The following is a 114,325-nucleotide window of genomic DNA, read 5'->3' as shown; positions in this document are numbered from 1 at the left end:
GAACAAAACTGACGGTATCGATGCCGATCAGGCCGTTGCGGACTTCTGGTCTTTAGGCCTGGGTGAAATCTACCCCATTGCGGCATCGCACGGTCGCGGCGTGACCAGCCTGCTGGAAACCGTTCTGCTGCCATGGGTTGATGAAGTTAACCCGCCGGAAGAGGTGGACGAAGACGCTGAATACTGGGCACAGTTTGAAGAGGGCGTTGAGGGCGAAGAAGAGCCTGAAGACGACTTCAATCCGCAGGATCTGCCAATCAAGCTGGCTATCGTGGGGCGTCCAAACGTAGGTAAGTCTACACTTACTAACCGTATTCTGGGTGAAGAGCGCGTGGTCGTTTACGACATGCCTGGGACCACGCGCGACAGCATCTACATCCCGATGCAGCGGGATGAACGTGAGTATGTCCTCATCGACACCGCCGGGGTACGTAAGCGCGGGAAAATCACCGATGTGGTGGAAAAATTCTCCGTTATCAAAACCCTGCAGGCGATTGAAGATGCCAACGTCGTTATGCTGGTCATTGATGCGCGTGAAGGAATCTCCGATCAGGATCTCTCTCTGCTCGGCTTTATCCTCAATAGTGGGCGCTCACTGGTTATCGTGGTCAACAAATGGGATGGCCTGAGCAATGAAGTGCGCGAGCAGGTGAAAGAGACCCTCGACTTCCGTCTGGGCTTTATCGACTTTGCGCGCGTGCACTTTATTTCTGCCCTGCACGGCAGCGGCGTAGGTAACCTGTTCGAATCCGTGCGTGAAGCCTATGACAGCTCCACCCGCCGTCAGAGCACCGCCATGCTGACCCGCATCATGAATATGGCTGCGGAAGACCATCAGCCGCCGCTGGTACGCGGTCGCCGCGTGAAGCTGAAATATGCTCACGCCGGGGGGTATAACCCGCCAATCGTGGTGATCCACGGCAACCAGGTGAAAGACCTGCCGGATTCCTACAAGCGCTATCTGATGAACTACTTCCGTAAATCGCTGGACGTGATGGGCACGCCTATCCGCATCCAGTTCAAGGAAGGGGAAAACCCGTTCGCTAACAAGCGCAACACCCTGACGCCGAACCAGATGCGTAAGCGTAAGCGCTTGATTAAGCACATTAAGAAAAGCAAATAAGCTTTGCTGAACTCACAAAAGCCCGCGCCTGTCGCGGGCTTTGTTTTGCCCAATCATACCGCCGGTTTTCTCTGTGTGAAGTCAATCACTATTCACTCCCAACCATCTTTAAATCTAGAAAAGTAGACAATCGTCGAATTTTCGTCTTAAAGTCCCGGGCCCGGTACTAGACAAAACTAGCATCTGGTTATCAAATGGTTAACTAACTTTTCGCCGCATGTAAAAAATCGGTCAGATACGTAACTGGCCGGCGTACTTGCTGGTGTTTACAAGCACGACACATACCTTTCGGGAGAATTATGCAATCCTCTGTTAATCAAAAAGAGAGCCGAACGTTCTTCGGCCATCCGTATCCGCTCGGTTCACTGTTTTTCACCGAGATGTGGGAGCGTTTCTCGTTTTACGGCATTCGTCCGTTACTGATCCTGTTTATGGCCGCCACCGTCTATGACGGCGGGATGGGCCTGGCCCGTGAAAACGCCTCGGCGATTGTCGGTATCTTTGCCGGGACCATGTACCTGGCCGCGCTGCCGGGGGGCTGGCTGGCGGATAACTGGCTTGGGCAGCAGAGAGCCGTCTGGTACGGTTCAATTCTGATTGCGCTCGGCCACCTGTCGATTGCGCTGTCGGCCATCATGGGTGACAACCTGTTCTTTATCGGCCTGATGTTCATCGTGCTCGGCTCTGGCCTGTTCAAGACCTGTATCTCGGTCATGGTGGGGACTCTGTATAAAAAAGGCGATGCGCGTCGTGACGGCGGTTTCTCGCTGTTCTATATGGGCATCAACATGGGCTCGTTCATTGCCCCGCTGATTTCCGGCTGGCTGATTAAAACCCACGGCTGGCACTGGGGCTTTGGTATTGGCGGCATCGGGATGCTGGTGGCGCTGATTATCTTCCGCGTGTTTGCGGTTCCGGCGATGAAACGCTACGACAGCGAAGTCGGTCTGGATTCCACCTGGAACAGTCCGGTAGTGAAGCGTAATGGCGTGGGCATCTGGCTGCTGGTGCTGGCGGCAGGGGTGGCAACGCTCGTGACGCTGATTGCGCAGGGCGTGATTGTGATTAACCCGGTCGCGGTAGCCAGTGTGCTGGTCTACGTGATTGCGGCGTCTGTTGCCCTCTACTTTATTTATCTGTTTGTTTTTGCTGGCCTGAACCGTAAAGAACGTGCCAGACTGCTGGTGTGCTTTATTCTGCTGGTCTCCGCGGCGTTCTTCTGGTCTGCGTTTGAGCAGAAGCCAACCTCGTTCAACCTGTTTGCCAACGACTACACTAACCGCATGATCGGTGATTTTGAAATCCCGGCGGTTTGGTTCCAGTCGATTAACGCGCTGTTCATCATCCTGCTGGCCCCGGTGTTCAGCTGGGCATGGCCGAAGCTCGCGACGAAGAACATCCGCCCAAGCAGTATCACCAAATTCGTGATCGGTATCCTGTGTGCGGCAGCGGGCTTTGGCCTGATGATGCTGGCGGCACAGAATGTACTGAGCAACAGTGGGGCGGGGGTGTCGCCGTTCTGGCTGGTGGGCAGTATCCTGATGCTGACGCTGGGTGAACTGTGCCTGAGCCCGATCGGTCTGGCGACCATGACCCTGCTGGCGCCGGAAAGAATGCGCGGCCAGATGATGGGTCTGTGGTTCTGCGCCAGTGCCTTGGGTAACCTGGCGGCGGGCCTGATCGGCGGCCACGTGAAGGCCGACCAGCTGGACATGCTGCCGGATCTCTTCGCCCGCTGCTCCATCGCGCTGTTGATTTGTGCCGCGGTGCTGATCGTCCTCATTGTTCCGGTGCGTCGTATGCTGGAAAATGCGCAAACGAAACCGGCAGCTAGCGCCTCATAAACCTCAGTGTGCCGGGGCTGGCGTTACGCCCCGGCACGTTATTCCCTGAGGTGAAAATATGCAGTTAGGATTTGTTGGTCTTGGTGCGGTAGTGGAGACAGCGTATCTGCCCGCATTGCGTAACCTGTATGGCCGCCCGGTTCGTTGTTTCGGGTTTGATGTTCTCCCGGCAAAGCACCCTGAAGGCGTGATGCGCTGCGCCTCGCTTGCGGAACTGCTTGCCACCCCGCTTGATACCCTGTTTATCACTACCGCATCGCTGCACCATCTTGAGGTGCTTGAGCAGGCAATCGCCTCACCGATCTCCCGGATTGTGATAGAAAAACCGATTGTCGCCACGCTTCCCCAAATAGATAAGCTTAATGCGCTGCTGGCCACGCCCGGTGCGGCATCCCGCGTGCTGGCGCTCGACCACTGGATGGCGCGCATCGAAACGGCGAAGCGCGCGCTGGTCGATCATTTTTCTGACGTCGTCAGAATTGAAGGCTTTTTGCAGGAGCCAAGCGGGTATAACGCTGTCGGCGAACCCATCGCGCTTAATTTCTCCACCGGTGAACCGGATACCAGAACGCTTCGTCACCCTGATGGCGTGATTCTGGATATCGGTACGCATGTGCTGGCTATGCTGCGTGAAACGATGTGCTTTCTGGGGGGCGATGAGGAGATGACGCTACAGGTCGTTGCCGCTAAAGACCGTCTGGGCCGCGCTATTGCAAAAGGAGACCTGACCACGGCGGAAGGTGAGGCGCATCTTCAGGGAAGCATCAGCGGCGTACCGGTGGACATCTGGCTTAACAAATACGCAGGACCTGCGGGCGGGCAAAAAGGCTTGCGTCTGCATTTGCGTGACGGGTGCACCATCAGTCACGACCGGCGCGGCGCGGAAGATGTGCTGGAGGTCATTGAGGGGGATGATATCCAGCGCTGGTCTCTCCCCGGCACAATCTACGAGCACTGTCTTGCGGGACATATTCTTGGCGATAAAAGTCTGTTTGAGCGGGATCCGCGGGAGGTGAGCCGTACCACGCGCCGTCGGATCGAGGAAGTTGCGCTGCTGCTGACCTTGCAGCAACAGTTGCGTGGTCCGCACTGAACGCAACGTGGTAAAATTACCCCAGACCTGAATGCTTTGAAGGAGTCACCATGACGATTACCTGCCCGGATTGCCAGGCAACGCTGGAGCCCCAGAATGGGGTGGCGCACTGCGAGAACTGTAACAAAGACATTGCGCTTGAAGCCCGTTGCCCGGAGTGCCATCAGCCGCTCCAGGTTTTAAAAGCCTGTGGCGCGGTGGATTATTTCTGCCAGAACGGCCACGGCTTAATCTCTAAAAAGCGCGTGGAGTTTGTTCCGGCAGAACGTTAATCACACACGCAGCCTTCGCCTTTCTGCCACAGTTCGACCAGCGACTCGGGCGCTTCCTGCTCGGGCACCAGCACGATGATATCGGCATAATGTGCCTGATTCTGCCCGGTCCAGATAATCTGGATGCGGAAATAGCGCTGGTCACCGCTGCCGGGTGACGTGGCTTGCCCGGGCGGCTGGCCGCGTGGAAACGCCTGCTCAAGGATGCTCACCAGGCGCTGGCGCTGGGCTTCATTGAGCGAGGACAGCGCGATGGTGCGCTGACCGCTCAGCTTAGGAATAAAAGCGACGCCGCCTTCCCGGGCCAGCTCAACTACGGCGTCATCCGTCAGTTCCGGAACCTGCATTTACAGCACTCCCACCTGTTCCCAGGCTTGTTTTATGGCCGCTCCGACGTCGCTACCGGAGCGCTTCTCTCCGTGCGCGATCGTCAGTTTTGCGAAGGCCTCAAAATCTGCATCCTGCGCCAGATTGCGATCGCAAACTGTGTCGTACCAGGCATAACCCGCTTTTTCCCATGCGTGACCGCCGATCGCCGTCGCGGCCAGATAAAACGCCCGGTTGGGGATGCCGGAGTTCAGATGCACGCCGCCGTTATCCTCGCGCGTTTTAATGAAATCTTTCATGTGCGCGGGCTGCGGATCTTTGCCGAGCAGCGGGTCATCGTAGGCGGTGCCGGGTTCAGACATCGAGCGCAGACCTTTGCCGTTAATTCCTGCGGCCAGCAGCCCTTCACCAATCAGCCAGTCTGCTTTATCGGCGGTTTGCTTCAGATGATACTGTTTCACCAGCGAGCCAAACACGTCAGAGAGAGACTCGTTTAGCGCGCCCGACTGTTCAAAATAGATCAGTCCGGCCTCGGTCTCGGTCACGCCGTGGCTCAGCTCGTGCGCCACCACGTCAATGGCAATCGTGAAGCGATTAAATATTTCCCCGTCGCCGTCGCCAAATACCATCTGCTGACCATTCCAGAAGGCGTTCTGATATTCCCGGCCGTAGTGAACGGTCCCGGTCAAAATAAGCCCTTTATTATCGAGTGAATCGCGCTGATATTGTTTCCAGAAGAAATCATGGGTAATCCCTAAATACGCGTAGGCTTCATCGACTGCGACATCGCCATTCGACGGCTGACCCTCATAACGCACCTGGGTACCCGGCAGTTCCTGGGTTTGCTTCGCATCGTAAATATCGCGCTCCAGCTGACCGGCTTTATTCACGTGCGGGGCGGCGGGCTTGCCCGGCATATGGGCCATTAACGTCTGTACGTGGGTTAAGGTCTGACGGGCGCAGCGCTGCTGCGGCTCGGAGCCCGTTTCGATAATACGACGCAGAATATAAGGGGGAATAACGCTATAAAGATGGGGCATGCAGCTCTCCTTATTAAAAAAGGGAATAGCTGCAGTATAGTAAGTAACCGGCGAAGAATTATCCGGTTTTGCGCTGACGCGTCTTTTTCACCGGTTTAATTGATTTCACTTCGCTTTCTACCCAGCCGTCAGACAGGCGGGTGGTCAGCACATCCCCGGCTTTGACCTGTTTGGTTTGTTTCAGCACTTTCCCGTCCGTCGCGGTGGTGACGCTATAGCCGCGCGCCAGCGTGGAGAGGGGGCTGACCGCTTCAAGATGGGTCACCGCATTGCCAAAACGTTCGCGGGTGGTACTCAGCCGGGCGCGGAGAGTCTCCGCCAGACGAAACTCCAGCTGCTGAATCCGCGTTTGCGCGCGGTAAATTTTCGGCTGCGGATTTTGCTGGTTAAGGCGCTGCGTCACGCGCTGCTGGCGCGAAACCGTGCGTTTCAGCTGAGTATCCAGCGCGACATTCATGCGCTGGCGCAGACGATCCAGCACCGTCTGCTGACGCGCCAGGCGCAGCTGCGGGTGCTGCTGCTGCAGACGATGATGAAGCTGGGTAAAGCGACGGGTACGGTTGGCGAGGAAGTAGTCCATCGCCATTTCAAGGCGCTGCTGGCCGTTCTGGATCTGACGCAGCAGCTCCAGCTGGTTACGACTCACCACTTCTGCCGCCGCGGAAGGCGTAGGCGCACGTAAATCCGCGACAAAATCGGCTATCGTCACGTCCGTTTCATGCCCGACGGCACTCACGACCGGGATAAGGCTGGCAAAGATTGCCCGCGCCACGCGCTCGTCGTTAAAGCTCCACAGGTCTTCCAGCGAGCCGCCTCCGCGACCGACGATGAGCACGTCACACTCCTGGCGCGCATTCGCCAGCGCAATGGCGCGCACAATCTGGCCCGGCGCATCGTCGCCCTGCACGGCGGTCGGGTAGATGATGACGGGCAGGGAAGGGTCGCGACGCTTGAGGACGTGCAAAATGTCATGCAGTGCCGCACCGGTTTTTGAGGTGATAACCCCAACGCAGTGGGCAGGAGAGGGCAGCGGTTTTTTAAGCTGCTGGTCGAAAAGCCCCTCGGCAGAAAGCGTTGCTTTTAACTGCTCATACTTCTGCTGCAACAGCCCTTCGCCCGCAGGCTGCATGCTCTCGACGATAATTTGATAATCACCGCGCGGTTCATACAGGGTAATATTGGCGCGAACCAGAACTTGCTGGCCGTGCTGCGGACGAAACGTCACGCGGCGGTTGCTGTTGCGGAACATCGCGCAGCGCACCTGGGCGGTGTCGTCTTTTAAGGTAAAGTACCAGTGGCCGGAAGAGGGCTGCGTGAAGTTAGAGATCTCACCGCTGATCCAGACCTGCCCCATTTCCTGCTCAAGCAGCAAACGCACCGTCTGATTCAGGCGGCTGACGGTATAAATTGAGGGGGATTGAGAGGATAACATGTGAGCGGGATCAAATTCTAAATCAGCAAGTTATTCAGTCGATAGTAACCTGCTGAGAGGCAATCGCAAGCATTTTTTTTAAAAAAGTGTAGATGCAATCGGTTACGCTCTGTATAATGCCACGGCAATATTTAACCACCCAGGTCAGAGATATTGCCCATGCTACGTATCGCTAAAGAAGCACTGACGTTTGACGACGTCCTCCTCGTTCCCGCTCATTCCACCGTTCTGCCGAATACTGCCGACCTCAGCACGCAGTTGACGAAAACCATTCGTCTGAACATTCCTATGCTCTCCGCGGCAATGGACACCGTGACTGAAGCGCGCCTGGCTATCGCCCTGGCACAGGAAGGCGGCATTGGCTTTATCCATAAAAACATGTCTATCGAGCGTCAGGCGGAAGAAGTTCGCCGCGTGAAGAAACATGAATCCGGCATTGTGTCTGACCCTCAGACCGTTCTGCCAACCACCACCCTGCACGAAGTGAAAGCCCTGACCGAACGTAACGGCTTCGCCGGTTACCCGGTTGTGACCGAAGATAACGAGCTGGTTGGCATCATCACCGGCCGTGACGTGCGCTTCGTGACTGACCTGAACCAGCCTGTCAGCGTCTACATGACGCCAAAAGAGCGTCTGGTGACCGTTCGCGAAGGTGAAACCCGCGACGTAGTGCTGGCGAAAATGCACGAAAAACGCGTTGAGAAAGCGCTGGTTGTGGATGCGAATTTCCATCTGCGCGGCATGATCACCGTGAAAGATTTCCAGAAAGCAGAACGTAAACCTAACGCCTGTAAAGACGAGCATGGCCGTCTGCGCGTCGGTGCAGCGGTGGGTGCCGGTGCCGGTAACGAAGAGCGTGTTGATGCGCTGGTGGCTGCGGGCGTTGACGTCCTGCTGATCGACTCCTCTCACGGCCACTCCGAAGGCGTTCTGCAGCGTATCCGTGACACCCGTGCTAAATACCCGGACCTGCAGATCATCGGCGGCAACGTGGCAACAGGCGCAGGCGCTCGTGCGCTGGCTGATGCCGGCTGCAGCGCGGTGAAAGTAGGTATCGGTCCAGGCTCTATCTGTACTACCCGTATCGTCACCGGCGTGGGCGTTCCGCAGATCACCGCGGTGTCTGACGCGGTTGAAGCGCTGGAAGGCACCGGTATTCCGGTTATCGCTGACGGCGGTATCCGCTTCTCTGGCGACATCGCGAAAGCCATCGCCGCGGGCGCTGCTGCCGTGATGGTGGGCTCCATGCTGGCCGGTACCGAAGAATCCCCGGGTGAAATCGAACTCTACCAGGGCCGTTCTTACAAATCCTATCGTGGGATGGGCTCCCTGGGCGCGATGTCCAAAGGTTCCTCTGACCGTTACTTCCAGACCGATAACGCCGCTGACAAACTGGTGCCGGAAGGTATCGAAGGCCGCGTTGCTTATAAAGGCCGTCTGAAAGAGATCATTCACCAGCAGATGGGCGGCCTGCGCTCCTGTATGGGTCTGACCGGCTGTGGTACCATTGACCTGCTGCGTACCAAAGCGGAATTCGTACGCATCAGCGGTGCGGGTATCCAGGAGAGCCACGTTCACGACGTGACGATCACCAAAGAGTCCCCGAACTATCGTCTGGGCTCCTGATTTTTCTTCGCCCGACCTCGTGTCGGGCGATTTATTTAATCTGTTTCACTTGCCTCGGAATTAGCGTCAATGACGGAAAACATTCATAAACATCGCATCCTCATCCTCGATTTTGGTTCTCAGTACACTCAGCTGGTGGCGCGTCGCGTACGTGAACTGGGCGTTTACTGCGAACTGTGGGCGTGGGATGTCACGGAAGCACAGATTCGCGAATTCAATCCAAGCGGCATCATCCTTTCCGGCGGCCCGGAAAGCACCACCGAAGAGAACAGCCCGCGCGCGCCGCAGTACGTGTTCGAAGCAGGCGTGCCGGTATTCGGCGTCTGCTACGGTATGCAGACCATGGCCATGCAGCTGGGCGGCCACGTAGAAGGCTCTAACGAGCGTGAGTTCGGCTATGCACAGGTTGAAGTCGTCACCGACAGCGCACTGGTGCGTGGTATCGAAGACTCCCTGACCGCTGACGGCAAACCGCTGCTGGACGTGTGGATGAGCCACGGCGACAAGGTCACCGCTATCCCGTCTGACTTCGTGACCGTTGCCAGCACCGAAAGCTGCCCATTCGCGATCATGGCGAACGAAGAAAAGCGCTTCTACGGCGTGCAGTTCCACCCGGAAGTGACCCACACCCGTCAGGGTATGCGCATGCTGGAGCGCTTCGTGCGCGACATCTGCCAGTGTGAAGCGCTGTGGACCCCGGCAAAAATCATCGACGACGCCGTGGAGCGTATCCGCCAGCAGGTTGGTGATGACAAAGTGATCCTCGGCCTCTCCGGCGGCGTCGACTCCTCCGTGACCGCGATGCTGCTGCACCGTGCCATCGGCAAAAACCTGACCTGCGTCTTCGTGGACAACGGTCTGCTGCGTCTGAACGAAGCCCAGCAGGTGATGGACATGTTCGGTGACCACTTCGGTCTGAACATCGTTCATGTGGAAGGCGAGCAGCGCTTCCTGGACGCGCTGAAAGGCGAGAACGATCCGGAAGCCAAGCGTAAAATCATCGGCCGCGTATTCGTGGAAGTGTTCGACGAAGAAGCGCTGAAGCTGGAAGACGTTAAATGGCTGGCACAGGGCACTATCTATCCTGACGTGATTGAATCAGCAGCTTCAGCAACCGGTAAAGCACACGTCATCAAATCTCACCACAACGTGGGCGGCCTGCCGAAAGAGATGAAGATGGGTCTGGTTGAACCGCTGCGCGAGCTGTTCAAAGATGAAGTACGCAAGATCGGTCTGGAACTGGGTCTGCCGTACGACATGCTCTACCGTCATCCGTTCCCGGGCCCGGGTCTCGGGGTGCGCGTACTGGGTGAAGTGAAGAAAGAGTACTGCGACCTGCTGCGTCGCGCAGACGCGATCTTCATCGAAGAGCTGCACAAAGCTGACCTTTACAACAAGGTAAGCCAGGCGTTCACCGTGTTCCTGCCGGTTCGCTCTGTCGGCGTGATGGGCGATGGCCGTAAGTACGACTGGGTTGTTTCCCTGCGTGCGGTAGAAACCATCGACTTCATGACCGCGCACTGGGCGCACCTGCCGTATGACTTCTTAGGCCGCGTGTCTAACCGCATCATCAACGAAGTGAACGGTATTTCCCGCGTGGTGTATGACATCAGCGGTAAGCCACCGGCTACGATTGAGTGGGAATGATTTCGCGCTGAATTAACACCAAAACCCTCTGCCTGCGCAGGGGGTTTTTTATTGCCTCACTTCCCTTCACCCAACCGATACGCCAGCGCCACCACCAGTGACTGCACCAGGCACAGCGTCGCCGACTGGGACCGAAACGCGTCCACCTGCGCCTCTTTCACCACAAAGCAGAGATCGCTGAACGTCGCCAGGGGGCTTATCTGGCTGTCCGTAATCACAATCTGCCGCGCGCCGACGCTGGCGGCGGTTTCGCTGACCATCACCGTCTCTTCCGCGTACGGCGAGAAGCTGATCGACACTACGATGTCGCGCGCCTTAATGCGGCTGATCTGCTCGCGCAGCATGCCACCCATACCGTCGAGCAGAATAGGGCGACACTCCAGGTGGCTCAGGGCATAGGTGAGGTAGGCCGCGACGCTAAAGGAGCGGCGCAGACCGGCGATGTAGATGGTGTCGGCGTCGGCCAGCAGCTGTACTGCGCGCTCCAGCATTTCCGGTTCGGCGCGGGCGGCCAGCTGCTGCAGCGCCTGGGCGTTTGAACGGGCGAACTCCTGCAGGATATCGAGCGGGGTTTCGGGCACGGCCTCGCTCTCCATTTCGCGGAACAGCCGGGCACGGTCGCTGTAGCTGGCGGTTTCCTCCACCAGGTTCATGCGAAACAGCTGTTTCATTTCGTTGAAGCCGGTGAAGTCAAAGGCGTTGGCGAAGCGGATCAGCGTCGAGGGCGGCACGTCGGCGCGCTCGGCAATCACGGCAACCGTATCAAAGGCCACGCTGTTCGTATTATCCAGCACATAGCGGGAGACCTGCTGCAGCCTCTTGCTCAGGCTATCGTAGCGATCGCGGATTTGCTGCTGCAGTTCGTTCAGGCTGGTTGCTGTCGTCATGTTATCCCCCAAATACAGTCCTGTGATTCTAAACGCAAAACCGCGTCTTTTAAATGTCGGCCATCCATCTGGCAGCAAAAATGAAACAGAAGCTTCAGTCATTCCCACGCCCGAAATGCCTTAATAGCGCACGCTGCGTCAGTATTGTTGGCTGTTAACATAAAAATCCATCCTTGATCACAATAATCATCATTTATTTTATTTCAACTTAAAATGGAATATTTGTTTCATATATAGTGTTCGGTACACAGTGTTCAGGTAACAGTCACGTATCAACAGCGAGAGGTTAAGGATGGAGACGGTAGCGAATTTTATTCACGGCGAATGTGTCACCGGTTCAGGCCAGCGCGTTCAGGCGATCTTCAACCCGGCCACCGGCAAGCAAATCCGCCAGGTGGTGATGAGTACGGCACAGGAAACGGAGCAGGCAATTGCCGCCGCGCAGCAGGCGTTTCCTGCGTGGGCGCGTCATGCCCCGCTTAAGCGCGCACGCGTGATGTTCCGCTTCAAGGCGCTGCTGGAAGAGAACATGGATCGCCTGGCCCGTCTCATCAGCGAAGAGCACGGCAAGGTCTTCTCCGACGCGGTGGGCGAACTCACCCGTGGTCTGGAAGTGGTGGAATTTGCCTGCGGTATCCCGCATCTGCAAAAAGGTGAGCACTCAGCCAACGTCGGCACCGGCGTTGACAGCCACTCGCTGATGCAGCCGCTCGGGGTCTGTGTTGGGATCACGCCGTTTAACTTCCCGGCGATGGTGCCGATGTGGATGTTCCCGATTGCGCTGGCGACCGGAAACACCTTCGTGCTGAAACCGTCAGAAAAAGATCCCTCCCTGGCGCTCGCGCTGGCGCAGCTGCTGAAAGAGGCTGGCCTGCCGGACGGCGTGTTCAACGTGGTGCAGGGTGACAAAGAGTCCGTTGACGTGCTCCTGACCGACCCGCGCGTGCAGGCGGTGAGCTTTGTCGGCTCGACGCCGATTGCCGAATACATTTACCAGACCGCGTCCGCCCACGGAAAGCGCTGTCAGGCACTGGGTGGCGCGAAAAACCACTGTATTCTCATGCCGGATGCCGACATGGAAATGGCCGCCAACGCCATTATGGGCGCAGGCTTCGGTGCGGCGGGGGAGCGTTGCATGGCGCTCTCGGTGGTGCTGGCGGTGGGGGATAAAACCGCCGATGACCTCTGCGCCCGGCTGGAAAAACAGATTGCCACCCTGCGCGTCGGGCCGGGTCTGGACCAGACGCAGGAAAACGAAATGGGGCCGCTCATCTCCTCGGCGCACCGCAGCAAGGTGCTGGGCTATATCGACAGCGGGGAAGCGCAGGGCGCGACACTTCGCGTGGACGGTCGCAGCTTCAGCGTGCAGGGGCACGAGCAGGGCTATTTCGTCGGGCCGACGCTGTTTGATAACGTCACCCCGGAGATGACCATCTATAAAGAAGAGATTTTCGGCCCGGTGCTTTCTGTGGTGCGCGTAGCAGATTACGCCAGCGCGGTGGACCTGATTAACCGCCATGAATATGGTAATGGTTCGGCAATCTTCACCCGTGACGGCGGCTGCGCGCGTCGCTTCTGCGAAGAGGTGCAGGCGGGCATGGTCGGGGTCAATGTGCCGATCCCGGTGCCGATGGCATTCCACAGTTTCGGTGGCTGGAAGCGCTCTATCTTTGGTGCGCTCAACGTCCACGGCAACGACGGCGTGCGTTTCTACACCCGAATGAAAACCATCACCGCACGCTGGCCGGAAATGCAGCAGGAGACAGGCGCTGCGTTCTCCATGCCAACGCTGGGCTGACAGGAGGCGTTATGCAAACCGAACGTATGACTATGGCCCAGGCGCTGGTCCGATTCCTTAATCAACAATACGTCAGCGTGGATGGCGACGAAATGCCCTTCGTGGAGGGCGTGGCGACTATTTTCGGGCACGGTAACGTGCTCGGCATCGGCCAGGCGCTGGAACAAGATCCGGGCCATTTGCAGGTGATGCAGGGCTGCAACGAGCAGGGCATTGCCCATATGGCGACGGGATTCGCCAAACAGCACCGCCGTCAGCGCATTTTCGCCGTCACCTCCTCCGTCGGGCCGGGCGCCGCCAATATGGTGACCGCGGCGGCAACCGCTACGGCGAACCGCATTCCGCTGCTATTGCTGCCGGGCGATATCTACGCCAGCCGCCAGCCGGACCCGGTGCTGCAACAGATCGAGCAGTATCACGATCTCAGCATCAGCACCAACGACTGCTTCCGTCCTGTCTCCCGCTACTGGGACCGTATCAACCGTCCCGAGCAGCTGATGAGCGCCATGCTAAGCGCGATGCGAACGCTTACTGACCCCGCCAATACCGGGGCGGTGACCCTCTGCCTGCCGCAGGACGTGCAGGGGGAAGCCTGGGATTATCCCCTGAGCTTCTTCGCGCGCCGCGTGCACCACATCGAACGTCGTCCGCCTGACCCGCAGCGTCTGGTGCAGGCGCGGGCGCTGATCGCCCGCAAGCGTCGTCCGCTGGTGGTGTGCGGCGGCGGCGTGCGCTATTCCGGCGCGCATGAGGCGTTTCGCGAATTTGTCGAGACGCTGCATCTGCCGTTTGCCGAAACCCAGGCCGGGAAGGGGGCGCTGGTAAGTGACCACCCACTTAACCTGGGTGGCGTTGGGGTGACGGGGGGACTGGCAGCCAACCAGCTCGCGCCCCAGGCGGATTTAGTGATTGGCATCGGCACGCGTCTTACTGACTTTACCACCGGCTCCAAGGCGCTCTTTTCCCATCCGGACGTCGAATTCCTGCTGCTGAACGTGGCGGAGTTTGACGCCCTGAAGCTGGACGCCACCGCACTGATCGCCGATGCTCAAACCGGGCTTCAGGCCTTAACCCACGCGCTCAGGGATTATCGCAGCAGCTGGGGAGACGCGATCGCCCAGGCGAAATCCGCGTGGCGCGACGAGTGCCGTCGCCTGTGGGATCGCCAGTGGCATCCTGCTGATGCGCCCGAAGTGGCGGGGCACCTGGATATCCAACTGGTGGAATATGGCGAAACGCTCAACACCCGCCTGACCCAGACGCGGGTGCTGGGGCTGATCAACCAGCATATTGAAGATAGCGCCATCGTGGTGGGGGCGGCCGGATCGCTGCCGGGCGATTTACAGCGGCTCTGGCAGGTGAAAACGCCGGACAGCTATCACCTGGAATACGGATACTCCTGCATGGGCTACGAGATTGCGGCGGCCATCGGTGCGAAGCTCGCCAGACCCGACCAGCCGGTGTACGCCATGGTGGGGGATGGCTCGTACATGATGCTGCACTCCGAGCTGCAAACCGCGGTGCAGGAGGGGATTAAGGTCACCGTTCTGCTGTTTGATAACGCCAGCTTTGGCTGCATTAACAACCTCCAGATGGGGCACGGCATGGGGAGCTTTGGTACCGAAAACCGCCATCGCAACCCGGAAACCGGACGGCTGGACGGGCCGCTGGTGAAGGTCGATTTTGCCCAAAACGCGGAAAGTTACGGCTGCCGCGCGTGGCGGGTGAACGATGAGCAAAGCCTGCTGGCGGCGCTGGAGGCGTCACGCGCGCATCCGGGCCCTACGCTGCTGGACATCAAGGTGCTCCCGAAGACCATGACCCATGACTACGCCTCGTGGTGGCGAACCGGCGACGCGCAGGTGGCGGCGTCTTCTGCCGTGCGTGAAGCCGCTCTGCAAACGCAGGCGCAGGTGAAAAAAGCCCGCCAGTATTAAGTTTTCCCGCCGTAACGAAATTTTCATTTCATTTTTTTGTTTCCCCTCACCCTAACCCTCTCCCTCAGGGAGAGGGGACGAATCGGTGCGGTTTTTACTCCCTCTCCTTGAGGGAGAGGGCTGGGGTGAGGGGGAAATGGCTGTTCTCCTATGTTGTGAGATTGATAACAAAATTTATCTCATTCATCTCAAAAGTGTTAACCCGCACTCAAAAACATAATTTTCACTATTTATAAAAATGAAATAAATGTTTTATTTATAGGGTCGTTAGTTCACAGCATTCACCAACACCGGGAGCCGTTATGTTTAACATTGCTTTACTGGGCGCTGGCCGAATTGGCCAGGTACATGCAGCTAACATCGCCAGCCACGGCGCGACCACGCTCTGGTCCGTGGTTGACCCGAATCAGGAATTTGCCACCCGTCTCGCCACGCAGTATCAGGCCCGTCAGCAGAGCCTGGATGAAGCGATGACCGACCCTAACGTTCACGCCGTGCTGATTGCCTCCGCCACCGATACTCACGCGGACCTGATTGAAATGGCCGCCCGCCACGGCAAGGCTATCTTCTGCGAAAAGCCGGTCCACCTCGACCTTGCCCGCGTGCGCGACTGCCTGAAAGTGGTCAAAGAGTACGATGTGCCGCTGTTTATCGGCTTTAACCGCCGCTTTGACCCACAGTTCCGCCGGGTGAAAACCGACGCCCAGGCCGGGCGCATCGGCAAGCCGGAATCGCTGCTGATTATCTCCCGCGATCCGTCTCCGCCGCCTGCAGAGTACGTGCGCGTCTCTGGCGGCATGTTCCGCGATATGACCATTCACGACTTTGATATGGCGCGCTTCATCATGGGCGAAGAGCCGGTGTCGGTCTATGCCCAGGGCAGTAACCTGGTCGATCCGGCGATTGGCGAGGCGGGGGATATCGACACCGCATTTATCGTTCTGAAATATGCCTCCGGCGCGATGGCGACCATCGTCAACAGCCGCCGCTCATCTTACGGATACGACCAGCGCCTGGAGCTGCACGGCTCCGAAGGGCTGCTGTGCGCGGGCAATATTCTGGAAAACCAGGTGCAGCACTACGGCAAACAGGGCTGCACCAGCGCGCTGCCGGAACACTTCTTCCTGCAGCGCTACAAATCCGCTTACGCTGCGGAATGGGAACACTTTGTTGCGGTCCTGCGCGGCGAAGCGGTGCCTGACTGCAGCGGTGATGATGGTGAACGTGCGCTGTACCTCGCGGATAAAGCGCTGGAGTCGCTGCGTAGCCAGCGCGAGATCGTCCTCTAAACACAACCACCCTACACAGAGAGACATAATAATGAAAAAACTGATCGTAGCCGCCCTCATCGCCATGACGTCCGGGGCTGCCCTCGCCGAAAACGAGCAAATTGTTTTCAGTACGCCAAACCTGGCCATGCCGTTTGAAGTACACATGCAGCGCACGGCGGTGAAAGCCGCAAAAGAGATGGGCGTGAAGCTTCAGGTGCTGGACGGGCAGGGCAGTTCACCGAAACAGGTGGCTGACCTGGAAAATGCCATCACCCGTGGGGCGCAGGGCTTTATCGTCTCCCCGAATGACGTAAACGCCGTCTCCAGCGCGGTAGATGAAATTCAGGATGCGAAGCTGCCGGTGGTGACCCTTGACCGCTCCGTCGACAGCCAGAAAAAAGTGCCGCACTTCGGGGCTAACAACTACAAAGGCGGCCAGGCGATTGGCGACTTCGTGAAAACCAAATTCCCCGACGGGGCGGAGATTATTCTGCTGACCGGTCAGCCGGGCTCCTCCTCCAATATTGAACGCACCAAAGGGATCCGCGACAGCCTGAAGGCGGGTGGGGATAAGTACAAGATCGTCGCCGATCAGACCGGAAACTGGATGCGTTCGGAAGGGATGCGCATCGTGGAAAGCGTTCTGCCTTCTCTGCCGAAACGCCCGCAGGTGATCCTCTCCGCTAACGACGATATGGCGCTGGGCGCGATTGAAGCGCTGCAGAGCCAGGGCGTGAAGCCGGGCGAAATTCTGGTCACTGGTTTTGATGCGGTACCGGAAGCGCTGGCCCGCGTGCGCGACGGCTGGCTGGCGGTAACGGCGGATCAGCGTCCGGGCTTTGCGGTGCAGACGGCGATGAGCCAGCTGGTGGCCAACGTGCGCGAGAAGAAAGCCATCACCGGGGCCGACTACCCGCCGACGCTGATCACCAAAGAGAATCTGCAGCAGGCTGAACGTATCGGTGAGGCCGGTAACTGACGTATCCGCAGCCGCCGCGCGAGCGGCGGCGCACTCTAAAGGAGGAGCAGACCGATGTCGCAACCCTTACTGAAAGTGACCGACCTGGCCAAAAGTTTTTCCGGCGTCTGGGCGCTGAGCAGCGCTCAGCTGACCGTCGGCGCGGGGGAGATCCATGCCCTGCTGGGGGAAAACGGAGCGGGAAAATCCACGCTGCTGAAGGCGCTCGCGGGCGCGCAGCCGCAAACCCGGGGGGATATCTGGTTTAACGGCGAAATGCTGCCGGTGGATGATTCCCCCGTTGAGCGGCAAAACAAGGGCATTATCACCATCTATCAGGAATTTAACCTGCTGCCCAATATGACCGTCGCGGAAAACATGTTTCTCGGGCGCGAACCGCGCAAACGTAACCTGATCGTCGACGAAAAAGCGGTTAACCAGGAGGCGCAGGTCATTCTCGATTACCTGCAGCTGAACGTTGCGCCAACCACGCCGGTGGCCCGCCTGAGCGTCGCCCAGCAGCAGATGGTGGAGATTGCCCGGGCGCTGACCCTCAACGCCAGGCTGATTATCATGGATGAACCTTCTGCCGCGCTGAGCGACAGCGAGGTGGAAAGCCTGCACCGCGTGGTACGTGAGCTGAAAAACCGCGGGGTGAGCATTATTTACGTTACCCACCGTCTGCATGAAGTTTTCCAGCTCTGCGACCGCTTCACCGTTTTCCAGGACGGCCGTTTCACCGGTACCGGTGCGGTGGTGGAAACCAACGTTGAGCAGCTGATCCGCCTGATGGTCGGGCGCGACGTGGCCTTTAATCGTCGTCCGGCCAGCGAAACGCATCATGAAGATAAACCCGTCCGCCTGGCGGTGAAGGGGCTGAGCCGCGAGAAGCCGCCGCTCGATCCCCACGGCATTGCCCTGCACGACATCAGCTTCCACGTCCACGCCGGGGAAGTGTTAGGGATTGCTGGCCTGGTGGGCGCGGGGCGTACCGAAGTGGCGCGCTGTCTGTTCGGCGCAGATGCCTTTACCTCCGGCAGCTTTGAGCTGGACGGCGTGCCGTACCAGCCGCGCGACCCGCTCTACGCCCTCGATCAGGGCGTGGCGCTGGTACCGGAAGACCGTAAAAAAGAGGGGGCGGTGCTGGGGCTGTCGATTCGCGACAACCTGTCGCTCTCCTGCCTCTCCTCGCTGCTGCAGTGGCGCTGGTTCGTGAATACCCGCAAAGAGGACGATCTGATTGAGTCCTACCGCCAGGCGCTGCAGATCAAAATGGTCAACAGCGCGCAGGAGGTGCGCAAGCTCTCCGGCGGTAACCAGCAAAAGGTGATCCTCGCGCGCTGCATGGCGCTCAATCCTCGCGTGCTGATTGTCGATGAGCCGACGCGCGGTATCGACGTGGGCACCAAATCGGAAGTGCACCAGGTGCTGTTTGAGATGGCGAAAAAGGGCGTGGCGGTGATCGTGATCTCCTCCGATCTGCCTGAAGTGATGGCGGTATCTGACCGGATCATCACCCTCAGTGAAGGGCGGGTGACCGGCGAGATCCACGGTGACGACGCTAACGAAGAACGGCTGATGACGATGATGGCCATCAACCACAACGCCCTGAACGCGGCATAACGGAGTTTCTCATGACGCAGATGATTTCTAAAACGCAGGCCCCGGTCAAACGCGCCGGACGTATCGATCCCATCGCCTTCTTCGAGCGATTCGGGGTGCTGATTTTCATGATCCTGCTGCTGATCTTCTTCCAGTCGCAGAACAGCAACTTTTTCTCTGAACGCAATATTTTCAACATATTAACCGAAGTCTCCATCTACGGGATCATGGCCGTGGGGATGACTTTCGTCATCCTGACCGCCGGGATCGACCTCTCCGTCGGCTCCATTCTGGCGGTGTGCGCCATGACTGCGGCGTACGTGATCAAGGGCGACAACTTCACCACCGTCGACCCGAACGCCTGGGGAGGCATGAGCTGGCTGATTGGGCTGGGGATTTGTCTGGCGATGGGCACGGCAATTGGCTTCCTGCATGGTCTGGGCGTCACGCGCCTGCGCCTGCCGCCGTTTATAGTCACCCTCGGCGGGATGACCATCTGGCGTGGCCTGACGCTGGTGATTAACGACGGCGCGCCGATTGCCGGTTTCGACCCGGGTTACCGCTGGTGGGGGCGCGGGGAGTTGCTCGGCATCTCCATTCCTATCTGGATATTCGCCCTCGTCGCCTTGGGGGGGTATCTGGCGCTGCATAAAACCCGCTGGGGCCGTTTCGTCTACGCCATTGGCGGAAACCCGGAGGCGGCACGCCTGGCGGGGGTGAACGTCAAGCGCGTGCTGGTCAGCGTCTACGTGCTGATTGGCTGTCTGGCGGGGCTGGCGGGCTTCATTCTGAGCGCGCGTCTGGGAAGCGCCGAGGCGGTAGCCGGGATCTCCTTTGAGCTGCGCGTCATCGCCTCGGTGGTGATCGGCGGTACCTCGCTGATGGGCGGTTACGGGCGTATTGGCGGCACCATTATCGGCTCCATCATCATGGGCATTCTGATTAACGGCCTGGTGCTGATGAACGTCTCAGCCTACTACCAGCAAATTATCACCGGATTAATTATCGTTCTGGCGGTGGCGTTTGACACCTACGCCAAGAGCCGTCGCGGCGCACTGTGAGGATCATGATGAAAGAGGTTCGTATTGGATTGATTGGCACCGGGTATATCGGCAAGGCGCACGCCATCGCCTATGCCCAGGCCCCGACGGTGTTCAACCTGCGCGGCAGGCTGGTGCGCGAGATGGTGGCGGAAGTTACGCCGGAACTGGCGGCAGCGCGGGCGCAGGCGTTTGGCTTCAACCGCTCCACCGGGGACTGGCGGGCGCTGGTGGCCGACCCGGCCATTGACGTGGTGGATATTTGCTCTCCCAACCATCTGCATAAAGAGATGGCGCTGGAGGCGATCCGTCACGGCAAACACGTCTACTCCGAAAAGCCGCTGGCGCTCAACGCCCATGACGCGCGTGAAATGGTCGACGCCGCAAAGCGGGCAGGGGTGAAAACGCTGGTGGGGTTCAACTACATGAAAAACCCGACCGCGCAGCTGGCGAAGGAGATTATCGCGCGCGGTGAGATTGGCGAGGTGATCCACTTCTACGGCACTCACAACGAAGATTATATGGCCGACCCGCTCTCGCCCATTCACTGGCACTGCTTCAAAGAGACCGCAGGCCTGGGGGCGCTGGGTGACCTCGCGGCGCATATCGTCAATATGGCCCAGTACCTGGTGGGAGATATCGAGCAGGTCTGCGGCGACCTGAAGATCGTGGTCCCGGCACGTCCGGCGAAGGCGGGTTCGGCAGAGATGATTGCCGTCGAAAACGAGGATCAGGCCCACGCGATGGTGCGTTTTGCGGGCGGGGCGCAGGGCGTCATTGAAACCTCCCGCGTCGCCTGCGGCCGCAAGATGGGGCTGTCGTATGTCATCACCGGGACGAAAGGTGCCATCAGTTTCACTCAGGAGCGCATGGCCGAGCTGAAGCTCTATCTACATGACGACCCGGTGAACCGTCAGGGGTTCCGCACGCTGCTCGTCGGCCCGGCTCACCCGGACTACGGTGCGTTCTGCATGGGGGCAGGCCATGGGATTGGCTTTAACGATCAAAAAACGGTGGAGGTGCGTGACCTGGTGGACGGGATTGCCGCCGACGCGCCGATGTGGCCGGACTTCGAAGAGGGCTGGAAGGTGTCTCGCGTGCTGGACGCGATAGCACTCTCACACCTGGAAGGCCGCTGGCTGAACGTGAACGACATTGTCTGAAGAGGGTTCAACGTGGAAAAGCAGTTTGATGTGATATGCATGGGCCGCGTGGCGGTAGACCTCTACAGTCAGCAAATTGGCGCCCGTCTGGAAGATGTGTCGAGCTTCGCCAAATATCTTGGCGGGTCGTCCGGCAACGTGGCGTACGGCACCGCGCGACAGGGGTTACGCTCGTCGATGCTGGCGCGCGTCGGCGATGAACATATGGGCCGCTTCCTGCGGGAAGAGTTAAACCAGGTGGGCTGCGATACCAGCCATCTGATTACCGACAAAGAACGCCTCACGGCGCTGGTGCTGCTCGGCATTAAAGACCGGGACACTTTTCCTCTGATTTTTTATCGCGATAACTGCGCGGATATGGCGATTACCGCCAGCGATGTGGACGAAAGTTACATTGCCTCCGCACGGTGTCTTGCCATCACCGGGACTCACCTTTCTCATCCCCAGACCCGCGAGGCGGTGCTGACGGCGCTGGGCTATGCCCGCCGCCACGGCGTGCGCACGGTGCTGGATATCGACTACCGTCCGGTGCTGTGGGGGCTGACCTCCTTAGGCGACGGGGAAACGCGCTTTATCGCCGCCGATAAGGTCACCCGCGAGCTGCAGGAGGTGCTGCACCTCTTCGACGTGATTGTCGGCACCGAGGAGGAGTTCCACATTGCGGGCGGCAGCACCGATACCTTGCAGGCGCTGGCGCAGGTGCGTGGCGTGAGTCAGGCTACGCTGGTCTGCAAACGCGGCGCGCTGGGCTGTTCGGTCTATACCGATGCCATTCCGCCTCGTCTGGACGACGGCCTGACGGTGACCGGCGTGCGCGTCGAGGTGCTGAATGTCCTCGGCGCAGGGGACGCGTTTATGTCCGGCCTGCTGCGCGGTTACCTGAACGACGAAGGCTGGGAGCAGGCGTGCCGCTATGCCAATGCCTGCGGTGCGCTGGTGGTCTCCCGCCACGGCTGCGCTCCGGCGATGCCGAGCAAAACAGAGCTGGATGATTATCTTTCTCGCGCCGCACGTGTTCCGCGCCCGGATCTTGACCCGCGTCTTAACCATCTCCACCGGGTGACGACCCGCCGTCGCGAATGGCCGGAGCTGTGCGTGATGGCTTTCGACCATCGCAGCCAGCTGGAAGAGATGGCGCTGCAGTGCGGTGCGTCGATCGGGCGCATTCCGGCACTGAAGCAGCTGATCCTCCAGGCCAGCCGCGAGGCGGCAAACCGCGCCGGGCTGGAGGGTAAAGCCGGTCTGCTGTGCGACGGCACCTTTGGTCAGGATGCGCTAAACGCCATCACCGGGGAAGGGTGGTGGATTGGTCGTCCCATCGAGCTGCCGGGCTCCCGGCCGCTGGAGATGGAGCACGGTAACATCGGCACCCAGCTCATCAGCTGGCCGCAGGAGCACGTGGTGAAATGTCTGGTCTTTTTCCATCCGGAAGATGCCCACGGCCTGCGCCTTGAGCAGGAGCAGAAAATCGCCGAGGTGTACCACGCCTGCTGCCAGTCCGGGCATGAACTGCTGCTGGAGGTGATATTGCCCGCCAGCATGCCGCGCAGCGACGCGCTCTACCTGCGCGCCATCTCCCGTTTCTACAACCTGGGGATTTACCCTGACTGGTGGAAACTGCCGCCGCTCTCAGCCAGCGGCTGGACGGCACTGAACGAGATTATCGAACGTCGGGACCCGCACTGCCGCGGGGTGGTGATCCTCGGTCTGGATGCCCCGGCAGAGCAGCTGCGTGCCGACTTCAAAGCCGCCGCAGGGCAGACGCTGGTTAAAGGCTTCGCCGTGGGGCGCACGCTGTTTGGCGACGCCTCCCGCGCGTGGCTGAAACACGATATTGACGATGCGCAGCTGGTGGCGCGCATCCGGGACAACTACCTGCAGCTTATCGCCTGGTGGCGCGAGCGCGGACACGCATAATGGAGACGACAATGAGTGTACAACTGGGCATTAACCCGCTGACGTGGACGAACGACGATCTGCCTTCCCTCGGCGCGGAGACGTCGCTGGAGACCTGCCTGAGCGAAGGCAAAGAGGCCGGTTTTGCCGGTTTCGAACTGGGCAATAAATTCCCGCGCGAGGCGCGCCTGCTCGGCCCGATTTTACAGCGCCACGACCTGCAGCTGGTCTCCGGCTGGTACTCTGGCCGCCTGCTGGAGCGCAGCGTGGAGGAGGAGATCGCCGCCGTGCAGCCCCACCTGACGCTGTTGCGCGAGCTGGGGGCGAAGGTGCTGGTCTTTGCGGAAGTGAGCGGCTGTATTCACGGCGAGCAGCAGACCCCGGTGCATCTGCGCCCGCGCTTCCCGCAGGAACGCTGGAAGGAGTACGGGGAGAAGCTCAGCGAATTTGCCCGCTATACGCAGCAGCAGGGGGTGCAGATTGCCTACCATCACCATATGGGCACGGTGATTGAGTCCGCCGACGACGTGGACAACCTGATGACCCACACCGGTGAGGAAGTGGGGTTACTGCTGGATACCGGCCATCTGACCTTTGCCGGAGCCGACCCGCTGGCGGTGGCGCAGCGCTGGGCGTCGCGCATCAACCACGTTCACTGCAAAGACGTGCGTGCCGACGTGCTGGCGGACGTTAAAAACCGCAAAACCAGCTTCCTCGATGCGGTGCTAAGCGGCGTATTTACCGTACCGGGTGACGGATGCGTCGATTACCCGCCGATCATGCGGCTGCTGAAAGCGCAGGATTATCACGGCTGGCTGGTGGTCGAGGCGGAGCAGGATCCGGCGATTGCCCATCCGCTGACCTATGCCCGTCTGGGGTATAACAACCTGAGCCGCCTGGCGCACGACGCCGGGCTTATCTGAGGAGGTGACATGTCACGTCTGTTATCACGCTGGCAACAGCCGAATGCTGAGGGGCGCACCCAGTCCGTTACGCCGGAAAGTGCGGGATGGGGATATGTCGGTTTTGAGGCATATGAATTGCAGGAGGGGCAGGTGCTGACGCTGCCCGCCATCAACGAAGAGCGCTGCCTGGTGCTGGTCGCCGGACGCGCCTCCATCAGCACGCCCTCCGCGCAGTTTAACGATATTGGCGAGCGGATGAGCCCGTTTGAGCGCATTAAGCCGTGGGCGGTGTACGTCACCCCGCAGGAGACGGTGCAGGTGACGGCGCTGACGACGCTGGAGCTGGCCGTCTGCGCTGCGCCGGGCAAAGGCACATACCCGACGCGGCTGATTGCGCCGCAGGACATCGACGGCGAGGCGCGCGGCAAGGGGCACAACCAGCGCTATGTGCATAACATTCTGCCGGAAGGTAAATCTGCCGACAGCCTGCTGGTAGTGGAGGTCTGGACCAACGAAGGGTGTACCAGTTCCTACCCGAGCCACAAGCACGACACGGATAATCCGCCGCAGGAAACCTATCTGGAGGAGACCTACTACCATCGCCTCAACCCGGAGCAGGGGTTCTGCATGCAGCGCGTCTACACCGACGACAGAACGCTGGACGAGTGCATGGCGGTCTACGACCGTGATGTGGTCATGGTGCCGAAGGGATATCACCCGGTGGCGACGATGGCCGGGTACGACAGCTATTACCTCAACGTGATGGCCGGCCCGGTACGCAAATGGATGTTTACCTGGGAAGAAGACCACGCGTGGATTAATCAGGATTATCCCGCTACAGGCAAGCACTGAAGCGGATTTTTTGCCGGGTGGAGCTGCGCTTACCCGGCCTGTGAAACGCTTACCTTGCTTCTAACGCCTGCTCAATCGTTCGGGCGATGGCCTCTGGCTGGCTCACCATCGACACGTGACTCGCCGCGACCCCGGTGGTTTTCGCGTGGATCGTCTTCGCCATCGCGCGCTCAAGCGCGGGGTTAATCATCCGGTCATTCTCACTCACCACATACCAGCTCGGTTTATCGTGCCACGCGGCGTGAGTGACCTTTTCGCCAAATGCATCGGCTTTAATTGGCCCCTGCGTGGCGGCGATGGTCAGTTGTTCAGCCGGTTTCACATCCGGTGCGAAATCCTTCCTGACGGCTTCGGTCGGCAGGTATAAGTCGCCGTCAGCCGTTTTAGCGATGCCTGCACTTCCGGGCGGGGCCGGGAAGGTATTCGCCAGCTCTGCCGTCGACTGGCCGGAATCCGGCGCGAACGCCGCCACGTAAACCAGCGATTTAACCCGTGCATCGTTGCCCGCTTCGCTAATCACGGTGCCACCCCAGGAGTGACCGACCAGCACGACGTCCCCCTTAGCACGGGCGATGGCGCGCTGGGTGGCCGCAACGTCATCTTTTAGCGACGTAAGCGGGAGCTGAACGGCGATGACCTCGGTATGGTGTTTTTGCAGCCGGGTAATCACCTTATTCCAGCTGCTGCCGTCGGCAAACGCGCCATGTACCAGCACGACGCTGGTTTTATTCTCTGCAAAAGCGCTGGCCGAAAGCGCCAGCAGGCCTGCTGTCAGTACAGACAGTGCTTTCATCTTCAGACTCCTTAAAAATGGTGGATCGCCGCGTGGGGCGGCACGGTGAATTCGATGGTTTTGTGATCGAGGGGCTTATGCGTCGGATCGGCCAGAATAATCGTCACCTTGTGCTTACCGGCGGGCAGACCCACCAGAATCACCGGCTCTCCGCTGGCGTCAGCCCAGTGCCACGGCGCGTCATCTACCACGACGTGGATGTGGCCGATGCGAGGTGTGACTTTCAGCGCGTCGGGCCCAAATACAGGTTCAATGCGCAGGTTTTCGGCCCGGTACTGAATAAACACCGCGCCTTTGCTCAGCGGCCCGGCAAGCGGTGGATCGACTATCAGCTTTGCGGGCGGCTGCGGCTGTACCAACGGCGCAACGGCGGCTGGGCCATTAACATCGGCGGCGCTGAGGTTGCTCAGGGGCGCGGCGCAGACGGAAGACGTCAGAGCGAGTAAAGGAAGTAACAGATGCTGGCGAATCATTTCGGTATCTCCTCGTGGGTTTATGTCACGAGAGACAGCAGACCATTTTTATGTATCGCGTCTGTTTGCTTAAGTGGGATTTTTGTATCGATGCGTAAGCCTGGTGGGGGAGATACGGTGAGATACATTTCGTCTGAGCATGACGAGACGTTTGCTGGCATGGTGCCTTCAGGCGCATCCATCCGATGCGGATACTTCCCGGAGAAAACATCATGAAGAGTGAAAAAGTTGCATTGATTTTCGGCGGCGCACGCGGAATTGGCGCGGCTATAGCGACGCGGCTGGCGAAGGAAGGCTATCGCGTTGCCGTGACATGGGTATCACGCCCGGACCGGGCTAATGCTCTCGTCTCATCCATTACTGATGCGGGCGGGGTGGCGCTGGCGATTAACGCTGATAGCGCTGACGCAACGGCGATTCAGGCCGCGGTCGATGCCACGATTAACCATTACGGCAGGCTGGATGTTGCCGTAGTGAACGCAGGCGTACTGCGGCTGGGCATGCTTGAGGATTATCAACTGGACGATCTGGACGCCACCCTGTCGGTGAACGTGCGCGGCGTTTTCCTCTCTGTCCAGGCGGCAGCTAAGCGAATGAGGGAAGGGGGGAGGATAATCACCATTGGCAGCAATACCGCTGTGCGAACCGGGCATGCGGGAAGTAGCGTTTATGCGATGAGCAAAGCTGCGGTGGCAGCCATGGTGCAAAACCTGGCGCTGGATCTGGCTCCGAAGCGGATCACAATCAACAATATCCAGCCCGGTCCCATCGCCACGGATATGACGGCCGGAATGGAAGAGCAGATCACTGCACATATCCCTTTGAAACGCATTGGGCAGCCTGAGGAGATCGCATCGCTTGCCGCATGGCTTTCGGGAGAAGAGTCTGGGTATATGACCGGAGCGAGCCTGACCATTGACGGTGGATTCGTGCTTTAACAGCTAAGGGCAGGGAAGCCCGATGTTGTGACTAGCGCTCGGGGGCGTCGACCACCAGACCCGTTTGCTGCGACTGGATCTTGTCCTGATGGTGATACCAGGCGCCAATGGAAGAGTAAACGAAGCGGCCAAAGAAAAACAGAAAGCTGATGAGCAGTATGATGCGGGTCATTCGGGTGTTAAAACGGTGTCGTTTGCGCATACGCGTGGCCTGACTCACTCTCTTTTTCCTGGGCATGCCCTTTTGGGCGATGGGGATATTAAGGCACAGCGGAAAGACAGGGTCAATTCCGCAATGTGTAAATAACCGTCAGTGTTTACATTAATTATTGTTATTGAAATTGATTGTTGCATTTACCATATTGATAATATGAGGAAAATTATTTCAAAAAAAACGCATGTAAGGCTTATTTGCATAAAATAGTTTGATTTAAGTCAACGGATTCCCGGCTCTGGTATTTAAAATCCCTCCTCCACACTGTTCGCCCTGCACATCACCGGGGCGGCGTCAGGTCAGGTTGGATGCCTGTCTTTATTTTCCCTCTGGAGTAAAAGGGGTTTAACCGGGCATCTATGAACATTTTCGCTTTTCTTAAAAACAATAAAAACCGCTGGTGGGCATTGCCGCTTATTTTGCCGGTGGGGTTACTGCCCGTGCTGAGCGTGGCGAATACGTTCACGCAGCTGGGCGACGGCATTGCGGCGCTCTATTATTTACCGCTCTCTTTTTTGCTTTCGCTGATGATGTTTTTTGGTCTGGAAGCTCTGCCCGGTATTGTACTGGCGCTGTTTATTCGCTATTACCCGTCGGTCGGGCTGTTCGAAACCGTCGCCGGTGTGTTCCATTTTATCGTCCCGTTAGTGCTCAGCTGGGGCGGCTATCGGGTTTTTGCGCCCAGACGAAATATGACGGCCTATGGCGACGTGCGGCTGATGGCGCAGCGTATGTTCTGGCAGGCCTTCTGCCCTGCGACGCTGTTTCTGGTGCTGTTCCAGTTTGCGGTGTATCTCGGCATATATGAGAGTCGTCAGAGCCTGGCGGGGCTGAACCCTTTTAATATTCGCACGCTGATCAACTATCAGGCCCTGCTGGTCAGCGGGCTGACGGGCGTGCCGCTATGTTATCTGCTGATCCGCCTGATTCGTCATCCGCGTTATCTCAACAGTCTCATCTCGCAGATCCGTAGCCAGATAGACGCAAAAGTGACGCCCGCTGAGTTTCTGATTTGGGCTGTTGCGCTCGGCGGGCTGATTTCGCTGCTGCTGCTCCCGATGAATGAAAACAGTTCCATTTTCACCACCAACTATACCCTGTCGTTGCTGATGCCGGTGATGCTCTGGGGGGCGATGCGCTTTGGCTATAAGCTGATTTCGCTTATCTGGACGCCGATACTGCTGGTGTCTATCCACTATTTTTACCGCTATATCCCAATCAACCAGGGATACGACATTCAGCTGGCGATCACCTCTTCCAGTTACCTGGTCTTTTCGTTCGTGGTGATTTACATGTCGATGCTGGCGACCCGGCAGCGCGCGGTGAACAAGCGTGCCCGCAGGCTGGCGTTACTCGACCCGGTTATGCATATGCCTAACCTGCGGGCGCTGTCGCGCGATCTGGCGAAAAACCCGTGGTCGGCGCTCTGTTTAGTGCGTATTCCTGAGCTGGAGATTCTGGGGCGTAACTATGGCGTGTTGCTGCGCATTCAGTACAAACAGCGGCTGGCGCAATGGATTAATGCCAGGCTCCAGTCCAACGAAAAGGTTTATCACCTCACGGGCTGTGACCTGGCGATTCGCCTTAACGCGGAATCGCACCAGCAGCGGATTGAAACTCTGGACGAGCATATCAAACAGTTCCGCTTTATCTGGGATGGCATACCGTTGCAGCCGCAGGTGGGCGTGAGCTACTGCTATGTACGTTCGCCCGTCAACCACCTCTATCTGGTGCTGGGCGAGCTGGGGGTAGTGGCTGACCTGTCGCTCTCCTCTAACCACCCGGAAAACCTTCAGCAACGTGGTGCCGTCCACCTGCAGCGTAGCCTGAAGGATAAAGTCGCGGTGATGAGTCGCCTGCAGCGTGCGCTGGATAACAACGAATTCACGCTGCTGGTTCAGCCCGTGCGCGGCCTGCGGGGGGACAGCTATCACGAAGTGCTGCTGCGCATGACCGATGCAAACGGGCTGTTAATCTCGCCTGAACAATTCCTGCCCGTTGCCCAGGAGTTTGGACTCTCTTCGCGGGTGGATTTGTGGGTACTGGACCACACGCTGCGCTTCCTTGCAGCGCACCGCGAGAAACTGCCCGGCCAGCGCTTTGCCATTAATCTGGCCCCTTCAACGGTGTGTCGGGTGCAGTTCCCGCTCGAGGTGAGTCGTCTGCTGACCCACTATGCCATCGAGCCGTGGCAGCTGATCTTTGAAGTGACGGAGTGCAGCACCTTCTGCAACGCGGAACAGGCGCTACACATCCTCAGGCAGTTGCAGAAAATGGGGGTACGCATTGCGATTGATGATTTCGGTACCGGTTATGCGAGCTATGCGCGGCTGAAAAGCGTGGATGCCGACATTCTCAAGATTGACGGCAGCTTCATCCGTAATATCGTCAACAACAGTCTGGACTATCAGATTGTGGCGTCTATCTGCCATCTGGCACGCATGAAGAAGATGCTGGTGGTGGCGGAGTATGTCGAGACCGAAGAGATACGTAGCGCGGTTCACGCGCTAGGCATCGATTATGTGCAGGGTTATCTGATTGGCAAGCCGGTTGCGCTTGAGTCACTGGCGGAAACTGAGGCGTCCACCGCGGACGCCTGAGTCATCATGCGGCGACGTCGGCGCTCTCTTCCTTGATTTTGAGCATCCAGCCGGTGACCGCTTCCCAGTACTGCTGCTCTTTTTCCAGATCCAGCAGGACCAGCGCGTTCTGGCTGAACCAGTCGTGCGGGAAGCTCAGCGTCCAGTGGTGATCGTCGGTTGTCAGCTTCAGCGTCGGCGGCGTCGTGGTGGCCTGACGCTGGTTATTGAGCAGCACGCCCAGACGCAGCAGCTGGATGAGCGGCAGGAACTGCTTCTTCTTGAACAGCGTGAAGCGCGGCAGATCGTCGAGCTTGATGGCCTTGCGGTGATAACGCACCAGCGTCGCCATCATGGTTTGCTGCTCCTGGTTAAAGCCAGGCAGATCGCTGTTTTGCAGAATATAGGCCGAATGGCGGTGCATTCCGCTGTGATTAATGTTCAGCCCCACCTCGTGCAGCATCGCGGCCCATTTCAGCAGGGCGGCAAGCTGCGGGTGCGCGAGCTTAGGATTCTGTTCTTCCCACTGTTCGTACATCTGGACCGTTGTTTCCAGCACGCGCTTCGCCTGCTCGCGGTCGATGTTGTACTGGTTGGCCAGGCTTTGCGCGGTGCGGCTGCGAATGTCCTGATGGCGGAAGCGGCCTTCCATCTCATACAGCACGCCTTCACGCAGCGCACCGTCGGAGAGACGCAGCTCCTTAATGGCAAGCGCATCAAACACGCCGCAGAGGATAGCCAGACCCGGTACAAATACCGCCTTACGTTCGTCAGAAAGACCCGGCAGGCTTAGGGCGTCAAAACTTTTATGCTTCAGCACTTCTTCGGTCAGCAGGGTCAGGCGTTCAGGCGTGATAAACCCGTCTTTTTCACCCATTGCCAGCAGGACTTCATGCGCCGCCTTGATGGTACCCGACGCGCCCAACGCCACGTTCCAGCCCTGAATACGGTACTGCCAGGCCAGATTTTCCAGCTTCTGGACCGCGGCCATACGCGCCCGCTGGAAGTTTTCACGGGTGATGGCGCCGCCCGGGAAATACATCTGCGCGAAGCTGACGCAGCCCATACGGCGGCTTTCCACCAGACGCGGCTCAAAGTCTTCGCCGATCACCAGTTCCGTAGAACCCCCGCCAATGTCGATAACCAGCTTGCGCCCTTTTTCCGGCTGGGTGTGCTCAACACCCATGAAAATCAGACGCGCTTCCTCGTTACCGGAGATGATCTCAATCGGGTAGGGGATCACTTTTTCGGCTCGCTTGAGGAACTCCGGGGCGTTCAGCGCCTGGCGCAGCGTGTGGGTCCCCACAATGCAAACGCTGGAAGGCGAGAAGCCCTGCAGGCGCTCAGCAAACAGGGACAGGCAGTTTAAGCCGCGCTCCATCGCCTCTTCGCTCAGCATGCTGCGTTCATCAAGACCATCCGCCAGGTGTACGCGCTGCTTCAGACGACCGATGATCTGCAGCGCGCCATCCACCTCACGGGCGATGACCATGTGGAAACTGTTAGAGCCAAGATCGACCGCGGCGAATTCCTGCGGGCGTGGGGTCTTATCATTTATCGGCATAGGTTAATCGGGTTGCTCGAGTGATTTGATATAGTCGTAAATCGCCAGTTGCGACCGCACTTTGCGACGATTGCCGCGCGGTACATAGCGGTTACTGAGTTCTTTGTCGATATAGCGCGCTTTCACCGTATCGCTGAACAGGATCTCGATAATGTCGAGGATACGCTGTTTCAGGCGCGGATCCAGCAGCGGGGTCGCGACTTCAATTCGATAGTCAATATTGCGCGTCATCCAGTCTGCCGAAGAGAGATAGACCTGTTTATCACCCGCATTATCGAAAATATAGACCCGATCGTGTTCCAGGTAGCGATCAACAATGCTGATAACGCGAATATTGTCGCTGATGCCTTCCAGTTCCGGGATCAGCGAGCACATGCCGCGGATGAGCAGGTTAACCGGCACGCCGGAACTGGACGCCGCATACAGACGGTCCACCAGACCTTTATCGACCAGGTTGTTAAGCTTCAGCGTGATGCCAGATGACAAACCTTTCTGGGCATTGGCGATCTCTTTATCGATCATATCGTACAGCAGGCGGCGCGAGTTCTGCGGCGAGACCAGCAGATAGTCAAAGCTCACCGGGCGGTACGGGTTCTCAATAAAGTTAAATACACGGCGCACTTCGTTAGTGATGCGGGCATCGGCGGTGAGCAGCGAGTAGTCAGTGTAAATCCGCGCCGTTTTCTCGTTGAAGTTCCCGGTTCCGATGTGGGCATAACGCACCACGTCTTCGCCCTCTTTACGGGAGATCAGGAACAGCTTGGCGTGAATTTTCAGCCCAGGCGCGGAGAAGATGACGTGCACACCCGCTTCCGTCAGACGGCGCGCCCAGTGAATGTTGGCTTCTTCATCGAAACGTGCCTGCAGCTCTACTACCACGGTCACTTTTTTGCCGTTGTGCGCCGCATGGATCATCGCGTCGATGATGCGGGAATCTTTTGCCACGCGGTAGATGTTGATTTTGATCGCCAGCACGCTCGGGTCGAAAGAGGCCTGACGCAGCAGTTCAAGCACGTGTTCAAACGTGTGGTACGGATAGTAGAGCAGGACGTCACGTTCGCGAATGGCGTCAAACCCGTTGCGGAATTTATCAAACCAGAGATGGCGCAGGCGCGGCAGCGGCTTGTTCACCAGGTTGGCTTTGCCAACGTTCGGGAAGCCAATAAAGTCTTTAAAGTTGTGGTAACGGCCACCGGGTACGATGGAGTCATAGCGCGAAATGGTCAGTTTCTCGCGCAGCATCTCCACCATGGCGTCCGGCATATCGCGCTGGTAAACAAAGCGGACCGGCTCGGCCGTCAGGCGCTGTTTCAGGCTGGAGGACATCAGCTCCATCAGGCTGGCTTCCATCTCGTGGACCAGGTCGTATTCGGCGTCACGGGTCATCTTCATCGAGTAGGCGTTTAGCGCATCGTAGTCGAAGAAGCCTTTGAAGATGTCGTCCAGACAGTAACGCAGGATGTTATCCAGCAGGATCATCGGCTTGCGTCTGCGCGGGGTTTCCGGCGGCAGGTTCACAAAGCGCGGCACCTTGTCGGACGGGATCTCCAGCAGCGCGTAGCTGATGGACTCACCGCGAATAATTTCCACGGCCAGATAGGTGTAGTCATCCTTCAGGAACTGCACCAGGTCGGTTTCGCGGTTAATCAGAATCGGGGTAATGTGCTGGCGGAGATAATGTTTGAAGTAGTGGCGCAGCCAGTTTTGTTGGTTAACGGAAAGCTGACGTTCGTTAATCAGGAAGATTTGATTGCGCGCCATCTCCAGCAGCAGTTCGTTATACAGGCCGTCAAACTCCTGATCGGCTTTCAACACGCGGGACTGGATTTTACCCAGCAGATGACGCGAGTGAGAATTTAAGCCCTGTTCTTCGCTGATGATGATCCGTCTTTTCAGCTCGGCAAAGCGAACCTTGTAGAACTCATCCAGGTTGTTGGAATAAATGCCCAAAAAACGCATGCGTTCGATCAGCGGGTTACTTTTGTCGGCCGCTTCCTGGAGTACACGTTCGTTAAATGCTAACCAGCTTAGCTCTTTCTCGATATATAACTTTTCCTGACCCATTACAGCTCACACTCCAGTTCAATCACAGGACGTGGTAAATCCGTCTCGTCCTTATTATGGCGAGCATTTCCACGATATGTCCAACAGTGCCAGAAAAGTATGACAGTTATTTTTTTTGTTGGGGATTTTAGAGAGTTGGGGGAGGCAATATCGGGTAATGCAATAAGTCGGGTAAGCGTAGCGCCACCCGACATAACAAACTACTCTTCGGCCGCATAACCCTGAGGTGGAAGCTTAACGCCGTCCAGCCAGGCTGCACCGTCGCGCATTTCAAGACGCCCGTCAACAAACCAGCTGACCACCAGCGGGTAGATGGCGTGTTCCTGGGTTTGCACGCGCTCGGTCACGTCGTCTTCGTTGTCGCCATCAAAGACCGGGACTTTCGCCTGCAGGATCACCGGGCCACCGTCCAGTTCGTCGGTGACGAAATGCACAGAGGTACCGTGCTCCTCATCGCCATTTTCCAGCACCTGACGGTGTGTGTGCAGGCCGGGATATTTTGGCAGCAGGGAAGGGTGGATATTCAGCAGTCGCCCGGCGAAGTGTTCGACAAACGCCGGGCTCAGAATACGCATATAGCCCGCCAGTACGACCACGTCCGGTGCATAGGCATCAATCTCTTGAACCAGTTCGCGGTCGAAGGCTTCACGCCCGGCGAACTGGCTGGCTTCCAGCGCGTGCGCGGGAATGCTCTCTTGCCGCGCGCGCTCAAGGCCGAACGCGTCGGCCTTGTTGCTGAATACTGCCCGAATGGTGCCGTTAATTTTCTTCTGTTTACAGGCGTCTATGATGGCCTGCAAATTACTTCCGTTGCCGGAAATGAGCACCACGATGTTTTTCATTCAATGACCACACGCTCTTCGGAATCGGAGGCTTTAATCGTACCGATTTTCCACGCGTTTTCACCTTTCTCGGTCAACAGCTTAACCGCTTTATCGGCTTCGCTTGCTGGGAGGGCGATAACCATGCCCACGCCGCAGTTAAAGGTGCGGTACATTTCGTGAGAACTCACGTTGCCTGCGGTCTGCAGCCAGTTAAAGACTGCCGGCCACTGCCATGAGGATTCGTCGATCACCGCCTGGGTGTTATCCGGCAGGACGCGCGGAATGTTTTCCCAGAAGCCGCCGCCGGTCAGGTGAGCAATGGCGTGAACGTCAACGTTCTCGATAAGCTCCAGTACGTTTTTCACGTAGATGCGGGTCGGGGCCAGCAGATGGTCAGCCAGCGGTTTACCTTCAAGCTCAGTGGTTTGTGGGTCGCAACCGCTGACTTCGAGAATTTTGCGCACCAGAGAGTAGCCGTTGGAGTGTGGGCCGCTGGAAGCCAGCGCAATCAGCACATCACCATCAGCCACTTTGCTGCCGTCGATAATTTCTGATTTTTCTACTACACCGACGCAGAAGCCTGCGACGTCATAATCTTCGCCGTGATACATGCCAGGCATTTCCGCGGTTTCACCGCCCACCAGCGCGCAGCCGGACTGCAGACAGCCTTCGGCGATACCGTTAATGACGCTGGCTGCGGTATCCACATCCAGTTTGCCGGTCGCGTAGTAATCGAGGAAGAACAGAGGTTCTGCACCCTGAACCACCAGGTCATTCACGCACATCGCAACCAGATCGATACCGATCGTGTCGTGACGTTTTAAATCCATCGCCAGGCGCAGTTTGGTGCCTACGCCATCAGTTCCCGAGACCAGAACAGGTTCACGATATTTTTGCGGCAGCGCGCACAGTGCGCCGAATCCACCCAGACCACCCATCACTTCCGGGCGGCGGGTTTTTTTCACCACACCTTTGATTCGGTCAACCAGCGCATTACCTGCGTCAATATCAACACCGGCATCTTTGTAGCTGAGAGAAGTTTTGTTGGTCACGGCTCAAGTCCCCACGCGATTGCATAGCTAGTAAGAAAAATCGGCGCAATTCTAACAGTCCAGGCAAACGTTTGCGAGCCTATTCTCGGTGGAGGGATCTTTTTTTCTCTCTGGCCATTGCGGGGCAACAAACTTGACTCTGTTCACGAAAATGAAACCGGTTTCGGTGATCTGCTTGCAACGGATAACCCCTTTGCACATCATCGAACTGAAACCGGTTTCTGTAATTGTTTTTGCAGAAAATAACGCAGAATGAGGGAAAGCGAATGTCAGGATTTAAAGCAGATTTTCTGTGGGGTGGTGCCGTTGCGGCGCATCAGCTGGAAGGCGGCTGGAAAGAGGGCGGCAAGGGCGTAAGCGTTGCCGACGTCATGACGGCGGGTGCGCATGGCGTACCGCGTGAAATCACCAACGGCGTGCTGGAAGGGAAGAATTACCCTAACCATGAAGCCATTGATTTCTACCATCGTTATAAAGAAGACATCAGACTCTTTGCCGAGATGGGGTTCAAATGTTTCCGTACCTCCATTGCCTGGACGCGTATCTTCCCGAAAGGCGACGAGCGGGAGCCTAATGAGGCTGGCCTGAAATTCTATGACGATCTGTTCGACGAATGCCTGAAGTACGGCATCGAACCGGTTATTACGCTTTCTCACTTCGAGATGCCTTTCCACCTGGTGACGGAATACGGCGGCTGGCGCAACCGTAAGCTGATCGACTTTTTCGTTCGTTTTGCAAAAGTGGTCTTCCAGCGCTATCAGCATAAAGTGAAATACTGGATGACCTTCAATGAGATCAACAACCAGGCTAACTTCCACGAAGATTTTGCGCCGTTCACCAACTCCGGGTTGAAGTATGCGCCGGGTGAAGACCGTGAGCCGGTCATGTTCCAGGCCGCGCACTACGAGCTGGTGGCCAGCGCCCTGGCGGTGAAGGCGGGACGCGAAATTAATCCGTCGCTGCAGATCGGCTGCATGATTGCTATGTGTCCTATCTATCCGCTGACCTGCGCGCCGGACGATATGATGATGGCGATGAATGCGATGCACCGTCGCTACTGGTTTACCGACGTGCACGTCCGCGGTAAGTACCCGCAACATCTGCTCAACTACTTTGAACGTCGCGGGTTCGCGCTGGATATTACCGATGAGGATAAAGCAGCGCTGCGCCAGGGGTGCGTTGATTATATCGGCTTCAGCTATTACATGTCCTTTGCCACCAAGGCGACGGCGGACAACCCGCAGCTTGATTACGACGAGAGCAAGAGCCTGGTCTCTAACCCGTATGTGCAGAAATCCGACTGGGGCTGGCAGATTGACCCGGTTGGGCTGCGCTACTCCCTGAACTGGTTCTGGGATCACTACCAGTTGCCGCTGTTCATTGTTGAAAACGGCTTTGGCGCGATTGACGTGCAGGAGAGTGACGGCACGGTAAACGATCGGTACCGCATTGATTACCTTTCTGCGCACATCCGCGAGATGAAAAAAGCGGTGGTGGAAGATGGTGTAGACCTGATGGGCTACACCCCGTGGGGCTGTATCGACCTTGTGTCTGCCGGCACCGGTGAAATGAAAAAACGCTACGGCTTTATCTTTGTCGATAAAGACAATGAAGGGAACGGCACGCTGAACCGCAGCAAGAAAAAGTCCTTCGACTGGTATAAGCAGGTGATTGCGAGCAACGGCGAGCAGCTATAATTGCCCGGTGGCGCTGCGCTTACCGGGCCTAAGGGACGTGTAGGCCAGGTAAGCGTTAGCGCCACCCGGCAGAACCCCGCACCCAAGCCGGAGCCCAGCCTCCGGCTTTTTTGTCTTTGATTGACATATGTCAAGCAAGATGGGTATGGCGCAATCCGAAAAAAGCGGTATAATCCCGCGATTTTTTTGCGGATGCCACCTCAGAGGAGAAAGAGAATGAAGATTGTGGAAGTGAAACACCCACTCGTTAAACACAAGTTGGGCCTGATGCGTGAGCATGACATCAGCACGAAGCGTTTTCGCGAACTGGCTTCTGAAGTGGGCAGCCTGCTGACCTACGAAGCAACCTCTGATCTGGAAACGGAAAAAGTCACCATCGAAGGCTGGAACGGCCCGGTGCAGGTTGAGCAGATCAAAGGGAAGAAAATTACCGTCGTGCCTATCCTGCGTGCCGGTCTGGGCATGATGGAAGGCGTGCTGGAGCACGTACCCAGCGCGCGCATCAGCGTGGTCGGTATCTACCGTAATGAAGAGACGCTGGAGCCGGTTCCTTACTTCCAGAAGCTGGTGTCCAACATCGACGAACGTATGGCGCTGGTGGTTGACCCTATGCTGGCGACCGGCGGTTCAATGATCGCCACCATTGACCTGCTGAAAAAAGCGGGCTGCAGCAGCATTAAGGTGCTGGTACTCGTTGCGGCACCGGAAGGGATCGCGGCGCTGGAAAAAGCGCACCCGGACGTTGAGCTGTACACCGCCTCTATCGACCAGGGTCTTAACGAGCACGGATACATCATCCCGGGGCTCGGCGATGCCGGCGATAAGATCTTTGGTACGAAATAATCGAATAACGATAAAAAAGCCGACTTTGATAGTCGGCTTTTTTTTGAATAAAACACCAACAACAAAACTCAGAGGAAAACACTATGACGCGCCGTGCTATCGGGGTGAGTGAAAGACCGCCGCTTTTACAGACTATCCCGCTTAGTTTGCAGCACCTGTTCGCCATGTTTGGCGCAACCGTGCTGGTGCCAATCCTGTTTCACATTAACCCGGCTACCGTGCTGCTGTTCAACGGCATCGGTACGCTGCTGTATCTCTTTATCTGTAAAGGCAAAATCCCGGCGTATCTCGGGTCGAGCTTCGCCTTTATCTCTCCGGTGCTATTGCTGCTGCCGCTGGGTTATGAAGTGGCGCTGGGCGGCTTTATCATGTGTGGCGTACTGTTCTGCCTGGTCTCCTTCATTGTGAAGAAAGCCGGAACCGGCTGGCTGGACGTGATGTTCCCCCCTGCGGCGATGGGCGCAATCGTTGCCGTCATCGGTCTCGAACTGGCGGGCGTGGCGGCGAATATGGCCGGTCTGCTGCCTGCGGACGGGCAATCGCCGGATTCTAAAACCATCATTATCTCGATGGTGACGCTGGGCGTGACGGTGTTTGGCTCCGTGCTGTTCCGCGGCTTTATGGCGATTATCCCGATCCTGATCGGCGTGCTGGCGGGCTATGCGCTCTCCTTCGTGATGGGCGTGGTGGATACCTCACCGATTGCCGAGGCGCACTGGTTCGCGCTGCCAACCTTCTACACCCCGCGCTTCGAGTGGTTTGCTATCTTCACCATTCTGCCCGCCGCACTGGTCGTGATTGCGGAGCACGTCGGCCACCTGGTGGTAACGGCGAACATCGTTAAGCGTGATTTAATCCGCGACCCGGGTCTGCACCGCTCCATGTTTGCGAACGGTTTCTCCACCATCATCTCCGGTTTCTTCGGATCCACGCCAAACACCACGTACGGTGAGAACATCGGCGTGATGGCAATCACCCGCGTCTACAGCACCTGGGTTATTGGCGGCGCGGCGATTATTGCCATTCTGCTCTCCTGCGTGGGTAAGCTGGCGGCAGCGATTCAGATCATCCCGGTGCCGGTCATGGGCGGCGTCTCGCTGCTGCTGTATGGGGTAATCGGTGCCTCCGGGATTCGCGTGCTGATTGAATCGAAAGTGGATTACAGCAAAGCGCAGAACCTGATCCTCACCTCGGTCATTCTGATTATCGGCGTGAGCGGTGCGAAGGTGCACATCGGTGCGGCCGAGCTGAAAGGCATGGCGCTGGCGACCATCGTCGGCGTGGGCCTGAGCCTGATTTTCAAGCTGATCTCGGTGATCCGCCCGGAAGAGGTGGTACTGGACGCTGACGAAAGCGAAAAAGCGCCACATTGATCCTTTAACCGGGTGGACGATCCGCCCGGTTCTCTCCTTGCTGGTTCCGTGTTAAACTCCGTTCCGATTTTACGTAAGATCTGGTTGAGGTACTTCTGAACGGACCGGCACAGCTCTCTCTGCCACTCTATCTCCCTGACGATGAAACTTTTGCGAGTTTCTGGCCGGGTGATAACCCCTCTTTACTGGCTGCACTGCAAAACGTGCTGCGCCAGGAGCACAGCGGATACATCTATATCTGGTCACGCGAAGGCGCGGGGCGCAGCCACCTGTTGCATGCCGCCTGCGCGGAGCTTTCGGCGCGCGGTGATGCGGTAGGCTATGTGCCGCTGGATAAACGTACCTGGTTCGTGCCTGACGTGCTGGAGGGAATGGAACATCTCTCCCTGGTCTGCATCGATAATATCGAATGCGTGGCGGGGGATGAGCCGTGGGAAATGGCGATCTTTAACCTCTATAACCGCATTCTGGAGTCGGGCAAAACCCGACTGCTGATCACCGGCGATCGTCCACCGCGCCAGCTCAATCTTGGGTTGCCGGATCTGGCGTCACGTCTGGACTGGGGGCAAATCTACAAGCTCCAGCCGCTGTCGGATGAAGATAAGCTTCAGGCATTACAGCTGCGCGCAAAGCAGCGTGGCTTTGAGCTGCCGGAAGACGTGGGCCGTTTCCTGCTCAAGCGCCTGGACAGGGAAATGCGCACCCTGTTCGATACGCTCGATCAGCTCGACCGCGCTTCCATTACCGCCCAGCGCAAGCTGACCATTCCGTTTGTGAAAGATATCCTTAAGCTTTGAGTGTTTTCGCCCGGTGGCGCTACGCTTACCGGGCCTACAGGTGCTCTTTGTAGTCCGGGTAAGGCGCAGCCGCCACCCGGCTAAAGATCCCCCATCAGGTGTTCAACCAGAAGCGGAATCGGCCGTCCTGATGCCACGCTCCGTCCACCTTCACGCCACAGCGCCGTGCCGCTGATATCCAGATGCGCCCACGGAATGGTTGGCGGGCAGAAGTGATGCAGCAACCACGCCGCCGAGGCGCTTATCGCCGCATTGTTGGTTGGCGTGTTGCACAGATCGGCGATGGCGCTGTCGGTCTGCTTTTTCAACCGCGCATCCAGCGGCAGGGACCACACTTCGTCGCCACTCTGTTTCCCTGCCTGCGTCAGCGCACTGCGCAGCGGTTCATCCTGCGTCATTAGCCCGCTTAGCTCATACCCCAGCGCCTTCACGACTGCACCGGTTAAGGTCGCCATATCAATAATATAGCGCGCCTGCGGATGCCGCTGGCTGGCCCAGGCGATGGCATCTGCCAGCACCAGTCGACCTTCAGCATCGGTATTGTTGATTTCAACCGTGGTGCCGTTGCAGGCTGTTGCCACCGTGCCGGGCTGCATGGCATTGGGGCCGATGGCATTTTCTGCCAGTGCCAGCACGCCCATTATGCGTACGGGTAATCCCAGCTCTGCCACGGTGAGCATCAGCCCCAGCACGTTAGCCGCCCCGCACATGTCATATTTCATGGTGTACATGCCCGCACCTTCTTTTAGCCACAGACCGCCGGTATCAAAGGTGATGCCTTTTCCCACATAGCAGCGCACCGGGCCGTCGTGAGTGCCATCATAATGCATCGCCAGCAGACGTGGCGGGCAGGTGGCTCCTTTGCCGACGGCGTGCAGTAGACCCAGGCCGTGCTCAACAATCTCTTTTTCGTTGAGCACTTCGCAGCGCAGGGCGGGGAAGAGGGCGCAGAGCTTTAGTGCCTCTTCTACCACAAACTGCGGCGTACACCGGTCAGAGGGGATATCCGCCAGACGTCGTGCCGCGACCATGCCGTGCGCGATAGCCTGCTGCTGGCGGAAAACACCCTCCAGCTTCGCCTGTTGTTCCGGCAGGCAGAGGGCGGTGATATGCGCAATACGGACGTCATCGTCGGTTTTCTTTAGCTGCAAATCGCTTAGCCGGTGCGCCTGATTAAAGAGAAAACGCAGCACTTGCGCCAGCACGACGTCGTCGATATTTGTCACATCCAGCATCACATCGGGACTCACGGGTGAGGCCAGCAGCGGGCGCAGCGCCGTGAGCAATCCTTCTGTCAGGCTATCGTGCCAGAGCGCATCCGGGAGCAGCGTGATCCGGGCAAAAGGGGCGCAGCCAAAGCGGGCGTCAGCGATGCCGCTGGACTCGCGCATTTCCGCGATAAGCGCATTTTGCGGCAAATGCGCACAGGCGGTGCGGGCGATGAAATGGCTTTGCGGCTTTGCGTCGGAAAGTGCGGTAATGAGTTGATATGTAATCATCATGACTCCTCAATCGGGGCGCGGATCCGCGTGGCATAGGCCTGCATCCATTCATCGTCTACCGCGTGATAATGCGTTTTTTCCCGCAGACGCTCTGTGCGATAAACGGTGAGAGGCTGTCGAGCCGTCGCCACCACAAACGAAAAGGTTTTGATATTCGTCGCGGCGCCGAACTCGCCCTTGTTATTCATGCACACCACGGAAAGATCGCCCGCGCGACCGAAGCGCGACATCAGCCTATCTTCCAGCTCGAACACCACTGAATCTGCGGCCTGCTGCGGCGACATACCTTGCGCCATCCGGCGAACGATTTCGTAGCTGGTGCAGCCTTTCATCAGATCTTCACCGACGCCCGTGGCGGTAGCGGCACCGGTTTCGCTGTCGCAGTAAAAGCCGGAGCCGATAATGGGGGAATCCCCAATGCGGCCGCGTTTTTTCATAAACAGGCCGCTGGTGGAGGTGGCGACGCTCATGGAACCCTGCTTATCAAGACCGATAATGCCGACGGTATCGTGTCCGTCGTACGGGCTTAAGCCTTTATCCAGCGTCTCGCGGCAGCGCTTGCGGTAGTGCTGCATGGCGCGCTCCGTGAGCATGGTTTTGTCGGCAAAGCCCTGGCTCAGTGCCCATTCACGTGCGCCCTGGCCGACCAGCAGGCTGTTGTAGCGCTGGCGGCTCAGCGCGTGCGCCACGCGCACCGGATTGGCGACATCCACCAGATTTCCTACGGCACCGAACGCCAGCGTGTCGCCGTCCATGTACGCCGCATCCAGCTCGACTTCGCCGTTTTCGGTAGGCAGCCCGCCATAGCCGACGGATTTATACAGCGGGAAGTCTTCCACGGCAGCGACGGCATCCACCACCGCTGCTGAGACCGGTTTTCCCGCCGCCAGGGCAGATGCAGATTCCGTTACGCCTTCAAGCGCCATTCGCCAGGTTGCGATAATTCCCCACATGCTTTACTCCTGTTTTGCAAGGGTGGTGTCAGTTTGCGTGACCGTGCTCAGCTCCGCAGCACGGTACTGTTTGTCCACGATACGCATGAAAGGCAGGTACAACATGGCGCCAATCAGCAGGTTGATAAGCTGCATCACGCTGCCGCTCAGGTGCCCGGTAACGATAAAACCGCTGATGACCGGTGGCAGCGTCCAGGGGATAAACACCCCGGTGGTGACGGCGACCGCGCCAATTTTCATCGCCGCATACTGCACGGTAACCAGCACCAGCGGCACCAGGTTGAACGGAATAAGCATGATCGGGTTCATGATCACCGGCAGGCCAAACAGGATCGGCTCGTTAATGTTAAACACCGACGCCCCCGCGCCGAGGCGCGCCACTTCGCGCATGTTTTTACTGCGGGCGAAAATCAGCATCGCAATCACCAGCGACAGCGTGGCGCCCGCCCCCCCCATCCAGATCATGTCAAAAAACTGTTCAGTAATAATGTGCGGCGGCGTCGTGCCCGCCTGAATGGCGGCGATGTTATCGGTCTGGTTTTCCATCCACAGCGGACGAATGATGCCGTTGATCATCGAGCCGGAGTTAATCCCCACTGACCACAGAATAGTGATGCTGAATACGGTCATCAGCGCGCCAAAGTAAGAGGTGCCGTAGTGGCGTACCGGCGTGGCGACCACCTCGTAAATGAACTGATGGATGGTGTTGTAGTGGGTATTTTCGAAGATGATGCGGATACCCAGCACCAGTATCATGACCAGCAGGGCCGGGATCAGCGCTGCGAAGGACTCCTGCACCGCAGGCGGCACGCCGTCCGGCATTTTAATGACCAGATTTTTGCGCTTCAGCCAGCAGAACAGTTCCGTCCACAGCAGCGAACCGATCATCGCCACAAACAGCCCCTTGCTGCCAATCCACTCTACCGGTATGACGGTAATGCCGCCGTTTTCCGCCACTTTGATAAACGGCGTCAGGATTAAAAATGCGACCAATGCCAGGATGCCGCAGGAGATACGGTCCTCGCCATAGTGTTCGGCCAGGCGGAAGGCGACCAGGAAGCTGATAAACAGCGACATGGTGGAGAAGACCGCATTGAACGGAATTTCGATAATCGCGCTCCAGCTCTCACCAAAGGCCTGAGACATAAACTGCTGATAGGTTTGATTCGGGAACGACGAGATGACGAGCAGAATGGAGCCGACGATGATAAATGGCATGAATGAAACGTAGGCACCACGAATGGCCCCGAGATGGCGCTGCTGGGCCGTTTTCGCCGCCAGCGGCATCAGTTTTGCTTCAAGAAATCCCAGAACATTGTTCATTGTGAACTCCGTACAAGATTGAGGGGTGTTGTTTATGTTATGTCTGTGGATTATCAGTGAAGCGCGGTGAGCGAAAGGTGAAATCGGTCACAAAGCAATCGCTTGTATAATATAAATCTCATAAGATTGGTTTCAGGAGGATTGGAATGGAAATCAAACTGCACGCCAATGCCACCACCACGCCGCGCATCCGCCGCTACCTTCAGCAGTCTGATAAAAGCGACAGGGAACTGGCCGTTGAGTTGGGGATCTCGGTCACCACCGTCAGGCGCTGGCGCAACCGCGATCGGGTTTCGGATAACCACACTACGCCAAAAGTGATACACAAAGCGCTGAGACAAGAGCAGGTTGCACTGGTTAATGCTCTGCGCGACATATCAGGTGCGCCATTAGATGAATTGCTGCAGATAGTTAACGACATCCTGGGCATCCCCGTCTCACGGGCAACGCTGAGTCGCTATCTCAAACCGGCACCCGCGAAACAAAAAGGGGTTTCGTTGCAGGGAAAAAAGGCGCTGAAAGCTGGCATCAGGCCGCATACGCTGCTGCTGTATCATCAGCCTTTGTCGCTGCATATGGATGATGGGGGGGAACAACACCTGCTCTGGGCGCGCGAACCGGTGAGCGGCTGGTGTTATGCCCGGCTCTATGCGGGTCTTTCACCGCAGTTGCTCACTACCTGGACGCGCGCGCTGCTGGAGGCCTGCCCCGCTGATATACAATCTGTTGAGACTTTCGGTTTTGAACCGACGCTGCCTGCACAAGACGTTGTTGTTAACGCTCATCCACACAAGCACAATGCGCTGCAGGTGGCGCTACCGCTCCGGGATATTATTCCGCGAGTGAATGATGAACCGGCTGGAGAGGTCGTTATCACGCTATGCGAGTTTTATAACCGGGGTAAAACGCAGAAAAAACTGGGAGAAAGTACGCCGCAGGCGTTTCTGGAAGCGCTGCGGCGTAAGGACTAGAGGATCTCGAGGACATCTTCCGGCGGACGGCCGATGCGTGCTTTACCGTTTGCCACCACAATCGGTCGCTCAATCAGCTTTGGATTGTCAACCATCGCCTGAATCAGCTGGTCTTCGCTGAGGTAAGTGTCGTCCAGATTCAGTGACTTATACAGATCCTCTTTCTGGCGCATCAGTTCGCGCGCGCTGCCCATTCCCAGCATGTGCAGCAGCTGACGAAGCGTCTGCGCGTCCGGCGGTGTGTCGAGATACAACACCACGTCAGGGTCGATACCGTTAGACTTCAGCAGGCTGAGCGTGTCGCGGCTCTTGGAGCAGCGAGGGTTATGATAAATTTTTACCGCGTCTGTCATGATTTCTCCTTGATTACATCTTCTCGTACGGCTTAAAGCGTTGTTGCAGACTACGCAGCTGGTCGATACGCGCGTCGTAGCGGGCCTGTTGCAGGCTGCCGAGTTTGACCTGCGAGCTGGCACTGCTCAACAAGGAAATCGCCTGATCGAGGCGACCCGCCAGTGCCAGGCCTTCAGCACGCGCGGCCAGCTCCTGATCGCGGTTACCCAATTGCCCCTGGGCCTGGGCGAGCAATTCCCAGCCGTTCTGGTCATCTTTATTGTTAAAGGTATAGCGGTTCAGGATGGTCACAGCCTCCGCTGGCTGACCGCCCTGTAGGTAAGCGTTAGCAAGGTTAAGCTGTAGCACCGGGTTGGTGCGTATGTCTTTCGCCCCTTTCAGGCGGTTAATCGCATCGGTGGTTTTCTTCTGCCCCAGATCGATATCCGTCGAGAGATCGAGATACCATGGGTTATTCGGATCTGCGGCCAGCAGGGGCTGCAGCGCTTTACGCGCGTCGTCGTATTTGCTGGCTTCCATCGCCTGTAATGCCTGGCCATACTGCGCGGCGTTTTTTTCACGCACGTTGCCTTTCGCAAGGGTGTCCAGCAGATCGCTGGTAAGCTGGTTACGCCCGGAGTTGTACATGCCGAGCGTTCGCACTTTCGCCATGTAGAAGTCCTGAGACGACTGCACGACGACCGGGCGCATCTGGTTGGCACGGTTACGTGCATCCGACAAACGGCTTTCCGGTAACGGGTGGGTGAGTAAAATTTCCGGGGGACGGGAAGAGTAACGTGCCTGATCGAGCAGTTTTTCCAGGAAGCTCGGCATGGCCTGCGGGTCAAAGCCCGAACGCTGTAAAACCTGAATGCCGATACGGTCCGCTTCCTGTTCGTTTTGCTGGGTGAAGCTGATCATCCCCTGACGCGTTCCGGCCAGCGTACCGGTCAGTGCCGCCATCCCCGCCTGTGGGCTGGCCATTGCGAGCAGAATAGAACCCAGCGCGCCCACCCAGGTGAGCGGGGCATTGCGCTTCTGGTCTTCCATTGCACGCGCCAGGTGGCGCTGGGTGACGTGTGAAATTTCGTGCGCCATCACCGAAGCCAGCTGGCTTTCGTTGTCAGAGTAGCGAAATAACGCCGAATGCAGCACCACGTTCCCGCCAAAGAAGGCGAAGGCGTTAATTTCGTCGTTATTGATTAAATAGAAATGGAAGGGCGTTTTGACCGAGTCGGCGTGCGCCACCAGACGCATCCCCAGCCCGTTAATATACTGTACCAGCAAAGGATCGTTAATCAGCGGGGCGCTGCCGCGCAGTTGGCGAACATAGTAATCGCCCATTTGCATCTCTTGCCCGATAGAGAGCGTGCTTCCTGCTGTGGTGCCCATGTCCGGCAATGAGTCGGACGAGTCAGCGAAAGCGGGCAACACCTGACCGACCGTCACTGCGGCAATCAGTGTTGCAACCAGTGTTTTTCTCAACTGCCTGAACATAACCACTGTCCTGTATGTTGGATGTGCTAATTTGACCGATGAACCGCCATATCGTTCATCTCTGCTGCCCTGCGAGTGTAGCTGTGTTACAGCATGAAGAAAATCCCATTCATCAGGCTTTTGCGGATTGTGACAGGGATACAAAAAGCGAAAGTCTTTTTTGTGACAGTTAGATACAATTCACCGTCTCACTCCCGCCATTCGATTCAGGGAAGGGTTGTATGCTCGAAATGTTAATGCAGTGGTACCGGCGTCGGTTCAGTGACCCGGAAGCCATTGCTTTGTTGGTTATTCTGGTTGCCGGATTCGGTATTCTGTTCTTCTTCAGCGGCCTTCTCGCGCCTCTGCTGGTGGCGATTGTGCTGGCGTATCTGCTGGAGTGGCCAACGGCGCGCCTGGAACATATCGGTTGTTCTCGTCGCTGGGCGGCGAGCATCGTCCTGGTGCTGTTTGTCGGCATTTTGCTGTTGATGGCCTTCGTGGTGATGCCCGTGGCCTGGCAGCAGGGGATCTATCTGATCCGCGATATGCCCGGCATGTTGAATAAGCTCTCTGATTTCGCCGCCACCCTGCCGCGCCGTTATCCCGCGTTGATGGACGCCGGTATCATCGACGCGATGGCGGAAAACATGCGTGCCCGCATCATGACGATGGGCGACTCGGTGGTGAAATATTCGCTGGCCTCACTGGTGGGGCTGCTCACTCTGGCCGTTTACCTCGTGCTCGTGCCGCTGATGGTTTTCTTCCTGGTCAAAGATAAAGACCAGATGCTTAACGCCGTGCGGCGTATTTTGCCGCGCAACCGCGGGCTGGCGGGGCAGGTCTGGGAAGAGATGAACCAGCAGATCACTAACTACATTCGCGGCAAGGTGCTGGAGATGATGGTGGTGGGGGTAGCAACCTGGATTGGTTTCGTGATCTTCGGCCTCAACTACTCGCTGCTGCTGGCCGTGCTGGTGGGATTCTCGGTCCTGATTCCGTACATCGGCGCGTTTGTGGTCACCATTCCGGTGGTGGGCGTCGCGCTGTTCCAGTTTGGTCTGGGGACGGAGTTCTGGAGCTGCTTCGCGGTGTACCTGATTATTCAGGGGCTGGACGGGAACCTGCTGGTACCGGTGCTGTTCTCCGAAGCGGTAAACCTGCATCCGCTGGTGATTATCTTATCCGTGGTGATTTTCGGCGGGCTGTGGGGGTTCTGGGGCGTGTTCTTTGCGATTCCGCTGGCCACGCTGATTAAAGCGGTGGTGCACGCATGGCCGGATGTACCGGCGGTGGAAGAGAAGTAGATTTTGTCGGGTGGCGGCTTCGCCTTACCCGACCTACACACGAAATGTAGGCCGGGTAAGCGCAGCGCCACCCGGCACAAAAGTATCAGGCGTTTGCTTTCAGCCAGTTCAACACCACGTCGTGGTGATTACTGGTTTTGAAGTCGTCAAACACATGTTCAACTTTACCGTCAGCGTCAATCAGGAAGCTGATGCGGTGAATGCCGTCATAGGTTTTCCCCATAAACGTTTTCTCACCCCAGACGCCAAACTGCTCGCAAACCTGGTGGTCTTCGTCGGAAAGGAGCGTAAAGTTCAGCAGCTCTTTTTCCGCAAATCGTGACAGCTTTTCTGGTTTATCGGTGCTGATACCCAGCACTTCCACACCGACTTTTTTCAAGTCGTCCATGTTATCGCGTAAGCCGCAGGCCTGTACGGTGCAGCCGGGGGTCATGGCTTTCGGGTAGAAATAGACCAGAACACGCTGTCCCTGGAAGTCGGTCAAATTTACTTGCTCACCGTCTTGATCCGGTAAGCTAAATTTCGGTGCGATGTCACCGGCTTTCAGTGGATTCATTACTCAACTCCATCCTGTTCGTGCTGCGAATAATTGACGACGCTTATACTGCCCTGCGCGTTTAATTCTGTACAGAGGGCTTTGAACGCTTGCTCGATATTTGACGCATCCTGTGAGGCAGGGCTGTGTGCAGTGATTTGAATAAAGAGCGTGGGAACGGTGCTCTCGTCGCCCGGTTGCGTGCGGGAAACGAGCTCGGCAATGTTCATCTGATGGCTGTCGAACAGCGCGGTAAAACGCTCGATCAGATGCGGGGAATCAGTGACTTCAACCTGCACCCAGACGGTAGCGGGCATGGCCGGGCGCGGGCGCGCGGTAGTGCGTTTCATCACGATCAGCAAATCCAGCTCCGCGCCTTTCAGCGGCAGGGTGGATTCAATAAGGGTAATGGCATTCCATGTTCCGGACAGCAGCATGATAAACGTGAACTCTTCGCCGAGCATTGCCAGACGGCTGTCTTCGATATTACAGCCGCAGCTGCTCACGTGACGGGTGATGGTGTTCACGATACCCGGCCTGTCGGCACCCAGCGCAGTGATAACCAGGTAATGTTGTGATGAGGTTGTCAAACCTGTTCTTCCTTTGCATGGTTAAGTCTTCCTAAGGAAAGCATAAAAAAAACATGCATACAACCGCCTGAGGGCCTCAGGTCGCTTGCTTTTATTACAGTTCCAAACGTACCATTGAGGCTCTTGTTCGCACAGAGGATGGCTCATGTTCACGGGAAGTATTGTCGCGCTTGTAACACCGATGGATGAAAAAGGTAACGTCTGCCGGTCTAGCATGAAGAAGCTGATTGATTACCATGTCGCCAATGGAACCTCGGCGATCGTTTCGGTAGGGACTACCGGTGAATCTGCAACGCTGAGCCACGAAGAGCATGGCGATGTGGTTATGCTGACCCTGGAGCTGGCTGACGGACGTATTCCGGTCATCGCGGGGACAGGCGCTAATGCAACCGCAGAAGCGATCAGCCTGACCAAACGTTTTAATGACAGCGGCATCGTAGGCTGTCTGACGGTGACCCCTTATTACAACCGTCCTACCCAGGAAGGTTTGTTCCAGCACTTCAAAGCCATCGCTGAACATACTGACTTGCCACAAATTCTGTATAATGTGCCGTCCCGTACTGGCTGCGATATGCTGCCGGAAACCGTTGGTCGTCTCTCGGAAGTAAAAAATATTATCGGTATTAAAGAGGCGACAGGGAACTTAAGCCGCGTTCATCAGATCAAAGAGCTGGTTTCAGACGACTTTATCCTGTTGAGTGGTGATGATGCGACCGCGCTGGACTTTATGCAGCTCGGTGGTCATGGCGTGATCTCCGTAACGTCAAACGTTGCGGCGCGCGATATGGCTGAAATGTGCAAACTGGCCGCAGCCGGTCACTTTGATGAGGCACGCGTCATTAACCAGCGCCTGATGCCGCTGCACAATAAATTATTTGTCGAACCCAATCCGATCCCCGTGAAATGGGCGTGTAAGGAGTTGGGACTTGTAGCATCCGATACGCTGCGTTTGCCAATGACACCGATTACCGACCACGGTCGCGACATCGTCAGGGCAGCGCTGAAGCATGCCGGTTTGCTGTAAAGTTTAGGGAGATTTGATGGCTTATTCAGTACAGAAGTCGCGCCTGGCGAAGGTTGCGAGTGTTTCGCTTGTTATGCTGCTCGCTGCCTGTAGTTCAGACTCGCGCTACAAGCGCCAGGTGAGCGGTGATGAATCCTATCTGGATGCGACCCCGCTTGCTGAACTTCATGCACCGGCTGGTATGATCCTGCCGATTCAGAACGGCGATTATAATATCCCCGTCACCAATGGCAGTGGCCTGGTGGGTAAAGCGCTTGATATTCGTCCACCCGCTCAGCCTCTGGCGCTGGTCAGCGGAGCGCGTACCCAGTTCACCGGTGATACGGCGTCTCTGCTGGTTGAAAGCGCGCGCGGAAGCAATCTGTGGCCACAGGTGGTGAGCGTTATTCAGGCGAAGAACTACACCATTGATAAACGCGATGACGCCAGCCAGACCTTAACCACCGACTGGATCGAGTGGAACCGCCTGGATGAAGATCAGCAGTACCGTGGACGTTATCAAGTCTCCGTTAAACCACAGGGTTATCAGCAGGCGGTTAACGTTAAGCTGTTAAACCTGGAGCAGGCGGGCAAACCGGTTGCGGATGCCGCCTCCCTGCAGCGTTACAGCACTGAAATGCTGAACGTGATTGCCGCGGGTCTGGATAAGACTGCGACTGATGCCGCAAATGCGGCGCAGAGCCGTAACGGCGTCACCTTCGACGTTCAGAGCGGTGCGGACGATACCGGCCTGCCAATGCTGGTGGTGCGTGCACCGTTTAACCAGACCTGGCAGCGTCTGCCAGCGACGCTGGAAAAAGTGGGCATGAAAGTGACCGACAGCACCCGTTCAACCGGTAGCATGACGGCAACCTATAAGCCACTGTCCGACAGTGCATGGCTGGAGCTGGGCGCCAAAGATCCTCAGCTTGCCTCCGGTGATTACAAGATTCAGGTAGGCGACCTTGATAACCGCAGTAGTCTGCAGTTTATCGATCCAAAAGGTCACACGCTGACCCAGTCGCAGAACGATGCGCTGGTCGCTGTCTTCCAGGCAGCATTCAGCAAATAAATACGAGGGCGGGTTAATCCCGCCCTTTTTATTTTCGTGCTACGCAAACGTGTGCGTGGCATAATATGCCCAGTTTTGAACACAAATCATCACACCAGGAGTAATGAAGATGCAGAAGCAAGCTGAGTTGTATCGTGGCAAAGCGAAGACCGTATACAGCACGGAAAACCCGGATCTGTTGGTGCTCGAGTTCCGCAATGATACGTCAGCAGGGGATGGCGCGCGCATTGAGCAGTTCGATCGTAAAGGCATGGTGAACAACAAGTTCAACCACTTCATTATGACCAAACTGGCCGAAGCGGGTATCCCGACTCAGATGGAAGCGTTGCTGTCCGATACGGAATGTCTGGTGAAAAAACTGGATATGGTTCCGGTTGAGTGCGTTATTCGTAACCGTGCAGCGGGCTCCCTGGTGAAGCGTCTGGGTATTGAAGAAGGTATCGAACTGAATCCACCGCTGTTCGACCTGTTCCTGAAAAACGATGCCATGCACGATCCGATGGTCAATGATTCCTACTGCGAAACCTTCGGCTGGGTCAATAAAGAGAACCTGGCGCGCATGAAAGAGCTGACCTACAAAGCCAACGACGTGCTGAAAAAGCTGTTTGACGATGCGGGCCTGATCCTCGTCGACTTCAAGCTGGAGTTCGGTCTGTTCAAAGGCGAAGTGGTGCTGGGTGATGAGTTCTCCCCGGACGGTAGCCGCCTGTGGGACAAAGAAACCCTGGATAAAATGGACAAAGACCGTTTCCGTCAGAGCCTGGGTGGCCTGATTGAAGCCTATGAAGCGGTTGCTCACCGTTTAGGCGTTAAGCTCGACTAACTCCCTCACTTGCCAAAGGATGTTTGCATCCTTTGGCGTCTTACCTTTGTTTCCTATGGTAATCTTGCCGTTAACCGCCTACGATCATAGCTATTATTAATGGAATAGTTCGAGGTGGTTATGCGCTGGCAAGGGCGTCGTGAAAGTGACAATGTAGAAGACAGGCGCAGTGATGGCGGCGGCGGTCCTTCAATGGGGGGACCCGGCTTTCGGCTACCCAGCGGCAAGGGCGGTATCATCCTGCTGATTGTGGTGCTGGTCGCTGGTTATTACGGGGTCGACCTCACCGGTTTGATGACCGGTCAGCCGCTGCAACAGCAACCACAGTCTCCGCGCTCCATCAGCCCGAACGAAGATGAAGCGGCCAAATTTACCTCCGTTATTCTCGCGACCACTGAAGATACATGGGGTCAGCAGTTCGAGAAGATGGGGCGCACCTATCAGCAGCCGAAACTGGTGATGTACCGGGGCGCAACCCGTACCGGATGTGGTACCGGTCAATCTGTGATGGGGCCGTTCTACTGCCCGGCAGATGGCACCGTCTATATCGATCTCTCTTTTTACGATGACATGAAACGCAAGCTTGGCGCTGACGGTGATTTTGCCCAGGGCTACGTTATCGCGCATGAAGTCGGGCACCATGTGCAGAAGCTGCTGGGCATTGAGCCAAAAGTGCGTCAGCTACAGCAAAATGCGTCTCAGGCTGAAGTGAATCGTCTTTCCGTCAAGATGGAACTGCAGGCGGACTGCTTCGCAGGCGTCTGGGGGCACAGCATGCAGCAGCAGGGCGTACTGGAATCCGGCGATCTTGAAGAGGCATTAAACGCGGCGCAGGCCATCGGCGATGACCGTCTTCAGCAGCAAAGCCAGGGACGTGTCGTACCGGACAGCTTCACTCACGGTACGTCGCAACAGCGTTACAGCTGGTTTAAACGCGGTTTTGACAGCGGTGATCCTGCCCAGTGTAATACCTTCGGCAAAGCCATGTGATGGTGTCGTTTGCACATCTGATACGCGAGCTTGAGCGAACCGGGCACCGCCGTCTGGTGGTGCTCACGGGCGATGAGCCGTGGACGCTGAGCCAGGCCACCGCCCTGCGTGATGCTTTACCGGGAGACTGGCTGTGGCTGAATGAAAACCCGTCTAAAGCCATCGGCGGACTGTTGGGACGCGAATACCTGCATGCTGTGTTTGACGCGCATGCCGGGTTTGACGTCTCCGCATTCGCCGCACTCAGCGGAACGTTGCGCGCCGGGAGCCTCCTCGTACTGCGAGTACCACCGTTCTCTGGCTGGGCCGACAGGCCAGACAGCGATTCTGTGCGCTGGAGTGACAGCGCAGAGCCGATCGCTACCCCGCACTTTGTTCACCATTTTTGCCGGACGCTTGCCGCCGATACGGATGCGATCGTCTGGCAACAGCATCATCCCCTGACGCTTCCCGCTGCGCCAGATTTACCCGTCTGGCAGCCCGCCAGCGGTGAGCCGCAGCGTGAGCAGGCGGCGATCCTCGACGCGCTTTTGGTCATGCCTGCGGGCATCGCTGCCGTGACGGCACCTCGCGGACGCGGAAAGTCAGCGCTGGCGGGGATGCTGCTGGGCAGCATCCAGGGGAGTGCGGTGGTGACGGCCCCGGCGAAAGGCGCAGCAGATGTCATCGCGCGTTTCGCGGGCGAGCGTTTTCACTTTATGGCACCCGATGCGCTGCTGGACTCCACGCTGCAGGCCGACTGGCTGATTGTCGATGAAGCGGCAGCCATCCCAGGCCCGCTGCTGGAGAAGCTGGTGACACGCTTTCCCCGCGTATTACTGACCACTACGGTTCAGGGTTACGAAGGGACGGGCAGGGGATTTCTGCTGAAGTTCTGCGCCCGGTTCAGTGGGCTGCAGCGTTATACCTTATCCACCCCCATTCGCTGGGCGGCCGGATGTCCGCTTGAACGGATCGTGGCGAATACGCTGCTGTTTGACGATGCGCTTATCGACCACAAACCGGAAGGTGAGGTGTCTGTAAGGTCTCTGGAGCCACAAGAGTGGGAGAGCGACCCGGCACGAGTGGCAAGCGTTTATGAACTGCTCTGTGCTGCCCACTACCGGACCTCACCGCTCGATTTACGCCGGATGATGGACGCCCCCGGCCAGCACTTTACGGTTGCGGACGCGGGGGCTGATATTGCGGGCGCGCTCTGGCTGGTGGACGAGGGCGGATTGTCCCCCGAACTCAGCCGGGCGGTGTGGGCTGGCTCTCGTCGTCCACGAGGGAACCTTGTGGCGCAGTCGCTGGCGGCGCACGGCGGAACGCCTCTTGCGGCGACGCTGAAAGGCCGACGGATTAGCCGCATTGCGGTTCATCCCCGTCGTCAGCGGGAAGGCATCGGTCAGCGGCTGATCCTGAACGCCAGCGGTGAAGATTATCTCTCCGTGAGTTTTGGTTATACCGACGAGCTGTGGCGTTTCTGGCAGCGGTGCGGGTTTGTGCTGGTGCGAATGGGCAGCCATCGGGAAGCCAGCAGCGGGTGTTACACGGCAATGGCGCTGCTGCCGCAGAGCGAAGCCGGGCATCAACTGTGTATGCAGGCACATCGGCGTTTATGCCGCGATATGCGCGTCCTGTCGGCCTGGAATGGCGAAAAGATCCCGGTGACTGATGCCTGGGAAGCTACCCTTAATAGTGACGACTGGCTGGAGCTGGCGGGGTTTGCTTTTGCGCACCGGGCGTTTTCAACCTCGGTAGCCGCGCTGACGCGGTTGCTGTTAGCCACAGATATGTCGCTTCCGGCGCTGCGCGGGAAAATCGAGGGGAGAAGCGAAGCGGTCGGGCGAAAAGCGTTACTGGCAAAGCTTCGCGAAGAAACCGCGCAAGCGCTTGAGAGCCATGATTATTCGCGCTGCCAGCAGTTGAAAGCAGACATTTTGCAATGGCAATTTTTTCAATGACTTCTTCAGTAAAGTGGCATGGTCATTACCCCGCAGAGGCGTAAAATCCTGCTCATCAATTAAGGAGACCGCCATGAAACACGACCATTTTGTTGTTCAAAGCCCTGACAAACCGGCTAAACAGTTACTGCTTCTGTTTCATGGTGTTGGCGATAATGCCGTCAATATGGGGCAGATTGGTAGCTGGTTTGCGCCTGTTTTCCCTGAAGCATTGATTGTCAGCATCGGCGGCGTAGAACCGTGTGGTCCGAACGGACGACAGTGGTTCCCGGTTCAGGGCGTGACGGAGGAGAACCGTCAGGCGCGCATTGATGCCATCATGCCCACGTTTATCGACATCGTACGCTACTGGCAGCAGCAGAGCGGCGTGGGTGCTGACGCGACCGCGCTGATTGGCTTCTCGCAGGGATCTATCATGTCCCTGGAAAGTGTGAAAGCGCAGCCGGGTCTGGTTTCACGGGTGATCGCGTTTAACGGCCGCTTTGCGACGCTGCCGACGAGTGCGACCACGCAGACCACGATCCATCTGATCCACGGTGGTGAAGATCGGGTCATTGAGCTTTCACATGCGGTTGCCGCTCAGGAAGCATTGATTCGTGAAGGTGGGGATGTGACGCTGGATATCGTTGACGATCTGGGCCATGCGATTGACGACCGCAGCATGCAATTCGCGCTCGATCATCTGCGTTATACCGTGCCGAAGCACTACTTTGATGAAGCGCTCAGCGGCGGCAAGCCGAATGACGATAATATTGTTGAGTTTATGTAGGCACTTTCCCCCTCACCCCCAGTTCCTCTCCCCACAGGGGCGAGGGTTAGGGGGAGGGGTGAGATTAACAATTACTTCTTCTGGTCTTTCTTCGGCCAGTCGTCGTCATCGTCCCACTTGTCGTTAAAATCGCGGTGTGGCGGGAGATCCGGCTTGTTCGCAAGAAACTTTTTGTGGTCAACGCGCTTAAGGTCTTTAATCACGTTGAGCAGTACGCCGACCAGAAACACCAGCACCAGAATCCACCAGTACTTTGAAAGCCAATCCATTCGCTATTCCTCTCTGAGCATTCGTCAGGCGACGAGTTGCTCCATAATACGTTGATACATACGAGCCAGCAGTTGCAAATCTGCCGCATTAACACACTCATTTATTTTATGAATGGTTGCGTTTACTGGCCCCAGTTCGACAACCTGAGCTCCCATACGGGCGATAAAGCGTCCGTCTGAAGTGCCACCCGTCGTCAGCAGTTGTGGCTTAATTTCATTATAGTGCTCGATGGCGTTCACTACCGCATCAACCAGTTTGCCGCGCTGCGTCAGGAACGGCTGGCCGGAAAGCCACCAGTCCACGGTGTAGCGCAGGTGATATTTTTCCAGCAGCGCGACAACGCGCGCTTTGATCATCTCATCGGTCAGTTCGGTGCTGAAGCGGAAGTTGAACTGGACGAAGAAGTCCCCCGGGATCACGTTGTTGCTGCCGGTCCCGGCCTTGACGTTAGCAATCTGCATGCTGGTCGGGGGGAAGAACTCGTTACCTTTGTCCCACTCAATCGCCACCAGTTCGCTCAGCATTGGCGCAGCGCGATGAACGGGGTTATCGGCCAGATGTGGATAAGCAACATGTCCCTGAACGCCGTGAATGGTCAGGTTACAGGTCAGTGAGCCACGGCGACCGTTTTTCACGACATCGCCCACCACTTCGGTACTGGACGGCTCGCCGACCAGACAGTAGTCGAGACGCTCGTTGCGCGCCATCAGCGCTTCAACCACCTTCACGGTACCGTTATGGGCACTGGCTTCTTCGTCGGAGGTGACCAAAAACGCGAGACGGTTTTTGTGGTTCGGATGCTGAGCCACGAAGCGTTCAGCCGCGACCACCATCGCTGCCAGCGAGCCTTTCATGTCTGCCGCGCCGCGGCCAAAGAGCATGCCATCGCGGATGGTCGGTTCAAACGGCGGGTTAATCCAGCGATCTGCGTCACCTGCGGGAACGACGTCAGTATGCCCGGCAAACGCCAGCGTTTCACCCTGGCCGCGCCACGCCCAGAAGTTCTGAGTATCGCCAAAATCCATGCGTTCAACGGTAAAACCGATGGCACGCAGGCGCTCAATCATTAATGCCTGACAACCTGCGTCGTCCGGGCTAAGGGAAGGACGGCGAATAAGCTGTTGAGTCAGCTCAATGACCGGGCATGACATACACTACACCTCAACGAAAAAGTCAGAATAAAGGGTTTCACTGAAACCCAGCAGCATAGGCTGACCTGGCTTGCAGAGCAATGGGCGTTTGATAATTGCCGGCATTTCACGCATCAGTTTTGCCGCGCTGTCGGCATCAACGATGCTGGCGCGCAGGGATTCGTCCAGTTTACGCCAGGTGGTACCGCGGGTGTTAAGCAGTGCCTCCCAGCCCAGTTCATTGATGGCGTTATGCAGAAAATCTGCATCAAGCCCATCGGCACGGTAATCGTGGAAGCGGTACTCGATGTGGTTCGCTTCCAGCCAGCGGCGGGCCTTTTTGATGGTGTCGCAATTTTTAATGCCGTACATCACAACCATGGTGAATCCTTTTGTCCTTATGACCATTAAATGTTCAATAAATTCGAAGATATATCCTTAAGCAGAATATAACACATTCAGGAATACTCTGGATTTACACGTCTGCTTAATTCAACGCACATCTGTACGCTGAATATTCTTTCATCATTTAAGCATAGATGTCCACCGGGTATAAATTGCTAACAAACTCAGCGGGTAAAATAAAGCTCACCCGTTCGTAGGGTTATTTCAAAATATTGCTGGCCGTCACACAAAATTTAAGATTCTCCATTCATATTTATCATAAATCCCCAACGGTGGCGGGGTACAATCACAGCAATTGGTTAAATAGTCTTCACAATGATGATACGTTTTCGTAGAATGCGCATAATAATAAGAGAGGTTGTTATGATTGAACGTGAACTGGGGAACTGGAAAGATTTTATCGAAGGCATGCTTCGTAAATGACATTCAGTAAGAATTGCAAGAGCACTTAAATAAGTAAAATAATCATAGTGTGAATTAATCACACAATAAAAAGGCGGCTGATAAAGCCGCCTTTTTTATGGCTGAATGTTATTCCTGCCGCTCTCTGAGCGGGAAGCGACGACGCACCAGCACGAAGAACAGCGGCACGAAATAAATGGCCAGGATGGTGGCCGAAATCATGCCCCCCATTACCCCGGTACCGACCGCGTGCTGGCTGCTGGAACCTGCACCCGTGCTGGTTGCCATTGGCAATACGCCAAAAATAAAGGCCAGCGAGGTCATCAGGATCGGGCGCAGTCGCTGACGGCAGGCATGTAGCGTGGCGGCCATCAGCTCGTGGCCTTTGGCATTCATCTCGTTGGCAAACTCAACGATCAAAATGGCGTTTTTCGCCGACAAGCCGATCACCGTCAGCAGCCCGACCTGGAAGTAAACATCGTTTTCCAGGCCGCGCATCCAGGTTGCCAGCAGCGCACCGATAACCCCAAGCGGTACCACCAGCATGACCGAGAACGGAACCGACCAGCTCTCATACAGCGCGGCAAGGCAGAGGAACACCACCAGCAGAGAAAGGGCATAAAGCGCGGGGGCCTGCGCGCCGGAGAGACGTTCCTGGTAAGACATGGCCGTCCATTCCAGACCAAAACCGGCGGGCAGCTGTTGCACCAGTTTTTCCATGGTGTCCATGGCCGTGCCGGTACTTACGCCCGGCGCGGCTTCCCCGACGATTTCCACCGCAGAATAACCGTTATAGCGCTCCAGACGCGGCGAACCGCTCTCCCAGCGCGAGGTGGCAAACGCCGAGAAGGGAACCATCCCGCCGCTGTTATTGCGAACAAACCAGCGGTTAATATCATCCGGCAGCATGCGGTACGGCGCGGCGGACTGAACATATACTTTTTTCACGCGACCGCGATCCATAAAGTCGTTCACATAGCTCGAGCCCCACGCCGTTTGCAGGGTGTCGTTGATATCGTCGATGGAGACGCCCAGCGCCTGCGCCTTACGCTGGTCGATATCCACCTGAAGCTGCGGGCTGTCGTCCAGGCCGTTGTGGCGCACGCGGGTCAGGCCAGAATCATTACCTGCCAGCGCTAACAATTTGTCGCGTGCCGCCATCAGCGCATCGTGGCCCGCGCCGGCGTGATCCTGCAGCTCCATATCAAACCCGGCAGAACTCCCCAGGCCGCTGATCGCTGGCGGACTGCTCGCAAAGACGCGCGCCTCTTTAATACGGGAAAAGGCTTTAGTGGCACGTTCAATGATGGCAAATGAGGTTCCCGTTTGGGTGTCCCGTTCATTCCAGTCTTTCAGACGGACAAACATACGGGCGACGTTCTGCCCGTTCCCGCCCGGGCCGGAGCCAACGGTCGAGAAGACCGACACAACGTTATCTTTCTCGTGGGTGAAGAAGTACTGCTCTACGTTCTGGACCACTTTCAGCGTCTGCTGCTGCGTTGAGCCGCTCGGGAGCTGCACCGAGGTGATGAACATCCCCCGGTCTTCCATCGGCAGGAACGAGGTGGGCAAATGCAGAAACAGCCACACCATGCCGCCCAGCAGTACAACGTAAATCATCATCCAGCGCAGGCTGCGGTGCAGCACTTTACCGACCGCAGATTCATACCTGGCGGCATTGCGGTTGAACATCCGGTTAAACCAGCCGAAGAACCCTTTCTGACCGTGATGTTCCCCTTTGTGCAGCGGCTTGAGGAGGGTGGCGCAAAGCGCAGGGGTGAGGATCAGGGCCACCAGTACGGAGAGTACCATTGCTGAGACGATGGTTATCGAGAACTGGCGGTAAATCGCGCCGGTCGTGCCGCCGAAGAAGGCCATCGGGATAAAGACCGCCGACAACACCATCGCAATGCCGACTAACGCCCCCTGAATTTGACCCATGGATTTTCGCGTGGCCTGGCGCGGGGAAAGACCTTCTTCGCTCATGATGCGTTCGACGTTTTCGACCACCACGATGGCATCATCCACCAGCAGGCCAATTGCCAGCACCATGGCAAACATCGTCAGGGTGTTAATGCTGTACCCGAACGCGTAAAGCACCGAAAAGGTACCCAGCAGCACCACGGGGACGGCAATAGTGGGGATCAGCGTGGCGCGGAAGTTTTGCAGGAACAGATACATGACCAGGAATACCAGGGCAATCGCTTCCAGCAGGGTCTTTACCACATCCTCAATCGAGGCTTTTACGAAGGAAGTGGTTTCATAGGCGACTTTATACTCCAGCCCGTGCGGGAAATACTGCGACAGCTCATCCAGACGGTCCAGCACCAGTTTCGCCGTCGCCATTTCGTTTGCGCCGGAGGCCAGCTTTATCCCAAGGCCAGAGGCCGGGTTGCCGTTAAATCGGCTCAGGTAGTCGTATTTCTCAGCACCCATTTCCACCGTCGCCACATCGCTCAGACGCACTTCTGAGCCATCCTGATTCACGCGCAGGGTGATGTTGCGGAACTGGTCCGGTGTCTGAAGCAGGGATTGCGAATTAATGGTGGCGTTCAGGGCTTGTTTATCAACGGAAGGCGTTCCTCCCAGTTGCCCCACGGCAATTTGTGCGTTCTGGGCTTTGATGGCATCCGTCACGTCGGTGGCCGTCATCTGATAGCTGTTCAGCTTGTTGGGATCGAGCCAGATACGCATGGAGTATTGTGAGCCGTAGGCGTCGATATCCCCCACGCCGTTGATACGGCTGAGCGGGTCCTGAATATTACTGGCGACGTAGTCCGCAATGTCCTGTTTATCCATTGAGCCATCGGTGGAGACAAACGCGATGGTCAAAATGTTGGTATCACCGGTTTTACGTACGGTAACGCCCTGGTTCTGCACCGCCTGGGGCAGCTTACGCATAGCCGACTGAAGCTGGTTTTGTACCTGCTGCACCGCTTCGTCCGGGTCGGTGCCCGCCTTAAAGCTCAGGGTAACCGTCGCTTGTCCCGTGGCGCTGCTTTGCGAGGACATGTACATCAGGTTATCCAGACCCGTCATGTTCTGCTCGATAACCTGCGTCACGGTGTTTTCCAGCGTTTGTGCGGAAGCGCCGGGGTAGTTTGCGGTGACACGCACATTAGGCGGTGCCAGATCGGGATATTGCTCAACAGGAAGAGAAGTAATCGCCAGGACACCTGTCAGACACAACAGGATGGCAAGCACCCAGGCAAAAATGGGGCGATCGATGAAAAAATTCGCCATGTAAAAGTGACCTCGTTTTGCTGCACGTCATTATTGTTTATTGCCCGCCTAACTTTAGCGGTAAGGCCCAGGTCAAACGTGGAGAAATAAAGGAGATAGTGTAAATTATCATGCGCTTTTCCCTGCGCTTGCCTCTTTACCGTTATTTACCCGTTAACGGTGCAGGCACCGGGAACGTCACGCTGACCAGCGTGCCGCCGTTTTGCGGTTGCGAAAAGTGCAGCATGCCTCCGAGTCGTTGTGCGCGCTCACGCATAATGTTCAGTCCGTAGTGTCCGGGCGGTTCGCTTGCCTCGCCAATCCCGATGCCGTTGTCGCGAATGCTGACGCTGTGCGTGCCATCCACCGCCGTTACGCAGCTAACGGTAATTTCGCTGGCCTGGGCGTGCTTAATCGCATTCAGAACGGCTTCCCGGACGATCTGCAATAAATGCACCTGTTTCTGGGCGTCAAGCGCCAGGGAGGAGAGACGACAGTCGAGGTGCAGCCTGGCCTGCGTCTGGCTCTGCAGGGCATCGAGAGACTCCTGCAGCGCCGCGGGTAAATTCGCATGATTTAACGTCAGCCGGAAGGTCGTCAGCAGCTCGCGCAGCTGCTGCCAGGCGTTGTTCAGCTCGCGGGAGAAGTCGGTGATGATAGTTTGCGCGGGAGCATTATCCGCTGGCACCGCGCGTTTAAGCAGGGCAAGCTGGATCCGCAGATAAGACAGCACCTGCGCCAGCGAATCGTGCAGTTCCCGGGCGATGGTGGCGCGTTCTTCCATCAGCAGCAGCTGCTGGTAATGCTTTTGCGCCTGGTTAAAGTACAGCCCGCGCCCGAGCATGGTCGCCACGCTTCTCATCAGCGGGAGGGGAACGCTGTCCGTCTCGCTTTGCCAGCGCAGCTCACCGTAAAGGGTGTCCTGCATCAGTACTGGCAGATTTTGCATCGGGATGCTGCCCGACGCGGTCCCTTCACACAGTCGCCAGTCGTCACTGGTGCGGAGTTCCAGGTAATTCATCTGAGTGTATTCATGGACAATCTGCAATATGTGCCGAAAACAATGGCTGTCTATCTGCCCCGTATTCAACGCCTGGGAGCATTTAAACAGCATGTCGAGCTGCTGGTGGGCTTCGTGCAAATGTCGCGTCTTTTCCGCCACGGAAGCTTCAAGCGACCGATAAAGGGTGTGTAGCTCCCCCGACATATGGTTGAAAGCGCGGGAAAGTTGGCCCAGCTCGTTGGGTAGGGCGGTATCCGGCGCAGGCGTCGTAAACTCTCCTCGCTCAATCCGCTCGCTGGCCGCCACCAGATTGTTCAGCGGTAATACGACCTGGCGGCGGATACGCCGCAGGGTAAACAGCGTCAGCATCAGGATCCCGAGGGCGCCAGCCAGAGAGAGGAGGGTCACTGTCTGGATTTTATGTTCACTGTAATGCTGGAGGGCGAGCACAAAGGCATCAATGCGGCCGACAAAATCCTCAATATGCGCGGCATACCATGCGCTGTCACCGCGGGCGATGTGCTTATCCATTTCCAGCCAGGCAAACTGCAGTTGCTGGTAGCGCGTTTTGACATTGCCCGGAACGTACCAGCGGTTCAGCTTTTGCAGGGAAGGTGCGCTTAATGTCTGCCGCCAGTTCTCACGATGCGCCATAAGGGAAGGGCTGTTACGCTGCATCTCGTAACCGAGACGATAGCTCTGCATGCGCAGTGAACCCGCAACGTTGATGGCTTCAGCGTCGCGCTGGCTGCTGGCAAGGGTCATTAGCGCGACGCTGCTGGTCAGCACGGAGAGAACAATTATCGAAAAGAAAGCCCAGGCAAGGCTTCCGGAAACGGGTCGCTTAACGGTCACAGAACGGCTCTCTGGGAGAAATAATCAGACGTTTCGGGCAGGTGTACATTGCCTGATAACGCAGTGATGAGTAAACACTTTATTCATACGTACAGTAAGGTTATTGCGCCTGGCGCAACCGGAAACATCATCCAGCGAGAAACGCGCCGTCTGAACCCACGGGCGACAAAGCGAGCGTCACGGCGTAGTATAAACAGACTCATTTTGCCGTGGAGCCCGTATGTCCCTGAACATTACCGTTATCAAAGACAAAATCCTTTCTGAAAATTACTTTGTCCTGCGTAACATCACTTACGATTTAACCCGTAAGAACGGGGACGTTATTCGCCATAAACGCGAAGTCTACGACCGGGGCAATGGCGCTACCATTCTGCTGTATAACCGCGAAAAGCAAAGCGTGGTATTGATTCGTCAGTTTCGGGTGGCGACATGGGTCAATGGCAACGCGGACGGGCGCCTGATTGAAACCTGCGCCGGTCTGCTTGATGACGATGAGCCGGAAGTCTGTATTCGCAAAGAAGCCATAGAAGAAACGGGTTTTGAGGTGGGTGCGGTACAAAAAGTCTTTGAGCTTTTCATGTCTCCAGGCGGGGTGACCGAGCTGGTCCACTTCTTCGTTGCGGAATACACCGACGCTCAGCGTACTCACCGCGGCGGCGGGGTCGAGGATGAAGATATTGAAGTGCTTGAAATGCCCTTCGCTCAAGCGCTGGAAATGGTGAAAAGCGGCGAGATACGCGACGGTAAAGCGGTGATCCTGCTGCAGTATCTGCAAACCAGCGGCGTGATGAACGCCGCGCAGGTCCGGTGATAAGTTATATTTCAGATAAATCTATCCGATAAATCCGATTGAGCCCGCCCGTCCAGGGCACGAAGATACGCCCCAGATTGACCTTTTCGTTTCCGGGGCTGTGCCATTCATGCGCTACTGCGTTTTGCTTCTCTTCTTTTTTTGCGTGCTACCCGCACCTCTGGTGTGGGCTGCACCTGCGCAGCAGTCTTTCTCTGACTGGCAGGTCACCTGCAATAACCAGAATTTTTGCGTTGCCCGAAATACCGGTGAACACCGCGGGCTGGTGATGACGCTGAGCCGTAGCGCTGGGGCAAAAACGGACGCCAGCCTGCGTATCGATCTCGGCGGGCTTTCGGCTCCTCCGGTAAAAGAGCCTGACATCGCCCCCCGACTGCTGCTCGACGACGTTCCCTTAAAACTCAATGCCCAGCACTGGCAGTTAACGCCCTGGCATCTCAAGACTGACGATACGGGTACCCTCACCACGTTTCTGAAAACGATTCAGGAAGGACAGAGGCTGACCCTGCGCGGAGGGAAGCAGACGATCTCTCTGGTCGGACTGAAAGCGGCGCTGCTGTTTATCGACGCTCAGCAAAAGCGCGTGGGCAGCGAAACAGCATGGATTAAAAAAGGGGATAGCCCGCCGCTGAGCGTGCCTCCAGCTCCGGCATTAAAAAAGGTGGCCGTGGTGAACCCCACGCCAACTCCACTCTCCCACGCTGAACTGAACGATCTGCTGGATTACGGCACCTGGCGGATGAACAACAGCCAGTGCTCGCTGGATCCTAACCGCCGCGAAGTGCGCGTCACCGCATTAACGGATGATAAAGCGCTGCTGATCGTCAGCTGCGAGGCGGGGGCTTACAATACGGTCGATCTGGCGTGGCTGGTATCGCGTAAAAAACCGTTCACCTCGCGCAGCGTCAGGCTGCGTCTGCCGTTTACCCCGTCCAGTCAGAGTAGCGATATGGAACTGATGAACGCCAGCTTCGATGAAAAAACACGCGAGCTGACGACGCTCGCACTGGGGCGTGGGATCGGTGATTGTGGGATCCAGACGCGCTGGCGTTTCGACGGCCAGCGCTTCCGCCTGGTGCGGTATGCGGAAGAGCCAAGCTGCGATAACTGGAACGGGCCGGACGCCTGGCCCACGCTGTGGATCACGCGGTAGTCCGGCTTACGATTTGATGGTGTTGTAGGCCGGGTAAGGCGTAGCCGCCACCCGGCAACGAAGACCGCACTAAAGCACGCTCAACGCCTTCTCCACCACGTTCTCAACGGTAAAGCCGAAGTACGGGAACAGCTTGTCGGCAGGGGCGGACTCACCGTAGCCCCGCATACCGACAATCGCCCCTTTCAGCCCCACATACTTATACCAGTAGTCGGCAATTCCGGCTTCCACCGCCACGCGCGCCGCGACGCTGGAGGGGAGCACCGATTCACGGTATGCCTCGTCCTGGGCATCAAAGATATCCGTTGAAGGCAGGGAAACGACGCGCACCGCGTGACCTTCGGCAGTCAGTTTCTCCGCTGCTTTCACCGTGATTTCCACCTCAGAACCCGTGGCAATCAGGATCACGTCCGGTTTGCCGCCGCTGTCCTTCAGGATGTACCCGCCGCGGGCGATATTTTTCACCTGCTCCGGGGTGCGTTCAATTTGGGCCAGGTTTTGACGCGACAGGATCAGCGCCGTCGGGCCGTTATGGCGCTCAACCGCCAGCTTCCAGCCCACTGCCGCTTCGACCTGATCGCACGGACGCCATGTGCTGAAGTTTGGCGTTAAGCGCAGGCTCGCCAGCTGTTCCACCGCCTGGTGCGTCGGGCCATCTTCACCCAGCCCGATAGAGTCGTGGGTGTAGACCATGATCTGCCGGGCCTTCATCAGCGCCGCCATGCGCGCTGCGTTACGGGCGTACTCAACGAACATCAGGAAGGTGGCGGTGTAGGGCACGAAGCCGCCGTGATGGGCGATGCCGTTGGCAATGGCGGTCATCCCGAACTCGCGCACGCCGTAGTGGATATAGTTTCCGGCGATGTCCTCTTTCAGCGATTTCGAGCCCGACCAGATGGTCAGGTTACTCGGCGCCAGATCCGCCGAGCCGCCGAGCAGTTCGGGCAGGATAGGGCCGATGGCATTCAGGGTGTTTTGCGACGCCTTACGGGTGGCGATTTTCGCCGGGTTAGACTGCAGGTTTTCAATCAGTGCCTGGGTTTTATCGTCCCAGTCTTCCGGCAGTCCACCGCTCATGCGGCGGGAAAACTCAGCCGCCAGTTCCGGATATGCTTTTTTGTAGGCTGCAAATTTTTCGTTCCAGGCATGCTGGGCTTTTTCACCCGTTTCGCGCGCATCCCATGCCTTGTAGATCTCTTTCGGGATCTCAAACGGCGGGTATTTCCAGCCCAGTTTCTGTCGGGTCAGTGCCACCTCTTCTTCGCCGAGCGCCGCGCCGTGCGCTTCTTCTTTACCTGCTTTGTTTGGTGAGCCAAAGCCGATGACCGTACGGCAGATAATCAGGGACGGTTTGTCCTTCACGCTCTGCGCTTCCTGAATCGCTTTTTTCACCGCTTCAGGATCGTGGCCGTCGATCTCATGCACGACGTGCCAGTGATAGGCTTCGAAGCGTTTCGCCGTGTCGTCGGTGAACCAGCCCTCGGTTTCCCCGTCAATGGAGATGCCGTTGTGGTCGTAAAAACCGATCAGCTTGCCGAGCCCCAGCGTGCCCGCCAGCGAGCAGACTTCATGCGAAATCCCCTCCATCAGGCAACCGTCACCCATAAACACATACGTGTAGTGATCGACAATCTCGTGGTCCGGCTGGTTAAACTGTGCCGCCAGCGTGCGTTCGGCAATCGCGAGTCCGACGGCGTTGGCCAGCCCCTGACCCAGCGGTCCGGTGGTGGTTTCGACACCCGGCGTATAGCCGATTTCCGGGTGACCCGGGGTTTTCGAATGCAGCTGGCGGAAATTCTTCAGCTCCTCAAGCGGCAGAGCATAGCCGGACAGGTGCAGCAGGCTGTAGAGCAGCATCGAGGCGTGGCCGTTAGACAGAATAAAGCGGTCACGATCGTACCAGGCAGGATCGTTGGGGTTGTGCTTCAGGAAGTCGTTCCACAACACTTCGGCAATATCAGCCATGCCCATGGGGGCGCCAGGGTGGCCGGAATTGGCTTTCTGCACAGCATCCATGCTGAGGGCGCGGATGGCATTGGCGAGCTCTTTACGGGACATAGTTCACTCCATGGCAAGGTTAAAGTTTGGCGGCGAGTAGGTCTTCAAGTTTGCGCTGGTCGACGGCGAACAGGCGGATGCCTTCCGCCAGTTTATCCACGGCCATCGCGTCCTGATTGTGCTCCCAGCGGAACTCGGCTTCGGTCATGGCCTTCGGTTTCGGCAGGACGGTGGAGGTTGGCACCAGTTTGCGGATCACCGTCTCTTCTTTGTCCTGCAATTCTTTAAGCAGGTTAGGGGAGATGGTCAGGCGGTCGCAGCCTGCCAGGGCGAGGATCTGCTCGGTACGGCGGAAGCTGGCCCCCATCACGATGGTTTCATAGCGGTGCTGTTTGTAGTAGTCGTAGATATTTCGCACTGACTTCACGCCCGGATCTTCCTCGACTACGTACGGGTCCATGGGCTGTTTCGCCTGATACCAGTCGTAGATGCGCCCGACAAACGGCGAGACGAGGAACACGCCCGCTTCAGCACAGGCGCGTGCCTGTGCAAACGAGAACAGCAGCGTCAGGTTGCAGTGGATACCCTCTTTTTCCAGCACCTCTGCCGCGCGGATACCTTCCCACGTCGACGCGAGCTTGATCAGAATGCGTGACGTATCAATTCCCTGCTCCTGGTAGAGTTCAACCAGACGACGCGCTTTCGTAATACTCTTTTCTTTATCGAACGAGAGGCGGGCGTCCACTTCGGTCGAGACGCGTCCTGGAATGCTTTTCAGAATTTCTGCACCAAAATTAACCGCCAGTTTGTCGCTGGCTTCGGCAACCTGTTGCTCCTGCGTTTTGCCGCGCTTCTTGCCGTAAGCAATCGCGTCATCAATCAGATGGCTAAAATGGGCAAGCCCTGCCGCTTTCAGAAGCAGGGAAGGGTTGGTGGTCGCGTCCTCCGGCTGATAGTGGCGAATCGACTCGATATCGCCGCTGTCCGCAACCACGGTGGTGAATTGTTTGATGCCGTCTAGCTGGTTCATAAATCATTACTCCTTGGAAATAAAAGAGTTAGATGAGTGCGTTAGTTCACACTTCTGAGAAAATCATGATGGACTTAACAAAAAAGCATAGCAGACGGGGGAGGCATTGCTTTTGAGGCGGGTAACATGGCTGTTATAAATTGATAACAATTTTTAATGTGTGATGGTGAGAGTTTGGCAGCCTTCAAAGTTTATGCGCTGTCCTGAGGCGATACTAGTCGGCACACCAGGGTGTGCATCAGGATCGCAAACGTCACCCTTTTGACCGATACGTGAAAGGAAAAATAAGATGGATGAGCAGTTGAAACAGAGTGCCCTCGATTTTCACGAGTTCCCCGTTCCGGGCAAAATCCAGGTTTCCCCAACCAAGCCGCTGGCGACTCAGCGCGATCTGGCGCTTGCCTACTCACCGGGCGTGGCGGCACCGTGTCTGGAAATCGAAAAAGATCCGCTGGCGGCCTATAAGTACACCGCGCGCGGTAACCTGGTCGCGGTGATCTCTAACGGTACGGCGGTACTCGGCCTTGGCAACATTGGTGCGCTGGCGGGTAAGCCGGTGATGGAAGGGAAGGGCGTTCTGTTCAAGAAATTCGCCGGTATCGACGTGTTCGATATCGAAGTGGACGAGCTGGACCCGGATAAATTCATTAACGTCGTCGCCGCGCTGGAGCCAACCTTCGGCGGTATCAACCTGGAAGACATCAAAGCGCCGGAATGTTTCTATATCGAGCAGAAGCTGCGCGAGCGTATGAACATCCCCGTGTTCCATGACGACCAGCACGGTACGGCCATTATCAGCACCGCCGCCATTCTGAACGGCCTGCGCGTGGTCGAGAAAAATCTTTCCGACGTGCGTATGGTGGTCTCCGGCGCGGGCGCGGCGGCCATCGCCTGTATGAACCTGCTGGTGGCGCTGGGGATGCAGAAACACAACATCGTGGTTTGCGATTCCAAAGGCGTGATCTACAAAGGCCGTGAGCCAAACATGGCGGAAACCAAAGCGGCGTATGCGGTGGACGATGACGGAAAACGCACTCTTGAGGACGTGATTGACGGTGCGGACATCTTCCTTGGCTGCTCGGGCCCGAAAGTGCTGACCCAGGAGATGGTGAAGAAGATGGCGCGTGCGCCAATGATCCTGGCCCTGGCGAACCCTGAACCGGAAATTCTGCCGCCGCTGGCGAAAGCGGTGCGTGAAGACGCCATTATCTGTACCGGCCGTTCGGACTACCCGAACCAGGTGAACAACGTGCTCTGCTTCCCGTTCATCTTCCGTGGCGCGCTGGACGTTGGCGCAACGGCGATCAACGAAGAGATGAAGCTGGCAGCGGTTCATGCCATCGCGGAACTGGCGCATGCCGAGCAGAGCGAAGTGGTGGCTTCTGCCTATGGCGATCAGGATCTGAGCTTCGGGCCTGACTACATCATCCCTAAACCGTTTGACCCGCGACTGATCGTGAAGATCGCGCCAGCGGTGGCCAAAGCGGCAATGGACTCCGGCGTGGCAACGCGCCCGATCCAGGACTTCGACGCTTACGTCGATAAACTCACCGAGTTCGTCTACAAAACCAACCTGTTTATGAAGCCAATTTTCTCTCAGGCCCGCGCGGACGCAAAACGCGTGGTGCTGGCGGAAGGGGAAGAGGCGCGCGTGCTGCATGCCACCCAGGAGCTGGTGAGTCTCGGGCTGGCGAAGCCGATCCTGATCGGTCGTCCGAGCGTGATCGAAATGCGCATTCAGAAACTGGGGCTGCAGATTAAGCCGGGTGTGGACTTTGAGATCGTCAATAACGAATCCGATCCGCGCTTTAAAGAGTACTGGAACGAATACTACGCGATCATGAAGCGTCGTGGGATCACCCAGGAGCAGGCGCAGCGGGCGGTGATCAGCAATACCACGGTGATCGGCGCGATTATGGTCCATCGCGGCGAAGCGGATGCGCTGATCTGCGGTACCATCGGCGATTACCACGAGCATTTCAGCGTGGTGCAGGAGATCTTCGGCTACCGCGAAGGGGTTCACGCCGCCGGAGCGATGAACGCGCTGCTGCTGCCAAGCGGGAACACGTTTATCGCCGATACCTACGTTAACGACGATCCAACCCCGGACGAGCTGGCGGAGATCACCGTGATGGCGGCAGAAACCGTGCGTCGCTTTGGTATTGAGCCGAAAGTGGCGCTGCTATCGCACTCTAACTTTGGTTCGTCTAAATCAGCGGCGGCGTGCAAAATGCGTCAGACGCTGGAGCTGGTGCGCGAGCGTGCGCCGGAGCTGATGATTGACGGAGAAATGCACGGCGATGCCGCGCTGGTGGAAAGCATCCGTAACGAGCGTATGCCGGACAGCCCGCTGAAAGGCTCGGCAAACATCCTGATTATGCCGAACGTGGAAGCGGCGCGTATCAGCTACAACCTGCTGCGCGTATCCAGCTCTGAAGGGGTGACCGTAGGGCCGGTACTGATGGGCGTGGCGAAACCGGTGCATGTATTAACGCCGATTGCCTCTGTGCGCCGCATCGTGAACATGGTGGCGCTGGCGGTGGTTGAGGCGCAGACGCAGCCTCTGTAGCGGCGGTGCGTCGGGTGGCGCGTTCGCTTACCCGACCTACGGGTTAACCAGGCCGGATAAGCGCAGCGCCATCCGGCAATTACACCCAGTCGCGTACTTTCAGAAACTCACTCAAGGCAGCCTCCGGGCTGCCTTCTTTTGGCTCGTAACAGTATTCCCAGCGTACCAGCGGCGGCATCGACATTAAAATCGACTCCGTGCGCCCGCCGGTCTGCAGGCCGAAGAGCGTCCCGCGATCCCACACCAGGTTAAACTCCACGTAGCGCCCGCGGCGATAAAGCTGGAATTCGCGCTCGCGCACGCCATAGTCGATATCTTTACGTCGTTCGACAATGGGCAAATAGGCCTCAGTAAAGCCTTCGCCCACCGCGCGCATAAAGCTGAACGCGGTATCAAAATCGGGCGTGTTGAGATCGTCAAAGAACAGTCCACCGATGCCGCGCTGCTCGTCGCGGTGCTTCAGGTAAAAGTAGTCATCGCACCACTTTTTAAATTTCGGGTAGACGTCTTCGCCAAACGGCAGACAAAGGTCGCGCGCGGTGGTGTGCCAATGCACGGCGTCCTCTTCGAAACCGTAGTAGGGCGTTAAGTCGAAACCGCCGCCGAACCACCAGACCGGATCGGCCCCCGGTTTTTCAGCAATGAAAAAGCGTACGTTAGCGTGACTGGTCGGCACAAACGGATTATGCGGATGCACCACCAGCGAAACGCCCATCGCTTCAAAACTTCGGCCCGCCAGCTCAGGACGATGCGCTGTCGCAGAGGCGGGCATAGCGTCACCATGAACGTGGGAAAAATTCACCCCCGCCTGTTCAAAGATGCCGCCATTTCGCAATACGCGGCTGCGGCCACCGCCGCCTGCCTCACGCTGCCAGTTATCCTCCTGAAATTCACCGCCGTCTGCGGCGGCCAGTTTCTGGCAAATCTCATCCTGCAGTTGCAGCAGGAACGTTTTGACCAGTTGAGCATTGGGTTTCATTAACGTTTCCTGGCGTGCGCTTTTTGGTTATCGAACCAGTTGAAGTAACTGATAATGCCGGAAGCGATGGCGTTAGCAATCTTCTGGCGAAACGCCGTGGTGCCGAGCAGCCGCTCTTCTTCCGGGTTGGTAATAAAAGATGTTTCCACAAGTACGGACGGAATTGAAGGTGACTTCAGCACCACAAACGCCGCCTGCTCGGTGCTTTTACTGTGCAAGCGGTGCACCGGCTTAATCCGTTTGAGGATATGCGAGCCGAGCGTCAGGCTATTTTTGATGGTGTCCGTCTGCACGAGGTCGAACAGCACCTGCTGTAACAGATGATCTTTGTCCGTGGCCTTCTTCCCGGCCACTTCATCCGCCCGGTTCTCACGGTCGGAGAGGTATTTTGCCATGGCGCTACTGGCCCCACGGTTGGACAGGGCAAACACCGACGCGCCCGCGGCTGACGGGTTGGTAAAGCCGTCAGCGTGAATCGACATAAACAGATCCGCGCCGTGTTGATGGGCGATCTCCACGCGGTCATACAGCGGGATAAAGGTGTCGCCAGAGCGCGTCAGACGGGCGTCAATGCCGTTGCTGCGTAAAATTGCGCGCACGTTTTTTGCAATCGCCAGCACGACGTGTTTTTCTTTTGACCCGTTTTTGCCGATGGCGCCGGTATCAATCCCGCCGTGGCCCGGGTCCAGCATCACCAGACGCTTTGCACCTGGCTTTTTGGTTTTGGGTTTACTGTGTCCGTTACTGGTTTTGAGCGTGCTCTCGTCTTTCGCCTGAGCCTGCTTTGCAATACCGGTTAACGTTAAGGCCGCCAGCCCCGCTTTGAGAACCTGACGACGCGATGTGAGTGCTTTTAATGGTTTGAATGTGCTCATGCGGCCTGAATACTAAAAAAAGGGGTCCTGGTGTTATATCGTATCGTGTTTCCCGTTACGACAGTCCTTATTGAGAATTGTTTTACTTTTCATTTCAATACGTGACAAAGTGACATTATGCCAAATTTTGGCGAGATTTTCCCCGGTTATTGGCTAAACGTCCCGTACGCGCCATAATCACTGTTTTTGAACCCGAAAAGGCGGTTAATACCATGGAGATACGCGTTTTTCGCCAGGAAGATTTCGAAGAGGTGATCACCCTTTGGGAGCGCTGCGATTTGCTGCGTCCGTGGAACGATCCGGAGATGGACATCGAACGGAAGGTGAATCACGACGTCAGTCTGTTTCTGGTCGCGGAAGTGAATGGCGAGGTTGTCGGCACCGTCATGGGCGGCTATGACGGCCATCGCGGCTCGGCTTATTATCTGGGGGTCCATCCGGAATACCGTGGGCGTGGCATCGCGAATGCGTTACTGAACCGGCTTGAGAAGAAGCTGATTGCCCGCGGCTGCCCGAAAATTCAGATCATGGTGCGGGAAGATAACGATGTGGTGCTGGGCATGTATGAACGTCTGGGCTATGAGCACTGTGACGTGCTGAATTTAGGTAAACGCCTGATCGAAGATGAAGAGTACTGAGATCCACCCGGGAGACTATGACGCGCAGGGCCGCCTCAGGCTGCCTTTTTTATTCTGGTGCGTTCTGCTGCTGCAGGCGCGAACCTGGGTGCTGTTTGTGATGGCTGGCGCGTCGCGCGGGCAGGGCGACACGCTGCTGAATCTCTTCTATCCCGATCACGATGCCTTCTGGCTTGGCTTATTGCCCGGCATTCCCGCCGTTCTGGCGTTTTTGGTCAGCGGACGGCGGCATCTGATTCCACGCTTTTGGGGCGCGCTTCGCTGGCTGCTGATCATTGCCCAGACTGCGCTACTCTTTTGGCAGCCTGTACTCTGGTGGTACGGTGAACCGCTAACGGGTATCGGGATTGCGCTGGTGATCGCGGATATTGTGGCGTTGCTGTGGCTGCTGACAAATCCCCGGCTACGCGCCTGTTTTACGCAAGAGTCAGATTAGAACGGCACTTTTTACCGAAGTCGTACTCCAACAAGCGTTGATTTAACACGTAAGGACGTTTCAATGAAATCGCTGCGTTTACTTTTATGCGCTCTCCCGCTGGCATTAACCGGCTGTTCAACGCTCTCCTCCATCAACTGGTCCGCAGCCTATCCGTGGAATTGGTTTGGCGCGTCCACGGAAGTGACCGAGCAGGGCGTAGGAAAAATTACCGCATCAACCGCGCTCGATCAGGATGCCATTCAGGACGCCCTGAGCAGTGACTACCGCCTGCGTAGCGGCATGAAAACCGAGAATGGCAACATTGTGCGGTACTTTGAAGCGCTAAAAGGGGACAAACTGGCGCTGGTGATTAATGGCGATAAAGGCACGGTGAACCACATTGCGGTGCTCGACGACGAAATCCCGACCGCCAGCGGTGTGAAAGTGGGTACGCCGTTTAGCGATCTGTATAAACAAGCCTTTGGCAACTGCACCAGCGCGCCTTCCGACGAGGGCGTCGCGGTGGAATGTAAGGCGGAAGGCAGCCAGCACATCAGCTATGTCTTCACCGGTACCTGGAGCGGTCCGGAGGGATTAATGCCGTCTGACGACACGTTGAAAAGCTGGAAAGTGAGCAAAATAGTCTGGAAGCAGTAATTTGCGCCTGAACAAACCGCCTCGCTGAAATCCGGGTATAATACCCGCCATCAATGCCACGCTGACGTGGCATCTTTATTTCAGGAGGAGCGATGTCTCAGGTTCAGAGTGGCATTTTGCCAGAACATTGCCGCGCGGCGATTTGGATCGAAGCCAATGTCAAAGGGGACGTGGATGCCCTGCGTGCGGCCAGTAAAGCGTTTGTTGATAAACTGGCGACTTTCCAGGCCAAATTCCCGGATGCCCATCTCGGCGCCGTTGTTGCTTTTGGCAATAACGTCTGGCGTCAGCTGAGCGGCGGCGAAGGGGCGGAAGAGCTGAAAGACTTTATCCCTTACGGTAAAGGTCTGGCTCCGGCCACCCAGTACGATCTGCTCATTCATATTCTCTCTCTGCGTCACGATGTTAACTTCTCCGTTGCCCAGGCCGCGGTGGCAGCGTTCGGCGACAGCATTGAGGTGCAGGAAGAAGTTCACGGTTTCCGTTGGGTAGAAGAGCGCGATCTGAGCGGCTTCGTCGACGGCACGGAAAACCCGGCGGGTGAAGAGACGCGTCGTGACGTGGCGGTCATCAAAGATGGCGTGGATGCGGGCGGCAGTTACGTGTTCGTGCAGCGCTGGGAGCATAATCTCAAGCAGCTTAACCGCATGAGCGTGCATGACCAGGAGATGATGATTGGTCGCACCAAAGAGGCGAACGAAGAGATCGACGGCGATGACCGTCCGGTGACCTCTCACCTGACCCGCGTTGACCTCAAAGAAGAGGGCAAAGGGCTGAAGATTGTCCGCCAGAGCCTGCCGTATGGCACCGCAAGCGGCACCCACGGTCTTTACTTCTGCGCGTACTGCGCACGCCTGTATAACATCGAGCAGCAGTTGATGAGCATGTTCGGCGACACTGACGGCAAGCGCGACGCGATGCTGCGCTTCACCAAACCGGTAACCGGCGGCTACTACTTCGCGCCGTCCGTTGAGCGTCTACTGGCGCTTTAACGCCCCTCACCCGAACCCTCTCCCCGCAGGGGAGAGGGGGATTGCAGCCTTATTCCCTTTTCTGCTTCTAAATCACCAAACGGTATATAAAACCGTTACTCCTTTCGACCTCGTTATAAATATTATGACTATAAGATAGTCATCACATTTATAAGGGTGCGCAATGGCCGTTACTGTACTGAAAAAAGGAACTCTGGCGCTGGCAGGTTTATTGCTGGTGGCCCAGGCGCAGGCGACTGAGCTGCTGAACAGTTCGTACGACGTCTCCCGCGAGCTGTTTGCCGCCCTTAACCCACCGTTTGAACAGCAGTGGGCGAAAGACAATAACGACGATAAGCTGACCATCAAACAGTCCCATGCCGGTTCTTCCAAACAGGCGCTGGCGATATTGCAGGGACTGAAGGCGGATGTCGTGACCTACAACCAGGTTACTGACGTGCAGATCCTGCACGACAAGGGCAAACTTATCCCTGCTGACTGGCAGAGCCGTCTGCCGAATAACAGCTCGCCGTTCTATTCCACCATGGGCTTCTTGGTGCGTAAGGGTAACCCGAAAAATATCCACGACTGGAGCGACCTGGTGCGTTCTGACGTGAAGCTGATTTTCCCAAACCCAAAAACCTCCGGTAACGCGCGTTACACTTATTTAGCGGCGTGGGGTGCGGCGGACAAGGCTGACGGTAACGATAAAGCCAAAACCGAGCAGTTCATGACCCAGTTCCTGAAAAACGTTGAAGTGTTTGATACCGGCGGCCGCGGGGCAACCACCACCTTCGCAGAACGTGGGCTGGGCGATGTGCTGATCAGCTTTGAGTCTGAAGTGAACAACATCCGCAAACAGTATGAAGCGCAGGGCTTTGAGGTGGTTATCCCGAAAACCAACATTCTGGCCGAGTTCCCGGTGGCGTGGGTGGATAAAAACGTGAAGGCAAACGGTACTGAGAAAGCGGCAAAAGCCTATCTCAACTACCTGTACAGCCCGCAGGCGCAGACCATCATTACCGATTACTACTACCGCGTGAATAACCCGGACGTGATGAACAAACTGAAGGATAAATTCCCGCAGACCGCACTGTTCCGCGTGGAAGATCATTTCGGCTCCTGGCCTGAGGTGATGAAAACGCACTTTGCCAGCGGCGGTGAGTTAGACAAGTTGCTGGCGGCGGGGCGTAAGTAATGTTTGCAGTCTCGACCAAACGCGTGCTGCCGGGTTTTACCTTAAGTCTGGGCACCAGCCTGCTGTTCGTCTGCCTGATCCTGTTGTTGCCGCTCAGCGCACTGGTGATGCAACTTGCGCAGATGAGCTGGGCGCAGTACTGGGACGTGGTCACCAACCCGCAGGTGGTGGCCGCCTATAAAGTGACGCTGCTGTCGGCGTTTGTCGCCTCCATTTTTAACGGTGTGTTCGGCCTGCTGATGGCGTGGATCTTAACCCGCTATCGTTTCCCGGGCCGCACGCTGCTTGACGCACTGATGGATCTGCCGTTTGCGCTGCCGACGGCTGTTGCGGGCTTAACCCTTGCGTCGCTCTTCTCCGTGAACGGACTGTACGGTGAGTGGCTGGCAAAGCTTGATATCAAAGTCACCTATACCTGGCTTGGTATCGCGGTGGCGATGGCCTTTACCAGCATCCCGTTTGTGGTGCGTACCGTGCAGCCGGTGCTGGAAGAGTTGGGTCCGGAATATGAAGAAGCGGCGGAAACGCTGGGGGCCTCGCGCTGGCAGAGTTTCCGCAAGGTTGTGTTGCCGGAACTCTCCCCGGCGCTGATGGCGGGCGTTGCGCTGTCGTTTACCCGCAGCCTCGGTGAGTTCGGCGCGGTGATTTTTATCGCCGGGAACATTGCCTGGAAGACGGAGGTCACCTCGCTGATGATTTTCATCCGTCTTCAGGAGTTTGATTATCCGGCGGCGAGCGCCATTGCTTCGGTGATCCTCGCAGCCTCACTGCTGCTGCTGTACTCAATTAACACTCTGCAAAGTCGCTTTGGTCGACGTGTGGTAGGTCACTGATGGCGGAAGTTACGCAATTGAAGCGATACGATGCTCCCCGTATCAACTGGGGTAAATGGTTTCTGATTGGCGTGGGCGTGCTGGTGTCCGCCCTCATTCTCGTCGTGCCGACGGTGTATATCTTCGTTCAGGCGTTCAGCAAGGGGCTGATGCCCGCGCTGGAGAACCTGGCGAATCCGGACATGCTCCATGCCATCTGGCTGACCGTACTGATTGCCCTGATCACCGTGCCGGTGAACCTGGTGTTCGGGACGCTGCTGGCGTGGCTGGTGACGCGTTTTAACTTCCCGGGACGTCAGCTGCTGCTGACCCTGCTGGATATTCCGTTTGCCGTGTCGCCGGTGGTGGCGGGTCTGGTGTACCTGCTCTTTTACGGCTCTAACGGCCCGCTGGGCGGCTGGCTGGATGAGCATAACCTGCAGGTCATGTTCGCCTGGCCGGGTATGGTGCTGGTGACTATCTTCGTGACGTGTCCGTTTGTGGTGCGCGAACTGGTGCCGGTGATGTTAAGCCAGGGGAGCAACGAAGACGAAGCGGCGGTGCTGCTGGGCGCGTCAGGCTGGCAGATGTTCCGTCGCGTGACGCTGCCAAATATCCGCTGGGCGCTGCTTTACGGCGTGGTGCTGACCAACGCCCGAGCGATTGGTGAGTTTGGTGCCGTTTCCGTCGTCTCCGGCTCCATCCGCGGTGAAACCCTGTCGCTGCCGTTACAGATTGAATTACTGGAACAGGACTACAACACCGTCGGTTCCTTTACTGCCGCAGCGTTACTGACGCTGATGGCTATTTTGACCCTGTTTTTGAAGAGTGTGGTGCAGTGGCGTTTAGAGAATCAGGAAAAACGTCAGCATCAGGAGGGAAATCATGAGCATTGAGATTGCCAATATTAAGAAGTCTTTTGGTCGCACCCAGGTGCTGAATGATATCTCGCTGGATATCCCTTCCGGACAAATGGTGGCGCTGCTGGGGCCGTCTGGCTCAGGTAAAACCACGCTGCTGCGAATTATCGCCGGGCTTGAGCATCAGACCAGCGGGCACATTCGCTTTCACGGCACCGACGTGAGCCGCCTGCATGCCCGCGATCGTAAAGTGGGTTTTGTGTTCCAGCACTATGCGCTGTTCCGCCACATGACCGTGTTTGACAACATCGCGTTTGGCCTGACCGTGCTGCCGCGTCGCGAACGCCCGGATGCCGCCACCATCAAAGCGAAAGTGACTAAGCTGCTGGAGATGGTGCAGCTGGCACATCTGGCGGATCGTTTCCCGGCGCAGCTGTCTGGCGGACAGAAACAGCGTGTCGCGCTGGCACGTGCGCTGGCCGTTGAGCCGCAAATTCTGCTGCTGGACGAACCGTTCGGCGCGCTGGATGCGCAGGTGCGTAAAGAACTTCGCCGCTGGCTGCGTCAGCTGCATGAAGAGCTGAAGTTTACCAGCGTCTTCGTGACCCACGATCAGGAAGAGGCGATGGAAGTGGCGGACCGCGTGGTGGTCATGAGCCAGGGCAACATCGAGCAGGTTGACGAGCCGGAGCAGCTCTGGCGTGAACCGGCGACCCGTTTCGTGCTGGAATTTATGGGTGAAGTGAACCGTCTGCAGGGCACCATTCGCGGTGGACAGTTCCACGTCGGCGCGCACCGCTGGCCGCTGGGCTATACCTCCGCGCATCAGGGGCCGGTCGATCTGTTCCTGCGTCCGTGGGAAGTGGACGTGAGCCGCCGCACCAGCCTGGATTCACCGCTGCCGGTGCAGGTACTGGAAGCTAGCCCTAAAGGGCACTACACCCAATTGGTGGTACAGCCGCTGGGCTGGTATACCGAGCCGCTGACCGTCGTCATGCGTGATGATGTGCCGCCGCACCGGGGCGAGCGTCTGTTTGTCGGCCTGCAGCATGCCCGTATTTATCACGGGAAGGAGCGCATCGAGACGCGCGAGAATATTGCTCTGGCGGAGTCAGCCTGATAGGTTATTAGGATGTTTATCGCCCGGTGGCGCTGCGCTTACCGGGCCTACAGTTATCACTGAGTCTTGTAGGCCGGGATCGCTGCGCGCCCCCGGCTTTTTTATTGAGTAAAAATCGTGACTACACTCGAACACACCATCGGCAACACTCCTCTGGTCAAGCTTCAGCGCATGGGGCCAGACAACGGCAGTGAAATCTGGGTCAAACTTGAGGGCAATAATCCGGCAGGCTCGGTGAAAGACCGTGCGGCGCTGTCGATGATTGTTCAGGCTGAAAAACGCGGTGAGATAAAGCCCGGCGACGTGTTGATTGAGGCCACCAGCGGCAATACCGGGATTGCACTGGCAATGATTGCGGCATTGAAAGGCTACCGCATGAAGCTGCTGATGCCGGACAACATGAGCCAGGAGCGCCGCGCCGCAATGCGCGCCTACGGGGCCGAGCTAATTTTGGTCACTAAAGAGCAGGGGATGGAAGGCGCACGCGATTTAGCCTTAGAAATGGCGGAGCGTGGCGAAGGTAAGTTGCTCGATCAGTTCAACAACCCGGATAATCCCTACGCGCATTACACCACCACCGGCCCGGAAATCTGGCAGCAAACCGACGGACGTATTACCCATTTTGTCTCCAGCATGGGCACCACCGGTACCATCACCGGCGTGTCGCGTTTCCTGCGTGAGCAGGAAAAAGCCGTCACTATCGTTGGCCTGCAGCCAGAAGAGGGGAGCAGCATTCCGGGGATTCGCCGCTGGCCAGCAGAATACATGCCGGGTATTTTTAATGCGCAGCTGGTGGATCAGGTGCTGGATATTCACCAGCGCGAGGCGGAGAATACCATGCGTGAGCTGGCCGTGCGTGAAGGCATCTTCTGCGGGGTCAGCTCGGGTGGCGCGGTAGCGGGGGCGTTGCGCGTTGCGCAGACGAATCCAGGCGCCGTTGTGGTCGCGATTATCTGCGACCGCGGCGATCGCTATCTGTCTACCGGCGTCTTTGGTGAAGAGATTTATTCGCAGGGGGCGGGAATTTAAGCGTCATGGAGATGATTTTATTCCGGGATAACACCCGGGCGCAGCAAACCGATATTGTCGCAGTGCAGTCGCAGGTGGTTTATGGCAGCGTGGGGAACAGCATTGCGGTTCCGAATATTCGTACCCACAGGCTGAACGTCACCGCCGTGCCGACGGTATTGTTCAGCAATACGCCGCACTATGACACTTTCTACGGCGGCGTGATCCCCGATGAGTGGTTCAGCGGCTACCTGAAGGCGCTGGAAGAACGCGAGATCCTGCGCGAGCTTAAAGCGGTTACCACCGGTTATATGGGCAGCGCCAGCCAGATCGCCCTGTTGGCTCAGTGGCTGAAGGCGGTCAAAGCGCACCATCCTGACCTGCTGGTACTGGTCGACCCGGTTATTGGCGACATTGACAGTGGAATGTACGTGAAGCCGGATATTCCGCAAGCGTATCGGGAGCACCTGTTGCCGCTGGCGCAGGGTATTACGCCAAACGTCTATGAACTGGAAGTATTAAGCGGAAAACCGTGCCGCACGCCGGAAAGCGCCGTCGCGGCAGCGCAGGGGCTGCTTTCCGATTCCCTGAAATGGGTGGCGATTACCAGCGCGCCGGTCGCTGACGACCCGCACAACATCCACGTGGTGCTGGTGATGAAAGAGGGCGTTACCGTTAGCGCGCATCCGCGCGTAGAAACCGATCTGAAAGGGACGGGCGATCTGTTCTGTTCCGAGCTGGTCAGTGGTATCGTTGAGGGGAAAACCGTTGCCGATGCTATCCGCATGGCGGGGGATCGGGTGACTGACGTGATGTTGTACACCCAGTCGAAAGGGTACGACGAGCTTATCCTTCCCGCATAAACAAAAATGGCGCCCGAAGGCGCCATTTTTCTGTACGGCAAGAATTACTTCTTGATGCGGATAACCGGGGTTTCACCCACGGTGACGCTGCCAGACAGTTTGATCAGTTCTTTGATTTCGTCCATGTTGGAGATAACAACCGGCGTCAGGGTAGACTTGGCTTTTTCTTCCAGCAGTGGCAGATCGAATTCAATTACCGGGTCGCCAACTTTCACACGCTGGCCTTCTTCCGCGATACGTTTGAAGCCTTCGCCTTTCAGTTCAACGGTGTCGATACCGAAGTGAACGAACAGTTCGATACCGCTATCAGATTCGATAGAGAACGCATGGTTGGTTTCAAAAATTTTACCGATGGTGCCGTCAACTGGAGCAACCATTTTGTTGCCAGTTGGTTTGATAGCAATGCCATCACCAACGATTTTCTCAGCAAACACTACATCCGGCACGTCTTCGATGTTGACGATCTCGCCGGAGAGCGGAGCAACAATCTCAATAGTTCCGGAGTCTTTCTTATCATCAGAAACCAGAGATTTCAGTTTATCGAACAAACCCATGATCTTCTCCTAAGCAGTAATTTGGGCCGCATCTCGTGGATTAGCAGATTGTTTTTTCTTCAATGAACTTGTTAACCAGCGTCATTAACTCGTCCGTTGTCGGTTGAGCAAGAGCCTGCTCTGCTAACACCTTCGCATCTTCGAAGTTCGTGTTACGGATAATCTTCTTAATGCGCGGGATGGAAATGGCGCTCATAGAGAATTCGTCCAGACCCATACCCAGCAACAGAAGTGTAGCACGTTCGTCGCCTGCAAGCTCACCACACATGCCAGTCCATTTACCTTCTGCATGAGAAGCATCAATAACTTGCTTGATCAAGTTCAGAACGGACGGTGACATTGGCTGGTAGAGATGTGAAATCATATCATTACCACGGTCAACTGCCAGGGTGTACTGCGTTAAATCATTGGTGCCGATACTAAAGAAATCAACTTCTTTGGCTAAATGACGCGCAATGGTCGCGGCTGCTGGGGTTTCCACCATCACGCCGATCTCGATTGACTCGTCAAACGCTTTACCTTCGTCGCGCAGTTCCTGTTTGTAGATTTCGATCTCTTTCTTCAGTGCACGCACTTCTTCAACAGAGATGATCATCGGGAACATGATGCGCAGTTTACCGAAAGCAGAGGCACGCAGAATTGCGCGCACCTGGTCACGCAGGATCTCTTTGCGATCCATGGCGATACGCACTGCACGCCAGCCCAGGAACGGGTTCTCTTCTTTCGGGAAGTTCATGTATGGCAACTCTTTGTCGCCACCGATGTCCATAGTACGGACGATAACCGCCTGAGAGCCACACGCTTCTGCTACGGCTTTATACGCAGCAAACTGCTCTTCTTCAGTAGGCAGCGCGTCACGGTCCATGAACAGGAATTCTGTACGATAGAGACCCACACCTTCCGCACCGTTGCGCTCAGCGCCTTCAACGTCACGTACGGTACCGATGTTTGCGCACACTTCAACCTGATGGCCGTCCAGGGTGATGGCTGGCAGGTCTTTCAGCTTAGCGAGTTCCGCTTTTTCAGTCGCAACTTGCTCCTGAACCGCGCGCAGTTTTTCGATCTCTTCGTTTGTTGGGTTGACGTAAACCAGATTGTTTACGGCATCCAGAATCAGATAGTCGCCGTTTTTCACCTGAGAGGTGACGCTACCGGTACCCACGATGGCAGGCAGTTCCAGAGAACGGGCCATAATAGAGGTGTGGGAAGTACGGCCACCCGCGTCGGTAATGAAACCGAGGACCTTTTTCAGGTTCAGCTGTGCGGTTTCGGACGGGGTGAGGTCAGCGGCAACCAGGATCACTTCATCCTGAATCGCGCTCAGGTCGATGATGGCCAGACCCAGGATGTTGCGCAGCAGGCGCTTACCGATGTCACGTACGTCAGCCGCACGTTCTTTCAGGTATTCATCATCCAGTTCTTCCAGGGCAGTTGCCTGACCTTCGATAACTTCATGCGCAGCCGCGTCGGCCGTCATGCCTTTATCTTTAATCAGGGCTATGATTTCCTGCTCCAGCTCCTCATCTTCGAGCAGCATGATATGCCCTTCGAAGATGGCTTCTTTTTCTTCACCGAAAGTTTCGCCAGCTTTAGTTTTGATTGCTTCCAGTTGCGCAGATGCCTTGGCACGACCGCTCAGAAAACGTTCAACTTCCTGATCAACCTTGTCGGCAGAAATTTTTTTCCGGTCGATGACGATCTCGTCTTCTTTCAGCAGCAGTGCTTTGCCGAAAGCGATACCCGGGGATGCTAAAATGCCTGAAATCATAACCCTACCTTACTTGTGACTGATATTTAAAAGAACCCGGAAACTTACTCGAGCTCAGCCATCAGTTTTACCAGATGCTCAACTGCTTTCTGCTCGTCTTCACCTTCCGCAGAAATGGTGACTACGGTGCCCTGAGTCAGGCCCAGAGTCTGCAGTTTGAACAGGCTTTTTGCGCTGGCGCTTTTGCCGTTGGAAGTCACAGTGATTTCAGAAGTGAAGCCTTTCGCTTCTTTAACAAACTGAGCAGCAGGGCGGGTGTGCAGACCGTTCGGAGCGGTAATGGTAACTTCTTGCTGGAACATTGTATTTCCCCAACTTATAGGTTTAGTGTTGTGGAACTAAAGTCTAGCCTGGCGACTGAACTTTAGCCTGTATTGTTAGCGCTGACGTTTCGATCGTCATTAAACATTATGCAGCGAAAGCAAGACTTGAACCAAATCATAAAATCGATTCAGCAAGGCTATTTCGTTCACTGATTAATTTCACGCATCAAAATAATTGCTGGTTTAAATACCAGACCCAACGGGGTGAAGCAATGCCAGGAGGGGCAAAAGTTTGAAGCAGGCCACAAAAAAGCACCTGAAAAGGTGCTTTTTTACGCGTTATTAACATGCTGGCATTACTGTTGCAGCTCTTTTTCAGTGAACAGATCGGCAAACAGTGCGGTGCTCAAGTAACGCTCACCCGAGGAAGGAAGGATAACCACAATATTCTTATTGGTAAAGGCTTCATCTTCCTGAAGTTTGAGCGCTGCCGCAACAGCCGCACCGGAAGAGATACCGGCGAGAATGCCTTCTTCATCCATCAGACGACGCGCGGTAGAGATGGCTTCTTCGTTAGTGATGGTGACCACTTTATCGATCAGCTTCAGATCCAGGTTGCCCGGAATGAATCCCGCGCCAATACCCTGGATTTTATGCGGACCCGGCTTGAGCTCTTCGCCCGCCAGTGCCTGGGTGATAACCGGTGAGTCGGTGGGTTCAACCGCAACGGTGATCAGATCTTTTTTACCTTTTGTGCCTTTTATATAGCGTGACACGCCGGTCAGGGTGCCGCCGGTACCAACGCCGGAGATAAACACGTCAACCTGACCGTCAGTATCTTCCCAGATTTCCGGTCCAGTGGTCTTCTCGTGAATTTCCGGGTTAGCCGGGTTGCTGAACTGCTGCAGCAGCAGATATTTTGCCGGATCGCTGGCGACAATCTCTTCCGCTTTCTGAATGGCACCTTTCATGCCCTTCGCACCTTCGGTCAGTACGAGGTTCGCGCCGAGTGCTTTGAGCAGTTTGCGGCGTTCGATACTCATGGTTTCCGGCATGGTCAGCGTCAGTTTATAGCCACGCGCGGCAGCGACATAGGCCAGAGCGATACCGGTGTTACCGCTGGTCGGTTCAACCAGTTCAACGCCAGGCTTCAGCACGCCACGTTTTTCAGCATCCCAAATCATGTTTGCACCGATACGGCATTTTACGCTGAAGCTCGGGTTACGAGATTCGACCTTCGCCAGAATGCGTCCATTACCGATACGGTTCAGTCGAACCAGGGGCGTATGACCGATAGTCAGCGAGTTGTCTTCATAAATCTTACTCATGGCCTGTCCTTAACTGTATGAAATTGGGATACCGCCCCAGCATACCTGCTAAGCAGGGAGGGGGAAGTAAGGAATTCGCATATCTATATACTGCAAGGAAATAATGGGGATCAGTATGGAATAAGGGGCGGCATAAGCCACCCCTGCTTTACACATTTTTGCATTATTTCCATAACGCGTGCTTAGCACGGTAGCAGTCCACCCACATTGCCGTCGCGCCGCACACAGCAACCGGCATGATGAACAGGTTCAGGAAGGGAATCATCGTGAATAGGCTGGTCAGCGCGCCGAACTGCATATTGGCGACCTTCTGGGTACGCAGGGCGTTGCGCATCGCTTTAAACGGTACCTTGTGGTTATCGAACGGATAATCACAATATTGGATGGCGAGCATCCAGGCGCTGAACAGGAACCACAGCACCGGCGCCACGGTCTGGCCAATGCCGGGCACAAAATAGAGGATAAGCAGCACTACCGCGCGGGGGAGGTACCAGGCAAATTTCTGCCACTCGCGCTTCATGATGCGGGGGATATCTTTCATGATCCCGAGCACGCCCGTGTCCGGCGGCGTCGCGCCGGTAAGCCGCGCCTCCAGCTGTTCTGCCAGCAGGCCGTTAAACGGTGCGGCTATCCAGTTAGCGATGGTTGAGAAGAAATAGCCGAACACCAGCAGCACGGAGATAACCGCCACCGGCCAGAGCAGATAGTTCAGCCACTGTAGCCAGTCGGGCACATAGCTCATTAACGCAGGGATCCAGCTCTCGAGCTTTGTAAAAAGCCACCAGAACGCGCCGCCCATCAGAAGAATGTTGATCAACAGCGGAAGGATGACGAAGCGTCGGATACCCGGCAGTGAAACCAGTTTCCAGCCCTGAGAAAAATACCAGACGCCGCTGCGTGGGGGAGAAGACGATGTTGAAACCATAACCAGGCTGTACTCCTTTTTTCACAACCAGTGGAATTGCCGCCTATATTATCCACTTGTGGACTAATGACCAGTTCGGAAATGTTCGAAAAACCAGCAAAAAGCACGATTTCCTTCATCTTTATGCTGTGAATGCTCTGCACACACTTGCACTTGACGTAAACGGCAAATACTCTTAGTGAGTAAATGTTTGCCGTGGTGGCAAGGTGTTAGAACAACAGAGAATATAATGATGCAGGATTTGCGTCTGATATTAATCATTGTTGGCGCGATCGCCATAATCGCTTTACTGGTACATGGTTTCTGGACCAGCCGTAAAGAGCGTTCTTCGATGTTCCGCGATCGCCCACTGAAGCGCATGAAGTCCAGTCGTGATGACGATGACATTGAAGATGACATCGACGGTCGCGACGATGACGGCGTGGGTGAAGTTCGTGTTCATCGGGTCAATACTGCGCCCGGCGCGGCTCATGGGGAGCATGAAGCCCCCCGTCCTGCGCAGCACCAGTATCAACCGCCGTACGCCTCTGCTCAGCCGCGCCAGCAGGCGCCGCAGCCGGTAGAAGAGCCTGTGCGCCAGCCGCCGCAACAGCCTGTCCATCAGCAGCCTGCTGCGCCACAGCCGGTTCAACCGCAGCCCGTGCAGCAGCCTGTGCAACAACAGCCCGCGCAGCCGGTACAACAGCCGCAGCAGCCTGTTCATGTGCAGCCAGCGCCGCAGCCTGCTCCAGCACAGCATGTTGAGCCAGAACCGGTAGCACAGCCAGAACCGGTTGTTGAAAAACCGCAGCGTAAAGAAGCGGTGATCATCATGAACGTGGCCGCGCATCACGGTAGCCATCTCAACGGTGACGTGCTGCTTAACAGTATTCAACAGGCAGGCTTCAAGTTTGGCGACATGAATATTTTCCATCGCCACCTGAGCCCTGACGGTAGCGGCCCGGCGCTGTTCAGCCTGGCCAATATGGTCAACCCGGGTACTTTTGATCCGGAAATGACCGGTGATTTCGTGACCCCAGGTGTCACCATCTTTATGCAGGTGCCCTCTTACGGTGATGAACTGCAAAACTTTAAGCTGATGTTGCAATCCGCTCAGCACATCGCTGACGAAGTAGGCGGTGTGGTGCTCGACGATCAGCGTCGAATGATGACCCCGCAGAAACTGCGCGAGTATCAGGACCGCATCCGCGAAGTTAAGGAAGCCAACGCGTAATCATCGCGTTTACGTCAACTCCTCCTCAACCCCCGCATGTCGGGGGTTTTTTCTCATTGATGGTGCGATATGGACTCAATCGAACAACAACTCACTGACCTGCGAACCACGCTTCGCCATCATGAATATCTCTATCATGTTATGGACGCGCCGGAGGTGCCGGATGCGGAGTATGACCGCCTGATGCGCGAACTTCGCGAACTGGAGGCGCAGCACCCGGAACTCATTACGCCGGATTCTCCCACCCAGCGCGTCGGTGCCGAGCCGCTGGGAGCGTTCAGCCAGATACGCCATGAAGTGCCGATGCTGTCGCTGGATAACGTCTTTGATGAAGAGAGCTTCCTCGCGTTTAACAAGCGCGTGCAGGACCGTCTGAAAAGCAGCGACGCTCTCACCTGGTGCTGCGAGCTGAAGCTTGATGGCCTGGCGGTCAGTCTTCTCTACGAAAACGGCGTGCTGGTGCGTGCCGCCACGCGTGGCGACGGCACGACGGGTGAAGACATTACGACCAACGTGCGCACCATCCGCGCAATTCCGCTGAAGCTGCAGGGGGACAATATTCCTGCGCGTCTGGAAGTGCGCGGCGAGGTGTTCCTGCCGCAGGCGGGTTTCGAGAAAATCAACGAAGAAGCGCGCCGCACCGGCGGGAAAGTATTTGCTAACCCGCGTAATGCGGCGGCAGGCTCTTTGCGCCAGCTTGACCCGCGTATCACCGCGAAGCGACCGCTCACTTTCTTCTGCTACGGCGTGGGGATCCTGGAGGGAGGCGAGCTGCCGGATACGCACCTCGGGCGCCTGATGCAGTTTAAGGCGTGGGGCCTGCCGGTGAGTAACCGCGTACAGCTCTGTGACTCGCCAGAAGCGGTACTCGCGTTCTACCAAAAGGTGGAAGCGGACCGTCCGACGCTCGGTTTTGATATTGATGGCGTTGTCATTAAGGTGAACTCACTGGCGCTTCAGGAGCAACTCGGGTTTGTGGCGCGTGCGCCGCGCTGGGCGGTTGCGTTTAAGTTTCCTGCTCAGGAACAGATGACCTTCGTTCGCGACGTGGAGTTCCAGGTCGGCCGTACGGGCGCCATTACCCCGGTCGCCCGTCTTGAGCCTGTGCAGGTCGCGGGCGTGCTGGTGAGTAACGCCACGCTGCATAACGCCGATGAGATTGAACGTCTGGGCCTGCGGATTGGTGACAAAGTGGTGGTTCGTCGCGCGGGCGATGTTATTCCGCAGGTGGTAAACGTCGTTGAGTCTGAACGCCCTGATGATACGCGTGAAGTGGTCTTCCCGACCCATTGCCCGGTGTGTGGCTCTGACGTGGAGCGTGTTGAAGGTGAGGCGGTAGCGCGCTGTACGGGCGGCCTGATCTGTGGCGCGCAGCGTAAAGAGTCACTGAAGCACTTCGTCTCCCGTCGCGCCATGGACGTCGACGGCATGGGCGATAAGATTATCGATCAGCTGGTTGAAAAAGAGTATGTGCATACGCCAGCGGATCTCTTCAAACTGACGGCGGGCAAGCTGACCGGTCTGGATCGCATGGGGCCGAAGTCGGCGCAGAACGTGGTTAACGCTCTGGAAGCCGCAAAAGAGACCACCTTCGCCCGTTTCCTTTACGCGCTGGGCATCCGTGAAGTGGGGGAAGCAACGGCAGCAGGTCTGGCGGCGTACTTTGGCACGCTGGAGGCGCTGGAAAAGGCAAGCATCGACGAGCTGCAGAAAGTGCCGGATGTCGGCATTGTAGTCGCCACGCACGTCTTTAACTTCTTTGCGGAAGAGAGCAACCGCGAAGTCATTGGCAAACTGCTGGCAGAGGGCATCAAATGGCCCGCGCCGGTGGTGGTTAATGCCGAAGAGATCGACAGTCCGTTCGCCGGTAAAACGGTGGTGCTGACCGGCAGCCTGAGCCAGCTTTCACGCGACGATGCGAAAGCGCGTCTGGTGGCGCTGGGCGCAAAAGTGGCGGGCAGCGTGTCGAAGAAAACCGACCTGGTGATTGCCGGGGAAGCAGCGGGTTCGAAGCTGGCGAAAGCCCAGGAACTCGGCATTGAGGTTATCGACGAAGCGGAAATGATGCGTCTGTTAGGAGAGTAACGTGGAAAAAGAGCAGCTCGTTGCGATCGCCAATACGGAGATGCCGTTCGGTAAATATAAGGGCCGCAGGCTGATCGATTTGCCGGAGGAGTATCTGCTGTGGTTTGCCCGTAAGGATGAGTTCCCGGCCGGGCGACTGGGCGAGCTGATGGCTATCACGCTGCTGATCAAAACCGAGGGGCTGACCCAGCTGGTTCAGCCCCTGAAACATCCTTAAGCCTTCGCGGCGCGGGTCTCTTCCTGCGCCAGTTTTTCCGTCTGACGTTTATAGCGACGCGCCAGCACGGCGCAGACCATCAGCTGGATCTGATGAAAAATCATCAGCGGCAATACCATCATCCCAATTACCGAGGTCGGGAACAGAATGTTGGCCATCGGGATACCGTTCGCCAGGCTCTTCTTCGAACCGCAGAAAACAATCGTAATTTCATCTGCTTTGTTGAAGCCGCATTTACGTGCCACAAAGACGTTTACGGCAATGACAATCGCCAGCAGGACAATGCTGACGACCACGATAAACAGCAGTGAGCCTGCGCCCACCTTGTGCCAGATCCCGTTCACGACCGCTTCGCTGAAGGCGGAGTAAACCACCAGCAGAATTGAGGTCTGGTCGGTTTTGGAGATCCACTTTTTATGCTTCGTCACAAACGCACCTGTCCACGGGCGCGAGAGATGGCCCAGGACAAAGGGCAGCAGCAGTTGCAGACAGATCCTGCCCACCTGCTCAAGGTTACCTTCCGCGCCATGCATGTTCATCAGCAGCCCCACCAGCAGCGGGGAGACGAAAATCCCTAACAGGCTGGATGCCGATGCGGAGCAGACCGCGGCCGCAACGTTGCCACCCGCGAGGGAGGTAAACGCAATGGCCGACTGCACGGTGGCTGGCAGAATACAGAGATACAAAAAACCGGTATAGAGTGCCGGGTCGACGTTAACTGGCGCCCACCACGCAAACAGCACCCCGAGGATGGGGAACAGAATAAAGGTGCTGCACATCACCCAGAGGTGCAGTCGCCAGTGGCCACCACCCGCGATAATCGCTTCGCGGGAGAGTTTTGCGCCGTGCATAAAGAACAGCAGCGCGATAGCGGCCGTCGTCAGCCCCTCAAAAAACGGGACGAAACCACCGCGGGCCGGGAAAAACGAGGCCAGTAAAACGGTGACCACCAGAGTAAGCGTAAACGGATCAACAATACGAAATAGTTTCATAATGACTCCTGAAAACAGATGTCGCTATTGTGCTTTTTTCCATTTGAGAAATAAAATTGATTTATTGCATTCATTCATGAATTAAACAGATGAATTACTCCTTACGCCAGCTTCGTATTTTTGTCACCGTCGCCCATGCCCGTAGCTTCAGCCGGGCAGGAGAGATGATTGGCCTCAGCCAGTCAGCCGTCAGCCACAGCGTGAAAGAGCTGGAAAATCAGACCGGCGTGCGGTTGCTTGACCGTACCACACGCGAAGTGGTGCTGACCGAAGCAGGGCAGCAGCTGGCCCAGCGCCTCGAACGTCTGCTGGATGAACTGAACAGCACGCTCAGAGACGTGGGAAGGCTGGGGCAGCAGCTTTCGGGCACCGTGCGGGTCGCAGCCAGCCAGACAATATCGGCACACCTTATCCCGCAGTGTATCGCGGAGGGAAACCACCGCTATCCGGACATTGATTTTGTGTTGCACGACCGGCCGCAGCAGTGGGTGCTGGAAAGCATCCGTCAGGGAGATGTGGATTTTGGTATTGTGATCGACCCCGGCCAGGTGAGCGACCTGGCGTGCGAAAGCGTGCTTTCTGAGCCTTTTTTACTGCTCTGCCGGGATGACGATCCGCTGGCAACGTTGCCGGCGGTCAACTGGCAGTTCCTGCAGGGCGCGAACTTGGTTTTGCAGGATTATGCCTCCGGCAGCCGTCCGCTGATCGATTCCGCGCTGGTTAATCAGGGCGTAAAGGCCACCATCGTGCAGGAAATTGGGCATCCGGCCACGCTGTTTCCCATGGTGGAAGCCGGAATTGGGATCAGCGTGTTGCCCGCTCTGGCGCTCCCCCTGCCGCAGGGCAGCCGACTGGCCGTGAAGCGTTTAACGCCTGTTGTCGAGCGAAAACTGATGTTAGTACGGCGCAAAAATCGTTCCCTCTCGGGGGCGGCGCAGGCTATATGGGAAGTGGTGCGTATCCAGGCACAGCGATTAACCGAGGCCCGCATACGCGACCCACTGTTTAACGCATCCGACGATTAAATATAGATATCGATCTGATGATCGTCTGTCGGGCTATTCACCCCTTCCACTTTACCCAGCGCTTGCTCCTGTTTCTTCTGCGCCTCTTCAGCCTGCTGGCGCTGCAGCGCGGCGAGCTGCGCCTGTAGCACTTTGAGCTGGGTCTGAATAAGCTCCTGCTGCTTCTTCTTCTCATCTACGCTAATGGGACTGTTCGCCAGCTCTTTTAACTGCTGAGTCAGCTTTTGGATATTGTCGAGAATACGGCTGATTTGCGCAGCGATATTGTTACTGCCTGAACCCCCACTCCCGCCGCCGCTGGTTTGAATGGGCTGGGTTGAAGCCTGAATGGTCGTCATACTTTTTCCTCGCGTTATAAAACAGAGGTATCGGCACTGACGGGATTAGCTTGAGCAAAACAGCCATATCTGGCAGGGCGTTACATTGATACAAAAACAGTATTGATGGTGTCGGGAAAGTGTATTGGAGGTCACCCGCAGGCTCCGGATATAAGGCTAAGGTCATGCGATCCATGCTATCGCGATCTTCATTCTCAAGGAGCCTCTATGACCCTCTCAAATAACCCGTGGTATTGCGCCGATATTATCCGTGCGGCTAAGCCTGACTTCACGCCTCGCGTGGCGTTTATTCTCGGCTCTGGCCTTGGCGCGCTCGCCGACCAGATTGATGATGCCGTTTCCCTGAGCTATGAAAAACTGCCGGGCTTCCCGGTGAGCACCGTCCACGGCCACGCAGGCGAGCTGGTGCTGGGGCATCTTGCCGGGGTGCCTGTTGCCTGTATGAAAGGGCGAGGGCACTTCTATGAGGGGCGCGGGATGACCATCATGACCGATGCGATCCGCACGTTCAAACTGCTGGGATGTGAGTTGCTGTTTAGCACCAATGCGGCAGGCTCATTGCGCCCGGACGTTCTGCCGGGGAGCCTGGTTGCCCTGAGCGACCATATCAATACCATGCCTGGCACGCCGATGGTGGGGCTGAACGATGAGCGCTTTGGCGACCGTTTCTTCTCCCTGGCCAATGCTTACGACGCGGATTACCGTGCGATGCTGCAAACCGTGGCGGCGAAAGAGGGTTTCCCGCTGCATGAAGGGGTATTTGTCTCTTATCCGGGCCCGAACTTCGAGACGGCGGCAGAGATCCGCATGATGCAAATTATCGGCGGCGATGTGGTCGGCATGTCCGTGGTGCCGGAAGTGATTTCCGCACGCCACTGTGGCCTGAAGGTTGTAGCCGTTTCTGCAATTACCAACCTCGCCGAAGGTTTGGGCGAGGTAAAGCTGTCGCATGAGCAGACGCTCGCGGCGGCTGAGCTCTCACGCCAGAACTTCATCAATCTTATCTGCGGTTTTCTCCGCCATATTGCCTGAGTAAAACAATAAAGTGGCCCGTCAGGGCCACACTGCTATAAGGAATGGGCTATGAACATCACGACTCGCTTAAAGATGATGTCCTTTATGCAATATTTTATCTGGGGGAGTTGGCTGGTTACCCTCGGTGCTTACATGATCAACACCCTACACTTTACCGGCTCCGACGTGGGCATGGTCTACAGCTCCAAAGGCCTTGCCGCGATCGTTATGCCTTCGCTGGTGGGAATCATTGCCGACAAATGGCTACGGGCAGACCGCGCCTACGTCATTTGCCACCTCGTCTGTGCCGCCGCACTCTGTTACGCCGCGCAGGTGAATGAGCCCGGCCTGATGTTCTGGGTCATGCTGGTCAATGCGATGGCCTTTATGCCCACCATTGCGCTGTCGAATACGATCTCCTATTCCTGTCTTGAGCAGGCGGGTCTGGAGACGGTAAGCCATTTTCCGCGCGTGCGGGTGTATGGCACCGTGGGCTTTATTGCGGCAATGTGGGCCATAAGCCTGATGGGGGCGGAGCTAAGCAACGTGCAGCTTTATATTGCAGCTGGCGCGTCTCTGCTGCTGGCGCTCTATTCTTTGACGTTGCCGGCCATTCCCGTGGCGAAGCAGAAAACGTCCCAGTCTCTGGCCAGCAAGCTGGGCCTTAATGCCTTTGTTCTTTTTAAACAGCCTCGCATGGCGGTATTCTTTTTGTTCGCGATGCTGCTGGGTGCTGTGCTGCAGATCACCAATACCTTCGGTAGCCCCTTCCTGCATGATTTTGCCCGTAATCCGGCGTATGCAGATAGCTTTATCGTCAGGTACCCGTCCATTTTGCTCTCCGTTTCGCAAATGTCAGAGGTGTTCTTCATTCTGACCATTCCGTACTTCCTCGGACGGTTTGGTATTAAAGCCGTGATGCTGATGAGCATGGTGGCCTGGATGCTCCGGTTTGGTCTGTTTGCCTTTGGCGACCCCTCCGCAACGGGCTTTGTGCTGCTCATGCTTTCCATGATTGTCTATGGCTGTGCATTCGACTTCTTCAATATTTCCGGCTCAGTGTTTGTCGAACAGGAGGTCAGCACCGATATTCGCGCCAGCGCACAGGGGCTGTTTATGACGACTGTTAACGGTATTGGGGCTTATTTCGGATCGGTATTGAGCGGTATGGCAGTTGATTATTTCTCGGTGGATGGGGTGAAGGACTGGCAGACGATCTGGCTGGTGTTTGCAGCCTATGCCCTGGTACTGGCCGTGGTGTTTTATTTCAGCTTTAACTACCACCACGCCAGTAAAAACAGCGAGATGCGCACAGTTGCGCACTAAATTTCCCCTCTCTGCGGTGAAAGGCTTTAAGGTAGGCGCTTAAGTGTTATCGCCAGGATATGTTTTGATGGAACGCGTCTATCGAACCGACCTCAAGCTGCTGCGCTATTTTCTGGCCGTGGCGGAGGAACTGCATTTTGGACGGGCTGCGGCCCGTCTCAATATGTCCCAGCCGCCATTAAGCCTGCACATTAAAGAGCTGGAAAGCCAGCTGGGCACGTTACTGTTTATTCGCCACTCGCGAAGCGTCGCGTTGACGCATGCGGGTAAAGTGCTGATGGAAGAGTCTCGTCGGCTGCTTGCCAGCGCAAATCAGGCTCTGGCGCGCGTCGAACAAATTGGCCGGGGTGAGGCAGGGCGCATTGAGCTGGGTATTGTCGGTACCGCCATGTGGAGCGAGGTGCGCACGGTTATGCGCACTTTTTTGAAAGAACACCCGAATGTTGATGTCATTTTTCGCGAAAAGTCGCCGGTCATGCAGATGGCGCTGCTTGAGCGCCAGGAGCTGGATATTGGGATCTGGCGAATGGCAACGGAGCCCACCGCGGGGTTTACCAGCGTGCGGTTGCGCGAGGCGGCGTTTCTTGTGGCGATGCCGGAAGATCACCGGCTGGTCAGGGAACCCTCCGTTGCGCTTGCTGATTTACAGGACGAGTATTTCGTCACGATGCCGTCAGCACATTCTGACTGGGCATTTTTACATCGTGTCTGCCAGCAGGCCGGTTTTTCACCGATGATTGTACGCGAAGCCGTAGAGCCACAAACGGTACTGGCGATGATAAGCATGGGGATGGGGATTACGCTCGCTGCCGACAGTTACGCGCAAATGCAGTGGCCGGGCGTGGTGTTTCGCCCGCTGAAAGAGCGTATTCCGGCAGATTTGTATGTCGTGTATAACGAGAAACAGGTGACGCCGGCGGTGAAGACGTTGATTGAGACGTTGACGGCAGGAAAGTAGACAAACTGCAGATACGCAGATAGCAAAAAAGCGCCTTTAGGGCGCTTTTTAACATTGGTGGGTCGTGCAGGATGACTCGCTTCGCTCGCCCTTCGGGCCGTCGCCGTAAACGGCTCCGGTGCCTCACTGCGTTCGGCTCGAACCTGCTGCAGGTTCGAATCATCCATATCGCAGATAGCAAAAAAGCGCCTTTAGGGCGCTTTTTTACATTGGTGGGTCGTGCAGGATTCGAACCTGCGACCAATTGATTAAAAGTCAACTGCTCTACCAACTGAGCTAACGACCCGAAATGGTGGGCGATGACGGGCTCGAACCGCCGACCCCCTCCGTGTAAAGGAGATGCTCTACCAACTGAGCTAATCGCCCATTTCGGAACTGCTGCGATAAGATGAGAATGGTGGGCGATGACGGGCTCGAACCGCCGACCCCCTCCGTGTAAAGGAGATGCTCTACCAACTGAGCTAATCGCCCAATCTCAACACTTATCTACACTGCGAGTCTACCGAAGTAGATGGTGGGTGATGACGGGCTCGAACCGCCGACCCCCTCCGTGTAAAGGAGATGCTCTACCAACTGAGCTAATCACCCCCGCTGTGTGGAGTCGCATTATAGGGAGAGTTGAAAATGAGTCAACGCATTTTCTAAAGTTTTTATTCGTTCGTCGTAAAATTAAACAAAACGATCGCAAAACGGGCGGTGGCGCATGATTTCTAAACAAAAACAGCAAACTCGCTCATGATAAAGGGATGAACATTGAGGAATCCCCCCACAGTGATAGAATATTGCCCATTGTTTTTTCCCCGGGATTTGCCGATTGCCGGCATCTTTATAACGTAAGGCCATTTCATGAAAATCAAAACTCGCTTCGCGCCGAGCCCGACAGGCTATCTGCACGTCGGTGGTGCTCGTACTGCTCTCTATTCCTGGCTTTTTGCACGCCACAACAAAGGTGAGTTCGTGCTGCGTATTGAAGACACCGATCTTGAGCGCTCCACGCCGGAAGCAATTGAAGCCATTATGGATGGGATGAACTGGCTGAACCTGGAGTGGGATGAAGGCCCGTATTTCCAGACCAAACGTTTTGACCGCTATAACGCAGTTATTGATGAGATGCTGGTCGCGGGCACGGCGTATAAATGCTACTGCTCCAAAGAGCGTCTGGATGCGCTGCGTGAAGAGCAGATGGCAAACGGTGAAAAGCCGCGTTATGACGGCCGCTGCCGCCATGACCATAGCGAGCATGCTGCTGATGAACCGTGCGTGGTGCGTTTTGCTAACCCGCAGGATGGCTCGGTGATCTTTGACGACCAGATCCGTGGCCCGATCGAATTCAGCAACCAGGAGCTGGACGATCTGATCATCCGCCGCACCGATGGTTCCCCAACCTATAACTTCTGCGTTGTGGTTGACGACTGGGATATGGAAATTACCCACGTTGTCCGTGGTGAAGACCATATCAACAACACGCCGCGCCAGATCAACATTCTGAAAGCGCTGAACGCCCCTGTGCCTGTCTATGCACACGTTTCCATGATCAACGGCGACGACGGGAAAAAACTGTCTAAACGTCACGGCGCGGTCAGCGTTATGCAGTATCGCGATGACGGTTATCTGCCGGAAGCGCTGCTGAACTATCTGGTGCGTCTGGGCTGGGCCCACGGCGACCAGGAGATCTTCAGCCGCGAAGAGATGATTGAACTCTTTTCTCTGAGCTCAGTGAGCAAATCAGCGAGCGCATTTAATACCGATAAGCTGCAATGGCTGAACCATCATTACATCAATACCATGCCGCCGGAATACGTGGCGACTTACCTGCAGTGGCACATTGAGCAGGCAAATATTGATACCCGTACAGGCCCTGAACTGGCGGACCTGGTGAAACTGCTCGGCGAGCGCTGCAAAACGCTGAAAGAAATGGCTGAAAGCTGCCGCTACTTCTATGAAGAGTTTGATGAGTTTGACGCGGATGCGGCGAAGAAACACCTCCGCCCGGTTGCGCGTCAGCCGCTGGAAGTGGTGCGAGACAAGCTGACTGCGATCGCTGACTGGACCGCAGAGAACGTGCATCACGCTATTCAGGCGACGGCGGACGAGCTGGAAGTTGGTATGGGTAAAGTCGGTATGCCGCTGCGTGTTGCGGTGACCGGTGCGGGCCAGTCCCCGGCACTGGATGTGACCGTGCATGCAATTGGTAAATCACGCAGCGTGGCGCGTATTAACAAAGCGCTGGACTTTATTGCGGCACGTGAAAACCAGCAGTAATCACATTTTAGTCTGGCGGAACGGCAGGGGGACCTGCCGTTTTTTTATGCCGTATATTCAGCCAGATTCAGACGGGTAAGAAAGCCGCGTAACCCTTCGCGCTTCAGGAATGCATCCAGACGTTCCTGTTCAGACGGCGTCAGGTTTTCCAGCGTCGCAATGATATCCGGTCGCAGAGTAGAGGAGGGGACAATGTATGGCGCTGTTGTCTCTGCCAGGTGGTACACTGCCTGACGGTTTCGGATAGCCGGGAGGCGCATGATATGTTCCTTCACGCGCGCATCGACGTGTATGAGCCTCGCCCGACCGCCTTTCACACCATTGAGACCTTCGGTCTCCCATCCCTGCTGGCGTATCCAGCGATTCACCGTTTGCCCGGCAACGCCTAAACTCTCCGCCAGCTCTTCCGTGGTCATTTTGCTACGTAATCTTTTCATATTAATTCTGGTCGCGAATTCCCAGGCGTTGTAACAAACCGGTAATCCCTTCCCGCAGTAACAGTGATGTCATCTGCTTCTGCTCTTCTGGCGTCATTTCATTTGCCAGCGTCAGGAGGAGGGTATGAAGCGAACGCTCATTGCTGATGCCGTCAGGCATTGCGGATGTCTCCGTTGCCCGTCGCGCGCTGCGGATAAAGTCACGCACCTTTTCATTCACATGTACCAGGCGTGCTTTGCCCCCCTGGACGCCTGGTTTTGGTGACGTTATCCAACCCTCTTTGCGTACCCATTTATTGATGGTCTGTCGGCTATAGCCGGTGAGCAGGGCTAACTCTTCCGGCGTCATTCGTTCCTTGATCATACAATTTCCTGAATATTCGTGGGGTTAATTAACGGCTCATTTTATAGCACCGTTTAACGTGAAAACGTGACAGGCTTAACTCATGACTGCGAGCAGGCTCGCAAAGTGATTCATTTGCATGAATTTTCGGCGATTGAATCACGGTCAATGAATTTGCCGTTGACACTCCGCGGCGGAATTCATATTATGCCGCCCGTCAACATGACAGCTTTACGATGGGGCTATAGCTCAGCTGGGAGAGCGCTTGCATGGCATGCAAGAGGTCAGCGGTTCGATCCCGCTTAGCTCCACCAAACTCTGAACCCAACAGAGTGCGGTCAGTAAAGTCACATGTGGGGCTATAGCTCAGCTGGGAGAGCGCTTGCATGGCATGCAAGAGGTCAGCGGTTCGATCCCGCTTAGCTCCACCAAAATTTTAAACCCTCGTCAAAAGACGAGGGTTTTTTTTATCTGTTTGTAACGTTCACCACCGCATTTTGTTATCAAAAAGAAGGTATTCCTGTACCTGACCTCAATCGAAATCAATAAACCTGTCCATAAATAGACTTCAACTTGATTCGCACAATTAATAAACCTATTATCCATCCGGTCAATGATATGAACGGATAATAATCGCATCAGCTTAATGAATAGAAAAACGTACAATAATGTAAAGATATTTATAATTGCCCTGGCGATATGCCTGATCGCGGTTCCTTTCTCCCGTTATCTCTCCCCGCGCGCGATTGTGAATGGTCACGACGTTTATTTAGCGTGGTTACCCCTGAGCGTTATGCTGGCGGTAATTCTGTTATTTGGTCGTCGGGCAATTCTTCCCATTCTGTTAGGTTTTACTGTCACTAATTTATTCTATATTAATTTAGCACCGCTACAATATTCAGTATTGCTGTTTTGTCAGACCTTTGCGTTGTTCGCGGCGTGCGGCTTGTTGCGCCTCATGCTGGGCAGGCGCTGGCGCTACTGCATTCCTAACAAGCACATTGGATTACGGATATTCTGGCTCGGTTTTATTGTGCCACTCGGCATTAAAATGTCGATGTATTTAGTGGGCTATTTGTTTGATTTCCCGGTAACTATCTCCACCTTCTTCGGTGAAGGGACGGTAATTTATAACGTCGTGGATATTCAAAGTCTGATAGGCGCGGCGCTGATTTTTACCATGATGTTCTATTACCCGTTAAGAATGATAATTAATCCTCGTTATGCCATTACCTTCTGGCGACGAAGCGTGAAGCCCATTTTTTTCCATAAGAATTCATTGTTTATATTTGTCTGGCTCATGCTTCTAGGCTTCATTCTCGCTGTTTTATGTGGCCCTTTTGAATCCCCTGTTATTGCGGGCTATTTAATGCCGCTGATTTTTATTCTCTTTACCTTAGCGATAAGTCGCCTGACCTATGCACTTATCTCTCTGCTTTGGGCTGCTTCAGCGCTTCTGCTGTTGACCTACAACTATAACTTCCTGAATGGTGTGGAGTCGGGCCATTCACTCTCCTTTATCCTGTCCGTGCTGATCTCGTTTGCCATCTGCTTGCTTTACATGTCGCGGATTTACCAGCGTAGCGAGTGGCTGAAGCGGGGATGGCAGGGCAGAGCGCTGACCGATCCGCTGACCGGTTTGCCCAATATCCGTGCGCTGGAGGAGTATCTTGAGATTCACCAGGATGCCAAAGTGTGCATTCTGCGCATGGATAACCTGGAATTTTTGAGCCGCCATTACGGGATCCTGATGCGGGTCCACTGCAAACGCACGATCGCCTCGTCGCTGCAGCCCCTTCTGCAAAAGGACGAGATGCTCTTCCAGTTGCCCGGAAGCGAGCTGGTGGTGGTCTTGCTGGGGCCGGAAATTGCTGAGCGTCTCCAGCATATGGTTGATCGGTTGAACAGCCGGAAAATTTTCTGGAACAACACCGGGCTGGATATTGAGTTTGGTGCCTCCTGGGGGATGGTCGAAAACGGTGAAAAATTGCATCACACGCTGGGGCAACTAAGCTGGCTGGCTGAGCAATCTTGTGCAGGACAGAACGTACTTGCGCTGACGAATAGCCTGGAGGCTGCATCAGGACAAACAACAGAGCGCGTCCTGATGTTAGCGCGGATTAAGCATGCCCTGGAGGCGGGTCAGTTCCATTTATACGCGCAACCGATCCAGAAGGCAGACGGTAGCGGTTACTACGAAATTCTGACGCGTATGGAGAGCGAGGGCGAAATCATCACCCCTGATCGCTTTATTCCGCTGATTGCTCAGTTCAACCTTAGCCACCGGTTTGATATGTGCGTTATGGAAAAATTACTGCTGTGGCTGCGCGATCATCCTGCGACGCAGCCTGGGGCCCGTTTCTCCGTCAATCTGATGCCGCTCACGCTGATGCAAAAAGAGGTAGCGACCGAGATTTGTGCGCTGTTTGAACGGTACGGCGTTGCCCCTCAAACCGTGGTCATTGAGATCACCGAAGAGCAGGCTTTCTCCAATTCAGGTTGCAGCATCAATAATATTCAGCAACTGCGGGATTGTGGATTCCGGATTGCTATTGATGATTTTGGTACGGGGTACGCCAACTACGAGCGTCTCAGACGTCTGCAGGCGGATATCATCAAAATTGACGGCTGCTTTGTTAAAGACATTTGTACTGATGACATGGATGCGATGATCGTCCAGTCGATGTGTAATCTGGCGAAGACGAAATCGCTATGTGTGGTGGCGGAGTATGTCGAAACACCCGCACAGCGGGAGATGTTGCTTCGCTTCGGCGTGGATTACCTGCAGGGCTACCTGATAGGTAAACCCAAACCGCTGGAAGAAATTCGGGCATAAAAAAACCGGGAGCTTGCTCCCGGTTTTTTGTTTTGCAGTAAACGTTACAGGACCAGCGCTGCGATGGACGCGGACAGAACGCTCACCAGAGTGGAGCCATACACCAGTTTCAGGCCAAAGCGTGAAACCACGTTACCCTGTTCTTCGTTCAGGCCTTTAATCGCCCCGGCGATAATACCGATGGACGAGAAGTTCGCGAAGGAGACCAGGAACACGGACAGGATGCCTTCCGCGCGCGGAGAAAGCGTGCTGGCAATTTTCTGCAGATCCATCATCGCAACGAATTCGTTAGAAACCAGTTTGGTTGCCATGATACTGCCCACCTGCAGCGCTTCGTGAGCCGGAACACCCATCACCCAGGCAACAGGATAGAAGATGTAGCCCAGAATACCCTGGAAAGAGATACCCAGCACCGCGGCGAACAGGGCGTTCAGCGCAGAGATCAGCGCAATGAAGCCGATCAGCATGGCGGCAACGATAACCGCCACTTTGAAACCGGCCAGAATGTACTCGCCCAGCATTTCGAAGAAGCTCTGGCCTTCGTGCAGGTTGGACATCTGGATGTTCTCTTCGCTGGCGTCAACGCGGTATGGGTTGATCAGCGACAGCACGATAAAGGTGCTGAACATGTTCAGAACCAGCGCAGCGACAACATATTTTGGCTCCAGCATGGTCATATACGCGCCCACGATAGACATGGAAACGGTAGACATTGCGGTTGCCGCCATGGTGTACATGCGGTTACGCGACATTTTGCCGAGAATATCTTTATACGCGATGAAGTTCTCAGACTGACCGAGGATCAGGGAACTGACGGCGTTGAAAGACTCCAGCTTGCCCATGCCGTTGACTTTGGATAACAGGAAACCAATTCCACGAATCACGAACGGCAGAACACGGATGTGCTGCAGAATACCGATGAGCGCGGAGATGAAGACGATTGGGCACAGCACCTTCAGGAAGAAGAACGCCAGACCTTCGTCGTTCATTTTACCGAAGACAAAGTTGGTCCCTTCGTTGGCGAATCCGAGCAGTTTTTCGAACATTTCGGAGAAGCCTTTTACGAAGCCGAGACCTACGTTGGAGTTCAGGAAGAACCACGCAAGTAAAACTTCAATGACCAGCAGTTGGACAACATAACGAATACGAATTTTTTTGCGGTCTGTGCTGACCAGCAATGCGAGTGCAGTAACGACAACAAGTGCCAGGACAAAATGAAGGACGCGGTCCATATTTGCTCCAAATATGAGGCAGGTTTAATTTTCGTGCACATTCTATGCAACAAGCGAAAAGAAAACGAGATCAAGGACACACTATAGTTACATCCTGTGACGAGTCTCAAAAATAGTGATCCACAATACATTTTCGTTATGTTAGGTAAATGAGTGAAAAGTTAAGTTTGTGTGCTACGCTTCACAAATGACTGCGCATTTTCACATTCTGTGATGTCGCACCACCTGCCCATCTATCGTTCTTAGCTATCAGAGAAATCATGTTTAACCACTTAAATGATCTTGATAATCATTCTCATTTTGATAGTATTAAACATAGCAAAGGCTATATTTCCAGAGGCAGATAATGACTAACAGTCGCGTAGAGGGTAGCAGTGGCAGAGCGGCGCGCAAGCTGCGGTTCGCATTAATGGGACCTGCATTCATTGCTGCCATCGGCTATATCGATCCGGGTAATTTTGCGACCAATATTCAGGCCGGGGCCAGCTTCGGCTATAAGTTGCTGTGGGTGGTCGTCTGGGCGAACCTGATGGCGATGCTGATTCAAATGCTCTCAGCAAAACTGGGGATTGCTACGGGCAAAAACCTGGCAGAACAAATCCGCGACCACTACCCACGTCCGGCCGTCTGGCTCTACTGGGTGCAGGCTGAAATCATCGCCATGGCAACCGATCTCGCTGAATTTATCGGTGCGGCGATCGGCTTTAAGCTGATTCTGGGCGTATCGCTATTGCAAGGGGCGGTCCTGACCGGGATTACCACTTTCCTGATCCTGATGTTACAGCGTCGGGGGCAAAAGCCGCTTGAAAAGGTGATTGGTGGGCTGCTGCTGTTTGTCGCGGCGGCCTATATTGTCGAGCTGATATTCTCCCAGCCAAACCTGGTACAGCTTGGTAAAGGCATGGTGATCCCCAGCCTGCCAACGTCGGAAGCCGTCTTCCTGGCTGCCGGGGTGCTTGGGGCGACCATTATGCCACACGTCATTTATCTGCACTCTTCGCTGACCCAGCATCTTCACGGTGGGACGCGTAAAGAACGTTATTCGGCAACCAAATGGGATGTGGCGATTGCCATGACCATCGCGGGTTTTGTGAACCTGGCGATGATGGCCACCGCAGCCGCCGCTTTTCACTTTAACGGTCATACAGGTATTGCCGATCTCGACCAGGCGTATCTCACGCTGGAGCCGTTACTGAGCCATGCTGCTGCCACGATTTTTGGTTTGAGCCTGGTGGCTGCCGGTCTCTCTTCCACGGTGGTGGGCACGCTGGCAGGGCAGGTGGTGATGCAGGGATTTGTGCGCTTCCATATTCCCCTGTGGGTTCGTCGTTCCGTCACCATGCTGCCGTCATTTGTTGTAATTCTGATGGGGCTTGATCCCACGCGAATTCTGGTGATGAGTCAGGTGCTGCTGAGTTTTGGTATCGCGCTGGCGCTGGTTCCTCTGCTGATTTTTACCAGTAATCCAGCCCTGATGGGCGATCTGGTTAACTCGACGCTGGTGAAACGGACAGGTTGGGCGATTGTGGTAGTAGTGGTGGCGCTAAATTTATGGCTGTTGATTGGCACAGCGCTGGGGTTATAAAAGAGAAAGGAGCCGAAAGGCTCCTTTTTACATTAATGACGACCGTGGCCGTGACCACCGTGTCCTTTTGGGCCGTGACCCCAGCCACCGCGACGGTCGTCACGATCGTTCCAGCCTTCGCGATAGCCGCGTTCATAGGCATTGTCTTTATACCAGCCGCGGTGTCTGCCGTTATCGTGTTTCCACCAGCGGTCTCCGCGCCACTCATAGTGACGATGCCAGTAATCACGGTCGCGCCAGTAGCCGCCGTCCCAGTATCTGCCGTAGTCGTCACGATCGCCAATTTGTAGTTTTACTGATGGCAACAGGGTGATTTCGCCCGCAGTGGCGATCAGCGGGGCGGAAGCCAGTAATACCGCTGCAAGAATCAGTGACCTGAACATACTCTTTCTCCTTCACGATCGGGGCCTTTGTGGGGCCTGTTAACGCAATATTACGAGTTGGTAAAGCCTCGTTTCATCGCCTCAACTCCGAATTCCAGGCTCAGAGCACTTTTTGCTAAAAGCGGTTTTATTTTGAGCTGCTCAGGATTTCTTCAATAAGGTTCAGCTCTTCCGCGGAGAAATGGCGGTTTTCCAGCATGCCAACGGCGTCATCAATTTGAGCCGCTTGACTTGCCCCAATCAGCACCGACGTCACTGCTTCATGGCGTAACACCCAGGCCAGCGCCATCTGCGACAGCTTCTGGCCGCGGCCTTCCGCCAGGGCATTGAGCTTACGCACTTTCTCCAGCTTCTCTTCAGTGATCTGATCCGGGTTGAGGAACTGACTGCCACTTGCCGCACGGGAGTCTGCGGGAATACCGTTCAGATATCGGTTGGTGAGCTGTCCTCCCGCCAGCGGCGAGAAGGGAATACAGCCCACGCCTTTTTCCTGCAGCACGGCCAGTAAACCCCCTTCCGGTCCTCGTTCAAACATGGAGTATTTCGGCTGGTGGATCAGGCAGGGCGTACCAAGATCATTCAGGATATCAATCGCTTTTCGCGCCAGCGCTGCAGGATAGTTGGATAACCCGACATACAACGCTTTTCCCTGGCGCACCACATGGTCAAGCGCTTTCATGGTTTCCAGCAGCGGGGTTTCCGGATCAGGACGGTGATGATAGAAGATATCGACATACTCCAGCCCCATGCGTTTCAGGCTTTGATCCAGGCTTGCCAGTAGATATTTGCGCGATCCCCAGTCGCCGTAGGGGCCCTCCCACATGGTATATCCCGCTTTCGTGGAGATAATCAGCTCGTCGCGCCAGGGCAGAAAATCCTCCTGCAAAATACGCCCAAAATTACGCTCGGCCGACCCCGGTGGAGGACCATAGTTATTGGCAAGGTCGAAATGCGTAATACCCAGGTCGAAGGCGCGCTGTAAAAGTTGACGGCTGTTTTCGAGACGCGTGGCGTCCCCAAAGTTATGCCACAGACCCAGCGATATGACGGGCAACCTGAGCCCGCTTTGACCGCAGCGACGATACTGCATTGTCTGGTAACGATTTTTATCCGGCTGATAACCCATTTTATGACCTCGTGCGCAGATGAGAAAAATCAGTGTATGCGTTTACATTAACGTGAAAAAAAGCAGCATAGCGCAGCCTTTTTTGTAAAGCATTCTTTCCATACCCTTCTTACCGCTGATTCTGGACAGCCATCACGCTTCTCTAATACTCAAAGTGAGGTCAACATTAGAAGGATACCTGTTCATGCGTACCCCATACTGCGTCGCCGATTACCTGCTGGACCGTCTTACTGATTGTGGAGCCGATCATCTGTTTGGCGTGCCGGGCGACTATAACCTGCAGTTTCTCGACCATGTAATAGACAGCCCCGACATCTGTTGGGTGGGCTGTGCCAACGAATTAAACGCATCATATGCTGCTGACGGATATGCCCGCTGTAAGGGCTTCGCCGCGCTGCTCACAACATTTGGTGTCGGCGAGTTAAGTGCCATGAATGGCATCGCGGGAAGCTATGCCGAGCACGTTCCGGTATTGCATATTGTCGGGGCGCCGGGGACGGCGTCACAGCAACGAGGGGAACTGCTGCACCATACGCTGGGTGATGGGGAGTTCCGCCATTTTTATCATATGAGCGAGCCGATTACCGTCGCGCAGGCGATCCTGACCGAACAAAACGCCTGCTATGAAATCGACCGGGTTCTGACCACCATGCTCCGGGAGCGTCGTCCCGGCTATTTGATGTTACCTGCCGACGTGGCAAAAAAAGCCGCCACGCCTCCTGTAAACGCTCTCACACTTCACCATGCCCATGCCGACAGTGCCTGCCTTAAAGCGTTTCGGGATGCTGCGGAAAATAAACTGGCAACCAGCAAGCGCACCGCGCTGTTAGCTGATTTCCTTGTTCTGCGCCATGGACACAAGCATGCGCTACAGAAGTGGGTGAAGGACGTGCCGATGGCGCACGCCACGATGCTAATGGGTAAAGGGATATTCGACGAACGTCATGCCGGTTTTTACGGCACATACAGCGGCTCGGCAAGCGCCGGCCCGGTAAAAGAGGCGATTGAAGGGGCGGATACGGTACTGTGCATCGGCACCCGTTTTACCGATACCCTCACCGCCGGTTTCACCCATCAGCTAACCCCGGCCCAAACGATAGAAGTTCAGCCTCACGCTGCCCGCGTCGGTGACGTATGGTTTACCGGCATTCCGATGCTTCAGGCAATCGAAACGCTGGTGGAACTGTGCAAACAGCATGTGCATGATAAACCTGCGCCAGTTTCCCATCGTGCAATGAGCTTCCCTCAGCCGGAGGGCGCGCTGACCCAGGAGAATTTCTGGAAAACGTTGCAAACGTTTATTCGCCCAGGAGACATCATCCTTGCCGATCAGGGAACTTCGGCCTTCGGCGCCATTGACCTGCGCCTTCCGGCTGACGTGAATTTTATCGTCCAGCCGCTGTGGGGGTCGATCGGCTACACGCTGGCCGCAGCGTTTGGCGCACAAACGGCTTGCCCGAACCGGCGTGTGATAGTGCTGACGGGGGATGGCGCGGCGCAGCTGACTATTCAGGAGCTCGGGTCGATGTTGCGTGATAAACAACGTCCGATCATTCTGGTGCTGAACAACGAAGGGTACACGGTCGAAAGGGCCATCCATGGACCAGAGCAACGGTATAATGATATTGCGCTCTGGAACTGGACGCACCTTCCTCAGGCGCTGAGTCTCGCGCCTCAGGCCGAGTGCTGGCAGGTGAGTGAGGCGGGCGAGCTGGTGGATGTGCTGGAAAAAGTGGCGCACCACGAGCGGCTTTCGCTGATCGAGGTCATGCTGCCGAAATCCGACATACCGCCGCTGCTGAGCGCGCTCACCAAAGCGCTGGAAGCGCGCAACAGCGCCTGATTACTTATCGTTTCGCCAGGCCATCATCATCGGTTTGCCCGCCAGCAGGAGCCAGGCGGGCAACATCACGATGCAGAGCAGCGGGAACAGCGTCGAATCCGGCACCACAACCGCCGCCATAAACAGGCTCAGCCATGCGTCACGCGTCACCACCAGAACCAGACCCAGAATCGAGCAGGAGACGGTAATTGCCGCCGGAACCGCATCCACATGTTCGTGCAACATCAGCCCCAGCGCCACGCCGACAAAGACTGCCGGGAAAATGCGTCCACCGCGGAAACCGCACGCAGCCGCGACGACCAGCGCCGCCAGTTTGATGACGGCAAACAGCAGATAATCGGAAACGCTAAATACCTGACTGAAGGCCAACTGCTGCATCTCGTCCAGGCCTTTAAACAGCGTCACCGTCCCGCCGATGGTGCCTAAAATACCGAGGATCAATCCCCCTGTGCCCAGAATCAACACCGGATGCTTGAGTTTATGCATTAGCCGGTGCAGGCGTGGCAGACACCATACCGCGACCATCCCCAGCGCGATGGCAATCGCAACGACGATGGCACCGCTGAAAATATCCGCTATTCGCATCTCTCCGTAGTGGGGCAGTGAGAGGGAAAAGTGGGGATGGAAAAACAGACTGGTTGTTAGCGCGCCCGCCGCCGCGGCCATCAGGGGAGCAAACAGTTTGTCCCAGAGCGGGACATCATTGTTGCTGGTAAGCGTCTGTGAAAAAATCAGCGCGGCAGCGACGGGCGTCCCGAAAAGCGCCCCGATGGTGCCTGCGGAGGCGAGGATCGTCCAGTCCAGCGCACCCACGCGCGGTAAAATGCGTGAGCCCAGGAACACCGCCAGACCAATATTCACCGCCATAATGGGATGCTCGGGTCCGAGGCTGACGCCGCCCGCCAGGCCCACAATTAACGCGATGATCAACCCCGGCAGCGCAGAGGGCGGAACCGGGGCGCCAATCAGCGGCTCCAGCGCCGGGTCCGGTCCGGCGTGGCCGGGACTGAATCGGATCACCAGGCCTACCGCAATACCGGTTAACGTCAGCATCAAAATGATCCACGCTGAAGAATCAGCGGTGATCCCCAGTTTCGCCGGAAGCGCCGTCCATAGCAGGGCTTGCAGCACCGACGCGACTTTCATCACGACAATGAGTACCAGGCTTGACGCCACGCCAATGATGAGCGCCGGAATTGCCAGCAACAGCATGGTTCTGGCTCGCGGGTGGAGCATGATGATTTCCTTGTACAAAACGGTATAACGTTACTCTGCACAATCAGCTTTATGGCAATAGTGCAAAAGGTGCTGAAACGGTAAAGTTATTCTGTGACGAAGATCGATAATCCATGGGCATTCACCTTCCAGTCGTTGTTGTTATCACGCCTTGAATTTACAGTGTCCCAAAGATTTATTCTGACTTTAGCGGAGCAGTAGAAGAATGACAAAGTATGCTTTGGTAGGTGATGTGGGCGGCACGAACGCGCGCCTCGCATTATGCGATGTAAGTAGCGGTGAAATTTCCCGGGCGAAAACCTACTCGGGGCTGGATTATCCCAGCCTTGAGGCCGTTGTCCGCGTCTATCTGGATGAACATCAGGTGAGCGTCGAGGATGGCTGCATTGCCATTGCCTGCCCGATAACTGGCGACTGGGTCGCCATGACCAACCATACCTGGGCATTCTCTATTGCAGAGATGAAAAAGAACCTCGGTTTTGCGCATCTGGAAATCATCAATGACTTCACCGCCGTGTCTATGGCGATCCCGATGCTCAAGCCAGAGCATCTGATCCAGTTCGGCGGCGCTGAACCGGTCGAAGGCAAGCCGATTGCGGTTTACGGTGCCGGTACCGGCCTGGGCGTTTCGCATCTGGTGCATGTTGATCGGCGCTGGGTAAGCCTGCCGGGTGAGGGCGGTCATGTAGACTTTGCGCCAAACAGCGAAGAAGAGGGCATTATTCTCGAAGAGTTACGCGCTGAGATCGGCCACGTCTCTGCCGAGCGCGTCCTTTCAGGTCCGGGACTGGTGAATCTGTACCGCGCGATTGTGAAATCAGACGGTCGTCTGCCGGAAAACCTGCAGCCGAAAGACGTCACCGAACGAGCGCTGGCGGACAGCTGCATTGACTGCCGTCGTGCCCTGTCGCTGTTCTGCGTGATCATGGGACGTTTCGGCGGCAACCTGGCGCTGACGCTTGGCACCTTCGGTGGGGTCTATATCGCGGGCGGGATCGTACCGCGCTTCCTCGACTTCTTTAAAGCTTCAGGTTTCCGCGGTGGGTTTGAAGATAAAGGACGCTTCAGAAGCTACGTGCAGGATATTCCTGTTTATCTTATCGTGCATGATAACCCTGGCCTGCTGGGTTCGGGTGCCCATCTGCGTCAGGTTCTCGGGCAAATCCTCTGATACAGAGCCCTCTCCGCCGGGAGAGGGCGTTTTACAGGTGCATCAGCTGACGGAACTCTTTCACCTTGCTGCGGCTCACCGGCACCTGAAAATCCAGATCCTTGAGACGCAAAATATAGGTATTGTTAAACCACGGCTCGATCTCGCGGATCTTATTTAAATTCACGCAGAACGAACGGTGGCAGCGGAAAAAGTGGGCCGACGGCAGCTTGCCGCAGAATTCGGTAATGTTCATCGCCATGACAAACGATTCCCGCCGCGTATAGACAAACGTCATCTTCTCATGCGCTTCGGCGTAGTAGATATCATTCACTGGCGTCACGATGATGCGTTCATCCTTGACCAGATTAATGGTGTCGTTTTCCCGTACCGTCGGGCTGGCGGTGACCGGAGCGCTCTGTTGCTGCCATGCGGCCTCCAGCTTTTGCAGCATGCTGACAATCCGCGACTCCTGGTAAGGTTTCAGAATATAGTCAAACGCCTCCAGTTCGAAGGCCTCAACGGCATGCTCTTTCCAGGCGGTAACGAACACAATAAACGGCTTGTGGGCAAACTGATTGATGTTTTGCGCCAGTAAGACGCCGTCCAGCGAAGGAATATTAATATCCAGAAAAATGGCGTCGACCCGGTTATGCTGCAAAAATTTCAGCACGTCCAGCCCATCGTCAAAGATACCCACAATCTCCATCTGACTGTGGGTTTTGATGAGCCAGGTGAGCTCCTGTTGAGCCAGAATTTCATCTTCAACGATAATGACTTTCATATTACTCACCCTGAGGTAACAGTGATGCCGTCGCATGAACAGGGGAGCGTTCATTCGGGACGTAAAAAGCGATTTCAGTGCCGGGTTCAAGACGGTGAATATGCAGCCCATCGCCGTAGAGCAGCTTGACCCTGTGATGCACATTCAGCAGCCCGATTTTATTCCCCGGCATCTCATTAGACTCCACGCGCTCGATGACTTTTGGGTCAATCCCGTGGCCGGTATCGCGCACGGCGATACGCACCCGGTTGCCGCTTTCGGTGATGCTAATGGTGACCACACCTTTGCCTTTACAGGGCTGAATACCGTGAACAATGGCGTTTTCGACCAGCGGCTGGATCAGCAGGCTCGGGATCACGCAGTTGACCTCTTCATCAATATCGTAAATGACCGTCAGTTTGTCGCCAAAGCGCGCCTGCTCGATCGCGATGTAGTCTTTAATCTGATATAGCTCTTTTTTGATGTCGATCTGCTCGTCATCCTTCAACTCAATGTTGTAGCGCAGATAACGCGACAGGTTGAAAATCAGCTGGCGCGCGGTGTCCGGATTCAATCGAATCGAAGAGGAGATGGCGTTTAACGCGTTAAACAGGAAATGGGGATTGATTTTGCTCTGCAGCGCGCGCAGCTCTGCCTTATTTGCCATCTCGCGTAACTGTTCCGCCCGGGAGACCTCAAGCTGCGTGGAGATGATCTGCGACAGACCTATCGCCATCTCCTGCAGCGTTGAGGTGATCTGATGCGCGTGACAGTAATAAATTTTCAGCGTGCCCGTCACCACGCCTTTCTCCCAAAGCGGGATCACCAGCATAGAGTGGATCTCCGGCGTTCGGTGGGCTTCATCATTGTTTTTAATAATGATTTTACCGTAGTTAATCGCTTGTCTGGTGGTCGGGCTTATCGTGTCATCATTGTCGCGGTAGTTGTGCTCGCCAACACCGACGTAAGCCAGCACGTGGTCAATATTGGTGATAGCGACGGCATCCGCGTGAATGTCGTGGCGAATAATCTCGCAGACCTGACGCAGCGACTCCGCGTTAACGTGGCGGAAAAGCGGCAGCGTTTTGTTGGCGATATCCAGCGCCAGCTTGGCCTGGCGAGCGGCACTGGCCTCTTTTTCCCCTTCCACACTCTGCACCAGCAGCACGATAAAACCGATGCACACGCTACCCAGAATCATAGGGATGCCGATTTTCGAGACAATATCCAGCCCCAGCGCGGTCGTGGGAGCCCAGACGACAACCAGGATCATGGTCAGCGTTTCGCACAACATACCCGCGAGGATCCCGGCGCGCCAGCGCTGCTTTTTCGGGATTTTACGGCTGATCCAGCCGGATAGTACCCCGGCGATAATGCTGGTGATAAAGCACGGCACCGCCGTGACGCCGCCGATATCAATCAGGTAGCGATGGGTTCCGGCAATCACGCCGGTGATGACACCTACCCACGGACCAAACAAAATTCCGCCAGACATGACGGCGATAATCCGCACGTTAACCAGCGAGCCCTCTACCGGCACGCCGGACCATGTGCTGAACAGCGCAAAGAGCGAAAAGATAGCGGTGACGGCCAGCAGCTCTTTCGGCGAGTGAGCAGATTTATGCAACAGCTCGCGAAACAGGCGAATGCGAATAAGGAAGAACAGGCAAATCAGCATTAATGCTGCGCGATCAAAAACCGCCAGCAGCATAGTGAATATTTCGTGCACGAGCAGACCTGGGAAAACGGGAAAGAACCATGATAAAAAACCTGGGGCATATTGACCAGCTATCCGTCAGGTTTATCAAATGAGGAAAAACCCTGTTTTTGAAAGGGGATTATCGGATGAGGATTGATACCTCCCGATTCTTTCCTGCTGTCGCATCGTCCGGTAACTGTTTTGATATCATTGTGTTAAACAATAGATAACGGAAAGCCGATATGAGTCCCCCTCCTTCCGCTTTAAGGCGTACCCGTGTTCCGGTTTTCATGGGGTTCTCTTTTTTTTCATTTCCCTCTCGACAGCGTGATTTTTTTCAGGTTATTTTCTAAGCATGTCACATCAGTGGCAGCGTCGCTCGGACGGTCCGGGCGCTAACGTTAATCTGAGGAATCTATGGCTGAATTCAGTCCTGAACGCCGTTTTACGCGTATCGATCGTCTCCCCCCTTATGTTTTCAATATCACCGCTGAACTGAAAATGGCTGCGCGTCGGCGCGGCGAAGACATCATTGATTTCAGCATGGGCAACCCTGACGGCCCCACGCCACCGCATATCGTTGAGAAGCTCTGCACGGTTGCCCAGCGTCCGGATACGCACGGCTACTCAACCTCGCGCGGTATTCCCAGATTACGCCGCGCGATCTCGCGCTGGTATCAGGATCGTTATCAGGTTGATATCGATCCTGAGAGTGAAGCCATTGTGACCATCGGCTCGAAAGAGGGGCTGGCGCACCTGATGCTGGCCACGCTGGATCACGGTGATACGGTACTGGTTCCCAATCCGAGTTACCCAATCCATATTTACGGCGCGGTGATAGCCGGGGCGCAGGTACGTTCTGTACCGCTGGTGGAAGGCGTCGATTTCTTCAACGAGCTGGAGCGCGCAATTCGCGAAAGCTATCCGAAACCCAAGATGATGATCCTGGGTTTCCCGTCCAACCCGACGGCGCAGTGCGTGGAGCTCGATTTCTTTGAGAAGGTTGTGGCCCTGGCTAAGCGCTATGACGTGCTGGTGGTACATGATTTGGCGTATGCGGATATCGTCTATGACGGCTGGAAAGCGCCTTCAATTATGCAGGTGCCGGGGGCGCGTGACGTGGCGGTAGAATTCTTTACCCTGTCGAAAAGCTACAACATGGCGGGCTGGCGTATTGGTTTTATGGTGGGTAACAAAACGCTGGTGAGTGCGCTGGCGCGAATCAAGAGCTATCACGATTACGGCACCTTTACGCCGCTACAGGTTGCCGCTATTGCGGCGCTTGAAGGCGATCAGCAATGCGTTCACGACATTGCAGCCCAGTATAAACGCCGCCGCGACGTGCTGGTAAAAGGGTTACATGAAGCGGGCTGGATGGTGGAAATGCCGAAAGCGTCCATGTACGTCTGGGCGAAAATTCCGGAGCCGTATGCGGCAATGGGATCGCTTGAGTTTGCTAAAAAACTGCTGCAGGACGCGAAGGTGTGTGTTTCACCGGGCATTGGCTTTGGTGATTACGGTGACACCCACGTGCGCTTTGCTTTAATCGAAAATAGCGACCGTATTCGTCAGGCGGTGAGGGGCATCAAGAGTATGTTCCGGGCCGATGGCCTGCTCTCAACAAAGAGCGTCTCCGAACACCCCGCATCATCATGACATAAAAAGACAGGAGCCTATGGCTCCTGTCTTTTTGACTGCATGTTCTTCACTAGATCATCAGGGCAAAGGTTCCGGCCCAGACTAAAACGATCACCGAAATGCCCATAAAGAAATATTTCACGTTTCATCGCTCCGCGTATCTTGTGGTACGCATTTAAAAACAGAGTCCAACTGAGTATAGAGAACTGAAATCCGGCCAAAACGGAAATGAGAATTTTCCCGCTATGCCGCCGACTCCAGCTCAGAATTCTGTGCTTTCCTGTAGCCAGACGGCGCTAATGTACGCCTAAAAATGAGGGGTGACAAGAGGGATTTTTTTAAATAATTTCCGACACTTACGGGTGTCGTGGAACGGCGACAGTTTGATTTCACAACGCAATAAATTCACTTTGAGCGACGCGACGAAAAACCGTTACACGGGGTTATTACAGGTGATTGAAAAGGTTAGTTTCTTATCGAAACTAACCGTCACGCGGGACTTAAATATAGAGCGAGGCTTCGCCAAGTGGGCGCGTTTTGAAACGGCGATGCATCCAGAGATATTGCTCTGGCGCGCGCATGATTTCAGTTTCGATGACCTTGTTGATAAATGCTGCGGCTTCGCATTCGTTTTCCGGATAGTTGGCCATTTCAGGAGAGATGTGCAGACGATAGCCTGATTTATCCGCTTTTCTCACCATCGTCACGGTCAGCATGGCGGCGCCTGACAACCGCGAAATCACAAAGGTACCGTTGGTTGTCGCCACGTCTTTAACGGCAAAGAAGGGGGCAAAGCTGCTGCCTTTACGTCCATAATCCTGGTCAGGGGCAAACCAGACGGCTTCACCTTTCTTCAGGGCACCGACCATTCCACGCAGATTATTACGGCTGATCATCGCTTTATTGGAACGCATGCGGCCGCGCGTCTGTACCCACTCCATTACCGGGCTATTGTGCGGTCTGTAGGTCGCCATCATTGGCTGGCAAAGACCCATCACCCGGCCACCCAACTCCAGCGACAT

General features: G+C 56.2%; 101 protein-coding genes, 6 tRNA genes and 1 other RNA gene (2 of these 108 only partly in view). 59 read left to right on the top strand and 49 right to left on the bottom strand.

Annotated elements, in window-relative coordinates; all coding sequences use genetic code 11:
- From der to ACOTY9_RS07240, 4 genes are all read left to right on the top strand, one after another.
- On the top strand, positions 1-1,123 hold the 3' portion of the coding sequence (gene der, locus ACOTY9_RS07255) for a ribosome biogenesis GTPase Der (RefSeq protein ID WP_014884806.1). It extends 350 nt beyond the left edge of the window; the window shows 1,123 of its 1,473 coding nt (coding positions 351-1,473); its start codon lies off the left edge, out of view; the stop codon is at positions 1,121-1,123.
- Between the two features lie 299 nt (positions 1,124-1,422).
- Positions 1,423-2,967 (top strand): peptide MFS transporter, encoded by a 1,545-nt coding sequence (locus ACOTY9_RS07250; protein WP_023338665.1) that lies wholly within the window; start codon positions 1,423-1,425, stop codon positions 2,965-2,967.
- A 58-nt stretch (positions 2,968-3,025) separates the two neighbouring features.
- The gene (locus ACOTY9_RS07245; protein WP_348565341.1) at positions 3,026-4,060 is read left to right on the top strand and encodes an oxidoreductase; all 1,035 of its coding nucleotides are present in this window, start codon (positions 3,026-3,028) and stop codon (positions 4,058-4,060) included.
- Positions 4,061-4,110: 50 nt separating this feature from the next.
- Positions 4,111-4,332, top strand: coding sequence for a zinc ribbon domain-containing protein (locus tag ACOTY9_RS07240; protein ID WP_348565342.1), 222 nt, complete (start codon positions 4,111-4,113; stop codon positions 4,330-4,332).
- Here the strand turns inward: ACOTY9_RS07240 and ACOTY9_RS07235 are convergent.
- Genes ACOTY9_RS07235 through xseA form a run of 3 tightly spaced genes read right to left on the bottom strand, consistent with a single transcriptional unit; the run spans position 4,329 to position 7,131 of the window.
- Complete coding sequence (locus ACOTY9_RS07235; protein ID WP_014884802.1) at positions 4,329-4,679, bottom strand: protealysin inhibitor emfourin; 351 nt, start codon at positions 4,677-4,679, stop codon at positions 4,329-4,331. The two genes, ACOTY9_RS07240 and ACOTY9_RS07235, sit on opposite strands and share 4 nt — an antisense overlap.
- On the bottom strand, positions 4,680-5,699 hold the full coding sequence (locus ACOTY9_RS07230) for a M4 family metallopeptidase (RefSeq protein ID WP_348565343.1): 1,020 nt from the start codon (positions 5,697-5,699) through the stop codon (positions 4,680-4,682).
- 58 nt (positions 5,700-5,757) lie between these two features.
- Entirely contained in the window at positions 5,758-7,131 is a 1,374-nt protein-coding gene (xseA, locus tag ACOTY9_RS07225) for an exodeoxyribonuclease VII large subunit (protein WP_348565344.1), read from the bottom strand.
- A gap of 159 nt (positions 7,132-7,290) precedes the next feature.
- Between xseA and guaB the strand changes: the two genes are divergently transcribed.
- Positions 7,291-8,757 carry an IMP dehydrogenase gene (gene guaB, locus ACOTY9_RS07220; RefSeq protein ID WP_014884799.1) on the top strand — a complete coding sequence of 489 codons (1,467 nt, stop codon included), beginning with the start codon at positions 7,291-7,293 and terminating at the stop codon, positions 8,755-8,757.
- A 69-nt stretch (positions 8,758-8,826) separates the two neighbouring features.
- Positions 8,827-10,404, top strand: coding sequence for a glutamine-hydrolyzing GMP synthase (gene guaA / locus ACOTY9_RS07215; protein WP_006811514.1), 1,578 nt, complete (start codon positions 8,827-8,829; stop codon positions 10,402-10,404).
- A gap of 56 nt (positions 10,405-10,460) precedes the next feature.
- Here guaA and ACOTY9_RS07210 read toward each other — a convergent pair whose 3' ends face one another.
- Positions 10,461-11,291 carry a MurR/RpiR family transcriptional regulator gene (locus ACOTY9_RS07210; RefSeq protein WP_008502123.1) on the bottom strand — a complete coding sequence of 277 codons (831 nt, stop codon included), beginning with the start codon at positions 11,289-11,291 and terminating at the stop codon, positions 10,461-10,463.
- A gap of 292 nt (positions 11,292-11,583) precedes the next feature.
- Between ACOTY9_RS07210 and ACOTY9_RS07205 the strand changes: the two genes are divergently transcribed.
- The 10 genes from ACOTY9_RS07205 to iolB all read left to right on the top strand — a co-directional run bounded on the left by ACOTY9_RS07205 (position 11,584) and on the right by iolB (position 24,713).
- Entirely contained in the window at positions 11,584-13,089 is a 1,506-nt protein-coding gene (locus ACOTY9_RS07205; protein WP_348565345.1) for a CoA-acylating methylmalonate-semialdehyde dehydrogenase, read from the top strand.
- Between the two features lie 11 nt (positions 13,090-13,100).
- A complete protein-coding gene (iolD, locus tag ACOTY9_RS07200) occupies positions 13,101-15,026 on the top strand; it encodes a 3D-(3,5/4)-trihydroxycyclohexane-1,2-dione acylhydrolase (decyclizing) (protein WP_348565346.1) in 1,926 nt (641 codons plus the stop codon).
- Between the two features lie 302 nt (positions 15,027-15,328).
- Positions 15,329-16,315 (top strand): inositol 2-dehydrogenase, encoded by a 987-nt coding sequence (gene iolG / locus ACOTY9_RS07195; RefSeq protein WP_023294280.1) that lies wholly within the window; start codon positions 15,329-15,331, stop codon positions 16,313-16,315.
- A 31-nt stretch (positions 16,316-16,346) separates the two neighbouring features.
- Positions 16,347-17,276, top strand: a complete 930-nt coding sequence (locus ACOTY9_RS07190; protein WP_008502118.1) for a sugar ABC transporter substrate-binding protein — start codon at positions 16,347-16,349, stop codon at positions 17,274-17,276.
- 54 nt (positions 17,277-17,330) lie between these two features.
- Positions 17,331-18,878, top strand: coding sequence for a sugar ABC transporter ATP-binding protein (locus tag ACOTY9_RS07185; RefSeq protein WP_180262311.1), 1,548 nt, complete (start codon positions 17,331-17,333; stop codon positions 18,876-18,878).
- A gap of 11 nt (positions 18,879-18,889) precedes the next feature.
- A complete protein-coding gene (locus tag ACOTY9_RS07180) occupies positions 18,890-19,918 on the top strand; it encodes an ABC transporter permease (protein WP_014884792.1) in 1,029 nt (342 codons plus the stop codon).
- An 8-nt stretch (positions 19,919-19,926) separates the two neighbouring features.
- Positions 19,927-21,060: a Gfo/Idh/MocA family protein gene (locus ACOTY9_RS07175; RefSeq protein WP_014884791.1), complete on the top strand. Its 1,134-nt coding sequence runs from the start codon at positions 19,927-19,929 to the stop codon at positions 21,058-21,060.
- Positions 21,061-21,072: 12 nt separating this feature from the next.
- Positions 21,073-22,977, top strand: coding sequence for a bifunctional 5-dehydro-2-deoxygluconokinase/5-dehydro-2-deoxyphosphogluconate aldolase (locus tag ACOTY9_RS07170; protein ID WP_023331065.1), 1,905 nt, complete (start codon positions 21,073-21,075; stop codon positions 22,975-22,977).
- A gap of 11 nt (positions 22,978-22,988) precedes the next feature.
- Complete coding sequence (gene iolE, locus ACOTY9_RS07165; protein ID WP_014884789.1) at positions 22,989-23,879, top strand: myo-inosose-2 dehydratase; 891 nt, start codon at positions 22,989-22,991, stop codon at positions 23,877-23,879.
- A gap of 9 nt (positions 23,880-23,888) precedes the next feature.
- Positions 23,889-24,713, top strand: coding sequence for a 5-deoxy-glucuronate isomerase (gene iolB, locus ACOTY9_RS07160; protein WP_023331063.1), 825 nt, complete (start codon positions 23,889-23,891; stop codon positions 24,711-24,713).
- A 49-nt stretch (positions 24,714-24,762) separates the two neighbouring features.
- Here iolB and ACOTY9_RS07155 read toward each other — a convergent pair whose 3' ends face one another.
- Positions 24,763-25,506, bottom strand: coding sequence for an alpha/beta fold hydrolase (locus tag ACOTY9_RS07155; protein ID WP_023331062.1), 744 nt, complete (start codon positions 25,504-25,506; stop codon positions 24,763-24,765).
- Between the two features lie 11 nt (positions 25,507-25,517).
- On the bottom strand, positions 25,518-25,979 hold the full coding sequence (locus ACOTY9_RS07150) for a DUF6130 family protein (protein WP_348565347.1): 462 nt from the start codon (positions 25,977-25,979) through the stop codon (positions 25,518-25,520).
- A gap of 212 nt (positions 25,980-26,191) precedes the next feature.
- On the opposite strand from ACOTY9_RS07150, the gene ACOTY9_RS07145 reads away from it, so the two are divergent.
- Positions 26,192-26,917 (top strand): 3-oxoacyl-ACP reductase family protein, encoded by a 726-nt coding sequence (locus ACOTY9_RS07145; protein ID WP_075210164.1) that lies wholly within the window; start codon positions 26,192-26,194, stop codon positions 26,915-26,917.
- Positions 26,918-26,948: 31 nt separating this feature from the next.
- Here the strand turns inward: ACOTY9_RS07145 and ACOTY9_RS07140 are convergent, their stop codons facing one another.
- On the bottom strand, positions 26,949-27,119 hold the full coding sequence (locus ACOTY9_RS07140) for a YfgG family protein (protein WP_047026901.1): 171 nt from the start codon (positions 27,117-27,119) through the stop codon (positions 26,949-26,951).
- Between the two features lie 371 nt (positions 27,120-27,490).
- Between ACOTY9_RS07140 and ACOTY9_RS07135 the strand changes: the two genes are divergently transcribed.
- Positions 27,491-29,731, top strand: coding sequence for an EAL domain-containing protein (locus ACOTY9_RS07135; RefSeq protein WP_014884782.1), 2,241 nt, complete (start codon positions 27,491-27,493; stop codon positions 29,729-29,731).
- Between the two features lie 4 nt (positions 29,732-29,735).
- On the opposite strand, the gene ppx is transcribed toward ACOTY9_RS07135, so the two are convergent.
- The 4 genes from ppx to purM form a co-directional block, all read right to left on the bottom strand.
- Positions 29,736-31,274 carry an exopolyphosphatase gene (gene ppx, locus ACOTY9_RS07130; protein WP_014884781.1) on the bottom strand — a complete coding sequence of 513 codons (1,539 nt, stop codon included), beginning with the start codon at positions 31,272-31,274 and terminating at the stop codon, positions 29,736-29,738.
- A 3-nt stretch (positions 31,275-31,277) separates the two neighbouring features.
- Positions 31,278-33,338 carry a polyphosphate kinase 1 gene (gene ppk1, locus ACOTY9_RS07125; RefSeq protein WP_014884780.1) on the bottom strand — a complete coding sequence of 687 codons (2,061 nt, stop codon included), beginning with the start codon at positions 33,336-33,338 and terminating at the stop codon, positions 31,278-31,280.
- 200 nt (positions 33,339-33,538) lie between these two features.
- Positions 33,539-34,180 (bottom strand): phosphoribosylglycinamide formyltransferase, encoded by a 642-nt coding sequence (gene purN, locus ACOTY9_RS07120; RefSeq protein ID WP_348565348.1) that lies wholly within the window; start codon positions 34,178-34,180, stop codon positions 33,539-33,541.
- The gene (purM, locus tag ACOTY9_RS07115) at positions 34,177-35,214 is read right to left on the bottom strand and encodes a phosphoribosylformylglycinamidine cyclo-ligase (RefSeq protein ID WP_023331057.1); all 1,038 of its coding nucleotides are present in this window, start codon (positions 35,212-35,214) and stop codon (positions 34,177-34,179) included. Before purM ends, purN begins: the two co-directional genes overlap by 4 nt.
- A gap of 266 nt (positions 35,215-35,480) precedes the next feature.
- Here purM and ACOTY9_RS07110 point away from each other — a divergent pair, with 266 nt between their 5' ends.
- The 4 genes from ACOTY9_RS07110 to ACOTY9_RS07095 all read left to right on the top strand — a co-directional run bounded on the left by ACOTY9_RS07110 (position 35,481) and on the right by ACOTY9_RS07095 (position 39,924).
- Positions 35,481-36,911, top strand: a complete 1,431-nt coding sequence (locus tag ACOTY9_RS07110) for a 6-phospho-beta-glucosidase (RefSeq protein WP_014884777.1) — start codon at positions 35,481-35,483, stop codon at positions 36,909-36,911.
- Between the two features lie 216 nt (positions 36,912-37,127).
- Positions 37,128-37,754 (top strand): uracil phosphoribosyltransferase, encoded by a 627-nt coding sequence (upp, locus tag ACOTY9_RS07105; protein WP_008501641.1) that lies wholly within the window; start codon positions 37,128-37,130, stop codon positions 37,752-37,754.
- Positions 37,755-37,837: 83 nt separating this feature from the next.
- Complete coding sequence (gene uraA / locus ACOTY9_RS07100; RefSeq protein ID WP_348565349.1) at positions 37,838-39,127, top strand: uracil permease; 1,290 nt, start codon at positions 37,838-37,840, stop codon at positions 39,125-39,127.
- 95 nt (positions 39,128-39,222) lie between these two features.
- Positions 39,223-39,924, top strand: coding sequence for a DnaA inactivator Hda (locus ACOTY9_RS07095; protein ID WP_213014348.1), 702 nt, complete (start codon positions 39,223-39,225; stop codon positions 39,922-39,924).
- Between the two features lie 80 nt (positions 39,925-40,004).
- Here the strand turns inward: ACOTY9_RS07095 and ACOTY9_RS07090 are convergent, their stop codons facing one another.
- Genes ACOTY9_RS07090 through celB form a run of 3 tightly spaced genes read right to left on the bottom strand, consistent with a single transcriptional unit; the run spans position 40,005 to position 43,702 of the window.
- Positions 40,005-41,423 carry a leucyl aminopeptidase family protein gene (locus ACOTY9_RS07090; RefSeq protein ID WP_348565728.1) on the bottom strand — a complete coding sequence of 473 codons (1,419 nt, stop codon included), beginning with the start codon at positions 41,421-41,423 and terminating at the stop codon, positions 40,005-40,007.
- Positions 41,423-42,379, bottom strand: coding sequence for a N(4)-(beta-N-acetylglucosaminyl)-L-asparaginase (locus ACOTY9_RS07085; RefSeq protein ID WP_348565350.1), 957 nt, complete (start codon positions 42,377-42,379; stop codon positions 41,423-41,425). The genes ACOTY9_RS07090 and ACOTY9_RS07085 overlap by 1 nt, the downstream gene beginning before the upstream one ends.
- Positions 42,380-42,382: 3 nt before the next feature.
- A complete protein-coding gene (celB, locus tag ACOTY9_RS07080) occupies positions 42,383-43,702 on the bottom strand; it encodes a PTS cellobiose transporter subunit IIC (protein ID WP_023337590.1) in 1,320 nt (439 codons plus the stop codon).
- 146 nt (positions 43,703-43,848) lie between these two features.
- Here celB and ACOTY9_RS07075 point away from each other — a divergent pair, with 146 nt between their 5' ends.
- The gene (locus tag ACOTY9_RS07075) at positions 43,849-44,673 is read left to right on the top strand and encodes an XRE family transcriptional regulator (RefSeq protein WP_348565351.1); all 825 of its coding nucleotides are present in this window, start codon (positions 43,849-43,851) and stop codon (positions 44,671-44,673) included.
- On the opposite strand, the gene arsC is transcribed toward ACOTY9_RS07075, so the two are convergent.
- Positions 44,670-45,026 (bottom strand): arsenate reductase (glutaredoxin), encoded by a 357-nt coding sequence (gene arsC / locus ACOTY9_RS07070; protein WP_023331051.1) that lies wholly within the window; start codon positions 45,024-45,026, stop codon positions 44,670-44,672. The genes ACOTY9_RS07075 and arsC overlap by 4 nt on opposite strands.
- 13 nt (positions 45,027-45,039) lie before the next feature.
- On the bottom strand, positions 45,040-46,503 hold the full coding sequence (gene bepA, locus ACOTY9_RS07065; RefSeq protein ID WP_014884770.1) for a beta-barrel assembly-enhancing protease: 1,464 nt from the start codon (positions 46,501-46,503) through the stop codon (positions 45,040-45,042).
- 221 nt (positions 46,504-46,724) lie between these two features.
- On the opposite strand from bepA, the gene ACOTY9_RS07060 reads away from it, so the two are divergent.
- Entirely contained in the window at positions 46,725-47,789 is a 1,065-nt protein-coding gene (locus tag ACOTY9_RS07060) for an AI-2E family transporter (RefSeq protein ID WP_014884769.1), read from the top strand.
- A gap of 85 nt (positions 47,790-47,874) precedes the next feature.
- On the opposite strand, the gene bcp is transcribed toward ACOTY9_RS07060, so the two are convergent.
- Complete coding sequence (bcp, locus tag ACOTY9_RS07055) at positions 47,875-48,345, bottom strand: thioredoxin-dependent thiol peroxidase (RefSeq protein WP_014884768.1); 471 nt, start codon at positions 48,343-48,345, stop codon at positions 47,875-47,877.
- Positions 48,345-48,914, bottom strand: a complete 570-nt coding sequence (locus ACOTY9_RS07050; protein WP_014884767.1) for a glycine cleavage system transcriptional repressor — start codon at positions 48,912-48,914, stop codon at positions 48,345-48,347. Before ACOTY9_RS07050 ends, bcp begins: the two co-directional genes overlap by 1 nt.
- Positions 48,915-49,059: 145 nt before the next feature.
- Here ACOTY9_RS07050 and dapA point away from each other — a divergent pair, with 145 nt between their 5' ends.
- The 6 genes from dapA (at position 49,060) to ypfH (ending at position 55,517) form a co-directional block, all read left to right on the top strand.
- Entirely contained in the window at positions 49,060-49,938 is an 879-nt protein-coding gene (gene dapA / locus ACOTY9_RS07045) for a 4-hydroxy-tetrahydrodipicolinate synthase (protein WP_014884766.1), read from the top strand.
- Positions 49,939-49,954: 16 nt separating this feature from the next.
- Positions 49,955-50,989 (top strand): outer membrane protein assembly factor BamC, encoded by a 1,035-nt coding sequence (gene bamC / locus ACOTY9_RS07040; RefSeq protein WP_014884765.1) that lies wholly within the window; start codon positions 49,955-49,957, stop codon positions 50,987-50,989.
- Between the two features lie 109 nt (positions 50,990-51,098).
- Complete coding sequence (purC, locus tag ACOTY9_RS07035) at positions 51,099-51,812, top strand: phosphoribosylaminoimidazolesuccinocarboxamide synthase (RefSeq protein WP_008501631.1); 714 nt, start codon at positions 51,099-51,101, stop codon at positions 51,810-51,812.
- A gap of 120 nt (positions 51,813-51,932) precedes the next feature.
- On the top strand, positions 51,933-52,802 hold the full coding sequence (locus ACOTY9_RS07030) for a neutral zinc metallopeptidase (protein ID WP_014884764.1): 870 nt from the start codon (positions 51,933-51,935) through the stop codon (positions 52,800-52,802).
- A complete protein-coding gene (locus ACOTY9_RS07025) occupies positions 52,802-54,748 on the top strand; it encodes a tRNA(Met) cytidine acetyltransferase TmcA (protein ID WP_348565729.1) in 1,947 nt (648 codons plus the stop codon). The genes ACOTY9_RS07030 and ACOTY9_RS07025 overlap by 1 nt, the downstream gene beginning before the upstream one ends.
- 73 nt (positions 54,749-54,821) lie before the next feature.
- Complete coding sequence (gene ypfH / locus ACOTY9_RS07020) at positions 54,822-55,517, top strand: esterase (RefSeq protein WP_014884762.1); 696 nt, start codon at positions 54,822-54,824, stop codon at positions 55,515-55,517.
- Positions 55,518-55,588: 71 nt separating this feature from the next.
- On the opposite strand, the gene ACOTY9_RS07015 is transcribed toward ypfH, so the two are convergent.
- From ACOTY9_RS07015 to ACOTY9_RS07005, 3 genes are read right to left on the bottom strand one after another with little or no spacing between them, the layout of a single operon-like run.
- The gene (locus tag ACOTY9_RS07015; RefSeq protein ID WP_014171111.1) at positions 55,589-55,786 is read right to left on the bottom strand and encodes a YpfN family protein; all 198 of its coding nucleotides are present in this window, start codon (positions 55,784-55,786) and stop codon (positions 55,589-55,591) included.
- 24 nt (positions 55,787-55,810) lie between these two features.
- The gene (dapE, locus tag ACOTY9_RS07010; RefSeq protein ID WP_014884761.1) at positions 55,811-56,938 is read right to left on the bottom strand and encodes a succinyl-diaminopimelate desuccinylase; all 1,128 of its coding nucleotides are present in this window, start codon (positions 56,936-56,938) and stop codon (positions 55,811-55,813) included.
- Positions 56,939-56,941: 3 nt separating this feature from the next.
- A complete protein-coding gene (locus ACOTY9_RS07005; RefSeq protein ID WP_014884760.1) occupies positions 56,942-57,298 on the bottom strand; it encodes an ArsC family reductase in 357 nt (118 codons plus the stop codon).
- 387 nt (positions 57,299-57,685) lie between these two features.
- Here ACOTY9_RS07005 and ypfM point away from each other — a divergent pair, with 387 nt between their 5' ends.
- On the top strand, positions 57,686-57,745 hold the full coding sequence (ypfM, locus tag ACOTY9_RS07000) for a protein YpfM (protein ID WP_015572204.1): 60 nt from the start codon (positions 57,686-57,688) through the stop codon (positions 57,743-57,745).
- Positions 57,746-57,853: 108 nt separating this feature from the next.
- Here the strand turns inward: ypfM and acrD are convergent, their stop codons facing one another.
- A complete protein-coding gene (gene acrD, locus ACOTY9_RS06995; protein ID WP_014884759.1) occupies positions 57,854-60,967 on the bottom strand; it encodes a multidrug efflux RND transporter permease AcrD in 3,114 nt (1,037 codons plus the stop codon).
- Between the two features lie 142 nt (positions 60,968-61,109).
- Entirely contained in the window at positions 61,110-62,804 is a 1,695-nt protein-coding gene (narQ, locus tag ACOTY9_RS06990; protein ID WP_421637320.1) for a nitrate/nitrite two-component system sensor histidine kinase NarQ, read from the bottom strand.
- A gap of 220 nt (positions 62,805-63,024) precedes the next feature.
- Between narQ and nudK the strand changes: the two genes are divergently transcribed.
- Positions 63,025-63,615: a GDP-mannose pyrophosphatase NudK gene (gene nudK / locus ACOTY9_RS06985; RefSeq protein ID WP_014884757.1), complete on the top strand. Its 591-nt coding sequence runs from the start codon at positions 63,025-63,027 to the stop codon at positions 63,613-63,615.
- A gap of 109 nt (positions 63,616-63,724) precedes the next feature.
- Positions 63,725-64,768 (top strand): DUF1176 domain-containing protein, encoded by a 1,044-nt coding sequence (locus ACOTY9_RS06980; RefSeq protein WP_045268318.1) that lies wholly within the window; start codon positions 63,725-63,727, stop codon positions 64,766-64,768.
- A gap of 69 nt (positions 64,769-64,837) precedes the next feature.
- On the opposite strand, the gene tkt is transcribed toward ACOTY9_RS06980, so the two are convergent.
- Both tkt and tal read right to left on the bottom strand, forming a co-directional pair.
- Positions 64,838-66,826, bottom strand: coding sequence for a transketolase (tkt, locus tag ACOTY9_RS06975; protein WP_063667029.1), 1,989 nt, complete (start codon positions 66,824-66,826; stop codon positions 64,838-64,840).
- A 19-nt stretch (positions 66,827-66,845) separates the two neighbouring features.
- A complete protein-coding gene (gene tal, locus ACOTY9_RS06970) occupies positions 66,846-67,796 on the bottom strand; it encodes a transaldolase (RefSeq protein WP_014884754.1) in 951 nt (316 codons plus the stop codon).
- Between the two features lie 289 nt (positions 67,797-68,085).
- Here tal and maeB point away from each other — a divergent pair, with 289 nt between their 5' ends.
- On the top strand, positions 68,086-70,365 hold the full coding sequence (gene maeB / locus ACOTY9_RS06965) for an NADP-dependent oxaloacetate-decarboxylating malate dehydrogenase (protein ID WP_014884753.1): 2,280 nt from the start codon (positions 68,086-68,088) through the stop codon (positions 70,363-70,365).
- A gap of 79 nt (positions 70,366-70,444) precedes the next feature.
- Here maeB and hemF read toward each other — a convergent pair whose 3' ends face one another.
- Positions 70,445-71,344: an oxygen-dependent coproporphyrinogen oxidase gene (gene hemF / locus ACOTY9_RS06960; protein WP_014884752.1), complete on the bottom strand. Its 900-nt coding sequence runs from the start codon at positions 71,342-71,344 to the stop codon at positions 70,445-70,447.
- Entirely contained in the window at positions 71,344-72,219 is an 876-nt protein-coding gene (gene amiA / locus ACOTY9_RS06955) for an N-acetylmuramoyl-L-alanine amidase AmiA (RefSeq protein WP_014884751.1), read from the bottom strand. The genes hemF and amiA overlap by 1 nt, the downstream gene beginning before the upstream one ends.
- A gap of 212 nt (positions 72,220-72,431) precedes the next feature.
- On the opposite strand from amiA, the gene ACOTY9_RS06950 reads away from it, so the two are divergent.
- From ACOTY9_RS06950 to pdxK, 10 genes are all read left to right on the top strand, one after another.
- The gene (locus ACOTY9_RS06950) at positions 72,432-72,857 is read left to right on the top strand and encodes a GNAT family acetyltransferase (protein ID WP_050861896.1); all 426 of its coding nucleotides are present in this window, start codon (positions 72,432-72,434) and stop codon (positions 72,855-72,857) included.
- A complete protein-coding gene (locus tag ACOTY9_RS06945; protein WP_045134551.1) occupies positions 72,844-73,293 on the top strand; it encodes a DUF2919 domain-containing protein in 450 nt (149 codons plus the stop codon). Before ACOTY9_RS06950 ends, ACOTY9_RS06945 begins: the two co-directional genes overlap by 14 nt.
- A gap of 63 nt (positions 73,294-73,356) precedes the next feature.
- On the top strand, positions 73,357-73,932 hold the full coding sequence (locus ACOTY9_RS06940) for an RpoE-regulated lipoprotein (RefSeq protein WP_050861897.1): 576 nt from the start codon (positions 73,357-73,359) through the stop codon (positions 73,930-73,932).
- A gap of 92 nt (positions 73,933-74,024) precedes the next feature.
- Positions 74,025-74,924, top strand: coding sequence for a Dyp-type peroxidase (locus tag ACOTY9_RS06935; RefSeq protein ID WP_023331044.1), 900 nt, complete (start codon positions 74,025-74,027; stop codon positions 74,922-74,924).
- A 163-nt stretch (positions 74,925-75,087) separates the two neighbouring features.
- Positions 75,088-76,101: a sulfate ABC transporter substrate-binding protein gene (locus ACOTY9_RS06930; protein WP_050861899.1), complete on the top strand. Its 1,014-nt coding sequence runs from the start codon at positions 75,088-75,090 to the stop codon at positions 76,099-76,101.
- Complete coding sequence (gene cysT, locus ACOTY9_RS06925) at positions 76,101-76,934, top strand: sulfate/thiosulfate ABC transporter permease CysT (protein WP_023331042.1); 834 nt, start codon at positions 76,101-76,103, stop codon at positions 76,932-76,934. Before ACOTY9_RS06930 ends, cysT begins: the two co-directional genes overlap by 1 nt.
- Positions 76,934-77,809, top strand: a complete 876-nt coding sequence (gene cysW / locus ACOTY9_RS06920; RefSeq protein ID WP_023331041.1) for a sulfate/thiosulfate ABC transporter permease CysW — start codon at positions 76,934-76,936, stop codon at positions 77,807-77,809. The genes cysT and cysW overlap by 1 nt, the downstream gene beginning before the upstream one ends.
- Positions 77,799-78,893 carry a sulfate/thiosulfate ABC transporter ATP-binding protein CysA gene (gene cysA / locus ACOTY9_RS06915; protein ID WP_014884743.1) on the top strand — a complete coding sequence of 365 codons (1,095 nt, stop codon included), beginning with the start codon at positions 77,799-77,801 and terminating at the stop codon, positions 78,891-78,893. Before cysW ends, cysA begins: the two co-directional genes overlap by 11 nt.
- Positions 78,894-79,010: 117 nt before the next feature.
- Positions 79,011-79,922 carry a cysteine synthase CysM gene (gene cysM, locus ACOTY9_RS06910; RefSeq protein ID WP_348565353.1) on the top strand — a complete coding sequence of 304 codons (912 nt, stop codon included), beginning with the start codon at positions 79,011-79,013 and terminating at the stop codon, positions 79,920-79,922.
- A gap of 5 nt (positions 79,923-79,927) precedes the next feature.
- Complete coding sequence (gene pdxK, locus ACOTY9_RS06905; RefSeq protein WP_348565354.1) at positions 79,928-80,764, top strand: pyridoxine/pyridoxal/pyridoxamine kinase; 837 nt, start codon at positions 79,928-79,930, stop codon at positions 80,762-80,764.
- Between the two features lie 44 nt (positions 80,765-80,808).
- Here the strand turns inward: pdxK and crr are convergent, their stop codons facing one another.
- From crr to cysZ, 5 genes are all read right to left on the bottom strand, one after another.
- Positions 80,809-81,318 carry a PTS glucose transporter subunit IIA gene (gene crr / locus ACOTY9_RS06900; RefSeq protein WP_003861316.1) on the bottom strand — a complete coding sequence of 170 codons (510 nt, stop codon included), beginning with the start codon at positions 81,316-81,318 and terminating at the stop codon, positions 80,809-80,811.
- Between the two features lie 40 nt (positions 81,319-81,358).
- Positions 81,359-83,086 carry a phosphoenolpyruvate-protein phosphotransferase PtsI gene (gene ptsI, locus ACOTY9_RS06895; protein ID WP_014884740.1) on the bottom strand — a complete coding sequence of 576 codons (1,728 nt, stop codon included), beginning with the start codon at positions 83,084-83,086 and terminating at the stop codon, positions 81,359-81,361.
- Between the two features lie 44 nt (positions 83,087-83,130).
- Entirely contained in the window at positions 83,131-83,388 is a 258-nt protein-coding gene (gene ptsH, locus ACOTY9_RS06890; RefSeq protein ID WP_000487600.1) for a phosphocarrier protein Hpr, read from the bottom strand.
- Positions 83,389-83,705: 317 nt separating this feature from the next.
- The gene (gene cysK, locus ACOTY9_RS06885; RefSeq protein ID WP_014884739.1) at positions 83,706-84,677 is read right to left on the bottom strand and encodes a cysteine synthase A; all 972 of its coding nucleotides are present in this window, start codon (positions 84,675-84,677) and stop codon (positions 83,706-83,708) included.
- Between the two features lie 163 nt (positions 84,678-84,840).
- Entirely contained in the window at positions 84,841-85,602 is a 762-nt protein-coding gene (gene cysZ / locus ACOTY9_RS06880) for a sulfate transporter CysZ (RefSeq protein ID WP_023338618.1), read from the bottom strand.
- A 229-nt stretch (positions 85,603-85,831) separates the two neighbouring features.
- Between cysZ and zipA the strand changes: the two genes are divergently transcribed.
- The 3 genes from zipA (at position 85,832) to ACOTY9_RS06865 (ending at position 89,117) form a co-directional block, all read left to right on the top strand.
- Positions 85,832-86,815: a cell division protein ZipA gene (gene zipA / locus ACOTY9_RS06875; protein ID WP_023338617.1), complete on the top strand. Its 984-nt coding sequence runs from the start codon at positions 85,832-85,834 to the stop codon at positions 86,813-86,815.
- Between the two features lie 69 nt (positions 86,816-86,884).
- On the top strand, positions 86,885-88,900 hold the full coding sequence (ligA, locus tag ACOTY9_RS06870) for an NAD-dependent DNA ligase LigA (RefSeq protein ID WP_014884736.1): 2,016 nt from the start codon (positions 86,885-86,887) through the stop codon (positions 88,898-88,900).
- Position 88,901: 1 nt separating this feature from the next.
- The gene (locus ACOTY9_RS06865) at positions 88,902-89,117 is read left to right on the top strand and encodes a DUF3820 family protein (protein ID WP_063943764.1); all 216 of its coding nucleotides are present in this window, start codon (positions 88,902-88,904) and stop codon (positions 89,115-89,117) included.
- Here the strand turns inward: ACOTY9_RS06865 and ACOTY9_RS06860 are convergent.
- Positions 89,114-90,109 (bottom strand): bile acid:sodium symporter family protein, encoded by a 996-nt coding sequence (locus ACOTY9_RS06860; protein WP_014884734.1) that lies wholly within the window; start codon positions 90,107-90,109, stop codon positions 89,114-89,116. The two genes, ACOTY9_RS06865 and ACOTY9_RS06860, sit on opposite strands and share 4 nt — an antisense overlap.
- Before the next feature lie 89 nt (positions 90,110-90,198).
- Between ACOTY9_RS06860 and ACOTY9_RS06855 the strand changes: the two genes are divergently transcribed.
- On the top strand, positions 90,199-91,134 hold the full coding sequence (locus ACOTY9_RS06855; RefSeq protein ID WP_047027338.1) for a LysR family transcriptional regulator: 936 nt from the start codon (positions 90,199-90,201) through the stop codon (positions 91,132-91,134).
- On the opposite strand, the gene ACOTY9_RS06850 is transcribed toward ACOTY9_RS06855, so the two are convergent.
- Positions 91,131-91,472 carry a FlxA-like family protein gene (locus ACOTY9_RS06850; RefSeq protein ID WP_063861995.1) on the bottom strand — a complete coding sequence of 114 codons (342 nt, stop codon included), beginning with the start codon at positions 91,470-91,472 and terminating at the stop codon, positions 91,131-91,133. The two genes, ACOTY9_RS06855 and ACOTY9_RS06850, sit on opposite strands and share 4 nt — an antisense overlap.
- Before the next feature lie 207 nt (positions 91,473-91,679).
- Here ACOTY9_RS06850 and xapA point away from each other — a divergent pair, with 207 nt between their 5' ends.
- The 3 genes from xapA (at position 91,680) to ACOTY9_RS06835 (ending at position 94,770) form a co-directional block, all read left to right on the top strand.
- A complete protein-coding gene (gene xapA, locus ACOTY9_RS06845) occupies positions 91,680-92,504 on the top strand; it encodes a xanthosine phosphorylase (protein ID WP_318594577.1) in 825 nt (274 codons plus the stop codon).
- A gap of 51 nt (positions 92,505-92,555) precedes the next feature.
- Positions 92,556-93,812 carry a nucleoside permease gene (locus tag ACOTY9_RS06840; protein ID WP_023331034.1) on the top strand — a complete coding sequence of 419 codons (1,257 nt, stop codon included), beginning with the start codon at positions 92,556-92,558 and terminating at the stop codon, positions 93,810-93,812.
- A 67-nt stretch (positions 93,813-93,879) separates the two neighbouring features.
- The gene (locus tag ACOTY9_RS06835; protein ID WP_318594576.1) at positions 93,880-94,770 is read left to right on the top strand and encodes a LysR family transcriptional regulator; all 891 of its coding nucleotides are present in this window, start codon (positions 93,880-93,882) and stop codon (positions 94,768-94,770) included.
- 55 nt (positions 94,771-94,825) lie between these two features.
- Here ACOTY9_RS06835 and ACOTY9_RS06830 read toward each other — a convergent pair.
- The 5 genes from ACOTY9_RS06830 to ACOTY9_RS06810 form a co-directional block, all read right to left on the bottom strand.
- Positions 94,826-94,951: non-coding RNA, RtT sRNA (locus tag ACOTY9_RS06830), on the bottom strand.
- A gap of 29 nt (positions 94,952-94,980) precedes the next feature.
- A tRNA-Lys gene (locus ACOTY9_RS06825) sits at positions 94,981-95,056 on the bottom strand.
- Positions 95,057-95,060: 4 nt separating this feature from the next.
- Positions 95,061-95,136 (bottom strand) — tRNA-Val (locus tag ACOTY9_RS06820).
- A 29-nt stretch (positions 95,137-95,165) separates the two neighbouring features.
- Positions 95,166-95,241 (bottom strand) — tRNA-Val (locus ACOTY9_RS06815).
- Between the two features lie 41 nt (positions 95,242-95,282).
- A tRNA-Val gene (locus ACOTY9_RS06810) sits at positions 95,283-95,358 on the bottom strand.
- Between the two features lie 258 nt (positions 95,359-95,616).
- Between ACOTY9_RS06810 and gltX the strand changes: the two genes are divergently transcribed.
- Positions 95,617-97,032: a glutamate--tRNA ligase gene (gene gltX / locus ACOTY9_RS06805; RefSeq protein ID WP_023331032.1), complete on the top strand. Its 1,416-nt coding sequence runs from the start codon at positions 95,617-95,619 to the stop codon at positions 97,030-97,032.
- A 44-nt stretch (positions 97,033-97,076) separates the two neighbouring features.
- Here gltX and ACOTY9_RS06800 read toward each other — a convergent pair whose 3' ends face one another.
- Entirely contained in the window at positions 97,077-97,469 is a 393-nt protein-coding gene (locus ACOTY9_RS06800; protein WP_421637319.1) for a YfeC-like transcriptional regulator, read from the bottom strand.
- A 1-nt stretch (position 97,470) separates the two neighbouring features.
- Entirely contained in the window at positions 97,471-97,833 is a 363-nt protein-coding gene (locus tag ACOTY9_RS06795; protein ID WP_014884727.1) for a YfeC-like transcriptional regulator, read from the bottom strand.
- A gap of 217 nt (positions 97,834-98,050) precedes the next feature.
- Between ACOTY9_RS06795 and ACOTY9_RS06790 the strand changes: the two genes are divergently transcribed.
- The 3 genes from ACOTY9_RS06790 to ACOTY9_RS06780 all read left to right on the top strand — a co-directional run bounded on the left by ACOTY9_RS06790 (position 98,051) and on the right by ACOTY9_RS06780 (position 100,648).
- Positions 98,051-98,126, top strand: a tRNA-Ala gene (locus ACOTY9_RS06790).
- A gap of 41 nt (positions 98,127-98,167) precedes the next feature.
- Positions 98,168-98,243 (top strand) — tRNA-Ala (locus tag ACOTY9_RS06785).
- A gap of 215 nt (positions 98,244-98,458) precedes the next feature.
- Entirely contained in the window at positions 98,459-100,648 is a 2,190-nt protein-coding gene (locus tag ACOTY9_RS06780) for a sensor domain-containing phosphodiesterase (RefSeq protein ID WP_348565355.1), read from the top strand.
- A gap of 44 nt (positions 100,649-100,692) precedes the next feature.
- On the opposite strand, the gene ACOTY9_RS06775 is transcribed toward ACOTY9_RS06780, so the two are convergent.
- On the bottom strand, positions 100,693-101,880 hold the full coding sequence (locus ACOTY9_RS06775) for a NupC/NupG family nucleoside CNT transporter (RefSeq protein WP_014884725.1): 1,188 nt from the start codon (positions 101,878-101,880) through the stop codon (positions 100,693-100,695).
- Between the two features lie 346 nt (positions 101,881-102,226).
- Here ACOTY9_RS06775 and ACOTY9_RS06770 point away from each other — a divergent pair, with 346 nt between their 5' ends.
- Positions 102,227-103,465 (top strand): Nramp family divalent metal transporter, encoded by a 1,239-nt coding sequence (locus ACOTY9_RS06770; RefSeq protein WP_348565356.1) that lies wholly within the window; start codon positions 102,227-102,229, stop codon positions 103,463-103,465.
- Positions 103,466-103,497: 32 nt separating this feature from the next.
- Here the strand turns inward: ACOTY9_RS06770 and ACOTY9_RS06765 are convergent, their stop codons facing one another.
- Both ACOTY9_RS06765 and mgrA read right to left on the bottom strand, forming a co-directional pair.
- Entirely contained in the window at positions 103,498-103,848 is a 351-nt protein-coding gene (locus ACOTY9_RS06765; protein ID WP_023331027.1) for a DUF2502 domain-containing protein, read from the bottom strand.
- 127 nt (positions 103,849-103,975) lie between these two features.
- Positions 103,976-104,974, bottom strand: a complete 999-nt coding sequence (mgrA, locus tag ACOTY9_RS06760; protein WP_023331026.1) for an L-glyceraldehyde 3-phosphate reductase — start codon at positions 104,972-104,974, stop codon at positions 103,976-103,978.
- 184 nt (positions 104,975-105,158) lie between these two features.
- On the opposite strand from mgrA, the gene ipdC reads away from it, so the two are divergent.
- Positions 105,159-106,817, top strand: coding sequence for an indolepyruvate decarboxylase (gene ipdC / locus ACOTY9_RS06755; protein ID WP_045281774.1), 1,659 nt, complete (start codon positions 105,159-105,161; stop codon positions 106,815-106,817).
- Here the strand turns inward: ipdC and ACOTY9_RS06750 are convergent, their stop codons facing one another.
- Positions 106,818-108,053 (bottom strand): ion channel protein, encoded by a 1,236-nt coding sequence (locus tag ACOTY9_RS06750; protein WP_023338609.1) that lies wholly within the window; start codon positions 108,051-108,053, stop codon positions 106,818-106,820.
- Positions 108,054-108,258: 205 nt separating this feature from the next.
- Between ACOTY9_RS06750 and glk the strand changes: the two genes are divergently transcribed.
- Positions 108,259-109,224, top strand: a complete 966-nt coding sequence (gene glk / locus ACOTY9_RS06745) for a glucokinase (protein WP_014884719.1) — start codon at positions 108,259-108,261, stop codon at positions 109,222-109,224.
- Between the two features lie 31 nt (positions 109,225-109,255).
- Here glk and ACOTY9_RS06740 read toward each other — a convergent pair whose 3' ends face one another.
- Positions 109,256-109,987 carry a LytR/AlgR family response regulator transcription factor gene (locus tag ACOTY9_RS06740; protein ID WP_045269731.1) on the bottom strand — a complete coding sequence of 244 codons (732 nt, stop codon included), beginning with the start codon at positions 109,985-109,987 and terminating at the stop codon, positions 109,256-109,258.
- Position 109,988: 1 nt separating this feature from the next.
- Positions 109,989-111,695: a sensor histidine kinase gene (locus ACOTY9_RS06735; protein ID WP_023331022.1), complete on the bottom strand. Its 1,707-nt coding sequence runs from the start codon at positions 111,693-111,695 to the stop codon at positions 109,989-109,991.
- A gap of 387 nt (positions 111,696-112,082) precedes the next feature.
- Between ACOTY9_RS06735 and alaC the strand changes: the two genes are divergently transcribed.
- Positions 112,083-113,321: an alanine transaminase gene (alaC, locus tag ACOTY9_RS06730; protein ID WP_014884716.1), complete on the top strand. Its 1,239-nt coding sequence runs from the start codon at positions 112,083-112,085 to the stop codon at positions 113,319-113,321.
- Between the two features lie 52 nt (positions 113,322-113,373).
- Here the strand turns inward: alaC and ypdK are convergent, their stop codons facing one another.
- Together ypdK and lpxP are read right to left on the bottom strand one after the other, a co-directional pair.
- The gene (ypdK, locus tag ACOTY9_RS06725) at positions 113,374-113,445 is read right to left on the bottom strand and encodes a membrane protein YpdK (protein WP_099458937.1); all 72 of its coding nucleotides are present in this window, start codon (positions 113,443-113,445) and stop codon (positions 113,374-113,376) included.
- Positions 113,446-113,803: 358 nt separating this feature from the next.
- Positions 113,804-114,325, bottom strand: the 3' portion of a protein-coding gene (gene lpxP, locus ACOTY9_RS06720) for a kdo(2)-lipid IV(A) palmitoleoyltransferase (RefSeq protein ID WP_087529900.1). The gene runs 399 nt beyond the window's last position; 522 of the gene's 921 nt are visible here — the last part of the coding sequence; its start codon lies off the right edge, out of view; its stop codon occupies positions 113,804-113,806.

Source organism: Enterobacter cloacae complex sp. SHL012, from assembly GCF_049237505.1.
GTDB lineage: Bacteria > Pseudomonadota > Gammaproteobacteria > Enterobacterales > Enterobacteriaceae > Enterobacter > Enterobacter kobei.
The sequence above is the reverse complement of the archived record's forward strand: the minus strand, read 5'-3'. Positions and strand labels throughout refer to the sequence as shown.

Excerpts from the sequence above, each read along its gene's own strand:
- ACOTY9_RS07060 (WP_014884769.1), top strand. The coding sequence starts at position 46,725 with ATGCTCGAAATGTTAATGCAGTGGTACCGGCGTCGGTTCAGTGACCCG.
- ipdC (WP_045281774.1), top strand. The coding sequence starts at position 105,159 with ATGCGTACCCCATACTGCGTCGCCGATTACCTGCTGGACCGTCTTACT.
- ACOTY9_RS07135 (WP_014884782.1), top strand. The coding sequence starts at position 27,491 with ATGAACATTTTCGCTTTTCTTAAAAACAATAAAAACCGCTGGTGGGCA.
- gltX (WP_023331032.1), top strand. The coding sequence starts at position 95,617 with ATGAAAATCAAAACTCGCTTCGCGCCGAGCCCGACAGGCTATCTGCAC.
- ACOTY9_RS06765 (WP_023331027.1), bottom strand. The coding sequence starts at position 103,848 with ATGTTCAGGTCACTGATTCTTGCAGCGGTATTACTGGCTTCCGCCCCG.
- ACOTY9_RS06930 (WP_050861899.1), top strand. The coding sequence starts at position 75,088 with ATGGCCGTTACTGTACTGAAAAAAGGAACTCTGGCGCTGGCAGGTTTA.
- ACOTY9_RS07110 (WP_014884777.1), top strand. The coding sequence starts at position 35,481 with ATGTCAGGATTTAAAGCAGATTTTCTGTGGGGTGGTGCCGTTGCGGCG.
- celB (WP_023337590.1), bottom strand. The coding sequence starts at position 43,702 with ATGAACAATGTTCTGGGATTTCTTGAAGCAAAACTGATGCCGCTGGCG.
- ACOTY9_RS07140 (WP_047026901.1), bottom strand. The coding sequence starts at position 27,119 with ATGCGCAAACGACACCGTTTTAACACCCGAATGACCCGCATCATACTG.
- ACOTY9_RS07235 (WP_014884802.1), bottom strand. The coding sequence starts at position 4,679 with ATGCAGGTTCCGGAACTGACGGATGACGCCGTAGTTGAGCTGGCCCGG.
- ACOTY9_RS07210 (WP_008502123.1), bottom strand. The coding sequence starts at position 11,291 with ATGACGACAGCAACCAGCCTGAACGAACTGCAGCAGCAAATCCGCGAT.
- maeB (WP_014884753.1), top strand. The coding sequence starts at position 68,086 with ATGGATGAGCAGTTGAAACAGAGTGCCCTCGATTTTCACGAGTTCCCC.
- ACOTY9_RS06835 (WP_318594576.1), top strand. The coding sequence starts at position 93,880 with ATGGAACGCGTCTATCGAACCGACCTCAAGCTGCTGCGCTATTTTCTG.
- alaC (WP_014884716.1), top strand. The coding sequence starts at position 112,083 with ATGGCTGAATTCAGTCCTGAACGCCGTTTTACGCGTATCGATCGTCTC.
- crr (WP_003861316.1), bottom strand. The coding sequence starts at position 81,318 with ATGGGTTTGTTCGATAAACTGAAATCTCTGGTTTCTGATGATAAGAAA.
- ppx (WP_014884781.1), bottom strand. The coding sequence starts at position 31,274 with ATGCCGATAAATGATAAGACCCCACGCCCGCAGGAATTCGCCGCGGTC.
- ACOTY9_RS07090 (WP_348565728.1), bottom strand. The coding sequence starts at position 41,423 with ATGATTACATATCAACTCATTACCGCACTTTCCGACGCAAAGCCGCAA.
- bcp (WP_014884768.1), bottom strand. The coding sequence starts at position 48,345 with ATGAATCCACTGAAAGCCGGTGACATCGCACCGAAATTTAGCTTACCG.
- bepA (WP_014884770.1), bottom strand. The coding sequence starts at position 46,503 with ATGTTCAGGCAGTTGAGAAAAACACTGGTTGCAACACTGATTGCCGCA.
- arsC (WP_023331051.1), bottom strand. The coding sequence starts at position 45,026 with ATGACAGACGCGGTAAAAATTTATCATAACCCTCGCTGCTCCAAGAGC.
- ACOTY9_RS06770 (WP_348565356.1), top strand. The coding sequence starts at position 102,227 with ATGACTAACAGTCGCGTAGAGGGTAGCAGTGGCAGAGCGGCGCGCAAG.
- glk (WP_014884719.1), top strand. The coding sequence starts at position 108,259 with ATGACAAAGTATGCTTTGGTAGGTGATGTGGGCGGCACGAACGCGCGC.
- mgrA (WP_023331026.1), bottom strand. The coding sequence starts at position 104,974 with ATGGGTTATCAGCCGGATAAAAATCGTTACCAGACAATGCAGTATCGT.
- ptsI (WP_014884740.1), bottom strand. The coding sequence starts at position 83,086 with ATGATTTCAGGCATTTTAGCATCCCCGGGTATCGCTTTCGGCAAAGCA.
- iolB (WP_023331063.1), top strand. The coding sequence starts at position 23,889 with ATGTCACGTCTGTTATCACGCTGGCAACAGCCGAATGCTGAGGGGCGC.
- ACOTY9_RS07175 (WP_014884791.1), top strand. The coding sequence starts at position 19,927 with ATGAAAGAGGTTCGTATTGGATTGATTGGCACCGGGTATATCGGCAAG.
- ACOTY9_RS07180 (WP_014884792.1), top strand. The coding sequence starts at position 18,890 with ATGACGCAGATGATTTCTAAAACGCAGGCCCCGGTCAAACGCGCCGGA.
- ptsH (WP_000487600.1), bottom strand. The coding sequence starts at position 83,388 with ATGTTCCAGCAAGAAGTTACCATTACCGCTCCGAACGGTCTGCACACC.
- ACOTY9_RS07075 (WP_348565351.1), top strand. The coding sequence starts at position 43,849 with ATGGAAATCAAACTGCACGCCAATGCCACCACCACGCCGCGCATCCGC.
- zipA (WP_023338617.1), top strand. The coding sequence starts at position 85,832 with ATGATGCAGGATTTGCGTCTGATATTAATCATTGTTGGCGCGATCGCC.
- tal (WP_014884754.1), bottom strand. The coding sequence starts at position 67,796 with ATGAACCAGCTAGACGGCATCAAACAATTCACCACCGTGGTTGCGGAC.
- ACOTY9_RS07250 (WP_023338665.1), top strand. The coding sequence starts at position 1,423 with ATGCAATCCTCTGTTAATCAAAAAGAGAGCCGAACGTTCTTCGGCCAT.
- upp (WP_008501641.1), top strand. The coding sequence starts at position 37,128 with ATGAAGATTGTGGAAGTGAAACACCCACTCGTTAAACACAAGTTGGGC.
- ACOTY9_RS07005 (WP_014884760.1), bottom strand. The coding sequence starts at position 57,298 with ATGGTTGTGATGTACGGCATTAAAAATTGCGACACCATCAAAAAGGCC.
- ACOTY9_RS06780 (WP_348565355.1), top strand. The coding sequence starts at position 98,459 with ATGAATAGAAAAACGTACAATAATGTAAAGATATTTATAATTGCCCTG.
- nudK (WP_014884757.1), top strand. The coding sequence starts at position 63,025 with ATGTCCCTGAACATTACCGTTATCAAAGACAAAATCCTTTCTGAAAAT.
- ACOTY9_RS06950 (WP_050861896.1), top strand. The coding sequence starts at position 72,432 with ATGGAGATACGCGTTTTTCGCCAGGAAGATTTCGAAGAGGTGATCACC.
- ACOTY9_RS07025 (WP_348565729.1), top strand. The coding sequence starts at position 52,802 with ATGGTGTCGTTTGCACATCTGATACGCGAGCTTGAGCGAACCGGGCAC.
- cysT (WP_023331042.1), top strand. The coding sequence starts at position 76,101 with ATGTTTGCAGTCTCGACCAAACGCGTGCTGCCGGGTTTTACCTTAAGT.
- ACOTY9_RS07190 (WP_008502118.1), top strand. The coding sequence starts at position 16,347 with ATGAAAAAACTGATCGTAGCCGCCCTCATCGCCATGACGTCCGGGGCT.
- cysW (WP_023331041.1), top strand. The coding sequence starts at position 76,934 with ATGGCGGAAGTTACGCAATTGAAGCGATACGATGCTCCCCGTATCAAC.
- ACOTY9_RS06945 (WP_045134551.1), top strand. The coding sequence starts at position 72,844 with ATGAAGAGTACTGAGATCCACCCGGGAGACTATGACGCGCAGGGCCGC.
- ligA (WP_014884736.1), top strand. The coding sequence starts at position 86,885 with ATGGACTCAATCGAACAACAACTCACTGACCTGCGAACCACGCTTCGC.
- iolE (WP_014884789.1), top strand. The coding sequence starts at position 22,989 with ATGAGTGTACAACTGGGCATTAACCCGCTGACGTGGACGAACGACGAT.
- xseA (WP_348565344.1), bottom strand. The coding sequence starts at position 7,131 with ATGTTATCCTCTCAATCCCCCTCAATTTATACCGTCAGCCGCCTGAAT.
- dapE (WP_014884761.1), bottom strand. The coding sequence starts at position 56,938 with ATGTCATGCCCGGTCATTGAGCTGACTCAACAGCTTATTCGCCGTCCT.
- acrD (WP_014884759.1), bottom strand. The coding sequence starts at position 60,967 with ATGGCGAATTTTTTCATCGATCGCCCCATTTTTGCCTGGGTGCTTGCC.
- cysZ (WP_023338618.1), bottom strand. The coding sequence starts at position 85,602 with ATGGTTTCAACATCGTCTTCTCCCCCACGCAGCGGCGTCTGGTATTTT.
- amiA (WP_014884751.1), bottom strand. The coding sequence starts at position 72,219 with ATGAGCACATTCAAACCATTAAAAGCACTCACATCGCGTCGTCAGGTT.
- ACOTY9_RS06750 (WP_023338609.1), bottom strand. The coding sequence starts at position 108,053 with ATGCTCCACCCGCGAGCCAGAACCATGCTGTTGCTGGCAATTCCGGCG.
- guaB (WP_014884799.1), top strand. The coding sequence starts at position 7,291 with ATGCTACGTATCGCTAAAGAAGCACTGACGTTTGACGACGTCCTCCTC.
- ppk1 (WP_014884780.1), bottom strand. The coding sequence starts at position 33,338 with ATGGGTCAGGAAAAGTTATATATCGAGAAAGAGCTAAGCTGGTTAGCA.
- ACOTY9_RS07205 (WP_348565345.1), top strand. The coding sequence starts at position 11,584 with ATGGAGACGGTAGCGAATTTTATTCACGGCGAATGTGTCACCGGTTCA.
- ACOTY9_RS07245 (WP_348565341.1), top strand. The coding sequence starts at position 3,026 with ATGCAGTTAGGATTTGTTGGTCTTGGTGCGGTAGTGGAGACAGCGTAT.
- ACOTY9_RS07085 (WP_348565350.1), bottom strand. The coding sequence starts at position 42,379 with ATGTGGGGAATTATCGCAACCTGGCGAATGGCGCTTGAAGGCGTAACG.
- ACOTY9_RS06935 (WP_023331044.1), top strand. The coding sequence starts at position 74,025 with ATGTCTCAGGTTCAGAGTGGCATTTTGCCAGAACATTGCCGCGCGGCG.
- ACOTY9_RS07030 (WP_014884764.1), top strand. The coding sequence starts at position 51,933 with ATGCGCTGGCAAGGGCGTCGTGAAAGTGACAATGTAGAAGACAGGCGC.
- ACOTY9_RS07145 (WP_075210164.1), top strand. The coding sequence starts at position 26,192 with ATGAAGAGTGAAAAAGTTGCATTGATTTTCGGCGGCGCACGCGGAATT.
- ACOTY9_RS06795 (WP_014884727.1), bottom strand. The coding sequence starts at position 97,833 with ATGATCAAGGAACGAATGACGCCGGAAGAGTTAGCCCTGCTCACCGGC.
- ACOTY9_RS06850 (WP_063861995.1), bottom strand. The coding sequence starts at position 91,472 with ATGACGACCATTCAGGCTTCAACCCAGCCCATTCAAACCAGCGGCGGC.
- ACOTY9_RS06775 (WP_014884725.1), bottom strand. The coding sequence starts at position 101,880 with ATGGACCGCGTCCTTCATTTTGTCCTGGCACTTGTTGTCGTTACTGCA.
- ACOTY9_RS07185 (WP_180262311.1), top strand. The coding sequence starts at position 17,331 with ATGTCGCAACCCTTACTGAAAGTGACCGACCTGGCCAAAAGTTTTTCC.
- iolG (WP_023294280.1), top strand. The coding sequence starts at position 15,329 with ATGTTTAACATTGCTTTACTGGGCGCTGGCCGAATTGGCCAGGTACAT.
- ACOTY9_RS07240 (WP_348565342.1), top strand. The coding sequence starts at position 4,111 with ATGACGATTACCTGCCCGGATTGCCAGGCAACGCTGGAGCCCCAGAAT.
- bamC (WP_014884765.1), top strand. The coding sequence starts at position 49,955 with ATGGCTTATTCAGTACAGAAGTCGCGCCTGGCGAAGGTTGCGAGTGTT.
- cysK (WP_014884739.1), bottom strand. The coding sequence starts at position 84,677 with ATGAGTAAGATTTATGAAGACAACTCGCTGACTATCGGTCATACGCCC.
- ACOTY9_RS06940 (WP_050861897.1), top strand. The coding sequence starts at position 73,357 with ATGAAATCGCTGCGTTTACTTTTATGCGCTCTCCCGCTGGCATTAACC.
- ACOTY9_RS07155 (WP_023331062.1), bottom strand. The coding sequence starts at position 25,506 with ATGAAAGCACTGTCTGTACTGACAGCAGGCCTGCTGGCGCTTTCGGCC.
- ACOTY9_RS07150 (WP_348565347.1), bottom strand. The coding sequence starts at position 25,979 with ATGATTCGCCAGCATCTGTTACTTCCTTTACTCGCTCTGACGTCTTCC.
- dapA (WP_014884766.1), top strand. The coding sequence starts at position 49,060 with ATGTTCACGGGAAGTATTGTCGCGCTTGTAACACCGATGGATGAAAAA.
- uraA (WP_348565349.1), top strand. The coding sequence starts at position 37,838 with ATGACGCGCCGTGCTATCGGGGTGAGTGAAAGACCGCCGCTTTTACAG.
- ACOTY9_RS07015 (WP_014171111.1), bottom strand. The coding sequence starts at position 55,786 with ATGGATTGGCTTTCAAAGTACTGGTGGATTCTGGTGCTGGTGTTTCTG.
- ACOTY9_RS06980 (WP_045268318.1), top strand. The coding sequence starts at position 63,725 with ATGCGCTACTGCGTTTTGCTTCTCTTCTTTTTTTGCGTGCTACCCGCA.
- hemF (WP_014884752.1), bottom strand. The coding sequence starts at position 71,344 with ATGAAACCCAATGCTCAACTGGTCAAAACGTTCCTGCTGCAACTGCAG.
- ACOTY9_RS06855 (WP_047027338.1), top strand. The coding sequence starts at position 90,199 with ATGAATTACTCCTTACGCCAGCTTCGTATTTTTGTCACCGTCGCCCAT.
- ACOTY9_RS06860 (WP_014884734.1), bottom strand. The coding sequence starts at position 90,109 with ATGAAACTATTTCGTATTGTTGATCCGTTTACGCTTACTCTGGTGGTC.
- cysA (WP_014884743.1), top strand. The coding sequence starts at position 77,799 with ATGAGCATTGAGATTGCCAATATTAAGAAGTCTTTTGGTCGCACCCAG.
- pdxK (WP_348565354.1), top strand. The coding sequence starts at position 79,928 with ATGGAGATGATTTTATTCCGGGATAACACCCGGGCGCAGCAAACCGAT.
- ACOTY9_RS06740 (WP_045269731.1), bottom strand. The coding sequence starts at position 109,987 with ATGAAAGTCATTATCGTTGAAGATGAAATTCTGGCTCAACAGGAGCTC.
- ypfH (WP_014884762.1), top strand. The coding sequence starts at position 54,822 with ATGAAACACGACCATTTTGTTGTTCAAAGCCCTGACAAACCGGCTAAA.
- tkt (WP_063667029.1), bottom strand. The coding sequence starts at position 66,826 with ATGTCCCGTAAAGAGCTCGCCAATGCCATCCGCGCCCTCAGCATGGAT.
- iolD (WP_348565346.1), top strand. The coding sequence starts at position 13,101 with ATGCAAACCGAACGTATGACTATGGCCCAGGCGCTGGTCCGATTCCTT.
- purC (WP_008501631.1), top strand. The coding sequence starts at position 51,099 with ATGCAGAAGCAAGCTGAGTTGTATCGTGGCAAAGCGAAGACCGTATAC.
- purN (WP_348565348.1), bottom strand. The coding sequence starts at position 34,180 with ATGAAAAACATCGTGGTGCTCATTTCCGGCAACGGAAGTAATTTGCAG.
- ACOTY9_RS06800 (WP_421637319.1), bottom strand. The coding sequence starts at position 97,469 with ATGAAAAGATTACGTAGCAAAATGACCACGGAAGAGCTGGCGGAGAGT.
- guaA (WP_006811514.1), top strand. The coding sequence starts at position 8,827 with ATGACGGAAAACATTCATAAACATCGCATCCTCATCCTCGATTTTGGT.
- ACOTY9_RS07230 (WP_348565343.1), bottom strand. The coding sequence starts at position 5,699 with ATGCCCCATCTTTATAGCGTTATTCCCCCTTATATTCTGCGTCGTATT.
- xapA (WP_318594577.1), top strand. The coding sequence starts at position 91,680 with ATGACCCTCTCAAATAACCCGTGGTATTGCGCCGATATTATCCGTGCG.
- ACOTY9_RS06840 (WP_023331034.1), top strand. The coding sequence starts at position 92,556 with ATGAACATCACGACTCGCTTAAAGATGATGTCCTTTATGCAATATTTT.